We start from the raw sequence: 89,990 nt of genomic DNA on the forward strand, positions 1-89,990 counted from the left end.
CGTCCGAGCCGCAGCACCCGGTGGTGTGCTTCGATGAGAGCCCGGTCCAGCTCATCGGCGAGACGCGTCAGCCGCTCCCGGCCGCACCGGGACAGGTCGAGCGCATCGACTACGAGTACCGCCGCTGCGGCACAGTGAACCTGTTCGTGATGGTGGATGCGCACCAGCCCTGGCGCCGGGTCACGGTCAGCGAGCAGCGCACGGCATGCGACTTCGCCCACTGCATGCGCGAGCTTGTGGATGTTGACTTTCCGCAGGCCGAGCGGATCCGGGTCGTGATGGACAACCTGTCGACGCACTCACCCGGCGCGCTCTACGAGGCTTTCCCGGCCCCGGAGGCGCATCGCCTCCTGGAGCGGCTGGAGTTCCACTTCACCCCCAAGCACGCGAGTTGGTTGAACATGGTCGAGATCGAGATCGGGGTGCTCAAGGGCCAGTGCCTGGATCGACGCATCGACACGCGCGAGGGGCTCGAGCGGGAAATCGCGGCTTGGGAGCGCGAGCGCAACGCCACCGGCGCACGCATGACCTGGATGTTCACGACAGAGAAGGCCCGCACCAAGATGGGCCGTGCCTATCCCAAAACCGCTCCTCTCGAGCCACTCGCCAAAGGGTCATAATCCCTGGGCAAAGGATCTAGGCGGTGATCTCGATCGGCAGGGCCGTGGTGGATTTCACGCGCTCGACGCTGAAGCGCGAGCTGACGTTCTTCAAGGGGACGATGCCGATCAGGCGCTTGTAGAACATGTCGTAAGCCTTGACGTCCGGGACGACCACCCGCAGCAGGTAATCCACGTCCCCGGCCATGCGGTGGAACTCGACCACCTCGCTCATGGTGGAGATCGTCGTTGCGAAGCGCTCCAGGGATTCCTGCGTGTGGTCGCCGGTCTCCACGCAGACGAAAACCGTCAGGCCGAGCCCGAGCTTCTCCGGGTCCAGAAGGGCCACCCGGCGTTGAATCACCCCCTGGGCCTCGAGGCGCTGGATGCGTTTCCAGCACGGCGTCTGGGAGAGGCCGACCCTTTGGCCGATATCCGCGACAGAAAGCGTGCCATCTTGCTGAAGAAGATCTAAAATTTTTCGGTCGATGCGGTCCATCTCTGCATCCCGTGCTTCGGCGAATATTGCTCCCCTGGCTCTTCATGTTTCGGGGAAAAATATTCTCTTCTTGCGACATCCTTGTCGAGACGGCGAGCGGTTCGCGCCCCGGTTCGGTACAGCCTGACCTTGACACCGTTCGTTATTAAGAACAAGTTCGATTTTGCGCTTTGGAGATGTCGACGATGGATATGGGCTCAGGAGGCGTGCAGGCCGACGCTTTGGCCCGCGCCATGAAGGAAGGGGGCCTGGCGGAAAGGCTCGCTCTCGCATCGCGTGCGATCGACGGCCGCCTGGTCTTCACGACCAGCTTCGGTCTCGAAGATCAGGCGATCACCCATGCGATCTTCAGGGCCGGCCTCGACATTCACATCGAACTCGTGACACTCGACACCGGGCGGCTGTTTCCCGAGACCTATGACCTCTGGGCGCAGACGGAGGAGCGCTACGGGCGTCGGATCAACGCGGTCAGTCCCGATCGCGTCCAGCTGGAGGCCTTGATCGCCCGTCAGGGCATCAACGGTTTCCGGCACTCGGTCGAGGCCCGGAAAGCCTGCTGCGACATCCGCAAGGTCGAGCCCCTGGGCCGGGCTCTGGCCGGGGCGGCCGGATGGATCACGGGTCTTCGCGCCGAACAATCGGCCTTCCGCGCGGCTGTGCCGCTGGCCTTGCAGGACGACGGCTATCGCCTGATCAAGCTCAATCCCCTGGCGGATTGGAGCCGGCAGGACCTCGTCCGCTATGTCACCGACAACGCCGTTCCCTACAACCCGCTGCACGACCAGGGGTACCCATCCATCGGCTGCGCGCCCTGCACCCGGGCGGTTCGGCTCGGCGAGCCCGAGCGTGCGGGCCGCTGGTGGTGGGAGCAGGAGGCCAAGAAGGAATGTGGCCTGCATCTCGTGCCCACCCAGAGAATTCAGGAGCATTCCCATGATCGGCGGGCGTGACGTGGGAGAGGCCCGCTCCCGGAAGCGGCCCGAGCCTCAAGGGTTTCCGACCGGCGGCATGGAGTTCCGGTCGGGCTTGACCCATCTCGACCGCCTTGAAGCGGAAAGCATCTACATCATGCGCGAGGCCGTCGCCGAAAGCGACAATCCCGTCATGCTCTATTCCATCGGCAAGGATTCCTCGGTCCTGCTGCACCTGGCTCTCAAGGCGTTCTATCCGGCAAGGCTGCCATTCCCCCTTCTGCATGTGGACACGACCTGGAAGTTCCGCGAGATGATCGCCTTCCGGGATCGCCGGGCGCGCGAACTCGGGATTGATCTTCTGGTGCACACCAATCAGGAGGGGCTTGCCCGCAACATCGGTCCGATCAGCCATGGCTCGGAAGTGCATACCGACGTCATGAAGACCCAGGCGCTCAAGCAGGCGCTCGAGCAGTACGGGTTCGATGCCGCGTTCGGCGGCGCCCGGCGCGACGAGGAGAAGTCGCGGGCCAAGGAACGGGTGTTCTCGCTGCGCAACGCCCATCACCGGTGGGATCCCAAGCGCCAGCGGCCCGAGCCCTGGCAACTCTACAACGGACGCAAGCGCCGAGGCGAGAGCCTGCGTGTCTTCCCCCTGTCCAATTGGACCGAGCTCGACATCTGGCTCTACATCCACCGGGAGAACATCCCCATCGTGCCGCTCTATTTCGCCGCCGAGCGTCCGGTGGTGGAGCGGGACGGCATGCTCATCCTTGTGGATGACGAGAGGTTGCCGCTCCATCCGGGCGAGCGGCCGCAGCTGCGGTCCGTGCGGTTCAGGACGCTCGGCTGCTATCCCCTGACCGGGGCCGTCGAGAGCACGGCGTCCACGCTCCCCGACATCATTCGCGAGACGCTCGAAGCGCGTACATCCGAACGCCACGGACGCGCCATCGACAAGGACACGGCGGCGTCCATGGAACGCAAGAAGCAAGAGGGCTACTTCTGATGTCGGTTCATCTCGAACCCGAGAGTTTCAAGCTGGAGGATTATCTCGCGGCGCATGAGCGCAAGAGCCTGTTGCGGTTCATCACCTGCGGCTCCGTCGACGACGGCAAGTCCACGCTGATCGGACGCCTGCTGTACGAGTCCAAGCGTCTGTTCGACGACCAGCTCGCAACGCTCGAGCGCGACTCGCGCAGGCACGGAACGCAGGACGGCGGCATCGACTTCGCCCTTCTGGTCGATGGACTGGCCAGCGAACGCGAGCAGGGCATCACCATCGATGTCGCCTATCGCTTCTTCTCGACAGATCAGCGGAGCTTCATCGTGGCCGACACTCCCGGCCACGAGCAATACACCCGCAACATGGCAACCGGCGCGTCGACGGCCGATGTGGCCATCCTGCTCATCGATGCGCGCAAGGGCATCACGCGCCAGACGCGCCGCCACGCCCTTCTCGTGTCGATGCTCGGGATCCGTCATGTGGCCCTGGCGATCAACAAGATGGATCTCGTCGCGTGGTCCAGGGAGAGATTCGAGCAGATCGGAGCGGAGTTCCGGGCGTTTGCGGTCAATCTGGGCTTCGACCGGGTCGACGCCATCCCGGTGTCGGCTCTCAACGGCGACAACGTAGTCGAGCCGTCGTCGCAGGCCGACTGGTACGAGGGACCGACGCTGCTCGCCTATCTCGAGACCATCCAGGTCGAGCAGAAGGCCGATGCGGCGCCGTTCCGCATGCCGGTCCAGTGGGTCAACCGGCCGAGTCCGGATTTCCGAGGGTTCGCCGGCATCGTCACGAGCGGGCGGATCCGGCCGGGATCGCGGGTGCGCGTCCTGCCCTCCGGGCTGGAGACATCCGTCGACCGGATCGTGACGATGGATGGCGACCTGGCCGAGGCCGTTACCGGTCAGTCCGTCACGCTCACCCTGTTCGACGAGGTGGATGTCTCCCGAGGCGACGTCATCGCTTCGATGGAGCGGCAGGCCCAGGTCTCCGACAGGATCGAGGCTCGCCTGTTCTGGATGGCCACGGAGCATCTGAAGGAAGGCGATCAGTTTCTTCTGAAGCTTGGGGCGGCGGCCGTGCCCGCGCGGGTCGTGCGCGTGCGGCAGCGGATCGATCTGGCGTCGCTCGCCTCCGTGGCCGTGTCGTCCCTCGGGGCCAACGATGTCGGCCACGTGGTCCTCGCCCTGGACCAGCCTGTCGCCTTCGACCCCTACGCTGAGAGCCGTCGCACCGGCGGCTTCATCCTCATCGACCGGGAGAGCTTCGACACGGTGGCGATCGGTCTCGTCGACGGCGCCGCTGCGGAACAGCCGGTCAACCTCGAAGCGGTCCGGACCAATGCCCCGCTGGCCTGGATCAAGTGGTCCGGGGAACAGAAGCGGCGAAGCGCTCTCAAGGCCATGTCGTGGCGGGTCATCGGATCCGTTGCGACCGTCGGCGCCGCGGTCGTCCTGACCCAGGACATTCGCCTGGCGACGGCGATCGGCGCGACCGAGGTCGTGACCAAGCTCGTGCTGTATTACGGCCACGAGCGCCTGTGGGCCCGGATCCGCTACGGATTGTCCGTCGCCACCGGAAAGCATGGCGGCGGGCCGCAGAGCTCGGGCGTCAACTAGCGCATCGTGCGGCCCTCCGGGTCCGCTCCGAACGATGCGCCGCTTCGGTCAGTGAGCATCGGATCAATCCCAAAAGTGGATCCAACTTCGGGCCCGAGGCTCTAGAGGCGCGATCCTCTTGCCGGACATCCATCATCATCATGTGGAACGCCCAGAGCCGTCGTGACGCCGCGGCCGGGCGAGATTGAAGGAAAACCCATGAGCGAACGCTCCCCGCGAAACCCTTCCCTGCATGCGCAGACCCGTCTTGTCCACGACGGCACGCTGCGCTCGGATTTCGGCGAGACTTCCGAGGCGCTCTTCCTCACGCAGGGCCATGTCTATGAAAGCGCAGAGGAATGCGAGGCGCGCTTCACGGGCGAGAGCCCGGGCTTTCTCTACGCCCGCTTCTCGAACCCGACCGTGACGATGTTCGAGCAGCGGATGGCCTCCTTCGAAGGCGCCGAGGCCGCGCGCGCGACCGCGACCGGCATGGCTGCCGTAACGGCTGCCCTCATGGGGTTGCTTCAGGCGGGCGACCACATCGTCGCGGCCCGAGCCCTCTTCGGCTCCTGCCGCTATGTGGTGGCCGAACTCCTGCCGCGGTTCGGCGTGGCCGCCACCCTGGTCGACGGAACGGATCTCGATGCATGGCGCAAAGCCGTTCGGCCGAACACGAAGGTTTTCTTCCTGGAAAGCCCGGCCAATCCTACGCTCGAGGTCATCGACATCGAAGCCGTCGCCGGCATCGCCCGTCAGGCCGGAGCGAAGCTCGTGGTCGACAACGTGTTCTCTTCGCCGATCTGGCAGAAGCCGCTGCAGCTCGGAGCCGATTGCGTGGTGTATTCGGCCACCAAGCACATCGACGGGCAGGGGCGCTGCCTCGGCGGCGTGATCCTGGCCTCCGAGGACTTCATCCAGACCCATGTTCACACCCTGCTTCGCCAGACCGGTCCGTCGATGTCGCCGTTCAACGCCTGGGTGCTGCTGAAGAGCCTGGAGACCCTGCCCCTGCGCGTCGAGCGCCAGACCCGGACGGCCGCCGCCGTCGCGGACGCCCTGGCGGGCCATTCCAAGATCCGCCGCCTGATCTATCCGGGCCGGACCGATCATCCACAGGCGGAGATCATCGCCCGGCAGATGACGGGCGGCTCGACTCTGATCGCCCTCGAGATCGAAGGAGGCAAGGCCGGAGCCTTCCGCTTCCTGAACGCCCTCGAACTCATCCGGATCTCCAACAATCTCGGGGATGCCAAGAGCCTGATCACCCATCCGGCCACGACGACGCATCAGCGCTTCACCCCGGAGGAGAGGGCGGAGATGGGGGTCTCCGAAGGGCTGGTCAGGCTGTCGGTCGGCCTCGAGCACGAGGATGATCTGATCGGCGACCTGCTGCAGGCTCTCGAGCCGGTTTGACGGCTATCGGCGGAGGTCCGGATCCGTCACGACGGGCCTGCCGGATTCCTGCGTCCATTCCGACATCGAGCCGTCGTAGAGCCTGACGTCGGGGCGCCCGAGCAACGCCGAGAGGACGAACCAGTTGGTCGAGGCGAGGTGGCCGGTGTTGCAGTAGCTGATCACCGGTCCGGGCGGGATGTCGCCGAAGAGCCGTTCGAGTTCGGCGATGGGGCGCAGCCGTCCCGTGCCCGGGTGGAAGGCCTCCACCTGATCCCGATGGATGGCGCCCGGCAGGCGCCCGGCGCGGGCGACTTGCGGACTTTTCTCCCGCCCATCGAACTGCGCCTGCGAGCGCCCGTCGAGCAGTGTCGCGGCACTGCGCGCAAGGGCCGTCTCGACGGCATCGATTCTGGCTCTCGAGTCTTCGTCGAGCCGGACCGGGTAAGGGGCGCTCGCCGTTGCCGAATGAGCGCCCTTTTCGATGGCCTTGCGGCTGTCGTGCCAGGCCCTATAGCCGCCATCGAGGATCGAGACCCGTTCATGGCCCGCGGCCTTCAAGGTCCAGAAGACCCGGGCCGCCGCACTGAAGTCGGACGGAGCCTCGCCGGCCGACACGATGATCGCGTGACGCGCGGGTGCGAGGCCGATGCGGCTCAGCAGGCCGGACAAGTGCGCGGCATCAGGCAGAAGGCCGCCGGCGCCTCCTGCAGCGATACGCCAGCCGTCGGCCGCGTAATCGCTGTGAACGGCGCCGGGGATATGCCCCGCCTCGAAGGATGCCCGGCCGCCGCTCTCCGTCGACCGGATATCCACGATCAGAATCGATGGGTCATCGAGACGGCCGGCGAGCCATTCGACGGAGACGAGCGGTGACATGGTCATGGTCAACGGAGGCCGAGCGGGGGGACGGGGATCAGTTCGCCTTGGGCTGCGGCACGATGCGCAGATAGGGCTTGGGCGCCTTCCAGCCGCCCGGATAGAGGCTCTTGGCCTCTTCGTCCGAGACCGAGCCCGCGATGATGACGTCCTCGCCCTGCTTCCAGTTCGCCGGCGTCGCCACGCGATGCTTTGCCGTGAGCTGGAGGGAATCGATGACCCGCAGCACCTCGTCGAAGTTGCGGCCCGTGGTCATGGGATAGACCAGGACGAGCTTGATCTTCTTGTCCGGGCCGATGATGAAGACGTTGCGAACCGTCTGGTTGTCGGCGGCCGTCCGCCCCTCCGCCGTGTCGCCCGCCTGGGCCGGCAGCATGCCATAGAGCTTGGAGATTGTGAGGTCCTGGTCGCCGATGATCGGGTAATTGACGGCGGCCCCTTGCGTCTCCTCGATGTCGCGCGCCCAAGCCGCGTGCTTCGCGACCGGGTCGACGGAAAAGCCGATCACCTTCACGCCGCGGCGGTCGAACTCGGGCTTGAGGCGGGCGACCTCGCCGAGTTCCGTGGTGCAGACCGGCGTGAAATTCTTCGGATGCGAGAACAGCACCGCCCAGGAATCGCCAATCCACTCATGGAAGCGAATGGGGCCATCTGTGGTGACCGTTTCGAAGTCCGGGGCGGTCTGTCCGATTTGAAGTGTCATCGCGGGATTCCTTCTGCGCTATGCATCTGTTGGCTGATCGTCAAGTCTACAAAGCAGGGTGCAGTCTCAGTCTTCCGATCCCGTGCGCGCTGCCGATTCGCGGTCGTTCCCAAGAAGCATCTTACAAACCCTCCTGGATCCGGCATGAGGGTCGAAACGACCTCAGTGCCTGACGAGACGGTGGCGGACCGGCCGGCGCGAGGACACGCACCGGCCGGCACGAAGGAAGTGTTGTTCCGGCGAGGGCAGGAGTCAATCAAAATGTTCTTTTTAAAGAACAGCCTTTAAGGGTAATATTCATCTCCGGCAGGCGGGTTTCTTAGCAGAACGTTCTCAGAGAGCATAGTTCCGGCCCACGACAGACAAGAAAATGCCTGCTTCGGCGAAGGCGAATAAAATAAGAATGATCCTGCGGTCCATAGGCGCAAGTCAGAATGATTTTCCTTCGAAAGACTTGTCAGGTCGAAATAGAATTCCCCGGCCGTCCGGATCCGAAGCGCATCAGAGGTCTCATTGCGCTCGCGAGTGCGCAAACGGCGCCGCGCTCCATTTGACAATCGTTCTTTTTAACGGATAGTTCTTTGCTTCGTTCCAGACGGGGCGTCGGTCCGACGTGTCACAGGTCGTGCTGCCGCGGTCAAAGCCCAGGAGGGTCACGTGCAAAGCAGATTCTTGCAAGGCAGGTTCTTGGATGTCGCCGGTGAGAGCAGGCTCTCGCCGCTGCGATCCGTCGTTGCGGCGCTGGTGATCGGCGCCAGCCTTCTGACCCTGTCCGGCGCGGCGTCGGCGCAGACGCAGCTGCTGAACGTGTCCTACGATCCGACCCGCGAACTCTACCGCGAGATCAACCAGGCCTTCGCGGACGAGTGGAAGGCGCAGACCGGCGAGGCGGTGAACGTCCGCGCGTCGCACGGCGGATCGGGCGCGCAGGCCCGCACGGTGATCGACGGAATCGACGCCGACGTGGTGACCCTCGGCATTCCCTCCGACATCGACGCGATCGCCAAGGCCACCAAGAAAATTCCGGCGGACTGGCGCAGCAGGCTGCCCAACAATTCACTGCCGTACACATCGACCGTCGTGTTCCTGGTCCGCAAGGGGAATCCGAAAGGCATCAAAGACTGGGACGATCTGGTGAAGCCGGGCATCCAGGTCATCACGCCGAATCCGAAGACATCTGCCGGCGGACGTTGGAACTTCCTTGCCGCCTGGGGCTATTCCCACGCGAAGGACGGGAGCGCCGACAAGGCCAAGGACTTCGTCACCGCGCTCTACAGGAACGTGCCCGTGCTCGATACCGGCGCCCGCGGATCGACCGTCACCTTCGCCCAGCGCGGCCTCGGCGACGTGCTGCCGGCCTGGGAGAACGAGGCCTTCCTGGTGCTCGACGAGTTCGGTCGCGACAAGTTCGAGATCGTGGTGCCGACCCTGTCGATTCTCGCGGAGCCGCCGGTGGCGCTCGTCGATGCGAACGTGGACGCCAAAGGCACGCGCAAAGTCGCGGAGGGCTACCTCAAGTTCCTGTATTCCGACAAGGCGCAGGCGATCTTCGCCAAGCACCATTACCGTCCGAGCAAGGCCGAGGCGGCCAAGCCGGAGGACCTCGCGGCCCTGCCGAACCTGAAGCTGTTCACCATCGAGTCCCTGCAGGGCAATTGGGACGACATCCAGAAGAACAATTTCGACTCGGGCGGGCTCTTCGATCAGATCAGCAAGCGTTGATCCATGCGGTCCGGCACCCTCCTGCCACTGAAACGAGCGAGCGTGATGCCGGGCTTCGGCATCACGCTCGGCTACACTCTGCTCTATCTCGGGCTCCTCGTGCTGCTTCCGCTCGGCGCGCTCATCGCCAAGGCGTCGGGGATCGGCCTGTCCGGCATCATCGCGGTCGCCGTCGAGCCCCGGGTGGCGGCCGCGCTCTGGACGAGCTTCAGCATCTCGCTCGTCGCAGCCGCCGTGGCGTCCCTGTTCGGGCTCCTGGTCGCCTGGGCCCTCACCCGGTACGACTTTCCCGGCCGCAGGATCGTCGATGCGATCGTCGATCTGCCCTTCGCCCTTCCGACCGCGGTGGCCGGCATCGCGCTGGCGGCCCTCTATGCGCCGAACGGGTGGGTGGGCTCCTTCCTCGAGCCTCTCGGCCTCAAGGTAGCCTATACGCCCCTCGGCATCTTCGTCGCCCTGGTGTTCATCGGGCTGCCCTTCGCGGTCCGGACGGTCCAGCCTCTCATCGCCGACATCGAGCGCGAGCTGGAGGAGGCTTCGGCACTCCTCGGGGCATCCCGGTGGCGGACCGTGTGGAGCATTCTGCTGCCGCCGCTCCTGCCTGGGGTCCTGACCGGATTCGCGCTCGCCTTCGCCCGCGCGGTGGGCGAATACGGCTCGGTGATCTTCATCGCGGGGAACCTGCCCTACGTGTCGGAGATCGCCCCGCTGCTGATCGTCATCAAGCTGTCCGAATACGATTATACCGGCGCGACGGTGATCGCGACGATCATGCTGGCGATCTCGTTTACGGCGCTTCTGGTGATCAACCTGCTTCAAGCCTGGAGCCGGAAGAGGTTCGGATATGTCTGACGCGATCGCCGTTCATCTCGCGCCGCCTTCCCCGTCCGTCCCGGTCGTGACGGAGCGACGCTGGGTGCGGCGGCTGACCATCGCGGTCGCGCTCGCCTTCCTGTTCCTGTTCGTGATCCTTCCGCTCGCCGTCGTGTTCGTGGAAGCGTTCCGTCGTGGATGGGGCGGCTACCTCGCGGCCCTTCAGGAGGCTGACGCGCAAGCGGCGATCAGGCTCACCCTGACGGTCGCGGCGATCTCCGTTCCGGCGAACGTCATCTTCGGCCTCGCGGCCTCCTGGGCCATCGCCAAGTTCGAGTTCAAGGGCAAGAGCCTGCTGATCACCCTGATCGACCTGCCGTTCTCCGTCTCGCCGGTCGTCTCCGGCCTCATCTACCTGCTCCTCTTCGGCGCTCAGGGGCTGTGGGGATCCTCGCTCATGGCGCATGGCGTCAAGATCGCCTTCGCGCTGCCGGGCATCGTGCTGGCCACCATCTTCGTGACGTTTCCCTTCGTGGCGCGGCAGCTCATCCCGCTCATGCAGGAGCAGGGCACCGCGGAAGAGGAGGCCGCCCTGACTCTGGGCGCGAGCGGCTGGCGCACCTTCCTCACCGTGACGCTGCCCAACATCAGATGGGGACTGCTCTATGGCGTCCTGCTCTGCAATGCCCGCGCCATGGGCGAGTTCGGCGCCGTGTCCGTCGTCTCGGGACATATCCGCGGCCTGACCAACACCATCCCGCTCCATGTGGAGATTCTCTACAATGAGTACAACTTCGTTGCGGCCTTTGCCGTCGCCTCGCTCCTCGCATGTCTCGCCCTCCTCACATTGGCGCTCAAGTCTGTCCTCGAGTGGCGTCACGGAGCCGATCTCGCCGGCGGCGCGCATCGCTGACCAGGGGCAGGCCGTGGGTATCCGGGTCGCCGGCGTGACGAAGGCGTTCGCAGGCGCGGCCGCGCTCCACGACATCGACCTCGCCGTCCGGCCTGGAGAACTCCTGGCGCTGCTCGGGCCGTCGGGCTCCGGAAAGACCACGCTCCTGCGCATCATCGCGGGATTGGTGGAGGCGGATCGCGGGCAGGTCTTCTTCGGCGGGCTGGATGCCACCACGCTGCCGGTGCAGAAGCGTCAGGTCGGTTTCGTCTTCCAGCATTATGCTCTGTTCAAGCACATGAGCGTCGCCGACAACATCGCCTACGGGCTGCGTGTGCGCACGCGGGGGAGCCGCCCGTCCAGGGCCGAGATCCGCCGCCGCACCTCGGAACTGCTCGATCTGGTCCAGCTGTCGGGCTATGAGAGCCGGTTCCCGTCGCAGCTCTCCGGCGGGCAGCGTCAGCGGGTCGCCCTGGCCCGCGCGCTGGCCGTCGAGCCGCGCGTCCTGCTGCTCGACGAGCCGTTCGGCGCCCTCGACGCCAAGGTCCGCAAGGACCTCCGTGCGTGGCTGCGCGACATCCACGAGCGCACTGGAAAGACCACGGTCTTCGTCACGCACGATCAGGACGAGGCCCTCGAGCTGGCGGACCGGGTCGCAGTCCTCAATCAGGGGCGGCTGGAGCAGGTCGGCAGTCCCGACGACGTGCAGGATCATCCCGCGACACCGTTTGTCATGACGTTTCTCGGCCAGGCCGCCCGGTTCCGGGCGGACATCCGCGACGGACGGGTGCTGGTCCGTGGAAAGCCCGTGCCGGTCGCCGCTTCGAGATCCCAAGGCAGCCCGTTCCAGCTCTATTGCCGCCCCTGGCATCTGAGGCCGACGGCTCCCGGCCAGGGGCACCAGACGGGCACCATCAGCGGGGTTCGACGGCTCGGGTCCATGCGGCGGATCGAGGTCCTGCGCGCCGACGGGGCGAAGCTCGAGGTCGAGGTTCCTCTGGCGACGAGCCTCCGTCAGGGTGAGGAGATCGGTCTCGAGATCCTGGACGGCGTGCTCTTCCCCGAATCATGATGCCCCCGACGGATGCGCCAAAGCGCTGATATCCGCCGCGTCGCACGGTCGGCGCGCTCACCAGGAACCCGAGCAGATTTGAATCGTTGAAAGGTGGCTGCGGACGGCCGTCGTCCCTGCGGCCGCTATCGCCTCAGCCCGATCCATCCTGGCCTGAACGATCGCTTTTCATTTCGAAGGAGGCCCAGGGTGAGCGCAAGCCAGTCAAGCGCGCCTCTGCCGGAGGCGATGTCCGTCACCCTGACAATCAACGGCGAAACCCGGCAGCTGGACGTGCTGCCCTGGACGGTTCTGCTCGACCTGCTCCGGGATCATCTCGGCCTGACCGGCACCAAGAAGGGCTGCGATCACGGACAATGCGGCGCCTGCACGGTGATCGTCGATGGCCGGCGGATCAACTCCTGCATGGCCTTCGCGGTCATGAAGGACGGGGCACGCATCACCACGATCGAGGGCTTGGCGCAGGGTGGGGACCTGCATCCCCTGCAGCAGGCCTTCATCGATCACGATGCCTTTCAATGCGGCTACTGCACGCCCGGGCAGATCTGCTCGGGCGTCGCCCTCATCGAGGAGGGACGGGCACGCACCCGCGACGAGATCCGCGAACTCATGAGCGGCAACATCTGCCGCTGCGGAGCCTACACGAACATCGTCGACGCCATCGAGCAGGTGATCGGGGCTGACGGGGAGGCCGGGCGATGAACCGATTTTCCTACCTGCGGGCCTCAAGTGTCGATGAAGCCGTCCGGGAGGCCGCGGCCGATCCGACGGTCCGCTTCATCGCCGGCGGCACCAATCTCATTGATCTGATGAAGTACAACGTGGAGCGGCCGGAACGGCTGATCGACATCACACGGCTTCCGCTCGATCAGATCGCCGAGACAGACGGCGGCGGCCTGCGGATCGGCGCCCTGGTGACCAACGACGCCGCCGCCTACGATCCGCGCATCAAGGACCGATACCCGCTTCTCTCCAGCGCCATCCTGGCCGGAGCCTCGCCGCAGCTCCGCAACGCCGCGACGACCGGTGGCAATCTCCTGCAGCGGACCCGCTGCTACTATTTCTACGACCCCGGCACGTCCTGCAACAAGCGCGAGCCGGGCACGGGCTGCCCGGCGATCACCGGCCGCAACCGCATCCACGCGATTCTGGGCACCAGCGAGCACTGCATCGCCACGCATCCGTCCGACATGGCGGTCGCGCTGGCGGCCCTGGAGGCCATGGTCCACGTGGCGGGGCCCGATGGCGAGCGGGCGATTCCGATATCCGATTTCCACCGCCTGCCGGGCGACCGGCCCGAGATCGACACCAACCTGCGGCATGGGGAGATCATCACGGCCGTCGAGCTCCCGCCGGCGGATTTCAGCCGCCACTACACCTATCTCAAGCTGCGCGACCGCCTTTCCTATGCCTTCGCGCTCGTGTCCGTCGCCGTTGCTCTCCGCATGGAGGGAGATGCTGTCGCCGAGGCGAGGCTTGCCCTTGGCGGGGTCGCACACAAGCCCTGGCGCGATCCCGAGGCGGAAGCCCTTCTGCACGGACGGCCGGCCACCCGCGACTGCTTCATTGCGGTTGCCGACCACATCCTGAAGGATGCCAAGGGCCACGAGGACAACGCGTTCAAGATCGATCTCGCCAGACGGGCGATCGTTCGCGCCCTCTCGCAGGCTGCGGCCGGAACACCCCAGTCTCAAACCGACAAGCGGATCAAGTGAGGGCAGGGCCATGCAGCAGGCGAACGCTTACATCGGCACCCCTCAGAACCGCGTGGACGGACGCGCCAAGGTCACAGGCGAGGCGAAATACGCGGCGGAATTCGACGCGCCGGATCTCGCCTACGGGATCGTGGTCTCGGGTGCCATCGCCAAGGGGCGGATCGCGTCGATCGACCCGTCGGAGGCGCTTGCCGTGCCAGGCGTGCTGCAGGTCTTCACGCATGAGAACCGGCCCCGGACGGCTTGGTTCGACCATAAGTTCCGGGACGAGACGGCCCCTCCCGGATCGCCCTTCCGGCCGCTTTATGACGACAAGGTGATCTATAGCGGCCAGCCGGTCGCCCTGGTGGTCGCCGAGTCGTTCGAGCTTGCCGCCCATGCGGCTTCTCTCGTGCGGGTCGCGTACGAAACCGACGCCCACATGACCGATCTCGATCTCAGGCGGAGCGAGGCCTATGTGCCGCCGAAGAAGCGCTCGGGCGTCAAGGCGCCGCCAAGCCCGCGGGGCGATGCCGAGGGAGCCTTCGCGCAGGCCCCGGTGAAGGTCCATGGGGAATACCGGGTCGCCATCGAGCACCACAATCCGATGGAGCCCCATGCCTCGACGGTCGTTTACGGGGAGGACGGCTCGCTTACCATCCACGACAAGACGCAAGGAGCCCAGAACAGCCAGAGCTACGTGTCGAGTGTCTTCGGCCTCTCCAGTGGCCAGGTTCACGTGGTGTCGCCCTTCATCGGCGGAGCCTTCGGATCCGGCCTGCGTCCGCAATACCAGCTGTTCCTGGCCGTCATGGCGGCGCTCGAGCTCAAGCGCTCGGTCCGCGTGGTCCTGACCCGCGACCAGATGTTCACCTTCGGCTACCGGCCCCTGACGATCCAGACGATCTCGCTCGGAGCGAACCCGGACGGGACACTCGTATCCATCATGCACGATGCCATCCAGACCACCTCCCCCTTCGAGGATTATCAGGAGGTCGTCGTGAACTGGGCGAACCTCCTCTACCATTGCGACAACGTCAAGCTGACTTACAAGCTGGCGCAGGTCGACACCTACACCCCCATCGACATGCGCGCGCCAGGGGCGGCCATCGGGGTTGCGGCCATCGAAACCGCCATGGACGAACTGGCCTATGCCACCGGCGTCGATCCCATCGAGCTGCGCCTGCGGAACTATGCCGAGGTGGACGAGGCCGACAAGAAGACCTTCACGAGCAAGGAGCTCAGGGCCTGCTACCAGGTGGGGGCCGAGCGTTTCGGCTGGGCCAAGCGCAACCCCGAGCCGCGCTCCATGCGCGAGGGACGCGAACTCGTCGGCTGGGGCATGGCGACAGGGGTATGGGAAGCCATCATGCAGAAGACGGCCGCGCGCGCGGTCCTGACCCGCGACGGCAAGCTCGAAGTCGCCACCGCGACCACCGATATCGGCACCGGCACCTACACGATCCTGACTCAGATCGCGGCGGAGACCCTGGGTCTCCCGATGGCGGCGGTGACCGCAAGGATCGGGGATTCCAGCCTGCCGAAATCGCCTGTCCAGGGCGGATCATGGACAGCCGCCTCGTCGGGGTCCGCCGTGCAGAAGGCCTGCCAGTCGGTCCGGGAACAGCTTTTCAAGCATGCCCGCCAGATGGACGATTCGCCGCTGGCCAATGCCAGCATCGAGCAGGTGATGTTCGCTGACGGGCGAATCCGGCTGATGAGCGATCCCGGCGCCTCCGTCACCTTTGCGCAGGCCATGCAGGCCGGCGGAGTCGACAGGATCGAGGCGGAGGAAAAGGCCAGTCCCGGCATGCTGACGAACATGCGCTATTCCGGCTACTCGCATTCCGCGATCTTCGCGGAGGTCAGGGTCGACGAGGAACTGGGCATCATCCGAGTGACCAGGATCGTCAATGCGGTCGCGGCCGGGACGATCCTGAACCCCAAGACGGCGCGCAGCCAGATCATCGGCGGCGTCGTGTTCGGAATCGGCATGGCGCTGGAAGAGGAATCCATGCTCGACCACGACCTCGGGCGCTTCATGAACCACAACCTCGCCGAGTACCACGTCCCGGTGAACGCGGACATCCACGACATCGAGGTAATCTTCGTGTCCGAGCACGAGGAGAAGCTGAACCCTCTCGGCATCAAGGGCGTGGGCGAGATCGGCGTCGTCGGAACCGCCGCGGCGATCGGAAACGCGATCTTTCACGCCACGGGAAAGCGTGTCCGGGAATACCCGATCACCATCGACAAGCTGCTCGGATAGGTCGTGTCGATCGGGATGGGCCGAGGAGAGCGCCGCCCGTCGTGCGGCTGTCCTGATCACGGAGGTCGACACCGGACGCCAGCGCCCCGTCCGTGAGACGGACATTGCGGACGATCCCGTGCGCCGGCGCCTCGAGGAGCACCTCGACCTTCGCAAGAGCGGTCTCGTCGAGCAGGAAGGACGACAGTTCTTTGTGAACGTGCAGATTCCGCCCATCAAGCTCCTCGTCGTCGGGGCGGTTCATGTGAGCCAAGCACTCGCCCCCATGGCGGCAGGGCTCGGCCTTGCCGTCACGATCATTGATCCTTGCAGGGGCGCATCCGGGAGCTGTCAGGCGATGCTGGAGCGGGCCGGATCCTGCGCGACCGTCCGGGAGTGGTGGAATGGCCCGTGAAGAGCCCATCCATTCTCCGGGATGTCGGCACGGCGACCGAGCTGCATGCCCTGCAAATCTAGAGGATCGGCTTGCCGCCGGTCACTGCAATGGTGGCCCCCGAGACATAGCTCGAATCCGGATCCGCCAGCATGACATAGGCGGAAGCCAGCTCTCTCGGCTGCCCGGGACGCTTCATCGGCACCTGCGAGCCGAATTCCTTCACCTTCTCCGACGGCATGGTGGACGGGATGAGAGGGGTCCATATGGGACCTGGAGCCACGCAGTTCACGCGGATGTTCTTCTCGGCGAGCAGCTGCGCCAGGCCGGCTGTGAAGTTCTGGATGGCCCCCTTGGTGGTGGCATAGGCCAGGAGCTGCGGGCTCGGCGTGTCGGCGTTGACCGAGGTGGTGTTGATGATCGCGCTGCCTTCCGGCATGTGCGGCACTGCGGCCTTGCAGAGATAGAACATCGCATGGATGTTGGTGCGGAAGGTAACGTCCCATTCCTCGTCGCTGATCTCCTCGATGGAGGTGAACGAGGCCTGATGGGCCGCGTTGTTGACCAGGATATCGATGCGGCCGAACTCCCTCACCGCGCGGTCGACAATGGCGCGGCAATGGGCCGGATCCTTGATGTCGCCGGGCATGAGCACGGCCTTGCGACCGGCCGACTCCACAAGGCGCTGAGCCTCGCGGGCATCCTCCTCCTCGTTGTAATAGCTGATCAGCACGTCAGCGCCCTCGCGGGCATAGGCGAGAGCGACGGCACGCCCGATACCGCTGTCGCCCCCGGTGATGATCGCCTTCTTGTCGGCCAGCCGTCCGGAGCCCTTGTAGCTGTCCTCGCCATAGTCGGGCTGCGGATCCATGGCGCCGCTGGAGCCCGGCATGGGCTGCTTCTGATCGGGGAAGGGTGGTTTGGGAAAATCCTGAGCCATCGTCGTGGTCCTTGCGAAACGGGCGCTACTGCTGCGGCTGCGCCGGAGAGGTGAGGGAACCAGTCGCTTCGGCGCTGTCGAGCTTCATGCGCCAGAGCTGGGTCGGCAGGCTTTTGGGGGCATCGGGCTTGTAGGTGGCCGAGTCCTGGATGCGCGAGGTCGTGAAGTAGAGCGTGCCGTCCGGCCCTTCGGCGAGGCTGTCCGGCCAGCGGAGCTGCTTGTCCTGGACCAGGATCGTCGGGCGGCTGCCCTGAGCGCCGCTCAGAACCCGCACCTTCAGGGCATCGTCTTCCGGTGCCGTGACGATCATCCGGTCCCCGCGGCGCGTGATGAGCAGGCCGTCCGCGACACCATTCTCGCCTATGGTCTCGACCTTGGCGGCAACATCGCGGTCGGAGGCTTGGGCATTCTCCAGAGTGTCGGTCGCAATGCGGTAGAGCGTCTTGCCCTTGATCGCCTGCCAGTAAAGATGCCGCCCGTCCGGGGTCAGGGCGATGCCATCGGCGGCGAACTCGACGCCACGCCCATCGGGACGGCGCAGCACTTGACCATCCGCCTTCACCTGCACGTCCTTCTCGACCTGAGTGCTGGGATGGCCGTCGAGCACGCGACGGGCCTTGCCGCTCTGCAGATCGACAACGATGAGAGCGCCCTTCACACCGGAATCCGTGAGATAGGCGTGACGCCCGTCGGGAGAGAAGCGCACGTCGTTGAGATAGGATCCTTGCGGCGCGACCTCCTCGGTGAACGAGATGGTCTGACTCGGCTGGTTCGTCTTCAGGTCGATCTTCACGAGCTTCGGACCCCCCGCGACCACCTTGTCCTGCGCCGGGGCGGCAGGATCGAGCACCCAAAGGTTGCCCTGGCTGTCGGCCACCACGCTCTGCACGCAGACCCAATGGTCCTGCGGCGCCATCTCGTCCTTCCTGGCATTGCGCCATTCGTTCCAGGCTTGATCCGGATACGGCTTGAGAGAACCGTCCTTCATCACCTCGGCCACCGAGACAGGAGAATCCTCGGTCCAGCGCGGAAAATTCACGAAGATCCGTCCGTCCTGCGAAACGGCCACGCCCGTGACCTGATGGTCGAAGGTCGCAACCTGTTCGAAGGGCTGCTGCGCTGGCGATTGCTGAGCCATCGCAGAACCGAGACTCGTCGATGATGCGAGAGCGATTCCGAGCAGAAGCGTCGCGGGGTGTGGAGCGTAGCGCATGAGACCTCCTGTGCACTGTCGTGGAGGGGAGGTGCCGCGCACATCTCCCATGGCCCGTCAACCGGGCGGGGCTCTCGTCGTTCCACATCAAGCCGCGCGTCCTATGCCGTGCGGCGAGTTCAGCCTCGGAGCATCGTGCGAGCCGGTTCTTCCTCCAGGGCCCGCTTGATTTCATCGCGGCCCGGCGTTCCGCTCTGCAGAGCCTTGTCCAGGTTCTTTGCATATTTCTCCATGCGCTTGGGCGGCAGGAGCGGATCATTGGGATCGACGACCGCCTCCACCAGCGCCGGACCGCGCTCGGCGAGCGCCTGATCGAGAATTGAGCCCGACTGCGCCGGATCCTCGATGCGGAAGCCGCGAATGCCGAAGCCCTCGGCGACCTTCACGAAGTCGATCGGTGTGAGGTCGCATTCGTATTCGGGATTCCCGAGGAACATCATCTGCTCCCATTTGATCTGGCCGAGAGTGTTGTTCTTCACCACCACGATCTTGATCGGAAGTCCGTAGCGGACCACGGTCGCGAGCTCGCCGAGCAGCATGCTCAAGCCGCCATCGCCCACGAAAGCCACCACCTGTCGGCCCGGAAACGCCAGCGCGGCCGCGACCGCGTAGGGAATCCCGCAGCCCATGGAGGCCAGGAGACCGGAGCCTATGAACATCTGGTCGGCGCGCGCCTCGACGTAGCGGGCGAGAAGACCGGTGTTGTGGCCCGAATCCCACGTGACGATGGCGTCGTCGGCGAGACGTTCGTTCAGGTCGCGGGCGACGCGGCCGGGCTTCATCGGCGGCTCGTTCTTCTCGACCGCATCGTGAAGGAGACGTCGCCACTCGGCCATGCCCTGCTGGGCCTGTTCCAGGAAGCTGCGATCATCCTTGCGGGCGAGCTTCGCATTGAGCATCTCGAGAGTGGCGCGCGCGTCGCCGACGAGCCCGACCTCGACCGGAAAGCGAAGGCCGATGCGGGTCGGGTCCCGGTCGACCTGTACGCCGCGGGCCTGCTCAGGCTTGGGGTAGTATTCCATGTAGGGAAAGGTCGAACCGACGATGAGGAGCGTGTCGCACTGCTCGAAGGCCTCCTGAGACGGCCTCGTGCCCAGAAGTCCGATGCCGCCCGTCGTCAGCGGATGATCGTCGGGCACCACGGCCTTGCCGAGCAGCGCCTTGACGATGGGAGCACCGAGGAGCTCCGCCGTGCGGATCAGTTCGTCCCGCGCGTGATAAGCTCCTTGTCCCGCCAGGATCGCGATCCTTCGCCCCGCGTTCAGAATCTCCGCCGCACGGGCGACGGCGTCCGGTGCGGGAATTCCGATCGATTGCGTCTGCGCGAAGGACGCATGGTGTGGAACGTTGCGATCCGAGGGCTTCGTCTCGGCCTCCGGCTCCTCCTGCACGTCCACGGGAATCGCCACATGCGCGACACCCCGGTGAGCAAGCGCCATGCGGCAGGCGAGCTCGATCGTGCTCTCCACCTGCATGGGGCTCATGATCCGGGCCGTGTAGAGAGCGACATCCTGAAACAGCTTCGTATGATCGACATCCTGCTGCGTGAAGGTGTCGATGAGATCGTGATAGGGCAATCCCGTGATCGCCAGGACGGGCGCCCGGTCGAACTTGGCATCGTAGAGGCCGTTGAGCAGGTGAATGCCGCCAGGGCCCGTCGTGGCGAGGCAGCAGCCGAGCTTGCCTGTCAACTTGGCATAGGCACAGGCCATGAAGGCGGCGGATTCCTCATGCCTGACCTGAATGAAGCGGATGCGATCGGACCGGGTCCGGATCGATTCCATCACCCCGTTGATGCCGTCTCCCGGCATCCCGAACACCACGTTGACGCCCCAGGCAATCAAGCTCTCGACCAGAACATCGGCTCCGTTGCGGGACATGGTCAACTCCGTGCTGAACGTGGCGTGTCGGCTTGTTCGTGAAGGGTGACGTGGAAGGGTCGTCTGCCAGGATGCGCCACGTCAGCTGAACTCATGGGCGCCTGCGTTGTTCCGGATCTTGAACAATGGGAGCACCCTGCCGGAACAGAGGCGCTCGACAATGTTCATCACGCCTCGCCAAGGGCCGTTCTGATCCGCTGCTCTTCCAGATCGAGCTCCGCAACGAATGTGCTCATGGCGTCCGTGTAGAGGTCGTGCGTGCGATCGGCGAGAAGCTTGGCGCGGGCCGCTTCGACCGCGATCAGCCGCAGGCGCAGCTGGGTCTCGAGCCGTTGTGACCCGGTCTCCATGTCCGCCTGCATGCGATCGGCCTGGTCCGCCCCTTGCTTCAAGCGGCGCAGCAGGTCGCTGGCCACCGCGGCTTCCTCTCCATGCGTGTAATCGGCCTCGTCCTTCACGGCCGTCATCGCCGCCACGGTGGCCTCGCTGCGGGCGTCGATCGCATCCGGGGTCACGGTTGGGTTGAGGGGTTCACCCTCGGTCCTGTCCAAGCCCATGAGGCGAATGAGAGGGCCGAGAGCGGTTCCTTGCAGAACCAGAGTGGCGAGAATGGCGCAGAATGCCAGGAACAGGATGATGTCCCGGTTCGGGAACTCGGACGGCAGTGCGAGGGCCGCCGCCAGACTGACGACGCCTCGCATGCCCGCCCAGGGGAGCGTGACGGCATGGCTCCAGGGCGGCAGAAACACCACCAGGGCGAGCTGCGGATCGAGATCGACGGCGGGCAAGCTCGGGATGAGCGCCAGCATCATCCCGCCGAGCACGAGAACCGCCGCGAGCGGGACCTTGAGCCGGCGTGCCACGAGAGCGAGGGCCACGCAGGCGGCGAGCAGGCCGAGCAGGACCTCGAAGAACTCCATAGGGCACCGGACATTCAGGCAGTGACAGTCGGAACAACGCGAAAACCCGTCCCCTTGTCCCTTTCGTCCGGAGAGGAAGCGTGTCCTTGGGTCGAGCGGAGACGATGCCCGCGGCTTGGTGTTCGCGATGACGCTCTGTCCCTCGGCTCGAGCGCCGGGATCGGCGGGCCTTTGGGAAACATCCGGATCTTGCGTCCGCGTGTCGTCACGAGCATCACGGTGAGAGAGCCGTCATCGCTCCATATGAACGGCAGGGCTCCGAACCGCCGGGAGGATATGCGTGTGGGATGAATGGCTCTCTGCCGGACCATGGCTCGGCGGCTCTCCCTAGGTCCCGCTCGTCGTGGAACCGCTCAGATAGCTTGACGTTCCGAACCTCAGTGATAGATCCTGAGATGACCCATGCGATCCAGACCGAGCCCTCCCCAGGAAATCGAGTTGAAGCTGGAGGTTGCGCCTTCTGAGCTTGAGACGGTGCTGGCTCATCCGCTCCTCGCCGAAAAGTCTCACGGCGCCAGATCGCAGACCCTCCACTCGACCTATTTCGATACGCCGGATCATGCTCTGAGGCAGGCTGGGATCTCGCTCAGGGTCAGACGCGATGGAGAGCAGCGCATCCAGACCATCAAGGCCGCTCGGCGGCCGAGCAGCGTCGCCGTGGCTCGGAGCGAGTGGGAACACGACGTCGAGAGCGACAGCCCCGACTACGCCCTCGCGAAAGACACTGCCCTCGAACCGTTCCTTGAGCACAGCGACAGGATCGCACCGGTCTTCCATGTGACCACGGAACGGAAGCTCCGCGACATTGCGTATGCGGATAGCGTGATTGAGGTTGCTGCCGACAGCAGCACGATACAGGGAAGCGAACGGACGACGTACTTCGGGGAACTGGAGCTTGAACTCAAGGATGGGACAGCGGCCGAGCTGTTCCAGCTCGCTCTGTCGCTCTCGACGGCGGCGCCTCTGCGCTTGAGCTTCAAGACCAAGGCCGAGCGTGGCTACGAGGCGGCCTCGGGCGAGCAGCCGACACGGATCAAGGCGGCCCCTGTGGTCCTCAAGCGCAAGATGACGAGCGCCGCGGCCTTCCAAGTCATCGCTGTGTCCTGCCTCCAGCATCTGATGGCCAACGAGGCGATCGTCCGGCGTGTGCCGGAGGCCGACGCCGTCCATCAGATGCGGGTCGCATTGCGGCGGCTCCGGGCCGCCATGACCCTGTTCAAGGCCGTCGTCGAGGATGTGCGGCGGGATCCGATCCGGGCCGAGCTCAAATGGATGGCCAATGTGCTGGGTGAAGCACGCGACCTCGACGTCTACATCGCCACGGTCCTCGAGCCCGCACGGGATCGGTACGGCACGGACCCGAGCTACCAGAGCCTTCTCGCTGAGTACCAGAAGCGGCGTGACCGCGCCTACGAGGTCGCCCAGGAGGCGGTCTCATCGCCTCGCTTCATCACAGGTGTCCTGAAGACGGCCGCCTGGATCGAGGCCGGGGAATGGCGCGAGGGCAGTGGCAAGGCCGCCCGCAAGCTTCGAGACCAGCCTGTCGCGATGCTGGCCGACGAGGAACTCGGACGACGGTGGAAAAAGATCATCAAGCGCGGCAGGCACCTTGTCGAACTGGACCCCGACGAGCGCCATCAGGTGCGAATCGAAATCAAGAAGCTTCGGTATGCAACCGAGTTCTTCGACAGCCTGTTCAAAGGCGGCGGCGCGAAGAAGAGGAAGCGGAAGGCCTTGAGCGCCCTCGAGGCGCTCCAGGAGACATTGGGAGAGCTCAACGATATCGCCGTGGGGGGCCATATGGACGCGTCTCCCATGGCCGACGTCATCCATTGGGAGCAGATGACTCGGGTGGACAGCCTCCTGACCGATGCGACGGAACATTATCAGAAGCTCGCGTCGCTCGAACCCTACTGGCGATCCTGACAATCCTTCGACGGACCGATCGGTTGCGACACCTGTCACGCTCGTCCGGCACAGGGGCCTATCGAGTCCTCGTTCCCCGCGGCAGCGTCCGGTTCATGGATGGCGGCTATCACGGCCGTGATCACGGCCTCGGCGGCCTGATCGGCCTCATGGATGAGACCCGTCACCTGCGGCTGCCCATCACGGACGGTGATCAGGAGTGCGCCCGTTGGCTCTCCTTGTTCGCGGAGGTGGCGCAGAAGGGCTTTCTGAACGGGCTTGTGCACGATCCGATCCCCCGAAAGCGAGCGGCATCTATCCATAAGCCTATGACATCCCGGTAACCCGTCGGTCCCCGGCACCAGATTCCCGGCCGTTCATCGTGGAGAGGTGTGCCAGGTCGCGGCGCAGGGGCTTTCGCGAGGGCTCTTCAACCGCCCTGTCATCTGGCTGACATGTGATCGCCTTATGCCGCGAAGCGACGCCGCTGCCCTTTGGCAAGGTGAGATGCAGCAGCGTGAAGCAATTGTTTCCATCTTCCGCAATCAGGCGCGAGGGCTCCCGATGAAGCACACATTATTGGCATTGCTGGCTGCCGTGGCCGTTCCGGGCATCGCCCACGCCCAGGCCGTGTACCCGATCGACCGGGCGACGATCCTCTCCGGTGCGAAGTTCGACTTCAAGGTCGAACTCCCGAAGGTCCTGCCTCAGAAGGACATCAAGGTCACGATCAACGGCGAGGATGCCGAGAAAATGCTCGGCTCGTCCTTCACCTACATCGAGAAGGAGGATGGCGCCGACGTCTCGTCGCTGATCATCCGCGACGCTGCCGTCGCCAAGCCGGGCGATTATGTTGTCGAGGTCTCCGCTGGGGACGTGAGCAAGAAGGTCAATTGGTCCATCTTCGGGACACCCGCCGAGAGGCGCGCGAAGAACGTCATCTTCCTGCTGGGTGACGGCCTCTCCGTGGCCCACCGCACCGGCGCCCGCATCATGTCCAAGGGCAACACCGAAGGCAAGGCCAACGGCCGTCTTGCCATGGATGACCTGCCGGCGATGGCCTTCATCGGCACCTCGTCGACGGACTCGATCGCGGCCGACAGCGCCAACACCATGAGCTCCTACATGACGGGCCATAAGTCTGCGGTGAACGCGCTCGGCGTGTATGCGAGCCGCGCGAAGAGCTCGCTCGAGCATCCCAAGCAGGAGACGATTGCGGAAATCATCCGGCGCAACACCACAATGTCCGTGGGCATCGTGTCGGGCGCCGAGCTGCAGGATGCAACCCCCGCTGCCGTGGTTGGCCATACCCGCCGCCGCGCCGACAAGGCCGAGTTGATGGCCGATATCTTCAATGTGAAGCCCGAGGTCATCCTCGGGGGAGGGTCGGCCTACTTCCTGCCGAAGTCCACCCCTGGCTCCAAGCGCAAGGATGACATCGATTACATCGCGAAGTTCAGGGACGCCGGCTATGCCGTGGCCACGACCGAGGAGGAAATGACCAAGGCAGCCCGCGAGTCCAACGCCGGCAAGCTCCTTGGGCTCTTCCATCCCGGCAACATGGACGTGACCCTGGATCGCAAGTTCCTCAAGAAGGGCACGGTGGGCAAGTTCCCGAACCAGCTCGGCACGGTCGAGATGATGCAGGCCGCTCTGTCGGTTCTCTCGAAGAACCCGGAGGGCTTCTTCCTGATGGTCGAAGGAGCATCGATCGACAAGATGTCCCACCCGCTCGATTGGGAGCGCGCGCTCGTCGACACGATCGAGTTCGACAAGGCAGTCGCGGTTGCGCAGGCGTTCGCCAAGTCGAATCCCGACACCCTCATCATCGTGACGGGCGACCACACCCACGGCACCTCGATCATCGGCGCGATCAACGACGACAAGCCCGGCGACGAGATGCGCGAGAAAGTCGGCACCTATGCCGAGGCCGGCTTCCCGAACTACACCGATGCCGACAAGGACGGCTATCCGGACCGTGTGGACGTCTCCCGTCGGTTGGCGATGTTCGCCAACAACTTCCCGGACTATTACGAGACGTTCCGCCCGAAGCTGGACGACCCGTTCGTGCCGGCCGTTCAGAACGAGAAGAAGCAGTACGTGGCGAACGAGGCCTACAAGAACGTGCCGGGAGCCGTGCTCCGTGTCGGAAATCTGCCCAAGGACGCGGATACGGGCGTTCACGCGGTCGACGACGTCGTCCTTCAGGCACAGGGACCCGGCGCGGAGATGCTCCACGGCTACATGGAGAACACGGACGTGTTTCGCGTGATGGCCGATGCGCTCGCCCTGGGCCGGACGCCGGTCCAGCAAAAGGCGCAGAAGTGAGAGTCCGGATCGGGGCGGCGATCCTGCCGCCCCGATCCCGCTCGGTTGTTGATCCTGCTGATTTGGACATGCCATGATGACACGCCGTTTTCTCACGATCGGGATAGGGGCCGCTCTCCTGTCGCCGGGAGCGAAGGCCGGGTCGCCGGAACTGACATTCGAACAACTTTACGGTTCGGTCGGCGTCCTGGGCATGACCGTCTCCGACCGGGTCAAGCAACTGAGCGGCAGGCGCGTGCTCATGAAGGGGTTCATGGCGCCACCTCTAAAGGCGGAAGCCGCCTTCTTCGTCCTGACGAAGATGCCGATGGCGCTGTGTCCCTTCTGTTCGTCCGACGCCGACTGGCCGAGCGACATCGTGGTCGTCTATCTCGAGGAGAAGCAGACCTTCGTTCAGTCGAACGCGACGATCACGGTCGATGGCCTCCTCGAGCATGGCTCGTGGACGGACCCGGAGACCGGGTTCGTCAGCCTGCTGCGGCTGACCCATGCTCACTTTCAGACAGTGTGACCGCAGTGAGTGCCCTTCTTCGTGATGTGTCTGTCCGCGTCCGGGGCTTGCCCGAACCCGTGATCGATGTGCCGGACCTTGCTATCGCTACGGGCGAGCACTTGGCCGTCACGGGGCCATCGGGCGCGGGCAAGACGACCTTGCTCAACATCCTGACCGGACTTGAGCGGCCCGTCTCCGGGGCGGTTCTCTGGGACGGCATCGATATCGCGCGCCTGTCCGAGGCCAAGCGCGACACGTGGCGGGCGAAGCAGGTGGGCATCATCATGCAGGACTTCAATCTGTTTCCGGGCCTCAGCGCTCTGGACAACGTGCTCCTGCCGCGGCAATTGCGGGTTCCGCGCCTCGGGAACGATGCGCGCGAACGCGCCCGTCACCTGCTCGAGCAGGTCGGCTTGAACCGGCACGACCAGAAGGTTGAGACCATGTCCCGTGGCGAGATGCAGCGCGTGGCCGTTGCGCGGGCGCTGCAGGCGCAGCCCGCCATCATCGTCGCTGACGAGCCCACGGCGAGCCTCGATGACACGAGTGCCAAGCGCATTACGGATTTGCTGATCGGGCTCTCGACCTCGTCCGCCGCGACGCTGATCGTCGTGACCCATGATCAGACCCTGGCCCGGGCAATGCATCGGGTCGTGAGCCTCCAGCGCGGACGGATCGTCGGTTCCAGGACGGCACCGACATGATCCCGCTGAAATTCGTTCTCGTGGACCTGCGTCGGCACTGGGTCGGGTCCCTGGTGATCATCCTGCTGATCGCCGGGGCGACGGCGCTGGGCGTCGCGGTCAACCTCCAGGAGCGCGCCCTGCGGCTCGGCAGCGCGCAGGCGGCGGAACGCTTCGATCTCGTGATCGGGGCGGCCGGCAGCGAGACGCAGCTTGTCCTGTCGTCCGTGTTCCTGCAGCCGTCACCCTTGACGCTGCTGCCCGGATCCGCGCTCGCGAAGCTTGCGGACGATCCGCGCGTGGCAATGGCTGCTCCCGTCGGCTTCGGGGATTCGTTCAACGGCCTGCCCGTGGTCGGCACCATCGCGGCGTTCGTCACGGATGATGGCCGGGTGGAATTGTCGGAGGGACGCGTCTTCGAAACCGTCGCCGAGGCGGTCATCGGCGCGAAGGTGGATCTGGCTCTCGGCGACGAGGTGAAGCCGCTGCACGGAACGGCCGGGGAGGGCGGGCATACGCATACCGAACTGAAATATCAGGTCGTCGGACGGATGGGCGAGACGGGGACGCCCTGGGATCGCGCCATCCTGGTGCCGATCGAGGGTGTCTGGCGCATCCACCACATGGGGGACGGGCACGACGCCGACGAGCACGGCCATGCGGCTCACGACCGCACCGGGGAGGCCTATGAGGCAGAGCGCGGGCCTGCCGAGATGACGGAGAGGATCGGGCCGCCTTGGACCAATCCGCAGGGCGTGCCCGCCATCATCGTGAAGGCGAGGACCATCGCTGATGCCTATCGCCTTCGGAACGAGTACCGAAGGGACCAGACCCTCGGCGTCTTCCCCGCGGAGGTTCTGACCCGATTGTTCTCGACGCTCGGGGACGTCCGGACGGTCCTCGCGGCAATCGCCTTTGCGACTCAGGGCCTCGTGGCTGCCGCCGTGATCCTGGTCTCCGTGGTTCATCTGGCGCAGCGGCGCCGCCAACTCGCCGTACTCCGGGCTCTGGGAGCACCCCGGGCAGCCCTCTTCGGGCTGGTATGGTTCGAGATCCTGGCGCTGGTGGTGAGCGGTGTCGCGATCGGCGTCGCCCTGGGGTGGGGTGGGGCGAAAATCTTCGCTTCATGGGTGTCCGACGCCAGCGGGATCGTCAGCCCCGTGGTGCTGACCTGGGAGGACGGCAGGCTCGCCCTTGGCCTTCTGGCCGTCGCGGCGATCATTGCTGTCGTTCCGGCGATTATGGCCTATCGCCAACCTACGGCGATCGCGCTCCGGTCGTGACCCGGGGCGCTCCTGCTTGGCCGCCGCCACCTGTCGGCGAGTGCGAACGGGCGAATGGTCACTGATCGAAGCTGAGCCGGCGAGACGGCCGAGTCCGAGAGACCAGCCGCCACGTGCGCCGACCGGGAAACATGCTCCGCAACAAAAGCCTAAAGCATCGGGCGTGAGTTCGATCACACGTCCGATGCTTTAGCGTGCCGCGGCTCTCCTGGGCATGCCGAGGCGCGTGTCCATGACCTCGGTGAATGACGGAAGCAGAAGCTGATTGCCCATGCCGCTGATATGGTCGCCGTCGAGAAACAGGGGCTGACCATCGCGCCAAGCGTGGCACTCGTCATCCGGACAAAGTATTGGATACGGATCCCAGACGCCGACACCGGGAACCTGCTCGCCAATACTCGTCAGCGACTGGAGCACCGGTCGGCGGAAAGCGTCGAGGAGGCTTCGCGGCACGGAAAATCCGGGGGCGCAGATCGGATTGCCGCGGTTGAACCAGTCAGCGCAGCGGAATGGTGGCGCTTTGAATATCGGCTTAGGCCCTTCAAAGACGATGTGAACACCGCGTTGGGCAATGTCTCGCAGAGTTGCGACAGCAAATGCGACGCTGCGCTGGCGTCCTGCGTCGGCACGTGAGCCAAACATTTGTCTCTCCGCCTGCTCCTCCCCGAAATAGATCCACTGGTCGGAGAAACGCGGCAGCCGCAGGGACGGTAGGAACAGGACGTCTCCGGGCTTCAGGCGGGCGCGCAGGTCGCCGAGCGCCGTGTCCGTGTAGTGTCGGCACCGCGCGTCGTCGAGGTCGCGCCAAGGCTGCAGGCTGATGAATGGGCAGCCGCCATTGGTGTAGGCGTAGATCCGTGTCGCCCTGTGAACGGCGTATTGTTTCAGCAGCCCTTCATAAGCCATGGCGTGGGAGTCGCCGATAACGTAGATGCTGGATGGACTGACCGGTCCCGATCGAACGCAGCCCTTCGGACTGTAAACGAACATCCGGCCGCCCGCGACCGTGTGGCGTTCGGGTTCAGCATTGCAGCCGGGATCCTCCGCGTCGGCGGGAGCGACGTTCGGGTACCAGACGTCCGGGTTCCGGCTGACGGTGCTGAGTGAGAGCCGATGCTGATTGTCGGCGATGACGTCCGCCCCCCAGCCCGCAAGGGCGACGAGCAACAGGCTGCCGGCGATCACCGCACGGTGTGGCAGGCGAGCGAGGTGAGTTCCATAGCGGACGGGGTTCTCCACGAAGCGCCAGGAGGCCAGGGCGAGGGCGAACGCGAGCACAACCGCCGCGGCGCGCGTCGGCAGATCGTCCAGCCCGCACGTCCATCGGAAAAGGACGAACACCGGCCAGTGCCAGAGATACAGGGAGTAGGAAATCTTGCCGATGAAAACCAGGGGGCGGCTGCCGAGCAGCCTGTGCAGGCCTTTCAATTCAGGATGATGGTGAAGGCTCCAGATGACACCAAGGGTACCGATGACTGCCGGCAATACGCCAGGAACGGGGAAGCGAGCGGGAACCGCCATGGCGAAGGCGGCGAGGACCGCGAACAGCGAGGATGCGCCGATTGCACCTCGCACGAAGCGAGCAGGTCCGGACCATGCTGTCGGCTCCGGAAGCCGGCTCAGGCCTTGGTAGAGCAGGACCCCGGCGGCCAATTCCCAGAAGCGGCTCGGCGTGAGGAAATAGGCCTCGAGGGGGTTGGTCCGGCTCTGCCACCAGCCCCAGCCGAGTGACGCTATCAAGGCGCCGGCGACGAGGGCGGTGGACCAAGTCCGGCCGCGCCCACCCCTTGTCCAGGCCAGAAACAGAAGCGGAAACAGCAGATAGAATTGCTCTTCCACGGCCAGCGACCAGGTGTGGGTGTAGGGATTGAAGTCGGTTGTCGGTGCAAAGTAATCGCGGCCGCTCGCGGCGAGAACGAAGTTGCTGAGTCCGAAGAAGGCGTACAGGCCTGTCTTCTGATTTTCGGCGCTGAGCCAAGAGGATGGGATCAACAATGCTGTCAGAATTGCGGTGACCAGCAGACAAACGATGAGCGCAGGTGCGATGCGTCTCAAGCGCCGGGCATAGAAGAAGGCGAGAAATTGCCAGATCCCCTGTCCCTTGAAGCTGGCGATGGACGCGCTGACAACGAAGCCGGAGATGACGAAGAACACATCGACCCCGACGAACCCTCCGGGAAGCCAGGGTCCATGGAGGTGGTAGATGAGCACCGACAGCACGGCCAAGGCCCGCAAGCCGTCGATATAAGGATAGTATTGAGCGCGCGGGGCAACGTGTGAAGACAAGAGCATACCCGGATTCGGTGGGTAGGGTTCCGTTAGGTAATGTTTGTCATATCCGTGGTCTCGCGCTTTGCCTATAGCCCGCTGAGGTGCCCTCGCGGCCCGCACCACGCTCGCGATGACAATGTTGCGTTTCCCGGTCGCAGAGCCTGAAGTTCTGAAACGTTGCGCAATGGGGCCGAACGGAAGGCGGGCCCCGTCAACGGCGCGAGGGCCGCAGGCTCTCGGGAGCCGACGCAGCGGTTCGTTCGCCGAGATGGCCGCAGAAGTGAGAATTGCGATCGGGTAGGTTCGCGGTGACTTCGCGTTCGCCGTGTCGCTTCAGCGACTTATACGGAGAGAGTGGCGGAGGGAGCGGGATTCGAACCCGCGATACGGTTTCCCGTATACACACTTTCCAGGCGTGCGCCTTCAACCACTCGGCCACCCCTCCAGCATGAGCCTTGGACGGCTCCAAGAACCGTCGAGCGATCCGCGCGATGCGGGCCGGCCGGTTCTCCGCTTCTCTCTGCGGAGCGCCCGTGTATCGCCAAATCATGGCAAAAGGCAAGTCCGAACTTGTCACAAATCAGCCGGAATCGCCTTTGCCATTGCGACAAAACGCACTAGATAATTCCCCCTCTGTTCATAGAGGTATCTTCCCTTGAAGTTCCTAGCGCGTAGCCTTGGCCTCCTGCTGATCGCAGCGGGATTTATTGGGTTGGTGATCGACGGAACGCGATCGATCGTCAACAATGCTGTATCGTTCGCTTCGATCGGAAAGGTCGGGGGAACTCTTTTCCCGAGCGGGATGGCTTCGCTTGAGGGCAGCATCGCCCAGCGCGGTTACCCCTGGCTGTGGGATCCGATCGCCACCTACGTCCTGCAGATGCCGGCCTCTGTGACGGGCTTCCTGGTCGGCGCGCTGCTCATGTGGCTCGGGCAGAAGCCCCTGGAGCCGATCGGATATCTCGCAGGCCGCTAGAGCATCGGACGTGAAAAGCGGGAACCGATTTTGCGTGAAAAGATGCTTCAAACCAAAAGCTTAGAGCATCGGGCGCAAAAGCGGGAACCGGTTTTGCGTAAAAAGATGCGCCCAAACAAAAGCTTAGAGCATCGGGCGTGAGTTCGATGACACGTCCGGCGCTTGAGAGCGCCGCGCCCCAGGAGCAGGTCCCATCCGTGGGATCGAACCCAGTGATCCTTGCCCCAGGAACCGGCCTCCCGGCGCAGGAAGAAGGGGTCCCCTTTCACGGGGAGGTGAGGGAACCACCCCTCCCGCGGGCGGCCGGCAATGCTTACATGAGCGAGGTCACGCGAGGACCTCCCATGTTCAGCTTCCGCAAACGACTCGACCTGCCGAACGCCGCCGAGGCTCTGCCCGGCCGGACCAGCCCGATTCCGACGGCTGAGCGGCACTTCATCAACGACCGCCCGCTTCAGCCGCCCTATCCCGCCGGGATGGAGAAGGCCCTGTTCGGCCTCGGCTGCTTCTGGGGCGCGGAGCGCAAGTTCTGGCAGCTGGGGGACGGCATCTGGATTACCGCCGCGGGCTATGCGGCCGGCACCACGCCGAACCCGACCTATGAGGAAGTGTGCTCGGGCCTCACTGGGCACAACGAGGTCGTCCTGGTGGTCTACGATCCGAAGGTGATCTCCTATGAGACCCTGCTGAAGACCTTCTGGGAAAACCACGATCCGACCCAGGGCATGCGCCAGGGCAACGACGTGGGCACCCAGTACCGCTCCGGGATCTATGTGTTCGACGAGGCCCAGAGGCAGGCCGCAGAGGCGTCCAAGGCGGCTTACGGCCAGGCGCTCGCGGCCAAGGGCTATGGGCCGGTCACGACCGAGATCGTCGACGCAGGGCCGTTCTACTTCGCCGAGGATTACCACCAGCAATACTTGGCCAAGAACCCGAACGGCTATTGCGGCCTGGGTGGCACCGGCGTGTCCTGCCAGATCGGCGTCGGCGTGGCAGCGGAGTAGACCCGGCTGCCCCTTCTCGAGAACCGACTGGAATGGCCCGCATCCCGAAAGGATGCGGGCCTTTCTGCTTCAGGGCCGTATCAGGGCGCGTCGAGAACGGCGCGGCACTCGTTCGGCAGCTGCGCCATGGTGAGCGGCGGACGGGGCTTGCCGGGTTTGGGATGCAGCATCTGGGGCGTGAACCAGGCGGTCAGCTCCGCCCCGCAGCCGTCGCCGCCGGGAGGCGGATCCTGATCGGAGCATCCTGCTTCGCCAGCCGGGCAGGCGAGGCGAATGTGGAAATGGTAGTTGTGGCCCCAGATCGGCCGCACCTTGGTCAGCCAGGCGCGGTCCGCCCCCGCCTCCCGGCAGAGCGCCCTCTTGATGGCCGGATTCACGAAGACCCGGGCGACGCTTCTCTCCTGCGCGGCGGCGCGGATGAGGGCCGTGTGCTGCGGCGTCCATCGGGCCGGATCGATGTCGAGAAGATCGTCGCGCACCACGTTCGTCGCCGACATCTCCTCCCGCTCCGCCCGCGAGAGGCGGCGGTTGGGCATGGGCGTGAGCCAGATGTCGGCATCGAGGCCGATCTGGTGCGAGGCATGACCCGTGATCATCGGGCCGCCGCGCGGCTGCGAGATGTCGCCGACGAGAAGGCCCGGCCATCCGTTCACGCTTGGAAGCCGGGCGGCGAACCGCTGCAGGAAGCCGATCATCTGCGGATGGCCCCAGTTGCGGTTTCGGGAGAGGCGCATGACCTGCCAGTTGTCGCCGTCGACCGGGATCGCCGCTGCACCGGCCACGCAGCCTCGCGCATAGCTGCCGATCGATCGCGAGCGAAGATCGGCCGGCGTGGCGCGCCGCCCGAAGAGCTCCTTCGCGGCGAGCTTCGGATCGCCGGGATCGGCGAGCGGCGGCAGCGGCTTCGGGTCGAGGGTGCCCTTGTCCTGCGCGGCGGCGGAGCCGCCGACCAGAAGAGCGAGCGCGATGGCGAGAGAGCGAATCGGAATCATGGGGCAAGGCTAGCCTGCAACCATCGGGTTCGGAATGTGCGGAAAGCGGCCATCTTGTCGCTCTCGAATGAATGGGCCGGATCCCCGATCCGGCCCGCACGCATCGTCAGTGCCGCGGCTGCGGGCGGCCCTCGTAGGGACCGCGCTGGGTCATGTGCCCTGGTCCGTAGGTGTGCTTGTCATGACCGTTGCCGGTGCGGCGCATGGTCGGCTGGTAGCGTGGTGCTGGCGGCTTGGCGCGTTTCGGACGCCGGCTCGCCGCCAGGGAAGGCAGGAACAGGGCCGCGATGCCGGCCGCGACCCCGGCCAGCACGGCTGCCGTCACGAACGGGTGGATCTGCGCTTCCAGGAGCAGGCTCGTCTTGCGCGGCTCGCCGGGAAGCGACGAGTACATGTCGCCGTCCTCACGGGCCTGATAGAGATTGTCGCGCATGGCCGGCCGTTCTGGGTGATCGGTCGTCTGCGACCCGTAGCCCGTCCATTCCATCGCCTTGTCGACGAGGTGAGGCGCGACCTTGCCCATGGCGCCGATGATCCAGCCGCCGAACCCGATGGTGATCTCGCGCCGGTGGTGCTCGGCCGCATACACGATCGCCTTGGCGACGAGATGCGGATCGTAGGCCGGCGGCGGGACAGCGTTGTCCCGGTCGAGATAGTTGCGCGCATGTTCCACATAGGGCGTATCGATCGAGGAGGGCTTGATCAGGGTGACCGCGACCGGCGCCCCCTGGTTCGCCAATTCCATCCTCAGGCCATCCGTGAAAGCCTTCACCGCGTGCTTGGAGGCCGAGTACTGGGTCTGGAGGATCATGGCCCGCTCGGACAGGACGCTGCCCACGTTGATGATGGTGCCGCCCTGATGGCGCAGATGGTCGGCGGCGATCATTGAGCCGTTGACCACGCCCCAGTAATTCACGTCGAAGAGCTGGCGCTGGTCTTCCATGGGGATGTCGGTGACATTGCCGTAGAGGGCCACGGCCGCGTCGTTCACCCAGGTGTCGAACCGGCCGAAGGTTTCGGTCGCCGTGCGCGCCACCCGGTCCAGATCCTCGCGCTTGCTGACGTCCGCCGCCACGGCAATGGCCCGTGTCGGCCCATGGCTGAGCTCATCGGCAATCTTGCGCAGCGCGTCCTCGTTGCGGGCGACCAGGACGAGGCCCTTCGCGCCGCGCTCGGCGAACAGGTGGGCCGTCGCGAGACCGATGCCGCTCGACGCGCCGGTGATGACAACGACCTGGTCCCCGACCGGCTTCTGGCGAACCGCCATGGCACTCTCCTTCCTATCCTCAAGTTTCGTAAACGTGTGTCAACGTGAGGTCGGGAAGCGGGTTCCTACGGCAGCGCTTGGTGCGAGGATCGTTCAAACGCCTTGAAATCCTTGGGGTCCCGGCCCGAACCGGAACCTGCATTTCAACCCGAGCGTTGCCCTAGCGCATCGTGCGGAAAAGTGGCCCCGGCTTTCCGCGCCCAGCGATGCGCCCGTTTAAAGATGAAGCATCGGACGGATCCCAAAAGCGGGTCCACTTTTGGGTTCGATGCCTTGGATCTCACACATGAAGGGAGCGCAATGATGCAGACGACGGCACAAAGCGGCGACGTTCGCGAAACCCACAGCCTGATTGCCAGCGACAAGGTCGAAGGAACGCCGGTGCGCCGCACGGACGGCGAGAAGATCGGAACGATCGAGCGCGTGATGATCGAGAAGCGATCCGGCAAGGTCGCCTATGCGGTGATGAGCTTCGGCGGATTCATGGGGTTGGGCGAGGAGTATTACACGCTCCCCTGGAGCGTCCTGAAGTACAACACCGAACTCGATGCCTATGAGCTGAACCTCTCCGAGGACCAGCTCCGCGGCGCGCCCCGGCGCAGCGCGGAAGGTCACGACGCCTCCTACGACCGGGAATGGGAAGAGCACGTCCACCGCTACTACAACGCCACGCCCTATTGGGGCGCCAGCGATCCGATGAGCACCGGCCGGTAAGCGGCCGGCCCTTCTCCCAAAACAAAATCGCCCGGCTTTCGCCGGGCGATTTTCTATGCGCAGGCGCCGGGCGACGGGGATGAGCCCGTCCCGGCGCTTGCCGCATGGCGGCCTCAGCGCTTCCGCGACTTCGAGGGGCTCTTGCGAGCGCTCGACGAGCGGGAGCCGGAGGACCGCTTGGCAACCGTGCCGGACTTCTTCGTGGCAGAGGTCCGGCTCGAAGCGGCGGCTGCGCGCTTCGGGGTCGACTTGGACGCGCTGCGGGCCTTCGAAGTCGACTTCACCGCGCTGCGGCTGGAGCTGCGCGAGGGGGACTTGCGGGCCGTCGCCGAACGGGCCGAGGACGAGCGAGAAGCGGACTTCTTGGCGGCCGACTTGGCCGAGGTCTTCTTCGCGGTCGTCTTCTTGGCGGTGGTCTTCTTGGCAGCCGTCTTAGCGGTGGTCTTGGCGGTGGACTTCTTCGCTGCCGACTTGGCCGACGAACGGGCCGGAGTCTTCGTGGCAGAGGACTTCGCCGCGCTCTTCTTGGCCGTGGTCTTCTTCGCGCCGGACTTGGCCGACGATTTCGATGCCGACCGGGAGGTCGACTTCGCAGCCGTCTTCTTGGCAGCGGTCTTCTTCGTTCCAGCCTTCTTGGCGGTGCTGGTCGAGCTGCGGCGTGCGCTGCTGCTCTTCTTCGCGGTCTTCTTGGTGCTGGTCGCACCGGTGTCTCCCGTGAACAGCATCGTCAGCGGGTTTGACTTAGTGTCTGTCGGCATTGCCGCCTCCTTCAAGGGCCTTCGCGTGCAACCGTCACGCTTGCAAGGCAACGTCGTTATACCAAGCGGGTTCCGATTATCGAAAAGTGTTGACAGTAGAACGTGCACTTTTTCTGTGGATATTTTGCTCGGCACGGCTCTCTGCACTTGCAGATCTAAGACTCAATATCGGGTTCAAGATGAGACAGTTAGAGCTGCTTCCTCGGGCGCGCAGACGCAGTTGGGCCGTCGGGGGCGCGATGTCGTGAGAGGAAAATTCGCTTCTGCGATCAATAGCTTAATGGGGTAGAAAAGATGACGGTCTCGCGTCTCAGAGTATTCGGGCGCCTTAACGGATGTTAAACAACACGCCGCGAATCCTATCCACTTGGAGAGGGTCGAAGGAGCCATTTCCGCAGCCTCGAGTCCCCCTCGCGCGTGACGTAAAAATTTTCGCACGAGCGGCGTGAAAATCGGCCGGAGAGTCGTCAGCCGCGTCGAGAATCACACATCGGCATCCTCCGCGGGATCGTCGCTGCGAGGATTAGCCGTCGGTTTGCTTCAGCTCGCCCTGCCTCATGCGCGTGTTGGTCGCTTGCTCGAATGACCATGGAGGCTTCACGCGGTCGCGGAGGCAGGCTAAGCGAGTGGATCCTCACACCGGTTGGACCGCCGTGCCCCATCGCAGCATCCTCGCCGTCGTTCTTTGGATGAGCGGCGCACTCCTCTCCTTCTCCGCAACGGCCGTTGCGGTGCGTGCGCTCGCACCCGCGTTCTCGATCTTCGAGATGCTCGCCGTGCGCAATGCCGCCGGAGTCCTCATCCTGCTCCTGCTCGCGATGGTCCGGCCGGAACTGCGGCCCGGGCTGAAGCCGCGCCGTTTTCCCCTGCATCTGGCCCGCAACGTCCTGCATTTCCTCGGCACCGACGGGTGGGCGTTCGGCCTTACGCTCCTGCCGCTCGCGACCGTCTTCGCCCTCGAGTTCACGACGCCCGCCTGGGTCGCCTTGCTGGCGGTCCCGCTGCTCAAGGAGAAGATGACGGGCGGACGCCTCGTCGCCATCGTGCTCGGTTTCATCGGCATTCTCGTGATCCTCCGCCCCGGGCTGGAAACCTTGCAGCCGGCCAGTTTTCTCATGCTCGGCGTGGCGTTCAGCTTCGCCCTCGTGGCGATCATGACCAAGCGGCTGACCATGACGGAAAGCACCTTCTCGATCCTGTTCTTCATGAACCTGCTGCAGCTCCCGATGAACCTCGCGGGCGTGAGACGGGCCTTCTGGCTTCAGGTCCAGCCCTCGCATGCGCTGGCCCTGGTGGGCATCTGCGTCGGCGGTCTCCTGGCGCATTACTGCCTCACCAACGCCTACCGGCGCGGCGATGCCACCATGGTGGTCCCGCTGGATTTCATGCGCATCCCGCTGATCGCCTTCGTCGGCTGGCAGTTCTACGGCGAGGCGCTCGATCCGTACGTCTTCCTCGGGAGCGGCATCATCATCGTCGGTCTTCTCTATTCTCTCCATCGCGAGGCGAAATCCGCATGACCTGGTCGCCGCAACAGGATGCCGCCCTGAAAGCCGTCGCCGCCTGGCTGCGCCGCGGCGACCGTCCGGTGTTCCGTCTCTTCGGCTATGCCGGCACGGGCAAGACGACGCTCGCCAAGCACATCGCCGAGAACGTGGACGGCGAGGTGGCCTTCGGCGCCTATACGGGCAAGGCGGCTCTGGTGCTGCGCACCAAGGGCTGCGCCGACGCCTCGACGATCCATTCGATGATCTACCGCTCGCGGGAGTCGGACGAGAACGGTCCCCAATTCGTCCTCAACCGTCAGAGCCCCGCCTCCAAGGCCGACCTCATCATCATCGACGAATGTTCCATGGTGGACGAGGAACTCGGGCGCGATCTCCTGTCCTTCGGGCAGCCCGTTCTCGTGCTGGGCGACCCGGCGCAGTTGCCGCCGGTGAAGGGTGGGGGCTTCTTCACGGACGGAGAGCCCGACGTGATGCTCACGGAGGTGCACCGGCAGGCCAAGGACAATCCCATCATTCACCTGTCGATGACAGTCCGGGAAGGCGGACGCTTGGAGCCCGGGACCTACGGCGAAAGTCGCATCATCCGCCGCCGCGAGATCGACGCCGCCGCCGTCATGGCGGCCGATCAGGTTCTCGTCGGCCTCAACAAGACCCGGCGCCTCTACAACACGCGCCTGCGCGAATTGAACGGCTACCGCGATCCCATGCCGGCGGCGGGCGAGAAGCTCGTGTGCCTGCGCAACGACAAGACCAAGGGGCTGCTCAACGGCGGCACCTGGACCATCCAGGCCCTGCGCGGCATCCGCAACGACTTCATCCGCATGGACGTGCTGCCCGACGACGACGCCCGCCGCCGCTCCGTGGAGGTCGCCGTGCACAAGGCCTTCTTCGAGGGGACCGAGGAGGAGGTGCCGTTCGTCCTGCGCAAGGAATCCGACGAGTTCACCTACGGCTATGCGCTGACCGTTCACAAGGCGCAGGGGTCGCAATGGGACGACCTGGTGCTCTTCGACGAATCCTACGCCTTCCGCGAGCATCGCAGCCGCTGGCTCTACACGGCCCTGACCCGTGCGGCCGAGAAGGTCACCGTGGTGATCTGAGCCCGATGACCGGAACCGGATCAAGCTTGGGCGCTTAATCCCTGTAGCTCGGCCATAAGCGACAAGGACATGCACATGCTGAAATGGGCTCTGATCTTTCTGGTGATTTCCCTCGTGGCGGGCGCCCTGGGATTCACAGGCGTCGCCTCCGGGGCCAAGACCATCGCCAAGGTCCTGTTCGGCCTTTTCCTCCTCGCCTTCGTCCTCCTGATCCTCCTCGCTTGGGGCGCGGGCGAGCTGATCTTCTGACGGGTTTTTCCCCGACACCGGAGGGGCGGAACGGCCGGCTGCGCGCTTCGCCCCAGGGCCGGTTCACGCATGCGCTGGATGCATGAAGTCCCTGCTTCGAAGCCCCTCCCATCTTCCGCCCGGCCCGCTATAGGGGCGTCTCAACTATTCGTTTGAGTGCGTCGCGTTGAAACTTTCTTCTCAGGCGCGCCTTCAATCGGAAACGAATGAAAGGGACGCCCATGAAACGTCGTGCATTCCTCCAGGCAGCCACCGTCGGCGCCGCCGCCGGAGCCATTGCCAAGCCGGCCATCGCCCAGTCGAACCCCGAGATTCGCTGGCGTCTGACCTCGGCCTTTCCGAAATCCCTCGACACCCTGTTCGGCGGCGGCGAGACCTTCGCCAGGCTCGTGGCTGAGGCCACCGACGGCAAGTTCCAGATCCAGACCTTCGCACCCGGCGAGATCGTCGGTGCGCCTCAGGCGCTCGACGCGATCGGCGGGGGAACCGTCGAGATGGGCCATACCTGCTCGTACTATTACGTGGGCAAGGATCCGACCTTCGCCATCGGCACCACGCTGCCCTTCGGCCTCAACTCCCGCCAGATGAACGCCTGGCTCTACCAGGGCAACGGCAACGCCCTGCTCAACGAGTTCTATGCCAAGCACAACGTCTACGCTCTGCCGGGAGGCAATACCGGCGTGCAGATGGGCGGCTGGTTCCGCAAGGAGATCAAAACCGTCCAGGATCTGCAGGGCCTCAAGATGCGCATCGCCGGCCTGGCCGGCCAGATCATGGGCAAGCTCGGGGTGGTGCCGCAGCAGATCGCCGGCGGCGATCTCTACCCGTCGCTGGAGCGCGGCACCATCGACGCCGCCGAATGGGTGGCGCCCTACGACGACGAGAAGCTCGGCCTCAACAAGGTCGCGCCGTTCTACTACTATCCGGGCTTCTGGGAGGGCGGTCCCGCCATCCACTTCTATGTCAACCTGCAGAAATGGAACGAGCTGCCCAAGCCCTACCAGGCGGCCATCCAGGCCGCCGCAGGCTATGTGAACGTCGACACGCAGGCCAAGTACGATGCCCGCAACCCGGCTGCCCTGCGCAGCCTGGTCGGCAACGGCGCGCAGCTGCGCCCGTTCTCGCAGGAGATCATGGACGCGGCCTACAAGGCGGCCAACGAGGTCTATGACGAGATCTCGGCCAAGAACGCCGATTTCAAGAAGATCTACGACAGCTACAAGGCTTTCCGCGGCGAGGAATATCTCTGGTTCCAGGTGGCGGAATACGCCTACGACACCTTCATGATCCGTGCCCGCGCCCGCGGCTGATCACGGACGAGGAGGGCGGGCTCCGGCCCGCCTTTCTCGTGTTGCCCGGTTCCGCGCTCGTTCTCTTCCGCCCATGAGAGCCCGGGGGCATGCCTCTGGACACGCAACCGCCGCGCTTTCGACGCGTTGCCATGGATAAACAAGGATCCGCTACCGCTGGAGGCCAAGGTGCACTGCGTCGACAATTGGGGAGCATGGGCCCGCAGGGCAGTCGTTCTGGCAGGCCTTGCCGTGGCCCCAGCCGTGCAGGCCGCCAATGCCCCCCTGGCGACGGCGCCGGTGAACGGGTCCGTTCGGACACGCTTCGATCCGGCCACCGGCCAGACCTGGGTGACGGGCCGGGCCGCTCCGGAACTCTGCTTCTCGCTCTCCCTCCCGGATGAGTGGCGGTCAACCGGCAGCGGGATCGAGGCTGCGTCCTCCGACGAGGAGCTCGCCGTAGGGCTCCGCTCGGCTCAAGACCTGCGCGGCATGCCGCAACCCGATCTGGCGAGCCGCGACGCCGCCGCCCTGCAGCAGGATTACGAGGCGCTTCTCGGACGCCCGGCGCAGTCGGTCTCCCTGTCGTCGGATGCCGGAGCGACGCGCTGGTCCGCCACCTGGGTCGATGCCAATCTGCCGACGGCCCCTCACGGCATGACCGTGGAAACCCTGATCGTGCCGCTCTCCGACGAATGGGTGCTCGAACTGTCCCTGTCCGGCGTCGAGACGCGCGGGGCCCACGATGCGCTTTCGCAGCGCCTGCTGTCGCGATTGAAGGTGCAGAGCAGGGCGGCCTGCCAGGGCTGACCCTTCGCGTCGGCACCCGCGGCTGGCCATCCCTCATGGACCGTGGCAAGCATGACGTCCTTCCTCGATCGTCAGGACAAGCCATGGACGTGATCATCTACCACAATCCCCAATGCGGGACCTCCCGCAACACCCTTGGGCTGATCCGGAACGCCGGGATCGAGCCGCATGTCATCGAGTATGTGAAGACGCCCCCGACCCGTCTGCTCCTTCGTCAGCTGGTCGAGCGCATGGGTGTCAGCATCCGCGACGTGATGCGCCGGAAGGGCACCCCCTACGAGGAACTCGGCCTTGCCGATCCGTCCTTGAGCGACGATGATCTGCTCGACGCCATGATGGCGCACCCGATCCTGATCGAACGCCCGATTGTCGTCACGCCCATGGGCGTCAGGCTCTGCCGCCCGTCCGAGACCGTGCTCGACATCTTGCCACCGCAACAGGGCGAATTCGTCAAGGAAGACGGCGAGCCGGTGGTCGACGCCTCCGGGCGCCGCGTCGGCCTGGCTTGAGGCGCCGAGGGAACAAGCCGCCGCTTCCTCCGGTTCAGGGACAGGTCCGTTCGGAGGAAAGGCAGCACCATGGAACTTCAAGGCAAGGTCGCGCTCGTGACGGGCGCAGGGTCGGGCATCGGCAAGGCGGCGGCCCTGCGCTTCGCGCGCGAGGGCGCCATGGTGGGCGTTTTGAGCCACACGGACGGCGAAATCCGCAAGGTCGCCGAGGAGATCGAGCACGCGGGCGGCAGGGCCGTCGCGCTGGTCGCCGACGTTGCAGATGACGGTCAGATGCGCAAGGCCGTAGCCGATCTGGTCGAGGCCTTCGGCCGCCTCGATATCGTGTTCGCCAATGCGGGCATCAACGGCGTCTGGGCTCCCATCGATGAGCTGCAGCCCGAGGAATGGGACCGCACGATCAACACCAACCTGCGCGGCACCTACCTGACGCTCCATTATGCGGTGCCGCATCTGAAGAGGGACGGGGGCGCCATCGTCATCACGGCGTCGATCAACGGTTCGCGAACCTTCACCAGCGCGGGCGCGACCGCCTATTCGGCCACCAAGGCCGCCCAGGTGGCGATGGCGCAGATGCTGGCGGTCGAACTCGCCAAGCACAGGATCCGCGTGAACGTGGTCTGCCCCGGCAAGATCGACACGGAGATTTCCGACAACACCACGAAGCGGCACACGGAAGAGGCGGAGGTTCCCGCCGAATATCCGGCCGGCTCCATCCCGCTCACCGGCCAGGCGCCGGGCACGAGCGAGGAGGTGGCCGAGCTCGTGCTGTTCCTCGCCTCCGACCGCGCACGGCACATCACCGGCACGCCGGTCTGGATCGACGGGGCACAGTCGCTGCTGGTGTAGAGACCGGCCAGCCGGAGGCGCTCAGGACGCCTCCAGCTGCGTGCCGACCGGGATGGAGGGTTCGGGAACGAAGGTTTCCTTTTTCTCCGAGGACGGTGCGGCGCGCCGCAGGCTGCGATAGGCGCCCCAGATCGCCATCAGGGTCTGAGCGATGATCACGACATAGAGAAGCCCCAGCCGTCCGAACTCCGTCATGGCCACGCCGGCGATGATCGGGCCGACCGTGGCGCCCACACCCTGCAGGATCAGAAGGCCGCCCGCCGCCGCGACGAACTCGCCTGGCTTCACCATGTCGTTCACATGCGCGGTGACGATGCTGTAGGTGGGAATCACGCTGCCGCCGAAGACGGCCACATAGAGGAAAATCAGCCAGACCGGCACGGTGAGCGGCACGAAATGAATGAGCGCGAGCAGGATCGCGGCCGCCATCGCCGAGGCCCCGATGATCACGTGGCGCCGGTCCATGCGGTCCGAGAGCCAGCCGAGAGGGTAGGTGGTGGCAAAGCCGCCGAGCGTGCCGCAGGCCATGAAGATCGCGATCTCGGCGGTGTCCAGTCCGCGCTCCTGCGCCCAGATCGGCCCGAGCGCGAAGAACGAGCTGGTGGTGACGCCGCAGAGAACGGCCGCCACCACGCCGAAGGGCGATTGGCGGTAGAGCTGCATCAGGTTGATCTTCGTGTCGCTGACCGCGTGAGCCGGTGCGGTGGCGCGCGACAGGGCGGTCGGGACGAGAGCCAGGCAGATGAGGATGGCGACGAAGCAGAACAGCCGGTAGCCGTAGGGATCCCCCGCCGGCAGGAGCATCTGTCCGCCGATGCCGGCGATGAGCCCGGTCATGCCGTAGACGGAGAGAACCTGTCCGCGGGTCTGGGCGGTCACCGAGGCGTTGAGCCAGCTTTCGACCACGATGAAAAGGCCTGCGAAGCAGAACCCGGTCAGGGCCCGTGCGGCGATCCAGACGGCAGGGCTGATCACCAGGAGGTGGAACAGCGCGGTCGACGCGGCAACCGCCGCCAGGGCCGCGAAGGTGCGGGTATGGCCCACCTGCTGAATGACGCGCCCGGCATAAAGCGAGCCGATCACGATCCCGCCCCAGAAGGCGGAGCCCACGGCGCCGATCTCCGTCGGGGTGAACTGCTCGATGCTCCCGCGCACGCTGAGCAGGGTGCCCTGCAAGGTATTGCCGACCTGCATGAGAGCATAGCCGAGAAGGAGGGCGAGAAGCGTCGGCAACGTGGCCCGCAGGGACGAAGTCATGGGTTCTCCTTCGAACGAGATCCTGTGGCTCGGATGTGCGGCGTGCGGAAAGATGCGGTCCCTTGCACCCATGGACGTGCCGAAGCCCGGCGTCGGAAGACCCCGTTCTTCATCCATCGATCATTGAAAGAGACCAGAGCCCCGCGCTGAGTTGAACTCTGGGGCGGAGGGCAGGTTCCAGCCTTTGCTGCTGCAGTGCAGCGACAAAATGAAAGGCCCGGCTTGGTTGCAAGCCGGGCCTGAACATTGTGCGGAAGAAGCCTCGACGGCTGTTCCTTCTAGGTGTCCATCTTCAGGGCGGCGATGAAGGCTTCCTGCGGGATGTCGACCTTGCCGAACTGGCGCATCCTCTTCTTGCCTTCCTTCTGCTTGTCGAGCAGCTTGCGTTTGCGGCTTGCGTCGCCGCCGTAGCACTTGGCCGTCACGTCCTTGCGCAGAGCCCGAATGGTCTCGCGGGCGATGATCTTGCCCCCGATCGCGGCCTGCACGGGGATCTGGAACATGTGCGGCGGGATGAGTTCCTTGAGCTTCTCGCACATGGCGCGGCCGCGACCCTCGGCCCGGTCGCGGTGGACCAGCATGGAGAGGGCATCGACAGGCTCGCCGTTGACGAGCACCGACATCTTCACCAGGTCGCCTTCGCGATAGTCGGAGATGTGGTAGTCGAAGGAGGCGTAGCCCTTCGAAATCGACTTCAGGCGGTCGTAGAAATCGAACACGACCTCGTTGAGCGGCAGGTCGTAGACCACCATGGCGCGCTTGCCGACATAGTTGAGGTCGATCTGGATGCCGCGCCGCTCCTGGCAGAGCTTGAGGACGGACCCGAGATAATCGTCCGGCGTGAGGATGGTGGCGCGGATCCACGGCTCCTCGATGCTCTCGATCTTCATCACGTCCGGCATGTCGGCCGGGTTGTGCAGCTCGATGGTCGAACCATCGCGCAGCTTGAGATGATAGACCACGGACGGAGCCGTCGAGATGAGGTCGAGGTTGAACTCGCGCTCCAGGCGCTCCTGGATGATCTCGAGATGCAGCAGGCCGAGGAAGCCGCAGCGGAATCCGAAGCCGAGGGCCGCGGAGGTTTCCATCTCGTAGGAGAAGCTGGCGTCGTTGAGGCGCAGCTTGCCCATGGCGGCGCGCAGGTTCTCGAACTCGGCGGCGTCGACCGGGAAGAGGCCGCAGAACACCACCGGCTGCACGGGCTTGAAGCCGGGCAGCGCCTCGGCGGTGGGCTTGCGGTCGTCCGTGATGGTGTCGCCGACGCGGGTGTCGGCCACTTCCTTGATGGAGGCGGTGAAGAAGCCGACCTCGCCGGGGCCGAGCTGGGCCAGTTCGGTCATCTTCGGCGAGAATACGCCGACGCGGTCGAGGGAATAGGCGGCGCCGGTGCCCATCATCTTGATGGTCTGGCCCTTCTTCATCGTGCCGTCGACGATGCGCACGAGCACGACCACGCCGAGATAGGCGTCGTACCAGGAATCGACCAGGAGGGCCTTGAGCGGCGCATCCGGGTCGCCCTTCGGGGGGGGCAGCTTCTGGACGATGGCCTCCAGGACGCCCTCGATGTTGAGGCCGGTCTTGGCCGAGATCGGCACCGCGTCCGAGGCGTCGATGCCGATCACCTCCTCGATCTGCTCCTTGATCCGGTCGGGATCGGCGGCGGGCAGGTCGATCTTGTTGAGGACCGGCACGATCTCGTGGTTGGCGTCGATGGCCTGGTAGACGTTGGCGAGCGTCTGGGCCTCCACGCCCTGCGAGGCGTCGACCACCAGCAGGGAGCCCTCGCAGGCGGCGAGCGAACGCGAGACCTCGTAGGCGAAGTCCACGTGCCCGGGGGTGTCCATGAGGTTCAGGATGTAGGTCTTGCCGTCCTGCGCCTTGTAGTCGAGGCGCACGGTCTGGGCCTTGATCGTGATGCCGCGCTCACGCTCGATGTCCATGTTGTCGAGCACCTGCTCCGTCATCTCACGGGCGGAGAGCGCCCCCGTGGTCTGGATCAGGCGGTCGGCGAGCGTCGACTTGCCGTGGTCGATATGGGCCACGATGGAGAAGTTGCGGATGTTGTCGAAGGTGCGAGCGGTCATAATTCTGCTGATATAAGAAGGTTCAGGCCGCAATAGCAGGGTGGCCCCCCAAAGCCAAGGGAGGCTGGTGTCGCGTGCCGGCAGAGGACCGTCCCATGGTCGGCCCTCGGGCGCGGTAAAACGGGCGTGTCTCCGGCCCGGGGCTCCCGGATCGGGCCGCCCGGACGGGGCTCTACGGGCCTGGCAGGAGGCTTGAATGGGATGGTTTCGGGCTGATCGGCCGACCGGCGGGGAGCATTCCCGCCATCGTGCCCCGGTCGGAGCGGGCCTCGCACTCAGCGAGGAACGGGGGCAGGCGCGGAACAGGCCGTCCGCGCCTGTCGACGCATGGGACGCTTACCGGGCGCACTCGACGGGAACGCGCTGGTCGGTGCCCTGGACCAGGACGGTGCGGCAAGGCACGCCGTTGATGACCCGGATCTCGTGGGGGGCGGCCGTCGGGAAGGCGGAGGCCGGCGTGCCGGAGACCGGAGCCCCGGCGGCCCTCGGGGCGACGAGAACGCTGCCGGTGGTCGTCGGGTCCATGCCGATCATGCCGGCCTGGCTGGCGCACTGGACCGGGACGCGCGTGTTGCTCTCGCGGTCGAGAATGGTCCGGCAGGGCACGCCGTTGATCATCTGGACTTCGTGCGGGGCGGCGTTCGGGAAGGGCGAACCGGGGGTGCCGCTGGTCTGGGCCTGGGCTACGGTGCCGAGCATCATGAGGCCGACGCCGGCGATGATCGCTGCTGTCTTCAAGGAAACCTCCTCCATTGGTAGGAACATTGGCCGCATGTGCGGACAGGAGGGTTAACGCGTCAGACGGGGATGGTTCCCTGGCAACGTGGCGGACCGAGCATGAGGGCGGAGCGGCGGTCGCGCTTTACCGGCCACGCTCCAGGATGCGGGTGATCACCTTGGCGGTGTAATCGACCATCGGGACAATGCGGGCGTAGTTGAGCCGGGTCGGGCCGATGACGCCCAGAACTCCGACGATCTTCTGGCTGCCGTCCCGGAAGGGAGCGGCGATCATCGACGAGCCGGAGAGCGAAAACAGCTTGTTCTCCGAGCCGATGAAGATGCGCACCCCTTCGCCGCCTTCGGCCCGGCTCAGGAGGTCGATCACGTCGGTCTGGGTCTCCAGGTCCGAGAAGAGCAGGCGGATGCGCTCCAGATCCTCGGCGGCCTTCAGGTCGTCGAGGAGGTTGGCCTGGCCGCGCACGATGAGCTGGCGGGAATCCGCCGGCCCCGCCGTGGTGGCGAGCCCCGCCTCCACGAGCCTGGCGGTCAGCGCATCGAGCTCGCGCTCCATCTCCTCGCGACGGGTCTGGATCTCGCGCTTCACGTCGCCGAGGGTCTTGCCCTGGATGCGGGCATTGAGAAAGTTCCCGGCCTCGACCAGGGCGCCCGCCGGCAGGCCCGCCGGCAGGTCGAGGAGGCGGTTTTCCACCGAGCCGTCCTCGGAGACGAGGACCACCAGGGCCCGACTCGGGTCGAGACGCACGAATTCGATGTGCTTGAGGCGTGCATTGGACTTGGACGTCACCACGACGCCGGCGCCGCGCGAGACGCCGGACAGGAGCGTGGAGGCCTCGGCCAGGGCCGTTTCCAGGGTATGGCCGGAAGCAGCCGCCCGCATCTGCGCCTCGATGCGCGAGCGCTCCTCGGAGGTGACGTCGCCGATCTCCATCATGGCGTCGACGAAGAAACGCAGGCCTGTCTCGGTCGGCAGCCGTCCGGCGCTCGTGTGGGGCGCGAAGATCAGGCCGGCCGCCTCGAGGTCCGCCATCACGTTGCGGATCGATGCGGGGGAGAGCGTCATCGGCAGAATGCGCGAGAGATGGCGCGAGCCCACCGGCTCGCCGGTGACGAGGTAGCTCTCGACAATCTGCCGGAAGATTTCGCGGGAACGGTCGTTCAGCTCCGCGATGGCGCGGGTTTCCGACAGATGGGAAAATGGACCGGTAGGATGCATCCGAAGGGTTCTACGCTCTCACAATTCCACCCTGCAAGTCAGTATTATGTGCGGATCCGACGCCCTTTAAGCAACCCTTGCGCTTGCCTAAACCGTCCTGCGGCTCCAAACAGGCGGGGAATCGCACGAGCTTTCAGGAGAAACCCGCCATGCGTCCGTCCAAACGCGCCCCCGACGAACTGCGTCCCGTCACCCTGGAGCGGGGTGTGGCGCGCTATGCGGAAGGCTCCTGCCTGGTCTCCTTCGGCAACACCAAGGTGATCTGCACGGCCTCTCTCGAGGAAAAGGGGCCGCCGTGGCTGCGCGGCACCGGCCGGGGCTGGGTGACGGCGGAATATTCCATGCTGCCCCGCGCCACGCACGAGCGCACCCGCCGCGAGGTCAATTCCGGCAAGCCGTCCGGGCGCACCCAGGAGATCCAGCGCCTGATCGGCCGCTCGCTCCGGGCCGTCGTCAACCTGCCGGCCATCGGCGAGAAGCAGATCGTGGTCGATTGCGACGTGATCCAGGCCGATGGCGGCACCCGCACCGCCTCGATCACGGGCGCCTGGGTGGCCCTGCACGAATGCTTCACCTGGATGCAGAACCGCTCGATCATCTCGATCAACCCCCTGCGGGAGCCGGTCGCTGCCATCTCCTGCGGGATCTATCAGGGCCAGCCGGTGCTCGATCTCGACTATGCGGAGGACTCGGCCGCCGAGACGGACGCCAATTTCGTGATCACGGGCTCGGGCGGCATTGTCGAGGTTCAGGGCACGGCCGAGGGCAAGCCGTTCTCCGAGGAGGAGTTCCTGGGGCTCCTGCGGCTCGCCAAGGCCGGCGTGGCGCAGCTGGTCGACCTGCAGAAGAAGGCCGTGGCATGAACATCCATCGGTCCCTGACCGGCAAGGTCGTCATCGCGACCCACAACGCGGGCAAGCTCAGCGAGATGCGGGAGCTGCTCGCTCCCTTCGGCGTCGAGGCCGTGTCGGCCGGCGAGCTCGGACTGCCGGTCCCCGACGAGACCGGCCACATGTTCGCCGAGAACGCCGCCATCAAGGCCCATGCGGCGGCGATCGCCACGGGCCTGCCGGCGCTCTCCGACGATTCGGGCCTGTGCGTCCATGCGCTCGACGGCGCGCCGGGCCTGTTCACGGCCGACTGGGCCGGGCCGAAGCGGGATTTCAACGCCGCCATGGAGCGGGTGGAGCGCGAGCTGCTGAAGCGCGAGGCGACGGACCGGAAGGCTCATTTCGTCTCCGCCCTCGTCATTGCCTGGCCCGACGGGCACGAGGAGCTGTTCGAGGGGCGGGTCTTCGGCCAGGTCGTCTGGCCGCCGCGGGGCGACAAGGGCTTCGGCTACGATCCCATGTTCCAGCCGGACGGGTTCACCGAGACGTTCGGGGAGATCTCCTCGGAGGAGAAGCACGGCATCGACTGGTCGAAGCCGGAGCCGGAGGGCCTGTCCCACCGGGCCCGCGCCTTCGTGAAGCTCGCGGCCGGCTGCCTGCACCGGGTGTGATGCCGTCGACGTCCTCACCGACTCCGTGCCGGTGATCCCGATCTCTTGAAGCGCAGCCTTCTTCCCGTCGAGATGGCCGTGACAAGCCCGGCCATGACGCAAATAGGTGACCAAAAAGAAGGAGCGCCCCGAAGGGCGCTCCACCGACTTGGATCGTCGATTTAGACGTTCGTGGTGCCGTTGCCCCGGCGCCTGGCCATATAGGCGTCGAACTCCTCGCGGTCCTTGGCCCGCTTCAGCTCCTCGACGAAGTTCCTGAACTCGCGGGCCTCCTCGTCGAGCTTGCGGCGCTCCTGCTCGAGGCGCTCGAGCTCGCTGCGGCGATACTCGTCGAAGGCCGCATTGCCCGTGCTGGCGAAGCCGCCGAAGCCGGCCGGTCCGCGCGAGGCGAAGAAATCATCCTTGGCCCGGCCGAAGGTGTCGCGGAAGAAGGCTCGCGCCTCGTCGTATTTCGGATATCCACACATTTTCCACACCAGATAGGCCAGCGCGAGCGGCCAGACGAAGATGAAGCCCAGAATGATGCCGACGATTTCCAGACCGCGTCCGGGCTTGCGCCCGCAGCGGCGGTGAGCGCCGTTGTTCCAGGGGCCCGCATGTGGGCCCGCGTTCCAGGCGGCGGAGGCAGAGTCAGACATTGGAGGTCCCTATGTTAATGCTAACAACATTAACATGCGGATGGATTTTGGCGCTTTCAAGGGAGTGTGTTCCGATTATTTCGCGGAAGCGTCGGACCGGCCCTTCATGGCCCCATGGACGAGCGCGAGCACGCCGGCCCGCAAAAGTTCGTACTTGTCCGGCAGGCCGGGGCCCTTCGGCAGCTGGCCCGCGGCGTCGAGGGTCGCGATGCCGTGGGACAGGGCCCAGACCTCGATGGCGATGAACCGGACATCGACGCTCTGGAAGCCCTCCGGGAAGGTCTGGGACAGAGCCTGGACCAGGAAATCGAAGGCGTTGCCCACCGGCTTGCCCCCGCTCTGGATGCTCTTGGCCCAGAACGGCCCGCAGGACGCGTCGCTCTCGGCCGGCTTGGCGGAGAACATGGCGGTGTAGAAGCCCGGCTCCTGCTCGGCGAAGGCCAGATAGGCCTCGCCCATGCGGGTGAAGCGCTCCAGCGCCGTGCCCTCGCTCTGCAGGGCCCGGCCGAGCCGCTTCGCCAGCTCGTCGTAGCCGCGGAAGGCGACCTCGGCCACGAGCGCGTCCCGGCCGCGGAAATGGCGATAGAGCGCCGCCGGCGTGACCCCGACCAGCTTGGCGGCGTCCGCCAGGGTGAATCCGCCGATTCCCCGCTCGGCAATGAAGCGCTGCGCCGCCTCGATCAGCGCCTCCTTGAGGTTGCCGTGGTGATAGCCCTGCCGGTCGAACGGGCCGCGCCAATGCCGCATGCTGGGTTCCTAACTCTCTGCCGCCCGATCTTAGGGCTCCGCGCCGGCGGAGGCCAGAACGGAAGGCGATCTGGGAGTGAACAACCGTGTGAGTGATCGGGTTCAGAAAAGTTTCATGGCCGGAGACCGCGTCTGTTCACCGACGGACCGAGCTGGCGCTTCAGCCTCGTCCCTCGCACGCCGTCACCGGCCTTGCCGGCGATCCCGACGGCTTGAGTCGCGACGTTCGTCCGATCCCTATGGCCGGCACACGGCCGGCCATGACAGGGTGATGTCCCGCGACCCCGATTCGCATCGCGCCCTCACCGCACACCCGACGCCGTCGCGCGACAACGCCACCCGTGACGTTCGGGCTTCGACCTGCCATATACGGCCCATGATCGATCATCCGACGCGCGATGTGGGCTTTGGCATCTATGTCCATTGGCCCTTCTGCGCCTCCAAGTGCCCCTATTGCGACTTCAACAGCCATGTCCGCCACCAGCCGGTGGATCAGGAGCGGTTCCTGGCGGCCTTCCGGAGCGAGATCGCCCATACGGCTTCGCGCATCCCGGGGCGCACGGTCACGAGCATCTTCTTCGGCGGCGGAACGCCCTCGCTCATGCGGCCCGAGACCGTGGGGGCGATCCTCGACGCCATCGGCGGGGCCTGGGGAATCGACCCGCGGGCCGAGGTGACGCTCGAGGCCAATCCCACCAGCGTCGAGGCGGAGCGCTTCCGCGGCTACCGGGCCGCCGGCATCAACCGGGTCTCGCTCGGCGTCCAGGCGCTCAACGATCCCGATCTCAAGCGGCTAGGGCGCATGCATTCCGTCGAGGAGGCTCTGGGAGCGGTGAAGATCGCCGCCGCCATCTTCGAGCGCTACTCTTTCGACCTCATCTACGCCCGTCCGGGCCAGACTCCGCAGGCCTGGGGGGCGGAACTCGAGCAGGCGATCGCCCACGCGGTCGAGCATCTCTCGCTCTACCAGCTCACCATCGAGCCCGGCACCTGGTTCCAGCGCCTCTACGATGCGGGCAAGATCACGGTGCCGGACGAGGAGACGGGCCGCGCCCTTTACGACATCACGCAGGAGGTCTGCGCGAAGCACGGGCTGCCGGCCTACGAGATCTCGAATCATGCCAGGTCCGGGGCGGAATCGCGCCATAACCTGCTCTACTGGCGCTACGGCGAATATGCGGGCATCGGCCCGGGCGCCCATGGGCGTCTCGTGACCGGCAACGCGCGGCTCGCCACCGCGACCGAGAAGCATCCCGAGACGTGGCTGGAGCTGGTGGAGCGCGAGGGCCACGGCGTCGTCGACGAGGAGGTGTTGACCTCCGAGGCCGAGGGCGACGAGTTCCTGCTCATGGGGTTGCGACTCAAGGAAGGCGTCGACCCGCGCCGCTTCGAGGCCTTCACGGGCAGGACGATCAACCCGAGGCGCCTGCGGATCCTCGAAGAGGAGGGGCTCGTCCGCCATGACGGGGCACGCCTCGCCGTGACCCCCAAGGGCTTCCCGGTGCTCAATGCGGTGATCGCGGAACTGGCCGCATAGGGAACCCCTATGTCATCACCGGCTCTGTCCCGGCGGTTCGAGGCGCGGCGGTTCGCGGAATCGGGATGGCCGGGACAGGCCCGGCCATGACGGGTGAGCGGAGAGCCTAGAGCCTCGGACCCAAAAGTGGACACCACTTTTGGGATTCATCCGAGGCTCCCGCTCTTGATCGGCGCATCGGATGAGGCGGACCCAGCGGGCCGCGCAAGCGACCCGAAGGGCCACGCTAGTGAAAACCGGGTCCACTTTTCGCTGACGCGGCCCTCTGGGTCCGTCCGATGCGCTAGCGGCCCACCTTGCCCTCGATCACGTCCCAGACCCTCACGGCGAGATCGGGCCCGCCGAGGCGCTTGATCGCCCGGATGCCCGTGGGGGCCGTCACGTTGATCTCCGTGAGGTTGCCGTCGATCACGTCGATGCCCACCAGGATCAGGCCCATGCGCTTGAGATCGGGGCCGATCGTCTCGCAGATCTCGCGCTCGCGCGGCGTCAGGTCGGTCGGCTTCGCCGCGCCGCCGCGCACCATGTTGGAGCGGATGTCGTTGGCCGCCGGCACCCGGTTGATCGCGCCCGCCGCCTCGCCGTCGATGAGGATGATGCGCTTGTCGCCCTCGGTGATCTTGGGCAGGAAGCGCTGGATCACCCAGGGCTCGCGGAACAGGTTGGCGAACAGGTCGTAGAGCGAGCCGAAATTCGGGTCCTCGCGGCCGACCTTGAACACGCTCGCGCCGCCGTGGCCGTAGAGCGGCTTCATCACCACGTCGCCGTGCTCGCGCCGGAACTCGTCGATCTCCTGCCTGTCGCGGGAGATCAGGGTCGGGGGCATCAGGTGCGGGAAATGGGTGACGAAGATCTTTTCCGGCGCGTTGCGCACATGGGTCGGATCGTTGACCACCAGGGTCTTGGGATGGATGCGCTCGAGGAAATGGGTGGCCGTGATGTAGGCCAGATCGAAGGGCGGGTCCTGGCGCATGAGCACCGCATCGACACGCGACAGGTCGATCCGCTCGGGCGTTCCGAGGGTGAAATGATCGCCTTCCACGTCGCGCGCCTCGATGGTCTCCGCCATGGCGACCACCGCACCGTCGCGCAAGGAAAGCCGGTCGGGCGTATAATGCAGGACCCGGTGTCCGCGCCACTGGGCTTCGAGCAGCAGCGCGAAGCCCGTATCGCCCGCGATCTTGATGCTGCGGATGTGATCCATCTGGAACGCAACGGTGAGGGTCATGCGTCAGGTCTCCTTGGGAAGCAGGGTTATTGGCCTTAAAATGCGGGATGGCAACTCTTCATCGCGGGCCGCGTGAACGAAAAGCCGGGAGGCGGGTTATCCCACGGCCCCGCTTCGACGATGCCCCTTGCGGATCCCCTCAAGCTTTTCCATGTAGTCGAGCATGCCACGCCGCGCCCTTCTGATCGTCAATGCCAAGAGCCGCAGCGGCGCCGCCCAGTGCGAGATCGCCATCGAGCGCCTGAAGGATCATGGCATCGAGCCCGTTCATCTGGAATGCAGCCGACGGGAAGACCTGTCGCCGCTCATCGTCAAGTATGCGAAGGATGTGGACTGCGCCGTCGTGGGCGGCGGCGACGGCACCTTAAACGCGGCCGCCTTCGGCGTGATCGAGGCGCGATTGCCCCTGGGAATTCTGCCCCTGGGCACGGCCAACGATCTCGCCCGCACGCTGGGCATTCCCTTCGATCTCGACGGGGCCGCCCAGGTCATCGCAGACGGCCTGACGCGCAAGATCGATCTCGGCATCGTCAACGGCGAGCCCTTCTTCAACGTGGCGAGCCTCGGGTTGTCGGCGGAGCTGGCGCAGAAGCTGACGCGGGACATCAAGCGCCGCTGGGGACGCCTCGGCTATGCCCTGGTGGCCCTGAAGGTTCTGGCCCGGGCGAAGCCCTTCCGGGCCACCATCACCAGCGAGAACGAATCCGTTCGCGTGCGGACGCTGCAGATTGCGGTCGGCAACGGGCGCTTCTATGGGGGCGGGAACGCGGTGGAGAAGGATGCCGCCATCGACGACCAGCATCTCGATCTCTACAGCCTCGAACTGGAGCGCGCCTGGAAGCTCGCCCTCATGGCGCGCTCATTCCGCCACGGGCAGCATGGCGCCTGGAACGAGGTCCGGGCGGTCCGGGCTCAGGAGTTCGACATCCGCACGCGCAAGCCGAGGCCGATCAATGCGGATGGGGAGATCGTGACCCGGACGCCCGCCCATTTCTCGATCCGGCCGGCGGCCGTGACCGTGTTCGCTCCGAAATCCGGAGATTAATGTCGGCCGCACCGGACCACGTCCTCGACGTTGCCGGGGGTGAGGCCGATATCGTGCATCGCGGCGTCGTCCAGGGCGCTGACCTCGCGCAGGGCGCGGCGGATCTCGATCTCGTGCATGAGCGAGGCAAAGAGGCTGCGGATGCGCGACGGCTTGCCGGACGACGGGTGAGAGGTCCGAAGAAGGGTGACCGGATGGGCTGTCATGGCTGTCTCCTCAAGTTCGATGAGACCAGGATGCGCCTACCCCTTGCATAATGGAAACGAATGTTCATTATATTGATGATAATGATCCGTTATTGAGGCCGATCATGGCGCGCAATCTCGATGTCAGCCTTCTGAGAGCCTTCGTGGCCGTGGTGGATGCCGGCGGCATGACGGCCGCCACGGGGGTTCTCAACCTCACCCAGGCGGCCGTGAGCCAGCAGATCAAGCGGCTCGAGGAGACGCTGGGCGAAGAGCTCATCGTCCGCGACCGGCGCGGCGTCACCCTGACCACGGCCGGCGAGCGCCTGTTCGGGCGGGCCAAGCGGATGCTGGCCCTCAACGACGAGATCTGGACCGAGATGACCACGCCGGAATTCGAGGGCGAGGTGAGGCTCGGCATCCCGAGCGACATCATCACCACCTACCTGCCGACATTCCTGAAGTATTTCGCCCGCCTTTATCCGCGGGTGCAGATCTCGCTCAACAGCGGCTCCAGCGCGTCGCTGCGCGCGAAGCTCTACGACGGCAAGGTCGACGTGGTGCTGGCCACCGAGATGGCCTGCGATTCCGACGGCGAGAATCTCGTGATGGACCGGCTCGTGTGGGTCGGAGCCCGAGGCGGCGATGCGGCGCGCCAGCGGCCTCTGCCCGTCTCCGTCGGCTGTTCCGACTGCGCGTTCCGGGCTCCGATCCGCGAGGCCCTGCAGAAGGCGGGGATCGAATGGCGTTCGGTCTCCGAAGTGACGAACACCTCGGCCCAGGTGGCGACGGTCGCGGCCGACATCGCCGTGATGGCCTGGATGGCCTCGACCGTGCCGGGCGGGTTCGACGTGCTGGGAGCGGATTCGGGCCTGCCGGCCCTACCGCCCTTCATGGTCAATCTCTACCTGCCGCGCGACGGCGGCAATCACGTGGTGCAGGAGCTGGCCCGGCACATCCGCGAAGCCGTCGCGGATCGGCACCGGATGGCTGCCTAGCGCATCGGGCGCAAAAGTGGGAACCGGTTTTGCGTGAAAAGATGCTCCACAACAAAAGCTTAAAGCATCGGGCGCGAGTTCGATCACACGTCCGATGCTCCATTGCTTGAGCGACGCATCGTTCGGCGCGGCCCTCCGGGTCCGTCCGATGCTCTCGAGCTGTTTCCACTCGCGTGGAATCATCTCTCTTCTCTCGCTTGCCGCATTTTCAACGGCGAACCGGACCCACTTCGCCGAAAAATGCTCTAGCGCATCTCCAGCTCGAACGCCGACATGACGTGCCGCGGCCATCGTCGGGGCGCCAGGAACACCGCATCGGCCCGCCAGGTCCTGCCCGCCGCCCACGGATTGCGGGAGAGCCACGCGCGCGCCGCCCACGAGAACCGTTGGCGCTTCCTGGCCGTGATGGCCGAGAGCGCATCGTCCATCAGGCCCCGAGCCTTCACCTCGACGAACGCGACGGTGTCGCCGCGCATGACGATCAGGTCGATCTCGCCGCCCGCGGCCGCGTAGCGGCGGGCGAGGGGGCGATAGCCTTTGGCCAGGAGGACCAGCAGGGCGATCCAGTCGGCGCGATGACCGCGCAGAAAAGTCGCCTGCCGATGCTCCAGGGCGCTCTTCATGGGTCCTTCTTCGCAAGCGCCAGCGCGCGGGCATAGACCTCGCGCTTGGGCAGGTTGAGGTCCGCTGCGACGAGGGCCGCCGCGTCCTTGATCGAATGGTTCTTCAGGGCCGCTTCGAGCCGGCCGTCGAGCGCCGCATCGGCCTCGGCCGCGTGCATCTCTTTCGTCGACTCGCCGATCAGCACCACGATCTCGCCCTTGGGCGGGCCCTCCTGGGCGAATTGCTGGGCCAGCTCGGGCAGGGTGCCGCGCCGGATCGTCTCGAACATCTTGGTGAGTTCGCGCGCCACCACGGCCTGGCGCTCGCCGAGAACCTCCGCGGCATCGGCCAGCATCTCGGGCAGGCGATGCGGTCCCTCGAACAGCATCAGCGTGCCGGGGATCGCGCCGATCTCGGCAAGCCTCGCGCGGCGCGCGCCGCTCTTCGAGGGCAGGAAGCCCTCGAAGAAGAAGCGATCCGTCGGCAGGCCCGAGGCGACGAGGGCAGTCAGCACCGCGGAGGGGCCGGGAATCGGGGTGACCGGCAGGCCTTCCTCGATCGCCGCCTGAACGAGCTTGTAGCCCGGATCCGACACCAGCGGCGTGCCGGCATCCGACACGAGGGCCAGCGCCTGGCCTTCGCGGATCCGGTGGATCATGCGCTCGCGCACGGCGTCGTTGGAATGCTCGTGATAGGACACGAGCGGGGTGGTGATGCCGTAATGGGCCAGGAGGGTCTTCGTCACCCGCGTATCCTCGGCCAGGACCGCGTCCGCGGCGGCCAGCACGTTGAGCGCCCGGAAGGACACGTCCTGCAGGTTGCCGATGGGGGTCGCGACCACGTAGAGGCCGGCCGACAGGGGCTTGGCCTCGGCCGCGAGGCCGAAGGCCGTGAAGGTGGCGATCCGGTCGGTCGGCTCGCGCCGCTTGGTTCTGTTGTCGATTCTCTGGCTCATCGTCGGTCACTGTCGCATGAGGGGCGTCGGCGCGGAAGCTGGGACGTCGGGGCCTCGGCCCCGCATTGGAAACAATGTTTACCTTTTGCTGTCACGCTTCCCTCCATTGCCAGGGCTGTTTCCAAAGGGGGGTGGAGATGGCGCGCTTCATCGATCGACCAGGCGGCGTTTCCGGCCGCGCGGCCTGGATCGCCGCTGTGTCCGCGGCGCTGGTTCTGTCCGGATGCGTCAGTTCCGCCAGCCGCGGGCCGGCCCGCAAGCCGAGCCGGCCCGCCGCGACCGCACCGGCCGAGCCGCTCTATGCGGCCGATATCCCGCCGTCCGGCGCTCCGCTGCCGGACGCTCCGCCCGTCCGGCCGATGCCGGGCACCACCATCGGCAGCGGCCCCGTCAAGGTCGCGTTGGTCCTGCCCATGACCGGGGCCGGGCAGGGCGCCGTGGCGGCGCAGAGCCTGCGCAACGCCGCCGAACTGGCGCTCAGCGAATTCCAGGGCTCGGACCTCACGCTTCTCGTCAAGGATGACGGCGGCACACCGGAGGGCGCGCAGGCGGCCGCGCAGCAGGCCTTCGCCGAGGGAGCCGAGCTCATCGTCGGGCCGCTCTTCGCCGGCTCCGTCCAGGCCGTCGGCCAGGTGGCGCGTCAACGGGGCAAACCGGTCATCGGCTTCTCGACGGATGCGAGTGTCGCCACCCAGGGCGTCTATCTCCTGAGCTTCCTCGTGCAGGAGGAGGTGGACCGCATCGTGTCCTTCGCGGCCAGTCAGGGGCGTCGCTCCATCGCGGCCCTGATCCCCGAGACCCAATACGGCCGGGTGGCCGGAGCGCGGCTGCAGCAGGCGGCCGCCCGGCAGGGAATCCGCATCGCGGCGCTCGAATCCTATCCGCCGGGCCAGCCTCAGGACGCCGTCCGGCGCTTGACCGGCGTGATCGGCGGCCCCGCGCCGCAGGCCGATGCCCTGTTCATGCCCGACAGCGGCGACGGGCTGCCCGCCGTCGCTCAGGCGCTGCAGATGGCGGGCTTCGATCCGCTGCGCGTCAAGCCGCTCGGGACCGGCCTGTGGGACGAGCCGCGGGTGACGGCTCTGCCCGTTCTGCAGGGCGGCTGGTTCGCGGCTCCCGACAAGCGCGGCTTCACGGCTTTCGCCGAGCGCTACCGCGCGCGCTTCAACGTCGATCCGATCCGGCTCGCGACCCTGTCCTACGACGCCGTGACCCTGGCGGCGGCGCTCGCCCGGATACAGGGGGCGCAGGCCTTCACCGACGGGATGCTCACGAACCCCGCAGGCTTCGCCGGGGCCGACGGGGTGTTCCGGTTCAATCCCGACGGCACCAACCAGCGCGCTCTGACCGTGCAGGAGATCCGCGGCGGTACCGCCGTTGCGATCAGCGGCGCGCCGCGGACCCTGGTGGCTGGGAACTGAGGCCATGGCAACGTCCTGGAGCATTTTTCGGCGAAGTGGATCCGGTTCGCCGTCAAAAATGCGGCGAGGCAAGGAAGAGAGGTGATTCCACGCCAGTGGAAGCAGCTCTAGCCCTTGCTCGATCGTTCTCCTCGTCATCACGGGCCTCGTGCCGGTGAACCCGGTGGATTGAAGCGCTGCGCTCCACCCCATCGGGATGGCCGGGACAGGCCCGGCCATGACGTCAGAACCTCACACGGGCGAGCGAACAGACCGCCTTACTTGCGCGTCAGCGTGGCGCTCAGCTCGGGCTTGTTGTTGAGACTCTGGAAGACCACGCAGTAGCGCTCGGTGAGCTTGAGCAGCTGGTCGACCTTCTCCTGCGGGGCGTCCGTGTCGACCTCGAAGGAGAGGCGGATGTTCCGGAAGCCCACGGGCGCGGTCTTGTCGACCCCGAGGGTGCCGCGGAAATCGAGGTCGCCTTCCGCCTTCACGGCGCCGTGGCGCAGGTCGATCTCGAGGGCGGTCGCGACCGCCTTCAGGGTCACGCCCGCGCAGGCGACGAGCGCTTCGAGCAGCATGTCGCCCGAGCACAGCTCCGCGCCGGAGCCCCCGGTGGCCGGATGGAGGCCCGCGACGGCGAGCGCGCGGCCGGTCTCGACCTTGCAGGCGATGTGCTGGTCGTCGAGCGTGCCCTGAGCCTTCAGGGTGATCACGGCGGAGTTCGGGTCGCTGCGGTATTGATCCTTCAGCGGCGCCTGGAGGGCGCGAAGCGCAGTCGCATCCATGATGATGTCCTTGAGAGAGTTACCACCACAACGCGGCGGCCTGGCGGTCGCGCTCGCGTTGCGGCTGCTGCTGGGGAGCTTTGAGGGAATGGTCCAGGGCCGTCAAGACGCGGCGCACGGAGGTCTCGAAGGGCAGGCCCGTCCTGTCGCGCGGGCGCGACAGCGTCAGCGGCAGTTCGTCGAAGATGCGGCCGGGCTTCGGCTGCATGACGACGGCCCGGTCGGCCAGCGTCACCGCCTCCTGCACGTCGTGGGTGACGAGAACGACGGTGGGGCGCGTCTCCTCCCACAGGCCGAGCAGATGCTCGTGCAGGCTGGCGCGGGTGAAGGCGTCGAGCGCCGAGAACGGCTCGTCGAGAAGCAGCACCTTCGGGTTGGTCACGAAGGCGCGCGCAATGGAGACGCGCTGCTGCTGGCCGCCCGACAGGTCGCGGGGCCAGCGGTTCGCGTGCTCGGACAGGCCGATCTTGTCGAGCGCATGGGCGACCCGCGCCTTCCTCTCGGCGGCGACGATGCCGTCGAGACCGAAGGCGATGTTGTCGGCAACGGACAGCCAAGGCAGCAGGCGCGGCTCCTGGAACACGATGCCCACGGAGGGGTGAGGGCCCGACAGCACCTCGTCGTCGAGGCGGATCCGGCCCGCGCTCGCCCGGTCGAGCCCGGCGATCAGGCGCAGCAGGGTGGTCTTGCCGCAGCCCGAGCCGCCGATCAGCGAGACGATCTCGCCTTCCTGCACGGTCAGGTTGACGTCGGAGAGCGCGCGGGTGCCGTCGGCATAGGTTTTCGAGAGGTGCTCTAGGTTCAGCATCACAACCGCTCCCGCACGGTGTCCTGCCAGCGCACGAGCGGCTTCGTGCCCGCGACCAGGAGGCTGTCGGCGATCTTGCCGAGAAGCGCGAAGGCGATGATCGCCGCGAGGATCTGATCGGGCTTGCCCATCTGCTGCCCGTCCACGAGCAGGTAGCCGAGGCCCTCCGAGGCGCCCATGAACTCGGCCGCGACCACGAACATGAAGCCGAGACCGAGGCCCGAGCGCAGGGCAATGACGGCCTCGGGCAGGACCGCCGGCAGCAGGATGCGGCGGGCGAGCTGAACGCGCGAGAGACGGAACACGTGGCCCACCTCCACGAGCTTGCGGTCGACGGACAGGATCGCGCCCGCGATCCCGAGATAGACCGGGAAGAACACGCCCACGGCGATCAGCGCCACCTTCGAGGCCTCGAAGATGCCGAGCCACAGGATGAAGAGCGGCACCCAGGCGATCGAGGGAATTGCCCGCAGGGCCTGAAGGGTCGGGTCGAGAAGGTGCCGGATGGTCTTGCTGGAGCCGGACAGCGCTCCCAGCACGATGCCGGCGGCGGCCCCGATCACGAAGCCGACGAGGACGCGCCAGAGCGTCATCCAGGTATGGGTCCACAATTCGCCGGTCTGCGCCAGCCCCCAGAGCGTCGCGACGATGCGGCTCGGCGGTGGAACGAGGCGGCCCTGCGCGAGGCCGAGACGAACGGCGGCCTCCCAGAGAAGCGCCACACCGATAGGCAATAAAAAGCCGAGAAGGAGGCGCCAGTCGAAGGCGCGTCGCTTCTCGGTCGAGGCAGGGGCCGCGAGAGCGGCGGCACCCTCATGGGAGGACCAGGCTTGGCCGGCGTGTCGTGCGGAAAAGTGGTTCGGGTTTTCCGCACTCGATGACACGCCCTTCGAGAAAGCAGGCATCGGATCGATCCCAAAAGTGGGGACCACTTTTGGGTCCGATGCCGTGGCTTGGCCTGTCACGGCGCTCTCCCGTGATGAAGTCATCAGCGCGATGCGGTGGCGAAGCGGCGGTCGATGAGGGAATCGACGGCGGTGCGCACATTGGTGCCAGGGGTGATGACGCCGGCCTGCTGCAGGGCCAGGCCCGCGGCGAGGATCGTGTCGACCTGGGGCTGACCGATATTGGAATGGGTCAGCTCCGTACGCTCGAGCTGGCGCTCGATCACCGCGTCGGACAGCTTGGTGTAGGCGACCAGGGTCTTCTTCAGCTCGTCCTTGTTGGCGAGCGCATATTTGCGGGCTTCCTCATAGGCCTTAAGCACGCGTTGCACGAGGGCCGGATTGTCCTTGGCGAAGGATTCCGAGACGTTGAGCACGCCCCAGGTGTTGGCTCCCGCATTGCGGTAGAAGAGCTGGGCGCCGCTTTCCACTTCCGCGGCCGCCATCAGCGGGTCGAGGCCGGCCCAGGCATCCACGTCGCCGCGCTCGAGAGCGGTGCGGCCGTCCGGGTGCTGGAGAAGAACGAGCTTCACGTCCTTCTCGGTGAGCTTGGCCTCCTGCAGGGCGCGCACCAGGAAGATGTGCGGATCGGTGCCGCGGGTCACGGCGACGCGCTTGCCCTTCAGGTCCTCGACCTTCGTGATGCCCGTGTCCTTGCGGGTGACCAGCGCCGTCCATTCGGGCCGGGAATAGACGTAGATCGACTTGATCGGGTTGCCGTTGATCTTGCCGATCAGGGCGGCGGCGCCGGCCGTGGAGCCGAAGTCGATCGAGCCGGCATTGAGGAATTCGAGCGCCTTGTTGGAGCCCAGCGACTGCACCCAGCGCACGCTGATGCCGTCCTTCTCCAGTTCCTTCTCGAGGAAGCCCTTGTCCTTGAGGACGAGGCTGACCGGGTTGTAGGTCGCATAGTCGATGCGGATTTCCTTCACCTGCGCGGAGGCGGCGGTTGCGAAGGAGGCGAGTCCCGTGGCCAGGGAAGCGGCGATCAGGAGGCGGCGGGTCAGGCTCATCGTGTTCGGTCCCATGTTCCGCGCATGGGAGCCTGGACCGTTATGGCCTTCACGCACCCGGCGCTTTAGCTGCACTTGTTTCGCGCCCGCAATCTGCATGCTCAAATCGGCGCGTGTCCGGTTTATAGAACCGGGTGTTTTTTATGTCAAACACTATCTCTTATAAAGAACAGGCTATCCGGATGGGCGGACCCTGTCACTCCGCCCTTGGGCGGAACCCTCATCCGGTGGTAAGTCAAACGGTTCCTCGTGCGCGGTTGTTCCATGACCCTTCCCAGTCCCAAGAGCGTCCTCAAGAACCTCGGCAACCAACCGATCGGCGATGCGGCGGAGTTGCGCGCGAGGCTCGTCCCGGAGCTGAAGGTGCTGCTCGACCGGGGCCATGAGGAAGCTCAGGAAAAGCTCCTGGAGAACCAGAACGGTCTCGTCTGCGCCCGCTATCTCTGCGACCGCATGGACGACGTGGTGCGCATCGCCCACGACGCCGTGGTGCACCATCTCTATCCGGCAGCCAATCCCTCGGCCGGCGAGCGGCTCGCGGTGGCGGCGACGGGCGGCTACGGGCGCGGGACCCTGGCGCCGGGCTCCGACGTCGACCTCCTGTTCCTGCTGCCCTACAAGCAGACGGCCTGGAGCGAGAGCGTCGTCGAGGCGATGCTCTACGTGCTGTGGGACCTCAAGCTGAAGGTCGGTCACGCGACCCGCTCGGTGGAGGAATGCCTGCGCGAGGCCCATGCGGACATGACGATCCGCACCTCGCTGCTCGAGGCCCGGTTCCTGTTCGGCGACCGGGAGCTCTTCGACAATCTGGAGAAGCGCTTCGACCAGGAGATCGTCGCCACCACGGCGGCGGCCTTCGTGGACGCCAAGCTGAAGGAGCGCGATGCCCGCGTCGCCAAGGCGGGCGCGTCGCGCTACCTGGTCGAGCCGAACGTGAAGGACGGCAAGGGCGGCCTGCGCGATCTCAATACGCTGTTCTGGATCGCCAAATACGTCTACCGGGTCAAGGAGCCCAAGGAGCTGGTGAAGGCCGGGCTCTTCACTCAAGGGGAGTTCAACCTGTTCTCGCGCTGCGAGGAGTTCCTGTGGCGCGTGCGCTGCCACATGCACTTCGCCACCGGCCGCGCCGAGGAGCGCCTGGCCTTCGACCTTCAGCGCACCATCGCGGAGCGCATCGGCTTCGCGCCGCGCGGCGGCCTGTCGGCGGTCGAGCGCTTCATGAAGGCGTACTTCCTGATCGCCAAGGATGTGGGGGACTTGACCGCCATCGTGTGCGCCGAGCTCGAGGCCCGGCAGACCAAGCGGCGCCCCATGCTCGACCGGATGTTCGGCCGCTTCCGCCGCCGCAGCGGCGGCGCGCAGGTGAGCGAGGGCTTCATCATCGACAACAACCGCCTGAACGTGGAGAACGAGGAGACCTTCGCGCGCGATCCGGTCAACCTGATCCGCCTGTTCTGGCTCGCCGACCGGCGCAATCTCGCCATCCATCCCGATGCGACCCGCCTGGCGACGCGATCGCTCCGCCTCATCGGCCATACCCTGCGCAACGATCCGGAGGCGAACAAGCTGTTCCTGGAGATCATCACGTCCAAGAACGCCCCCGAGGTGGTGCTGCGGCGCATGAACGAGACCGGGGTGCTCGGCCGCCTGGTTCCGGATTTCGGCCGCATCGTCGCGATGATGCAGTTCAACATGTACCACCACTACACGGTGGACGAGCATCTGATCCGGGCGGTCGGCGTGCTGACCGAGATCGAGGCCGGGCAGCTCGGCGGCGAGCATCCGCTGGCCAACCAGATCTTCCCCACCATCCGCAACCGCCGGGCGCTCTACGTGGCGGTGTTCCTGCACGACATCGCCAAGGGCCGGCCCGAGGACCATTCGGAGGCCGGCGCGGCGATTGCCCGCAAGCTCGGGCCGCGCTTCGGCCTGACGGACGCGGAGACCGAGACGGTGGCGTGGCTGGTCGAGCATCACCTGCTCATGTCGAACACGGCCCAGAGCCGCGATCTGTCCGATCCGGCCACCATCAAGAGCTTCGCCGAGGTGGTGCAGACCATGGAGCGTCTGAAGCTCCTGCTCGTGCTCACCATCGCGGACATCAAGGCGGTCGGGCCCGGCACCTGGACCGGCTGGAAGGGCCAGCTCCTGCGCAACCTCTACCAGGAGACGGAGGTGATCCTCGGCGGCGGCGCGGTCGATCTCGCCCGCTCCGAGCGGGTGCGCCTGGCGCAGGAGCGGCTGCGCCAGGAACTGCCGGACTGGTCCGATGCGGAGTTCGAGGCCTTCGCGTCGCGCCATACGCCGGGCTACTGGCTGAAGACGGACGAGACCCGGCGGGCCAAGCAGGCGAGGCTCCTCCGGGAGGCCGAGAAGGGCGGGCGCACGGTCACCACGACCTACGAGACGGACCAGTTCCGCGGTGTCACGGAGCTCACCATCCTGTCGCCGGACCATCCACGCCTGCTCGCCATCGTGACGGGCGCCTGCGCGGCGGCGGGCGGCAACATCGTCGATGCGCAGATCTTCACCACCACGGACGGCATGGCGCTGGACACCATCGTGCTCTCCCGCGCCTTCGACCGGGACGAGGACGAGCTGCGCCGGGCCGAACGGGTCGCCAAGGCCATCGAGCGGGCCCTGAAAGGCGAGGTGAGGATCGCCGATCTCGTGGACGGCAAGCGCCCGGCCAAGGAGCGCTCCAAGGCCTTCCACGTGCCCCCGGAGGTGAACATCGACAATTCCCTGTCGAACCGCCAGACCGTGATCGAGATCTCGGGCCTCGACCGGCCCGGCCTGCTCTACGATCTCACCACGGCCCTGGGGAAGCTCAACCTCAACATCGCCTCGGCCCACATTGTGACCTTCGGCGAAAAGGCCGTGGACGTGTTCTACGTGACCGATCTGACGGGCACGAAGATCACCCATGCGGGCCGCCAGGCCACCATCACCCGCACCCTGCTTGAGGTGTTCAAGACCGAGGAAACCGAGCCGCTCCAGCGGCGAAGCGCTTGATTTGTTGGGCCAGGGACCTGATATGTGCCCCGAACCTTTCGTTTCCCACCTTTAGTTGATCGACCATGAATCCGAACGACACGGAAAACCAGAACGCGGCCCCGCAGGCCGAGCCCGCCAACGACGTGGCCTCCGCGGCCGATCCGATTGCCGTTCTCGAGGCCGAGAAGGCGGACCTGAAGGACAAGCTCCTGCGCCTGATGGCCGACATGGAGAACCTGCGCCGCCGCACCGAGCGTGAGATGGCGGATGCCCGCACCTATGCGGTGGCGAACTTCGCCCGCGATATGCTGAATGTGGCCGACAACGTGCGCCGCGCCATCGAGAGCGTGCCGGACGAGGCCCGCAGCACCGCCGAGGGGGCCTTCAAGGGCCTGATCGAGGGCATCGACCTCACCGAGCGCGACCTGCTCAAGACCCTCGAGCGGCATGGCGTGAAGAAGCTCGACCCGCAGGGCCAGAAGTTCGACCCGAACGTGCATCAGGCCATGTTCGAGATCCCCAACGCGGAGGTGCCGAACGGCACCGTGCTGCAGGTGGTTCAGTCCGGCTACGTTATCGGCGAGCGCGTCCTGCGCCCGGCCCTGGTCGGCGTCTCCAGGGGCGGCCCGAAGGCGAACGGCAACGGCGCCGAGGCCGCGGACAACTCCTCCACGGCTTCCTGAAGAAGCCCCGACGGGACAGCCTGAGGGCTTCCATCCCGAGCATCGCGCCGGTCCGTGAGACCGCCCTGTCACGGCCGGGCTTGTCCCGGCCATCCCGATCGGAAAATCCTGGCGCTCGTCCCATCGGGGTCACCGGCACAAGGCCCGTGATGCCGAAACGGGATGAGTGGAAAACGCGTGGCATTCCCTGTGTGAGCCGGGCTCGCAGGATCCGGGATGTTGGCAGGTGTTCCCGGTGCACGTCCTCCAGAGCATTCCCTTCGAGACCATCGGGGTCGCCGTCTTCGCTCTCGGGCGCCCTCATGGCGGCCCGCAAGGGCATGGACCCGTTCGGCTTTGCCCTGCTCGCCACCCTCACGGGCACCGGCAAGGCGCTTGCCGCGGGCGTCCCGGCCCTCTCGGGGTTGCGCTCGGCACCACCGCGGCCACCTTCGGGGGCATCATCCGCGACATCTTCGCCGGAACCACCCCTCTGGTGCTGCGTCAGGAGATCTCTGTCACGAGGAGATTTATGTCACGGCCGCGGCGCTCGGCGCCTCCGTCATGGTCGCCCTGCAGGCGGCGGGCACGGAGCCGTTCCTGAGCGGCGCGGCGGGCTTTGCCGCGGCCTTCACCCTGCGGGCCCTCGCCCTGCTGCCCGGCTGGTCCCTGCCGGTCTTCCCGCGGCGCGTTTAGGGAGTCATGTCGATGCCGTCGATCATCGTGCGGAAGCGGGGCAGGTTCTGGTCGCGCTGCTCGACCCGGGTGAGGCCGACCATGCGCACGTAGCGGTCGGTCTCGAAGCGGATGGTCTGCATCACGATGACCGGCTGGCCCGACGCCGCCTCCACGGCCTTGGCGACGATCTCGTGCCAGTCCTGACCCCTGAACCGGAAGGACTCGGACCGTTCGACCTTGATGTCCTTCAGGATCTGGTTGGAGTTCAGGGCCGCGTGGGCGAACTGGCTGCGCCGCTCGGCCGGCGGCACGGGAACGTTGAGGGTGGCCGCCAGGATGATCATCGGCTGCTCCACCGCCTTGATCGCGTCCTGAGGGCCGTCGGTCAGCAGGACCGAGTTGCCCGACATCACCCGCACCGGACGGAAGCCGGCCTTGTCGCCGAGCCGGAAGGGCAGGGCGGAGACCTGTTCGTCGATGGACACGGGGCCGCGCAGGGCGATGCTCTTCAGGGCGTTCTGCATCTGCGCGTCGCTGTAGCCGTCCTGGCCGCCGCGCACCTGCGCGATCACGAGGGCGGTGAGGTCCTCGTCCTTGACCGCCATCACCCATTTGCGGCCCTGCACGGGCCCGCCCATGGTGCCGCCGACCAGCACGCCCGTCCTGGAGCCGAGCTTCAGGGTCTCGCGCGACGTCTCGCTCATGCCCTGGCGCTTCAGGGCGTCCCTGGTGAGGCCGCCGACCAGCTGCCCGTAGGCCGCGGCGGGCATTTCCACGAAGGTGATGGCCGCGGCCTTCTCCTCGCTCTCGAACCCGCTGAAGCGCTTCGAGACGATCATGTCCTCGGGTGGGACGATGCCGATGCGGGACGCTGGCGGAAAAACGGGATCGGCCGCGAAGGCGGCCTGGACCGACAGGAGGATGCCGAGAGCGGCGGCTGCGAAGGCTTTCATGGATGCCCCTCCAGGAAATGTGCGAGGTTCGTACGCAGAAGGCTAGCGCATCGTGCGGACCCAGAGGGCCGCGTCAGCGAAAAGTGGATCCGGTTTTCGCACTCAACGATGCGCCAGCCAAGAGTGGAGCATCGGAATCGATCCCAAAAGTGGGTCCACTTTTGGGTCCGATGCTCTAGAGCGGCTTCTCGACCTTGCGCAAGGTGAGATTGAGACGCCCGCCCTGCGGCAGCAGGTCCGCGCTTCCCGGCACCAGCCGGTCGATGCCATGATAGATCAGCCGCGCGGGACCGCCGAACACGATCGCGTCACCGGAGCGGAGCTTGACGGAGCGGGTCGGGTCCCTGCGCTCGAGGCCGCCATAGCGGAACAGGGCCGTGTCGCCGAGGGACAGGGACACGACGGGAGCGTCGAACTCCTCCTCGTCCCGGTCCTGGTGCAGGCCCATGCGGGCGGCCGGCTCGTAGAAATTGATCAGGCAGGCGTCGGGCGGGTGCGGATAGCCGCTCAGCTCTTCCCAGGCGCGCAGCACCTGCTCGGGCATGGCCGGCCAGGGCCGGCCGGTCTCGGGATGGGTCGGCTGGTAGCGGTAGCCGTTCACGTCCGAGACCCATCCGAGCCGGCCGGCATTGGTCATGCGCACCGAGAAGGGTTTTCCCGTGCGTGGCATGCGCGGACTGTAGAGCGGCGCCTGGCGGGTGATCCCGCGCAGGGATTCCAGCAGCCGCTCCTGGGCCGCACGGTCGAGATAGTCGGGGTAATAAGTCAGGCCGGGCGCGAGGGGAAGGGAGGACATCGTCTATCCTGATCCATGCCATCTGTGGTCATCATCGGCCTTGTGCCGGTGATCCCGACGCGGTGGAGCACAGCGCCGCAAGCGATCGGGATGGCCGGGACGGGCCCGGCCATGACGTGACAGGGGGCAGCACGATCGAAGCGTCCCTTACCCCTCCAGCACCTGCTTGCCGGCGACGGTGGTGTCCTCGTTGAGGGTGTAGACCAGCGGGATGCCCGTCGCGAGCTCGAGGCTCGGGATCGTCTTGGAGGTCAGGCCGTCGAGCACCATCACGAGGGCGCGCAGGGAATTGCCGTGGGCGGCGACCAGGACGCGTTCCCCACGCATGACCCGGGGCAGGATCTCGCGGATGTAATAGGGCAGCACGCGGGCCACCGTGTCCTTCAGACTCTCGCCGCCGGGCGGCGGCACGTCGTAGGAGCGGCGCCAGACATGGACCTGCTCCTCGCCCCAACGGGCGCGGGCGTCGTCCTTGTTGAGGCCCGAGAGGTCGCCGTAATCGCGCTCGTTCAGTGCCTGGTTCGCGATGGTCTTCAGGTCAGGCTGGCCGATCTCCTCGAGGATCAGCTTGCAGGTCGCCTGGGCGCGGGAGAGGTCGGACGTGAAGGCCACGTCGAACTGGACGCCCATCTCCTTGAGCCGGCGGCCGGCGTTGCGCGCCTCCTCGATGCCGAGGGCGGTCAGCCCCGGATCCTTCCAGCCGGTGAACAGGTTCTTGAGGTTCCATTCGCTCTGGCCGTGGCGTGCAAGGACGAGAAGGCGGTTCATGTCGCGGCGTCTCCGAAAAAGAAGGGTGGGGCGTGATTTAGAGCCGATCGAGGCCAAGGACATTGGCCATGGTGTAATAGCCGGGCTTCTTGTCGAAGCCCCAAAGCGCGGCCCTGACGGCCCCGCGGGCGAAGATGCTCCGGTCCTCGGCCCGGTGCGCCAGCTCCAGGCGCTCGCCCTGGCCGGCGAAGATCACCGAATGCTCGCCGACCACAGAACCCCCGCGAAGCGTCGCAAAACCGATATCGCCGGGCGTGCGGGCGCCGGTATGCCCGTCGCGGCTGCGCACGGAACGCTCCTTCAGGGAAATCTGTCGCCCCTCGGCGGCGGCTTCGCCCAGGAGCAGCGCGGTGCCCGAGGGCGCATCCACCTTCATGCGGTGGTGCATTTCCAGAATCTCGATGTCGAAATCCTCGCCCAGCGTCGCGGCCACTTTGCGCACGAGGCCGGCGAGCAGGTTCACGCCGAGCGACATGTTGCCGGACTGGACGATGCGCGCATGGCGCGCGGCCGCTTCCAGCCTGACGAAATCGGCCTCCTGCAGGCCGGTGGTGCCGATCACGTGGACGATGCGCGCCTGTGCGGCGAGGGCCGCGAAGGCCGTCGTGGCGGCGGGCGCGGTGAAGTCGAGGACGCCGTCGGCCTGGGCGAAGACGGCGAGCGGATCGTCGGTCACGTCCACGTCGAGCAGCCCGATGCCGGCGAGCAGACCGGCGTCGTGCCCGAGCGCCGGGGAGCCCTCCCGCTCGATGGCGCCGACGAGGGTGCAGCCCTCGGTCTCGGCCACGGTCTTGATGAGCATGCGCCCCATGCGTCCGGCTGCGCCCACCACGACGAGTCGCATCTCGCTCATGCCGCTCTCCTGCTGTTACGGGCTCCGGGTATAGCCGCTTCGGGTGGGGCTGAGAAGCGTCGAGGTTGTTCTCCCGACCTCACCCCGCGACCCGCAAGTCCGGGGCGACGAATGCAGCCCCGTCACGTCATCACTGGCCTCGTGCCGGTGATCCCGGTCCGGAAAGCTCGGCGCTTCGGACGAGCGGGATGGCCGGGACAGGCCCGGCCATGACGGGCACTAACCCGGCTGCGGGCCCTCATAGGCCTCGATGATGATGATGTCGGCCACCGCATGGCCGTCGCGCTCGGCCTTTGCCGCCTGATATTCGGGCGAGTCCCAGCATTCCAGGGCCGCCTCGTAGGTCGGGAACTCGATCACCACGTTGCGGGCGCGGGCCTCGCCCTCGGCGACCCGATAGGCGCCGCCGCGCACCAGGAAGCGGGCGCCGTATTTGGCGAACGGGACCGCATTGGCCTTCACGTAGTTCTGGTAGGCGTCGGGATTCGAGACATCGACGCGGCCGATCCAATAGCCCTTCATCGCTTCAGGCTCCTTCCACGAGAACGAATTCCGCCACGCAGGCGCCCTCGCGCTTGGCCTTGGCCGCCTGGTATTCCGGCGAGTGGTAATAGGTCCGGGCCTGCTCCACCGAGTCGAACTCGATCACCACGTTGCGGGCGCGCGCCTCGCCCTCGAGCGCCTCGTAGGCGCCGCCGCGCACCAGCGCCCGCCCGCCATACTGGCGGATCGCCTCCGTGGCGCCCTTGGCGTATTCCGCGTAGGCTTCAGGGTTCGTGACGGTCACGCGGGCAATGACATAGCCTTTGGGCATGGGCGCTCCTCTTGATTGTCGGGACGCGCAGCGAACGCCAGAGGCGTCCGAGCGTCAAGCCTTCACGCCGGCGATTTCCCGGACAATCGCTTCCGCAGCGGCACGCGGATTGGCCGCTTTGACGATGGGACGGGCCACCACTAGGTGGTCGGCGCCGAGCCGGATCCCCTCGGCGGGCGTCACGACGCGCTTCTGATCGCCCGCGTCCGCGCCCGCGGGCCGGATGCCCGGCGTGACGATGAGCCGGTCGGGCCCGACGACCGTGCGCACGCGCTCGGCTTCCGTCGCCGCGCAGACGATGCCGTCGATGCCGAGATCGCGCGCCTGTCCGGCCCGGCGGGCGACGAGGTCGGCGGCCGGCCCGGGAGCATAGCCCGCCTCGGCGAGATCGTTGTCGTCGTAGGACGTGAGCACGGTCACGGCGAGGATCTTGAGGGAGGAGCCGGCCCTCCCGGCCACCGCCGCCCGCATGGTCTGGGGATAGGCGTGGACGGTCAGGAACGTGACGCCGAGGCGCGCCACCGAGCGGACGCCTTCCTCCACGGTGTTGCCGATGTCGTGGAGCTTGAGGTCGAGGAAGACCTTCTTGCCCTGGCCGATCAGCTCGCGGGCGAATTCGAAGCCGCCCGCATAGGCGAGCTGGTAGCCGATCTTGTAGAAGGTGCCGGCCTCGCCGATGCGCTCGACGACGGCGCGGGCCTCTTCCACGGACGGGAGGTCGAGGCCGATGATGAGCTTGTCGCGAATGTCTCCTGCGGGGACGGGATTCGTCGGAAGAGACATCGCGGCGCTCATGGATGGTTGACCTTGTTGTAGACCCAGACTCGGGCCGGGGGCAGGTTGCGCCAGATCCGGTTGGAGGCTTTGGACCGGTAATGCGGCGACCGCGCCGGGATCGGCGGCACCACCGCGTAGGTGAACTGGATGAAGGGCGCGCTCGGATGCATCAGGCCCTGGGCGGTCTCCAGGAGCTCCAGGCGCTGGTCCATGGGCTTGGTGAAGAGCGGCAGGCTCGACACGGTGGCGGCCGCCGGCTCCTTCAGGATGTCGCCGAGGGTTTCCTTGAGGTCGTAGGCGTCGCCCTGGATGATCGTCGCCTTCGGGAAGCGGCGCTTCAGGAGCTGGCAGAACTCGGGATTGTACTCGATGAGGACGAGCCGCTCCTGAGCCACCCCGCGCCGGATCAGGGCATCGGTCACCGGGCCGGTGCCCGGGCCGAGCTCGATGACGGGGCCGGGGATGCGAGGATCGACGAAGGACGCCATGGTCCGCGCCAGGATCTTGCCGGAGGGCGTGACCGCTCCCACGACGAGCGGCCGCTCGAGCCAGGATCTCAGGAAGCGGGCTTCGTCAGCGAAGCGATCCTTCTTGAGGGGAATTTTCCGGGCGGTGGGCCGTTGGAACGACTGGTGCACTGAGAAGACCCCTTGCGCGGCGCATCACGCTGGCTGTTTAGAACCCCGAAGCCTCGGACCCGGACGTGGAGGCCACGTCCGGGATTTGTCCGATGCTTCTCATTTAACGTGCGCATCGTCTAGAGCGGAAAAACCGGATCCGCCTTTTCCGCACGATGCGTTGAGGAAAACGACCGTCCAGTTAAGTTGATCCGCCCAAGCCATCGATAAACTCCCGGAAGCGCGAGAAAAATCCCGAACTTTCAGGATGGTTTTCCTTGGAGCACTCCTGATCGAACTCCATCAGGAGCTCGCGCTGACGCTTGGTGAGCTTCTGCGGGGTTTCCACAACGACCTGGATGTAGAGGTCGCCCACGTCCCGCGAGCGCAGCACCGGCATGCCCTTGCCCTTCAGGCGGAACTGCTTGCCGGTCTGGGTTCCCTCGGGCACCTTCACGAGGGCGTCGGCGCCGCTCAGGGTCGGCACGCTGAACTCTCCGCCCAGCGCCGCCGTCACCATGGAGATCGGCACCCGGCAGAACAGGTCCGCCCCGTCGCGCTGGTAGAACGGATGGGGCTTCAGGGACAGGAAGATGTAGAGATCGCCCGCAGGCCCGCCGCGCAGGCCGGCCTCGCCTTCGCCGGCGAGCCGGATGCGCGTGCCGTCCTCGACGCCCGCCGGGATGTTGACCGAGAGCGTGCGCTCCCGGGTGACGCGGCCCGCGCCGCCGCACTGGGCGCAGGGATCGTCGATCACCTCGCCGCGTCCGTGGCAGTTGGGGCAGGTGCGCTCGATGGAGAAGAACCCCTGCGTCGCCCGTACCCGGCCGGCGCCCCCGCAGGTCGGGCAGGCCTTGGGCTTGGAGCCCGGCTTCGCGCCGGAGCCCGAGCAGGACTCGCAGGTGATCGAGGTCGGGATCTTCAATTCGGCGGTCTTGCCGTTGAAGGCCTCGTCCAGGGAGATCTCGAGGTTGTAGCGCATGTCGGCGCCGCGCTCGCGCCCGCCGGTGCCGCGCCCGCGCCCGCCGCGCCCGGCCTCGCCGAAGAAATTCTCGAAGATGTCCGACATGAAGTCGGAGAAGTCACCGCCGAAGCCCGGGCCGCCGCCGGGCCCGCCGCCATTGGCGAAGGCCGCATGGCCGAAGCGGTCGTAGGCCGCGCGCTTCTGGCCGTCGGACAGGGTCTGATAGGCCTCGTTCAGCTCCTTGAACTTGACCTCGGCCTCGTGATCGCCCGGATTGCGGTCCGGGTGATACTGCATCGCGAGCTTGCGGAAGGCGGATTTCATCTCCGCTTCCGTGGCGGTCCGCGAGACGCCGAGAACCTCGTAATAATCGCGCTTGGACATGTCAGGCGCCCCTCGGAGCGGTGGGCCGCTCCGTCATTCTGCCGGATCGTTTCGCCTGCGCTGCACGGGAAAAGGCTCCGGAAGCCTTTGCCAGCGCATCGTACGGAAAAGTGGGTCCGGTTTTTCGTGAGGAACGATGCGCCGGCCAGGAGCTGGAGCATCGGGTCGATCCCAAAAGTGGTGTCCACTTTTGGGTCCGATGCTCTAGCGCATCGTGCGAAGAAGCGGTCGTTCGATCGGTCATGGATGTTTTGAAGCTCGTTTCATGAAAACGGCACCCGGTCATGAAACCGGGTGCCGGATTCGTCAGAGAAGGGCCATCGTCTTAGGCGCGCTTCTTCTTGTCGCCTTCGTCGACTTCCTGGAAGTCGGCGTCGATGACGTCGTCCTTGCTCGCGGCTTCGCCCTCGGGCTGCTCGCCGCCTTCGCCAGCACCCGCCTGGGCGGCGTACATGGCCTCGCCGAGCTTCATGGAGGCCTGCATCAGGTCCGTGGTCCGGGCCTTGATCACCTCGGCGTCGTCGCCGGCCAGAGCCTGGCGCAGCGCGTCGATGGCGGTCGTGATGCCCTGCCGGTCGGACTCGCCGACCTTGTCACCGTATTCCGTCATGGACTTCTCGGTGGCATGGATCAGGCTCTCGCCCTGGTTCTTGGCCTCGACGACCTCGCGGCGCTTCTTGTCTTCCTCGGCGTGAGCCTCGGCGTCCTTCACCATCTTCTCGATGTCAGTGTCGGACAGGCCGCCGGAGGCCTGGATGCGGATCTGGTGCTCCTTGCCGGTCGCCTTGTCCTTCGCCGTGACGTTCACGATGCCGTTCGCGTCGATGTCGAAGGTCACCTCGATCTGCGGCACGCCGCGGGGGGCCGGCGGAATGCCCACGAGGTCGAACTGGCCGAGCAGCTTGTTGTCCGCGGCCATCTCGCGTTCGCCCTGGAAGACCCGAATGGTCACCGCGTTCTGGTTGTCTTCCGCGGTCGAGAACACCTGGCTCTTCTTGGTCGGGATCGTCGTGTTGCGGTCGATCAGGCGGGTGAACACGCCGCCGAGCGTCTCGATGCCGAGCGACAGCGGGGTCACGTCGAGGAGCAGCACGTCCTTCACGTCGCCCTGGAGCACGCCGGCCTGGATCGCCGCCCCGATGGCCACGACCTCGTCCGGGTTCACGCCCTTGTGGGGCTCCTTGCCGAAGAAGGTCTTCACGACCTCCTGGATCTTCGGCATGCGGGTCATGCCGCCCACGAGGACCACCTCGTCGATGTCGCCCGCCGAGATGCCGGCATCCTTGAGGGCCTTGCGGCAGGGCTCGATGGTCTTCTGCACGAGATCGTCCACGAGCTGCTCGAACTTGGCGCGCGAGAGCTTGAGGGCCAGGTGCTTCGGACCGGAGGCGTCAGCCGTGATGTAGGGCAGGTTGATCTCGGTCTGCGACGCGGAGGAGAGCTCGATCTTGGCCTTCTCGGCGGCTTCCTTCAGGCGCTGCAGGGCGAGCTTGTCCTTGGTCAGGTCGATGCCCTGCTCCTTCTTGAACTCGGCCGCCAGGTACTCGACCAGGCGCATGTCGAAGTCCTCGCCGCCCAGGAAGGTGTCGCCGTTCGTGGACTTCACCTCGAACACGCCGTCGCCGATCTCGAGGACCGACACGTCGAAGGTGCCGCCGCCGAGGTCGTAGACCGCGATCATGCCGGTCTGCTTCTTGTCCAGACCGTAGGCCAGGGCGGCCGCGGTCGGCTCGTTGATGATGCGAAGGACCTCGAGGCCGGCGATCTTGCCGGCGTCCTTGGTGGCCTGACGCTGGGCGTCGTTGAAGTAGGCCGGAACCGTGATCACCGCCTGGGTGACCGGCTGCCCGAGATAGGACTCGGCGGTCTCCTTCATCTTCTGCAGGGTGAAGGCGGAGATCTGCGAGGGCGAATACTGCTTGCCGTCGGCCTCGACCCAGGCGTCGCCGTTGGGACCCTTGATGATGTGATACGGGACGAGGCCCATGTCCTTCTTGGTCATGGGATCGTCGAAGGTGCGCCCGATCAGGCGCTTGATGGCGAAGAAGGTGCGCGACGGGTTCGTGACCGCCTGGCGCTTGGCCGGCTGGCCGACGAGGCGCTCGCCTTCGTCCGTGAAGGCCACGATGGACGGGGTCGTCCGGGCGCCTTCCGCGTTTTCGATGACTTTGGGCGTCGTGCCTTCCATGACAGCGACGCAGGAATTGGTGGTGCCGAGGTCGATACCGATGACCTTACCCATGGCGGGATCCCTCACTTTCAAGCAGACCGCCGAGCCCTGAAAGCAGCTCGGCCCATGGCTTACATGTTGATGACTGACTTGCCGGGGGCGGCCCAACCCGAGCCGTTCCCCATGCTGGCGCTGATATAAGAAGGGGTTTTCGACGCTGCAAGACAATCCTCGCAGCCAGATTGCCTCATTTCGTCGGAGTCCGCCCCTGTTGCATGGCTGCCATGGCGGAGCTTGCCGGCCCGACGCCAGCCGAACCATGAGACGGCAGGAGGGCGACGGCGGGATCGTCCGCGCTATCTCTGCCTGACGGCGAGGAGAGGAACGATCATGGAAGCCTATTCCCTCAAGGGCGGCTGCCAGTGCGGCCAGGTGCGGTACGAGCTGACCGGCGAGCCGCGCGAGATCTATGTCTGCCACTGCCGGGAGTGCCAGAAGCAGTCGGCCTCGGCCTTCGGGATCTCGGTCGCGGCCCGCAGCGCCGAGGTCAGGCTCCTGTCCGGCCGGCTCGGCCATTGGACCCGGGCGACCGACAGCGGCGGAACCCTGACCTGCTTCTTCTGCCCGGATTGCGGGTCGCGGGTCTGGCATGGGGACCGGGAGCGGGAGGACGAGATCAGCATCAAGGGCGGGTCCCTCGACGAGCCGGTCGACCTGACCGGCGCCGTCCACATCTGGACCTCGCGCAAGCTCAAGGGCGTGGTCATCCCCGAGGGCAGCCGGCAATTCCCGAGGGAGCCCGAGGAGAGCCCGCCTGTTTCCCGGTGAGGATGCCATAGACCTGCAGCCAGAACCGCACGGAGACGCGGTTCCAATCCTGCATGATGGCCCGCAATCTCATGGCCGGGCCGGGCCCGGCCATCCCGATCGGCAGACCGCGGCGTTCCAAGCGGTCGGGATCACCGGGACAAGCCCGGTGATGACCGGAGGGGCTCACCCCTAGTGTCCAGGTCCGCTCCTGCGCTAAGATGAGCCTCCGTGGTGTTCGCTCGGCGCCCTGGCGAGCGCCGTCCCCCTGCCTTCATGGAAGCGGCCCATGTCGACCAGGCTTTCCCTTTCCGCGATCCTTCTCCTGTTGGCCGGGAGCCTCCCGGCCTGGTCCCACGACATCTACTCGCATCTGACCGATTCGTGGGGCAACAGCTGCTGCAACGACCAGGATTGCCGGCCGGCGCCCTACCGGGTGACCCCGACGGGGGTCGAGATGCTGGTCGACGGCGAATGGGTCGAGGTGCCGGGCTACACGATCCAGTACCGGGCCCTGCTCGGCGACACCGGCCAGACCGGCGGGGGGCATTGGTGCGGGCGCGCCTACCAGAAGGTCGACAACAGCGTGTTCCACGTCACCCAATGCGCGGTGCTGCCGCCGAGCACCGCGGCCCTGTCGCGGCGGGAGCCTGGCGGCCAGAGCCTCCGGGGCAGCCCCTGAGACGGCGCGGGGCGCGTCTGAGGACGGATCCGGGGATGCCCGATGCGCTCGAGCATCGGACGCAAAAGTGGGAACCGGTTTTGCGTGAAAAGATGCTCCACAACAAAAGCTTGAAGCATCGGGCGTGGATTCGATGACACGTCCGATGCTTCAAGCCGCCGTGCCGAAGGCCTGCCCGGCCTCCCAGCCCAGGATCGCCTGCTTGCGGGTCAAGCCCCAGTGGTAGCCGGTCAGGGCTCCGGAGCGGCCGAGCACCCGATGGCAGGGGACCACGAAGGAGACCGGGTTCTTGCCCACCGCCGCGCCGACAGCCCGGCATGCGGAGGGCCGGCCGATATGGCGGGCGATGTCGGAATAGGTGGTGGCCCGGTCGCGGGGGATGCGCAGGAGGGTCTGCCAGACCCGCACCTCGAAATCCGTGCCGATCAGCACCACCCGCAGGGGCTGCTCCGCCTGCCATTGCGACGGGTTGAAGATGCGTCGCGCCAGCGGCGCGGTGGCGGCCTCGTCCTCCAGGTAGGTGGCCCTGGGCCAGCGGCGGGTCAGGTCCGCGAGCGCCGCCGGCCGATCGCCGTCATCGACGAAGCCGAGTCCCGCCAGCCCCCGGTCGGTGGCGATCAGCACCGCCTCGCCGAAGGGCGAGGGGTGGAAGCCGTACCGCATGGTCAGCCCCTGTCCGCCCGCCTTGTAGTCCCCCGGCGTCATGGCCTCATGGGTGACGAACAGGTCGTGTAGCCGGGCCGGTCCCGACAGGCCGACCTCGTAGGTGGCGTCGAGCACGCTGGCGGAATCGGCCAGCAGCGCCTTGGCGTTGTCGAGGGTCAGGGCCTGCAGGAAGGCCTTCGGGCTCAGGCCCGCCCAGCGACGGAAGAGATGGTGCACATGGGTGGTGGAGAGCCCCACATGGTCGGCGATGGCTTCCAGAGAGGGCTGGTCGCGCCAGCGCTGCGAGATGAACGCGATGATCCGGCGCACCCGCTCGTAGTCGGAATGGGGCTCGTCCGGCACGGTGATCGCGCCCGGTTCGATGGTGATGTCGCGCAAGGTATCGAGCATGGCTGTCATCCTGATTGACGCTCATCCTAGCGGGCCGGGCAGGGGGGTGACACCCGATTTCTGTGACGCTCGCGCGCCTTTCCACGGGGCCCTTTGAACCCCGGATCGGATGCCGCCGACAGCCGCCCGGCCGCCATCCCGCGGCCGCTCCGTCGTCCTCCGCCCGTTGGGCCACGTCCGCACGTCATGGCACCTTCCGCCCGGTCTGTCCCCCTCCACGTCATCACCGGCCTTGTGCCGGTGATCCCGATCGGAAGGGCGCGGCGCTTCGGACCATCGGGATGGCCGGGACAAGCCCGGCCATGACGGGGAGGGTGGGGTGCGCGTCACCCTCGATCCCGCTTCAGGCTCGCAGCCAAACGGCTGCGGGCCTCCAGGTGCTGGAGTTGTCTCAATGACCCCGTTTCACGTCCGCCAGGGCCCGGCCGAGGGCCTCCGCCAGGGTCTCGCGTTCGGGCGGGGACAGGTCACGGGCGATCTCGACCTGCCTGTTGCGGGACGTCAGGGAGAGGTGCTGCATGCCGTATTCGTCGTCGATCTGGCGGTCGAGCCGGGTCCAGAGCGGGTTGAACTGCCAGTCCCTTACCTCGCCGCGGGGACTGACCTTGCGGAACAGGAGGCGGATCGGGGTCAGCTCCAGGAGTTCGAAGGCCTCCCCCTGGCGGTAGCTGACCCGGAAGGCGATGTAGAGTCCGAGGAAATCGAGGCCGAAGAAGCCGGCGACCGGCCAGAAGCCCATGATCACGAAGGGCAGGCTCGCCACCACCGAGACGAGGCAGACCAGCACCATGACAATCCTGAACCCCTGCGGGCTCAGGGACCGGTGCGGGCGAATCACGGCCGAAAACACCGGCTGCTCGAATCGGTCGATCCCGCCATCTGTCGCCTTGCCGCTGGTCATGCCTCAAGTATAACGCAGAAATGTCCGATCTGAAGCCTGCCCGCCGCCGCGATTCCAAGCCGAAAGCCGAGTCCGGGGCCGAGCCCGGGTCCGAGCCCAGGTCCAAGCCCAGAGCCAAGCCCAGGACCAAGCCCGCCGTCCCGGCGAAGGCGGTCGGCCGGGTCCTGAAGGCGCGCACCCCGAAGCCCGTCGACCGGGCCACGATGGTCGAGATCTTCCGGCGCCTGCACGCAGCCAATCCGGAGCCCCGGGGCGAGCTCGACTACACGAACCCTTATACGCTGCTGGTCGCCGTGGCGCTCTCCGCGCAGGCGACAGACGTGGGCGTCAACAAGGCGACGAAGGCGCTGTTCCCCGTCGCCGATACGCCGCAGAGGATGCTCGACCTCGGCGAGGAGGGACTGCGCGAGCATATCCGGACGCTGAACTTCTTCAACACCAAGGCGAAGAACGTGATCGCGGCGGCCCGGCGCCTCGTGGAGGAGTTCGGCGGCGAGGTCCCCAATTCCGTCGAGATCCTGGAGACCCTGCCGGGGGTCGGGCGCAAGACCGCGAGCGTCGTGGTCAACATCGCCTTCGGGGATCCGCGCGTGGCGGTCGACACGCACATCTTCCGGGTCACCAACCGGCTGCCGCTGGCGATCACCCGGACGCCCCTGGAGACGCAGGAGGCGCTCGAGGCTCTGATCCCGGACGAGTTCCGGCTCCACGCCCATCACTGGCTGATCCTGCACGGCCGCTACATCTGCAAGGCCCGCCGGCCCGAATGCTGGCGCTGCCCGGTCAACGACCTGTGCCGCTACCCGGACAAGACGATCCCGTAGGGTGTCTTGATGATCCCGTAGGGTGTCCTGCCTGGTGGCGCTCGACGTCATCGCCGGCCTCGTGCCGGTGATCCCGATAATGGAAAGCGCCGAGCCTCACCGGATCGGGACGACCGGGACAAGCCCGGTCAGGCCGTGGCGGGGTCGGGAAGGGGGGCGGTCGATTCGTCGAAATCCGCTAGCGCATCGTGCGGACCCAGCGGGCCGCGTCAGCGAAAAGTGGACTCGGTATTCGCTGGCGCGGCCCTTCGGGTCGCTGGCGCGGCCCGCTGGGCCCGCCCCGAACGATGCGCCCCTCAAGGAAGAGAGCATCGGATCCGATCCCAAAAGTGGATCCACTTTTCGCTGACGCGGCCCTCTGGGTCACGTCCGATGCTCTAGCGCCGCAGGCAGCGCGGCGCGCCCCGCGTGCAGGCGATCCCCGGCGTCGAGCAGGCGAGGCCGCCCGGCGCCCGGGAGCAGACCACGCAGCTGTCGGTCCATTCGACACAGGCGGGATCGGGCGGCCCGGCCTCGGCCGTCGGCGCCGGCCCGGCGCTCGCCCCCGCGACGACCGCGAGGACCACCATCAGCAGGGCAACCGCGATGGAGAGGGTGACCGCCAGGGCCTCGTCGCGCGTGGGCATCGCTCAGCCGTAGACGATCAGGCCGGCAAGGCCGGCTGCACCCACGAGGATTCGCCAATAGGCGAAGGGCGTGAAGCCGTGGCGAGACACGTAGTCCAGGAGCAGCTTCACCACCAGGAGCGCCGCGACGAAGGCGGAGAGGAAGCCCGCCCCGATGATCGCCGCATCGTTGGCGGAGAGGAACTTGTAGTTCTTCAGGAGGTCGTACGCGAAGGCCCCGGCCATGGTCGGCATGGCGAGGAAGAACGAGAACTCGGCCGCCGCGCGCTTCGAGGCGCCCATCAGCATGGCGCCCACGATGGTCGCGCCGGACCGCGAGACGCCGGGAACCATGGCGGCGCACTGGATGAGGCCGATCTTGAAGTACATCGAGAGCGGAAAGCGGGTCGCGTCGGTCTTGGTCGCTTCGAGCGGCAGGCGGTCGATGGCGAGAAGCACGAAGCCGCCGACGATCAGGGTCGTGCACACGATCCAGGGATCGAAGAGCACCTCCTTGATGAAGCCGTGCAGCGCCGCGCCGATCACGGCCGCCGGCAAAAAGGCGATGAGGACGCCGACGACGAAGTGGCGCGCCATCGGATCGTGCGGCAGGGCCCGGGCGATGGACCAGAGCTTGTTGAAGTACACGGACAGGATCGCCAGGATCGCGCCGAGCTGGATCAGGACTTCGAAGGTCTTGCCCGTCGACTCGAAGCCGAGAAAGTGGCCGACGAGGAGCAGATGGCCCGTGGAGGAGACCGGAAGAAATTCCGTCAAGCCTTCGATGAGGCCGAGAAAGAGCGCCTCGATGATTTGCGACATCGTTGAAAATCCTGAAAACGGCGCCAGATGCGGGAGCAGGCCGTGTCTGTCAAGCAAGGTTTGCGCTGTCAGCGTGACCCTTGTGCATCACGGACATGAGATTCACCAATATTCCTTACCAACCCTTAACGAAGCACGGCCTTATTCTCGCCGCCTGTTTCGCATCACTCATAGATTCATGGCCATCCTGCATTCTTACCCGTTCTGTCCGCAGTCGCGGTTCGCGCGCCTCGTCTTCGCGGAGCTCGGCCTCGAGCCGGATGTGATCGAGGAGAAGCCGTGGGACCGGCGCATTGCCTATCTCGAGATCAACCCGGCCGGAAACCTGCCGCTCTTCGTCGACGATAACGGGATCGCCGTCGCAGGGCCCATGGGTCTTGCGGAGTACATCGACGAGACGCGGGGCGAGGATCTGCGGGACCGGCGCTTCCTGCCGCGGGATCTCCTGCCGCGGGTCGAGGTCCGCCGCCTGCTCGACTGGTTCCTGGTGAAGTTCCACGGCGAGGTCTCGGACTATCTCGCCACGGAAAAGATCTATAAGCGGTTCATGCCCATCGAGCTGGGTGGCGGCCCGCCCGACATGGGGGCGATTCGCGCCGCCCAGACCAATGTGCGATACCATCTCAAATATATCGGTTTTCTGATTTCCCAGCGGAATTGGTTGGCCGGCGACCAGATGACCTATGCGGATCTGGCGGCGGCCGCCCATCTGTCGGTGGTGGATTATCTCGGCGACGTGCCATGGGACGAGGACGAAACAGCGAAGCATTGGTACGCCAGGATCAAGTCCCGGCCGTCCTTCCGCGCGCTCCTCGCGGACCGGGTGCCGGGGATGGCGCCGGCGGAGCATTACGACAACCTGGATTTCTAGACGGCGCGGCTCTCAAGCAGGCGTTCATCGCGCGTGCGACGGCGCTCGGCTTCGAGGCGGTCCGCATCGCCAGGCCCGACGCGATCCCGCTGGCGCCCGAGCGGCTCAACGCCTGGCTCGCGGCCGGCCATCACGGGTCGATGGACTGGATGGCCGAGACGGCGGAGCGCCGCGCCGACCCGCGGGCCCTGTGGCCCGAAGTGCGCAGCATCATCCTGCTCGGGCTGAACTACGGCCCCGACAGGGACCCGCTGGCCGAACTGGCTGACAAGGATCGCGGCTACATCTCGGTCTATGCCCGCAACCGCGACTACCACGACGTGATCAAGGGCAAGCTCAAGGAGGCGGCGGGCTTTCTCGCCGCGAAGGCCTCGTCCGACGTGAAGGTCTTCGTCGACACGGCGCCCGTGATGGAAAAGCCGCTCGCGGAGGCGGCCGGTCTCGGCTGGCAGGGCAAGCACACGGTCGTGGTCTCGCGGGAGTTCGGCGACTGGCTGTTCCTGGGTGCCATCTTCACCACGGCGGAGCTGCCGGCGGACGAGCCCGAGCGCGACCGCTGCGGCTCGTGCCGGCGCTGCCTCGACGTCTGCCCGACCAAGGCCTTTCCCGCGCCTTATCAGCTCGATGCGCGCCGCTGCATCTCGTATCTCACCATCGAGCACAAGGGGCATATTCCGGAGGAGCTGCGGCCGGGCATCGGCAACCGCATCTTCGGCTGCGACGATTGCCTCGCGGTCTGCCCGTGGAACAAATTCGCCCAGGCGGGACGGGAGGCGCGGCTCGTTCAGAGGGAGGATCTGGCCTCGCTGCCGCTCAAGGAGCTGGCGCGGCTCGACGACCCGGCCTTCCGCACCCGCTTCGCCGGCACCCCGATCAAGCGCACCGGCCGCGACCGCTTCATCCGCAACGTGCTCGTCGCCATCGGCAACTCGGGCGATGCGGACCTGGCCGACGAGGCCCTGCGCCTCCTCGACGATGCCTCGCCCCTGGTGCGCGCCATGGCCGTCTGGGCCATCGGCCGGCTGCTCCCGCCGGAAACGGCCGCTCGCCATGCGGCCGGGCGCCTGGAGCGAGAAGAGGACCCGGACGTGCGTGAGGAGTGGCGCCGCGCCGTCGCGGCGTGAGCCTTCAGGCCGCGTGGCGGTTCGCCGTCGGGCCGAAATGGTCGATGTAGCGCGGGTTGATCGCCGCGACCGGCAGGACGACGAGCACGTCCGTGGTGCCGAACTGCCGGTCGATCACCGCGCCCGTGCCGAACGTGGCGCCGAGGCGCAGATAGCCCTTGATCAGAGGCGGCAGCGCGTGAAGAGCGGCCTTCGGATCGACGGCGTCCTTGGGCAGGATGTCCATCGCGGTGAAGCGCTCCGGCAGCGCGCGGGCCTGCCACTCGGCCGGGGCGGCCGCGTAATGGTGCAGGAAGCTCAGGGGCAGGGCCAGATCCCGCGGCTCGGTGCCCTCGAGGCTCGCGCAGCCCAGCATCACGTCGATCTTGTGGTGGAGGACATAGGCCCAGATGCCGTGCCAGAGCAGCTCGACGGTGCGCCTGGTGCGGTAGGCCTCGAGCACGCAGGAGCGGCCGAGCTCCAGGAAACGCAGACTGGGATGCGCCTTGAGCAGGGGTGCGATGTCGTATTCGCCGCGGGTGTAGAAGCCGCCATACCGGGTCGCCACGTCCTGGCGCAGCAGCCGGTAGGTCCCGATCACCTTCGGTTTGGCCGGGCGGAAGGCCTTAGGCTTCACATCGTGGTCGAGCACGAGAAGGTGGTCGCAGATGAAATCGTACGCATCCACGTCCCGGCGCGAGATCAGGGCTGCGCCGCCGGGGGAGGCCGACATCTCCTCGTAGAAGACCTTGAAGCGCAGGCGCTGGGCCCTCCTGATCTCCCTGGCGGTGGTCGCAAGGCGCACTTCCAGCGAGCCGATCCGGCCGAGCACGGGATCGAGGTTGCCGTAATCGCGCACGACCCGGTCCTTGCCGGGAATGAACTGGGTCAGGCCCTGCGGGCGCATGCCCGGCCCAACGGGACGATCGGCCGCCTCGTTCAACGGAGATAGGTTCATCGCTGCCTCACAGGGTCGTGCCTCCGGGAAGGACTCAGCCGTGGCGCCGTCCCGCTTCAACCCTGACATAAAACCCATTCCAAACTGTTTTGTGACAGAAAACATAAGCGTCCCGGTGGAAAATATCGAGATCGGCACCGGCGCCCGCAAGGCGGCGCGCGGCGCCCACGAGATCCTCTCGAGCTGTTTCCACTGGCGTGGAATCACCTCTCTTCTCTTCCTTGCTGTGCCACATTTTTGACGGCAAACCGGATCCACTTCGCCGAATAAGGCCCTAGGCGGCCGCGGGGCGCCGGTCCGCATGGGCTCGGTAGGACAGGGCTTCGGCCACGTGGATGCGCCGGACGCGATCCTCCCCGTCGAGGTCGGCGAGGGTGCGCCCCACCTTGAGCACGCGGTGGAAGCCGCGGGCCGACAGGCGCATGGCGTTGGCGGCGTCGCGGATGAGGGACAGGCCTTCCGGGTCGGGCCGCGCCACCTCCTCCAGGAGAGCCGGCGGGCAGGCCGCATTGGTCGCGACCCCTTCAAGGTTCAGGCCCGCATGGCGCTTCGCCTGCCGCTCCCGGGCTCGGGCGACCCGGGCCGCCGCCTCGGCCGAGCCCTCCACGGGCGGCGGCAGGATCAGGTCGGCCGCCGTGACGGCCGGGACATCGATGGCGAGATCGATGCGGTCGAGGAGCGGGCCCGACAGGCGCGCCTAGTACTGCGCGACGCAGCGCTCGTTCGGCTGGCGCCGGCACACATGGCCCGGCTCGGTCGCCTGCCCGCACCGGCAGGGATTCATCGCCGCCACGAGCTGGAAGCGCGCCGGGTAGGTGACGCGATGATTGGCCCGGGCGATCAGGATCTCGCCGGCCTCCAGCGGCTGGCGCAGGGAATCGAGGACCTGCGGCTGGAACTCCGGCAACTCGTCGAGGAAGAGCACCCCGTGATGCGCCAGGGAGGCCTCGCCGGGACGGGCATTGGGCCCGCCGCCCACGAGCGCCGCCATGGAGGCCGAGTGGTGCGGAGCCCGGAACGGGCGGCGGTCCGAGAGAGCGCCGTCCGCGAGAAGACCTGCCACCGACTGGATCATCGACACCTCCAGCAGTTCCCGCGGCGAAAGCGGTGGCAGAATGGACGGCAGGCGCTGGGCGAGCATGGACTTGCCGGCGCCGGGAGGGCCGTTCATGAGCAGGTTGTGGGCGCCGGCCGCGGCGATCTCGAGGGTGCGCTTTGCACTCTCCTGGCCCTTGATGTCGCGCAGGTCCGGCAGGGAGCCGGTGGCCGGCAGGATGGCCGGTTCCGGCCGCGCCATCACCTGGGTGCCCTTGAAATGGTTGGCGAGCTGGATCAGGGAGCGCGGCGCCAGGATCTCGATGTCGCTGCCGGCCCAGGCGGCTTCGGACCCGCAGGCCTCGGGACAGATCAGGCCGTGCTCGCGCTCATAGGCCGCCATGGCGGCAGGCAGGGCGCCCGCCACCGCGGTGATCGTTCCGTCGAGCGCGAGTTCGCCCAGGACCGTGAAGCCGTTCAGCGCGTCCGCCGGGACGGCCCCGATGGCCGCCATGACCGCGAGGGCAATGGGCAGGTCGTAATGGCTGCCTTCCTTCGGCAGATCGGCGGGGGCCAGATTGACCGTGATGCGCTTCGCCGGCAGGGCGAGGCCGGAGGCGATCAGGGCGGAGCGGACCCGCTCGCGGGATTCCGCCACCGCCTTGTCGGTGAGGCCGACGATCATGAAGGTCACCGACCCGGGGGTGACCTGGACCTGCACATCGACTGCGCGCGCCTCGATTCCTTCGAACGCAACGGTGGAAACGCGCGTCACCATTCGGCTTCATCTCCTTGCCGGCCGAGATGTTAACGCAGTTGCCTGAAACGCGATAGTGTTGCGCTTTGGGATCTGCCAGGCAGGGGAGCCGGTCGACCGGGAGCGGAACCCCGCGGCCGTCGTCGCGTTGAGTCCTACTGCGTTGCGAGCCGAGCCTCGGAAAAATCGCGCAGGCGCAAGGGTTCTACCATCGATGGGGCAGATAGACTTCTCAGGCGGGAAAGCTTGGTTCGTCCAAAAGATCTCGACCGGCGTCCAGAGATCGTGATGCTGGCCGAATCCCCCGTCGCACCGTGGGACTCCCAGGAGGCCTCCTTCAGGGCCGCATTCCACTCCCTGCGGGTGCCCGTCCTGATGATCGATCCCAGCCGGACGCCTGCTCCCATCGTCTTCGCCAACCCGGCCTTCTTCGATCTGACCGGCCATTCTCCCGGTGAGGTGCTCGGCCGCGGCTGGCACCTGCTTCAGGCTCCCGATGCGGGTCCGGCCTCCGTCGGCGCGATCGATGCCGCGCTGCGTCGCGGAGAGCCGCTCGAAACCGCATTCCGTGGGCGCCGGACGGATGGATCCCCGTTCTGGAGCACCCTGTCCCTCTCGCCGGTCCATGACGCAACCGGCCAACTGCGCTCGGTGACCATGCTGCTGAACGGCGCCGGCGCGACGCCGCAATCCGACCGGGATCGTCTCGAAGCGGGCGCGTTCATGGAGGAGAAAATCGAGCGCCGGACCCAGGATCTGCGCCTCGCGCTCGAGCAGAAGACGGCGCTGCTCCACGAAGTCGAGCATCGGGCCAAGAATTCCCTCCAGATGATCGCCTCCCTGGTCCTCCTGAAGGCGCGACGCCTTCAGGACCCGGAGGCGCGAAAGGTCCTCCAGGACCTTGCCGAGCGGGTCGGCGCGCTCGCGGCGGCGCACCGGCTCCTCCATGGCGCCGGGGACACGACCCGGTTCAACCTGAAGGAGTTCGCCACGGAACTCGCCGGCGACCTGACCGCGACCCTGCCGAACGGACAGGTCGATCTCAACCTCCAGGTGGAGCCCCTCGGCGTCCCGGCCGCCAAGGCGGCCGCTCTGGCTCTTCTGCTGAACGAGGTCGTGGGCAATGCCGTTAAGCATGCTTTTCCGGACGGGCGCCGGGGCCAATTGACAATCGCGATCGAGCGGGTCGAAAACGGCGTGCAGATCGCCGTCGAGGACGATGGCGTCGGCCTCGATCATTCGCCTCCGCCCGAGGGAAGTTTTGGAAGAACCTTGATCACGATGTTGGTCCATCAGTTGAAGGGGCGGTTGACTTGGCACGACAGGGAGCCAGGTACACGCGCTGAGATCGTGATACCCGTCGACGCGGAGGAGACCCGGTTTGAGTAGCGAGAAGCCGTTGCGTATCCTCGTCGTCGAGGATGAGATCCTGATCGCGCTCGAGCTCGAAAGCCTGCTGCAGGATCTGGGCCACGATGTCGTGGCGATCGCGGCATCCTCCGGGGATGCCCTCGCACGCGGCCGCGAACTCAAGCCCGACCTGGCCTTCGTCGATATCCATCTGTCCGATGGGCCGACCGGGGTCGACGTGGCGCGCCGCCTGGCGGGCGAGCTCCAGGTGACCGTGCTGTTCATGACGGCGAACACCAAGCGCATTCCCGAGGATTTCGCCGGGGCCTGGGGGGTCATCGCCAAGCCCTACACGGAACGCGGCGTCCGTGAGGCCTTGGGCTATGTCACGGCCGGGCAGCTGCGTGAGCCCGACGAAGCGCGGACGGTGACCTTCGTCCCTTTCGGCGCAGCCCCACGCGAGCGTAGCCCGCAGGTCTCCTGACCGGCCTTGCCCGATGCCGCCGGCTATCTCTGCGCCTTGAGGCGGTAGAGCGCATCGAGCGCCTCGCGCGGCGTCATCGCATCGGGATCCAGGGCATCGAGCGCCTCCCGCAGGACGTCCTGCTTCGGAGTCGGCGCCGGCTCGGCGCGGACGGGAGCCGCAAACAGGGGCAGGTCGTCGACAAGGGCCCGCTTGGGCGCCTCGCGGTCCGATTTCTCCAACTCGCTCAGGATCGTCTTCGCCCGTTCGACGACGGGGGCGGGCAGGCCGGCCAGACGCGCCACCTGCAGCCCGTAGGACCTGTCGGCGGCGCCCGGCACCACCTCGTGCAGGAACACCACCTCACCGTTCCATTCGGTCACCTTCAGGGTCGCGTTGGAAATGCGCGGCATCCGTTCGGCGAGGGCGGTCAGCTCATGGAAATGGGTGGCGAACAGGGCTCGGCAGCGATTGGCCTCGTGCAGGTGCTCGATGGCCGCCCAGGCGATGGAGAGGCCGTCGAAGGTGGCGGTGCCGCGGCCGATCTCGTCGAGGATGACGAGCGAATGCGCGGTCGCCTGGTTGAGGATGGCGGCGGTCTCCACCATCTCGACCATGAAGGTCGAGCGGCCCCGCGCCAGGTCGTCGGCGGCGCCCACGCGGGAGAAGAGCCGGTCGACGATGCCGATATGGGCTTCCCTGGCCGGCACGTAGGATCCCATCTGGGCCAGCACCACGATCAGGGCGTTCTGGCGCAGATAGGTGGACTTGCCGCCCATGTTGGGACCGGTGATCAGCAGGATGTGGCCGGCGCTCTTCCCCGAGAGGTCCGAATCGTTGGCGATGAAGGGCGTGCCCTCGCGCTTGAGGGCGGCCTCGACGACCGGGTGGCGGCCGCCCTTGACGGCGAAGGCGAGGCTGGTGTCGACGACGGGCCGCGTCCAGTCCAGTCGCATGGCGAGGTCGGCGAGAGCCGCCGTCACGTCGATGACCGCGATGGCCTCGGCCGCCGCCGCCACGTCGCCCGCCAGGTCCAGCAGGGCCTGGACCATCTCGTCGAAGAGGGCGAGTTCGATCTTCAGCGCCCGGTCGGCCGCAGACGCGATCTTCGCTTCGAGCTCGCCGAGCTCCAGGGTCGAGAAGCGCATGGCGCCCGCCATGGTCTGGCGGTGGACGAAGATATCCTTGAACGGTTCCTTCAGCAGGTCCTCGCCCACATTCTGCGGCACCTCCACGAAGTAGCCGATCATGTGATTGTGCTTGACGCGCAGGGAGCGGCAGCCGGTCTCGGTGGCGTAGCGCGCCTGAAGGGCCGCGATGAAGCGGCGGGAATCCTGCTGCAACTCGCGCAGCTCGTCGAGAGCGGGGTCGAAGCCGGCCCGGATGAAGCCGCCATCGCGCCTGAGCAGGGGCAGGTCGTCGGCAAGGGCTGCCGCAAGCCGGTCGGCCACGTCCGTGCGGAGACCCTGGAGCACCTGCGCGGCCGCCGCCAGCTCCGCCGGCAGATTGGGGGCGATCGCCAGTTCGAGACCCAACTCGCGGGCAGCGAACAGGCCGTCGCGCACGCAGGCCAGGTCGCGCGGTCCACCGCGCCCGAGACTCAGCCGGGACAGGGCGCGGGCCAGATCGGGCGAGCGCTTGAGGATGCGCCGCAGGCGGTCGCGCAGGTCGTTGGTCTCGACGAGGGCCGTGACCGAATCCTGCCGGTCGCGGATCTGGCCCGGATGGGTGAGGGGGCCGGCGAGCCGCTCGGCGAGAAGCCGGGCGCCGCCCGGCGTCACCGTGCAGTCGATGGTGGCGAGCAGGCTGCCGGCCCGTTCGCCGGAGAGGGTGCGGGTCAGCTCCAGATTGGCCCGGGTGGCGGCGTCGATCGCAAGCGCCGCCCCGGAGGCGTCCCGGGCGGGCGGGTTCAGCGCCGGGCGGCTGTCGATCTGCGTCTTCTCGACGTAGAAGAGCACGCTGCCGGCCGCGGTGATCTCGGCCGGGCTGAAGGCCCCGAACGCATCGAGCGTCGCGACCCCGAAATAATCCTTGAGACGCCGCTCGGCGGAGGCCGGATCGAGGCCCTCGCGGGACAGCGGCGTGATGGACGCGCGGGTCTCCTGCCAGAAGCCCCTGAGGTCGGGATCGTCGTGGATGACGTCGGGCACCAGGATCTCGCGCGGCTCGAAGCGGGCGATCTCGGCGGACAGGCCCGTGCCGTCGGTTTCGCTCAGCACGAAATGGCCTGTGGATATGTCGACGGCGGCCAGGCCGTAGCACCATTGCGTAT

General features: G+C 66.5%; 88 protein-coding genes, 1 tRNA gene and 1 pseudogene. 47 read left to right on the plus strand and 43 right to left on the minus strand.

Annotation, left to right across the window (positions count from 1 at the left end; genetic code table 11):
• The coding region (locus tag NF876_RS13585) for an IS630 family transposase (protein ID WP_262269331.1) at positions 1-620 on the plus strand (620 nt) is incomplete at its 5' end.
• Positions 621-636: 16 nt separating this feature from the next.
• On the opposite strand, the gene NF876_RS13590 is transcribed toward NF876_RS13585, so the two are convergent.
• Positions 637-1,098: an Lrp/AsnC family transcriptional regulator gene (locus tag NF876_RS13590; RefSeq protein WP_262269332.1), complete on the minus strand. Its 462-nt coding sequence runs from the start codon at positions 1,096-1,098 to the stop codon at positions 637-639.
• 191 nt (positions 1,099-1,289) lie between these two features.
• On the opposite strand from NF876_RS13590, the gene NF876_RS13595 reads away from it, so the two are divergent.
• The 4 genes from NF876_RS13595 (at position 1,290) to NF876_RS13610 (ending at position 6,029) form a co-directional block, all read left to right on the plus strand.
• On the plus strand, positions 1,290-2,048 hold the full coding sequence (locus tag NF876_RS13595) for a phosphoadenylyl-sulfate reductase (RefSeq protein ID WP_262269405.1): 759 nt from the start codon (positions 1,290-1,292) through the stop codon (positions 2,046-2,048).
• 58 nt (positions 2,049-2,106) lie between these two features.
• Entirely contained in the window at positions 2,107-3,018 is a 912-nt protein-coding gene (gene cysD / locus NF876_RS13600) for a sulfate adenylyltransferase subunit CysD (RefSeq protein WP_262269406.1), read from the plus strand.
• Positions 3,018-4,634, plus strand: a complete 1,617-nt coding sequence (cysN, locus tag NF876_RS13605; RefSeq protein ID WP_262269333.1) for a sulfate adenylyltransferase subunit CysN — start codon at positions 3,018-3,020, stop codon at positions 4,632-4,634. Before cysD ends, cysN begins: the two co-directional genes overlap by 1 nt.
• Before the next feature lie 198 nt (positions 4,635-4,832).
• Positions 4,833-6,029 carry an O-succinylhomoserine sulfhydrylase gene (locus tag NF876_RS13610; protein WP_262269334.1) on the plus strand — a complete coding sequence of 399 codons (1,197 nt, stop codon included), beginning with the start codon at positions 4,833-4,835 and terminating at the stop codon, positions 6,027-6,029.
• Positions 6,030-6,032: 3 nt separating this feature from the next.
• Here the strand turns inward: NF876_RS13610 and NF876_RS13615 are convergent, their stop codons facing one another.
• Together NF876_RS13615 and NF876_RS13620 are read right to left on the minus strand one after the other, a co-directional pair.
• On the minus strand, positions 6,033-6,887 hold the full coding sequence (locus NF876_RS13615) for a sulfurtransferase (protein WP_262269335.1): 855 nt from the start codon (positions 6,885-6,887) through the stop codon (positions 6,033-6,035).
• 37 nt (positions 6,888-6,924) lie between these two features.
• The gene (locus tag NF876_RS13620; RefSeq protein WP_262269336.1) at positions 6,925-7,590 is read right to left on the minus strand and encodes a peroxiredoxin; all 666 of its coding nucleotides are present in this window, start codon (positions 7,588-7,590) and stop codon (positions 6,925-6,927) included.
• Positions 7,591-8,310: 720 nt separating this feature from the next.
• On the opposite strand from NF876_RS13620, the gene NF876_RS13625 reads away from it, so the two are divergent.
• The 8 genes from NF876_RS13625 to NF876_RS13660 all read left to right on the plus strand — a co-directional run bounded on the left by NF876_RS13625 (position 8,311) and on the right by NF876_RS13660 (position 16,446).
• On the plus strand, positions 8,311-9,312 hold the full coding sequence (locus NF876_RS13625) for a sulfate ABC transporter substrate-binding protein (protein ID WP_315975035.1): 1,002 nt from the start codon (positions 8,311-8,313) through the stop codon (positions 9,310-9,312).
• A 3-nt stretch (positions 9,313-9,315) separates the two neighbouring features.
• On the plus strand, positions 9,316-10,164 hold the full coding sequence (gene cysT, locus NF876_RS13630; protein WP_262269337.1) for a sulfate ABC transporter permease subunit CysT: 849 nt from the start codon (positions 9,316-9,318) through the stop codon (positions 10,162-10,164).
• Positions 10,157-11,038, plus strand: coding sequence for a sulfate ABC transporter permease subunit CysW (gene cysW / locus NF876_RS13635; protein ID WP_262269338.1), 882 nt, complete (start codon positions 10,157-10,159; stop codon positions 11,036-11,038). Before cysT ends, cysW begins: the two co-directional genes overlap by 8 nt.
• Positions 11,013-12,089: a sulfate/molybdate ABC transporter ATP-binding protein gene (locus NF876_RS13640; RefSeq protein ID WP_373696662.1), complete on the plus strand. Its 1,077-nt coding sequence runs from the start codon at positions 11,013-11,015 to the stop codon at positions 12,087-12,089. The genes cysW and NF876_RS13640 overlap by 26 nt, the downstream gene beginning before the upstream one ends.
• A 228-nt stretch (positions 12,090-12,317) precedes the next feature.
• Positions 12,318-12,791 (plus strand): (2Fe-2S)-binding protein, encoded by a 474-nt coding sequence (locus NF876_RS13645; RefSeq protein WP_262269408.1) that lies wholly within the window; start codon positions 12,318-12,320, stop codon positions 12,789-12,791.
• On the plus strand, positions 12,788-13,804 hold the full coding sequence (locus NF876_RS13650; protein WP_262269340.1) for an FAD binding domain-containing protein: 1,017 nt from the start codon (positions 12,788-12,790) through the stop codon (positions 13,802-13,804). Before NF876_RS13645 ends, NF876_RS13650 begins: the two co-directional genes overlap by 4 nt.
• 10 nt (positions 13,805-13,814) lie before the next feature.
• Positions 13,815-16,052 carry a xanthine dehydrogenase family protein molybdopterin-binding subunit gene (locus NF876_RS13655; protein ID WP_262269341.1) on the plus strand — a complete coding sequence of 746 codons (2,238 nt, stop codon included), beginning with the start codon at positions 13,815-13,817 and terminating at the stop codon, positions 16,050-16,052.
• Positions 16,053-16,170: 118 nt separating this feature from the next.
• Entirely contained in the window at positions 16,171-16,446 is a 276-nt protein-coding gene (locus NF876_RS13660) for a Rossmann-fold NAD(P)-binding domain-containing protein (protein WP_262269342.1), read from the plus strand.
• 58 nt (positions 16,447-16,504) lie between these two features.
• Here NF876_RS13660 and NF876_RS13665 read toward each other — a convergent pair whose 3' ends face one another.
• The 4 genes from NF876_RS13665 to NF876_RS13680 form a co-directional block, all read right to left on the minus strand.
• Entirely contained in the window at positions 16,505-17,365 is an 861-nt protein-coding gene (locus NF876_RS13665; RefSeq protein ID WP_262269343.1) for a glucose 1-dehydrogenase, read from the minus strand.
• 25 nt (positions 17,366-17,390) lie between these two features.
• Entirely contained in the window at positions 17,391-18,578 is a 1,188-nt protein-coding gene (locus NF876_RS13670; protein ID WP_262269344.1) for an SMP-30/gluconolactonase/LRE family protein, read from the minus strand.
• 119 nt (positions 18,579-18,697) lie between these two features.
• Complete coding sequence (locus NF876_RS13675; RefSeq protein ID WP_262269345.1) at positions 18,698-20,458, minus strand: thiamine pyrophosphate-dependent enzyme; 1,761 nt, start codon at positions 20,456-20,458, stop codon at positions 18,698-18,700.
• A 167-nt stretch (positions 20,459-20,625) separates the two neighbouring features.
• Positions 20,626-21,378, minus strand: coding sequence for a cation:proton antiporter domain-containing protein (locus NF876_RS13680; protein WP_262269346.1), 753 nt, complete (start codon positions 21,376-21,378; stop codon positions 20,626-20,628).
• Positions 21,379-21,780: 402 nt separating this feature from the next.
• On the opposite strand from NF876_RS13680, the gene NF876_RS13685 reads away from it, so the two are divergent.
• On the plus strand, positions 21,781-23,304 hold the full coding sequence (locus NF876_RS13685; protein ID WP_262269347.1) for a CYTH and CHAD domain-containing protein: 1,524 nt from the start codon (positions 21,781-21,783) through the stop codon (positions 23,302-23,304).
• A gap of 35 nt (positions 23,305-23,339) precedes the next feature.
• Here NF876_RS13685 and NF876_RS13690 read toward each other — a convergent pair whose 3' ends face one another.
• Positions 23,340-23,570: a hypothetical protein gene (locus tag NF876_RS13690; RefSeq protein WP_262269348.1), complete on the minus strand. Its 231-nt coding sequence runs from the start codon at positions 23,568-23,570 to the stop codon at positions 23,340-23,342.
• Between the two features lie 277 nt (positions 23,571-23,847).
• Here NF876_RS13690 and NF876_RS13695 point away from each other — a divergent pair, with 277 nt between their 5' ends.
• The 4 genes from NF876_RS13695 (at position 23,848) to NF876_RS13710 (ending at position 28,070) form a co-directional block, all read left to right on the plus strand.
• Complete coding sequence (locus NF876_RS13695; RefSeq protein ID WP_262269349.1) at positions 23,848-25,611, plus strand: alkaline phosphatase; 1,764 nt, start codon at positions 23,848-23,850, stop codon at positions 25,609-25,611.
• A 73-nt stretch (positions 25,612-25,684) separates the two neighbouring features.
• The gene (locus NF876_RS13700; protein WP_373696658.1) at positions 25,685-26,122 is read left to right on the plus strand and encodes a hypothetical protein; all 438 of its coding nucleotides are present in this window, start codon (positions 25,685-25,687) and stop codon (positions 26,120-26,122) included.
• A 5-nt stretch (positions 26,123-26,127) separates the two neighbouring features.
• Positions 26,128-26,808: an ABC transporter ATP-binding protein gene (locus tag NF876_RS13705; protein ID WP_262269350.1), complete on the plus strand. Its 681-nt coding sequence runs from the start codon at positions 26,128-26,130 to the stop codon at positions 26,806-26,808.
• Complete coding sequence (locus NF876_RS13710; RefSeq protein ID WP_262269351.1) at positions 26,805-28,070, plus strand: ABC transporter permease; 1,266 nt, start codon at positions 26,805-26,807, stop codon at positions 28,068-28,070. The genes NF876_RS13705 and NF876_RS13710 overlap by 4 nt, the downstream gene beginning before the upstream one ends.
• 189 nt (positions 28,071-28,259) lie before the next feature.
• Here the strand turns inward: NF876_RS13710 and NF876_RS13715 are convergent, their stop codons facing one another.
• The gene (locus tag NF876_RS13715) at positions 28,260-30,356 is read right to left on the minus strand and encodes an acyltransferase family protein (RefSeq protein WP_262269352.1); all 2,097 of its coding nucleotides are present in this window, start codon (positions 30,354-30,356) and stop codon (positions 28,260-28,262) included.
• A 340-nt stretch (positions 30,357-30,696) separates the two neighbouring features.
• Positions 30,697-30,786 (minus strand) — tRNA-Ser (locus tag NF876_RS13720).
• A 210-nt stretch (positions 30,787-30,996) separates the two neighbouring features.
• Between NF876_RS13720 and NF876_RS13725 the strand changes: the two genes are divergently transcribed.
• Positions 30,997-31,317 carry a PetM family of cytochrome b6f complex subunit 7 gene (locus tag NF876_RS13725; protein WP_173947672.1) on the plus strand — a complete coding sequence of 107 codons (321 nt, stop codon included), beginning with the start codon at positions 30,997-30,999 and terminating at the stop codon, positions 31,315-31,317.
• Between the two features lie 344 nt (positions 31,318-31,661).
• Positions 31,662-32,321 (plus strand): peptide-methionine (S)-S-oxide reductase MsrA, encoded by a 660-nt coding sequence (msrA, locus tag NF876_RS13730; RefSeq protein WP_262269353.1) that lies wholly within the window; start codon positions 31,662-31,664, stop codon positions 32,319-32,321.
• 80 nt (positions 32,322-32,401) lie between these two features.
• Here msrA and mepA read toward each other — a convergent pair whose 3' ends face one another.
• Both mepA and NF876_RS13740 read right to left on the minus strand, forming a co-directional pair.
• Positions 32,402-33,313, minus strand: coding sequence for a penicillin-insensitive murein endopeptidase (gene mepA, locus NF876_RS13735; RefSeq protein ID WP_262269354.1), 912 nt, complete (start codon positions 33,311-33,313; stop codon positions 32,402-32,404).
• A gap of 106 nt (positions 33,314-33,419) precedes the next feature.
• Complete coding sequence (locus NF876_RS13740; RefSeq protein ID WP_262269355.1) at positions 33,420-34,580, minus strand: SDR family oxidoreductase; 1,161 nt, start codon at positions 34,578-34,580, stop codon at positions 33,420-33,422.
• A 303-nt stretch (positions 34,581-34,883) separates the two neighbouring features.
• Between NF876_RS13740 and NF876_RS13745 the strand changes: the two genes are divergently transcribed.
• The 9 genes from NF876_RS13745 (at position 34,884) to NF876_RS13785 (ending at position 42,366) form a co-directional block, all read left to right on the plus strand.
• Positions 34,884-35,294, plus strand: a complete 411-nt coding sequence (locus NF876_RS13745) for a PRC-barrel domain-containing protein (RefSeq protein ID WP_262269356.1) — start codon at positions 34,884-34,886, stop codon at positions 35,292-35,294.
• Positions 35,295-35,435: 141 nt separating this feature from the next.
• A complete protein-coding gene (locus NF876_RS13750; RefSeq protein WP_262269357.1) occupies positions 35,436-36,341 on the plus strand; it encodes a hypothetical protein in 906 nt (301 codons plus the stop codon).
• 337 nt (positions 36,342-36,678) lie between these two features.
• Positions 36,679-37,572: a DMT family transporter gene (locus NF876_RS13755; protein WP_262269358.1), complete on the plus strand. Its 894-nt coding sequence runs from the start codon at positions 36,679-36,681 to the stop codon at positions 37,570-37,572.
• Positions 37,569-38,660: an ATP-dependent DNA helicase gene (locus NF876_RS13760; RefSeq protein ID WP_262269359.1), complete on the plus strand. Its 1,092-nt coding sequence runs from the start codon at positions 37,569-37,571 to the stop codon at positions 38,658-38,660. The genes NF876_RS13755 and NF876_RS13760 overlap by 4 nt, the downstream gene beginning before the upstream one ends.
• Positions 38,661-38,729: 69 nt before the next feature.
• Positions 38,730-38,909, plus strand: a complete 180-nt coding sequence (locus NF876_RS13765; protein WP_262269360.1) for a DUF1328 domain-containing protein — start codon at positions 38,730-38,732, stop codon at positions 38,907-38,909.
• Positions 38,910-39,130: 221 nt separating this feature from the next.
• Positions 39,131-40,219 carry a TRAP transporter substrate-binding protein gene (locus NF876_RS13770; RefSeq protein WP_262269361.1) on the plus strand — a complete coding sequence of 363 codons (1,089 nt, stop codon included), beginning with the start codon at positions 39,131-39,133 and terminating at the stop codon, positions 40,217-40,219.
• A 168-nt stretch (positions 40,220-40,387) separates the two neighbouring features.
• Positions 40,388-41,008, plus strand: coding sequence for a hypothetical protein (locus tag NF876_RS13775; protein ID WP_262269362.1), 621 nt, complete (start codon positions 40,388-40,390; stop codon positions 41,006-41,008).
• Between the two features lie 83 nt (positions 41,009-41,091).
• Positions 41,092-41,517 (plus strand): arsenate reductase (glutaredoxin), encoded by a 426-nt coding sequence (gene arsC / locus NF876_RS13780; RefSeq protein WP_262269363.1) that lies wholly within the window; start codon positions 41,092-41,094, stop codon positions 41,515-41,517.
• A gap of 69 nt (positions 41,518-41,586) precedes the next feature.
• On the plus strand, positions 41,587-42,366 hold the full coding sequence (locus NF876_RS13785; protein ID WP_262269364.1) for an SDR family oxidoreductase: 780 nt from the start codon (positions 41,587-41,589) through the stop codon (positions 42,364-42,366).
• Between the two features lie 21 nt (positions 42,367-42,387).
• On the opposite strand, the gene NF876_RS13790 is transcribed toward NF876_RS13785, so the two are convergent.
• The 4 genes from NF876_RS13790 to hrcA form a co-directional block, all read right to left on the minus strand.
• A complete protein-coding gene (locus NF876_RS13790) occupies positions 42,388-43,623 on the minus strand; it encodes an MFS transporter (RefSeq protein ID WP_262269365.1) in 1,236 nt (411 codons plus the stop codon).
• Positions 43,624-43,901: 278 nt separating this feature from the next.
• Entirely contained in the window at positions 43,902-45,707 is a 1,806-nt protein-coding gene (gene lepA, locus NF876_RS13795; RefSeq protein ID WP_262269366.1) for a translation elongation factor 4, read from the minus strand.
• A gap of 336 nt (positions 45,708-46,043) precedes the next feature.
• Positions 46,044-46,445, minus strand: coding sequence for a hypothetical protein (locus NF876_RS13800; protein ID WP_262269367.1), 402 nt, complete (start codon positions 46,443-46,445; stop codon positions 46,044-46,046).
• A gap of 124 nt (positions 46,446-46,569) precedes the next feature.
• Positions 46,570-47,661 carry a heat-inducible transcriptional repressor HrcA gene (gene hrcA / locus NF876_RS13805; protein ID WP_262269368.1) on the minus strand — a complete coding sequence of 364 codons (1,092 nt, stop codon included), beginning with the start codon at positions 47,659-47,661 and terminating at the stop codon, positions 46,570-46,572.
• Between the two features lie 149 nt (positions 47,662-47,810).
• Here hrcA and rph point away from each other — a divergent pair, with 149 nt between their 5' ends.
• A complete protein-coding gene (gene rph / locus NF876_RS13810) occupies positions 47,811-48,524 on the plus strand; it encodes a ribonuclease PH (RefSeq protein WP_262269369.1) in 714 nt (237 codons plus the stop codon).
• Positions 48,521-49,162: a non-canonical purine NTP pyrophosphatase gene (locus tag NF876_RS13815; RefSeq protein WP_262269370.1), complete on the plus strand. Its 642-nt coding sequence runs from the start codon at positions 48,521-48,523 to the stop codon at positions 49,160-49,162. Before rph ends, NF876_RS13815 begins: the two co-directional genes overlap by 4 nt.
• 161 nt (positions 49,163-49,323) lie before the next feature.
• On the opposite strand, the gene NF876_RS13820 is transcribed toward NF876_RS13815, so the two are convergent.
• Both NF876_RS13820 and NF876_RS13825 read right to left on the minus strand, forming a co-directional pair.
• A complete protein-coding gene (locus tag NF876_RS13820) occupies positions 49,324-49,800 on the minus strand; it encodes a DUF2852 domain-containing protein (RefSeq protein WP_262269371.1) in 477 nt (158 codons plus the stop codon).
• 75 nt (positions 49,801-49,875) lie between these two features.
• Entirely contained in the window at positions 49,876-50,547 is a 672-nt protein-coding gene (locus tag NF876_RS13825; protein WP_262269372.1) for a TetR/AcrR family transcriptional regulator, read from the minus strand.
• Positions 50,548-50,923: 376 nt separating this feature from the next.
• Between NF876_RS13825 and hemW the strand changes: the two genes are divergently transcribed.
• Positions 50,924-52,084, plus strand: coding sequence for a radical SAM family heme chaperone HemW (gene hemW / locus NF876_RS13830; protein WP_262269410.1), 1,161 nt, complete (start codon positions 50,924-50,926; stop codon positions 52,082-52,084).
• Between the two features lie 283 nt (positions 52,085-52,367).
• On the opposite strand, the gene gshB is transcribed toward hemW, so the two are convergent.
• Positions 52,368-53,312 carry a glutathione synthase gene (gene gshB / locus NF876_RS13835; protein ID WP_262269373.1) on the minus strand — a complete coding sequence of 315 codons (945 nt, stop codon included), beginning with the start codon at positions 53,310-53,312 and terminating at the stop codon, positions 52,368-52,370.
• Between the two features lie 163 nt (positions 53,313-53,475).
• On the opposite strand from gshB, the gene NF876_RS13840 reads away from it, so the two are divergent.
• Positions 53,476-54,357, plus strand: coding sequence for a lipid kinase (locus tag NF876_RS13840; protein ID WP_262269374.1), 882 nt, complete (start codon positions 53,476-53,478; stop codon positions 54,355-54,357).
• Here NF876_RS13840 and NF876_RS13845 read toward each other — a convergent pair.
• Positions 54,354-54,563 (minus strand): DUF1127 domain-containing protein, encoded by a 210-nt coding sequence (locus NF876_RS13845; RefSeq protein WP_262269375.1) that lies wholly within the window; start codon positions 54,561-54,563, stop codon positions 54,354-54,356. The two genes, NF876_RS13840 and NF876_RS13845, sit on opposite strands and share 4 nt — an antisense overlap.
• Positions 54,564-54,667: 104 nt before the next feature.
• On the opposite strand from NF876_RS13845, the gene NF876_RS13850 reads away from it, so the two are divergent.
• Entirely contained in the window at positions 54,668-55,540 is an 873-nt protein-coding gene (locus NF876_RS13850; protein WP_262269376.1) for a LysR substrate-binding domain-containing protein, read from the plus strand.
• Between the two features lie 245 nt (positions 55,541-55,785).
• Here NF876_RS13850 and NF876_RS13855 read toward each other — a convergent pair whose 3' ends face one another.
• Together NF876_RS13855 and rsmI are read right to left on the minus strand one after the other, a co-directional pair.
• Positions 55,786-56,163 carry a YraN family protein gene (locus NF876_RS13855; RefSeq protein WP_262269377.1) on the minus strand — a complete coding sequence of 126 codons (378 nt, stop codon included), beginning with the start codon at positions 56,161-56,163 and terminating at the stop codon, positions 55,786-55,788.
• Positions 56,160-57,098: a 16S rRNA (cytidine(1402)-2'-O)-methyltransferase gene (rsmI, locus tag NF876_RS13860; protein ID WP_262269378.1), complete on the minus strand. Its 939-nt coding sequence runs from the start codon at positions 57,096-57,098 to the stop codon at positions 56,160-56,162. The genes NF876_RS13855 and rsmI overlap by 4 nt, the downstream gene beginning before the upstream one ends.
• A 137-nt stretch (positions 57,099-57,235) precedes the next feature.
• Here rsmI and NF876_RS13865 point away from each other — a divergent pair, with 137 nt between their 5' ends.
• Complete coding sequence (locus NF876_RS13865) at positions 57,236-58,519, plus strand: penicillin-binding protein activator (protein ID WP_262269379.1); 1,284 nt, start codon at positions 57,236-57,238, stop codon at positions 58,517-58,519.
• A gap of 257 nt (positions 58,520-58,776) precedes the next feature.
• Here the strand turns inward: NF876_RS13865 and NF876_RS13870 are convergent, their stop codons facing one another.
• The 4 genes from NF876_RS13870 to NF876_RS13885 all read right to left on the minus strand — a co-directional run bounded on the left by NF876_RS13870 (position 58,777) and on the right by NF876_RS13885 (position 62,051).
• Entirely contained in the window at positions 58,777-59,286 is a 510-nt protein-coding gene (locus NF876_RS13870) for an OsmC family protein (RefSeq protein WP_262269380.1), read from the minus strand.
• Positions 59,287-59,305: 19 nt separating this feature from the next.
• On the minus strand, positions 59,306-60,094 hold the full coding sequence (locus NF876_RS13875; RefSeq protein WP_262269381.1) for an ABC transporter ATP-binding protein: 789 nt from the start codon (positions 60,092-60,094) through the stop codon (positions 59,306-59,308).
• Entirely contained in the window at positions 60,094-60,999 is a 906-nt protein-coding gene (locus NF876_RS13880; protein WP_262269382.1) for an ABC transporter permease, read from the minus strand. Before NF876_RS13880 ends, NF876_RS13875 begins: the two co-directional genes overlap by 1 nt.
• A gap of 83 nt (positions 61,000-61,082) precedes the next feature.
• Positions 61,083-62,051, minus strand: coding sequence for an aliphatic sulfonate ABC transporter substrate-binding protein (locus NF876_RS13885; RefSeq protein ID WP_262269411.1), 969 nt, complete (start codon positions 62,049-62,051; stop codon positions 61,083-61,085).
• A 264-nt stretch (positions 62,052-62,315) separates the two neighbouring features.
• On the opposite strand from NF876_RS13885, the gene NF876_RS13890 reads away from it, so the two are divergent.
• From NF876_RS13890 to NF876_RS13900, 4 genes are all read left to right on the plus strand, one after another.
• Positions 62,316-65,066, plus strand: a complete 2,751-nt coding sequence (locus tag NF876_RS13890) for a [protein-PII] uridylyltransferase (RefSeq protein WP_262269383.1) — start codon at positions 62,316-62,318, stop codon at positions 65,064-65,066.
• Between the two features lie 65 nt (positions 65,067-65,131).
• Positions 65,132-65,731, plus strand: coding sequence for a nucleotide exchange factor GrpE (gene grpE / locus NF876_RS13895; RefSeq protein WP_262269384.1), 600 nt, complete (start codon positions 65,132-65,134; stop codon positions 65,729-65,731).
• 235 nt (positions 65,732-65,966) lie between these two features.
• Complete coding sequence (locus NF876_RS43435) at positions 65,967-66,314, plus strand: TRIC cation channel family protein (RefSeq protein WP_373696659.1); 348 nt, start codon at positions 65,967-65,969, stop codon at positions 66,312-66,314.
• Complete coding sequence (locus tag NF876_RS13900; RefSeq protein WP_262269385.1) at positions 66,275-66,406, plus strand: hypothetical protein; 132 nt, start codon at positions 66,275-66,277, stop codon at positions 66,404-66,406. The genes NF876_RS43435 and NF876_RS13900 overlap by 40 nt, the downstream gene beginning before the upstream one ends.
• Here the strand turns inward: NF876_RS13900 and NF876_RS13905 are convergent.
• From NF876_RS13905 to dnaK, 10 genes are all read right to left on the minus strand, one after another.
• Positions 66,403-67,341, minus strand: a complete 939-nt coding sequence (locus NF876_RS13905; protein ID WP_262269386.1) for a hypothetical protein — start codon at positions 67,339-67,341, stop codon at positions 66,403-66,405. The genes NF876_RS13900 and NF876_RS13905 overlap by 4 nt on opposite strands.
• A gap of 175 nt (positions 67,342-67,516) precedes the next feature.
• Positions 67,517-68,137 (minus strand): alpha-ketoglutarate-dependent dioxygenase AlkB family protein, encoded by a 621-nt coding sequence (locus tag NF876_RS13910; protein WP_262269387.1) that lies wholly within the window; start codon positions 68,135-68,137, stop codon positions 67,517-67,519.
• 147 nt (positions 68,138-68,284) lie between these two features.
• On the minus strand, positions 68,285-68,905 hold the full coding sequence (locus NF876_RS13915) for a 2,3-bisphosphoglycerate-dependent phosphoglycerate mutase (RefSeq protein ID WP_262269388.1): 621 nt from the start codon (positions 68,903-68,905) through the stop codon (positions 68,285-68,287).
• Positions 68,906-68,942: 37 nt separating this feature from the next.
• Positions 68,943-69,749 (minus strand): 4-hydroxy-tetrahydrodipicolinate reductase, encoded by an 807-nt coding sequence (dapB, locus tag NF876_RS13920; RefSeq protein WP_262269412.1) that lies wholly within the window; start codon positions 69,747-69,749, stop codon positions 68,943-68,945.
• Positions 69,750-69,977: 228 nt separating this feature from the next.
• On the minus strand, positions 69,978-70,280 hold the full coding sequence (locus NF876_RS13925) for a DUF1330 domain-containing protein (RefSeq protein WP_173947707.1): 303 nt from the start codon (positions 70,278-70,280) through the stop codon (positions 69,978-69,980).
• 4 nt (positions 70,281-70,284) lie between these two features.
• Positions 70,285-70,572 (minus strand): DUF1330 domain-containing protein, encoded by a 288-nt coding sequence (locus NF876_RS13930; protein ID WP_262269389.1) that lies wholly within the window; start codon positions 70,570-70,572, stop codon positions 70,285-70,287.
• Positions 70,573-70,626: 54 nt separating this feature from the next.
• Complete coding sequence (gene pyrF, locus NF876_RS13935) at positions 70,627-71,355, minus strand: orotidine-5'-phosphate decarboxylase (protein WP_262269390.1); 729 nt, start codon at positions 71,353-71,355, stop codon at positions 70,627-70,629.
• Between the two features lie 8 nt (positions 71,356-71,363).
• Positions 71,364-71,987, minus strand: a complete 624-nt coding sequence (locus NF876_RS13940; RefSeq protein WP_373371358.1) for a class I SAM-dependent methyltransferase — start codon at positions 71,985-71,987, stop codon at positions 71,364-71,366.
• 181 nt (positions 71,988-72,168) lie between these two features.
• Complete coding sequence (dnaJ, locus tag NF876_RS13945; RefSeq protein ID WP_262269391.1) at positions 72,169-73,314, minus strand: molecular chaperone DnaJ; 1,146 nt, start codon at positions 73,312-73,314, stop codon at positions 72,169-72,171.
• Positions 73,315-73,639: 325 nt separating this feature from the next.
• Positions 73,640-75,556, minus strand: coding sequence for a molecular chaperone DnaK (dnaK, locus tag NF876_RS13950; protein WP_262269392.1), 1,917 nt, complete (start codon positions 75,554-75,556; stop codon positions 73,640-73,642).
• A gap of 318 nt (positions 75,557-75,874) precedes the next feature.
• Between dnaK and NF876_RS13955 the strand changes: the two genes are divergently transcribed.
• Positions 75,875-76,312, plus strand: a complete 438-nt coding sequence (locus tag NF876_RS13955) for a GFA family protein (RefSeq protein WP_262269393.1) — start codon at positions 75,875-75,877, stop codon at positions 76,310-76,312.
• A gap of 268 nt (positions 76,313-76,580) precedes the next feature.
• A complete protein-coding gene (locus tag NF876_RS13960) occupies positions 76,581-76,973 on the plus strand; it encodes a hypothetical protein (RefSeq protein ID WP_262269394.1) in 393 nt (130 codons plus the stop codon).
• A 150-nt stretch (positions 76,974-77,123) separates the two neighbouring features.
• On the opposite strand, the gene NF876_RS13965 is transcribed toward NF876_RS13960, so the two are convergent.
• Together NF876_RS13965 and NF876_RS13970 are read right to left on the minus strand one after the other, a co-directional pair.
• On the minus strand, positions 77,124-78,038 hold the full coding sequence (locus NF876_RS13965; protein WP_262269395.1) for a methylated-DNA--[protein]-cysteine S-methyltransferase: 915 nt from the start codon (positions 78,036-78,038) through the stop codon (positions 77,124-77,126).
• 382 nt (positions 78,039-78,420) lie between these two features.
• The gene (locus tag NF876_RS13970) at positions 78,421-78,930 is read right to left on the minus strand and encodes a DUF2244 domain-containing protein (protein WP_262269396.1); all 510 of its coding nucleotides are present in this window, start codon (positions 78,928-78,930) and stop codon (positions 78,421-78,423) included.
• A gap of 20 nt (positions 78,931-78,950) precedes the next feature.
• On the opposite strand from NF876_RS13970, the gene nth reads away from it, so the two are divergent.
• Complete coding sequence (gene nth / locus NF876_RS13975; protein ID WP_373696660.1) at positions 78,951-79,754, plus strand: endonuclease III; 804 nt, start codon at positions 78,951-78,953, stop codon at positions 79,752-79,754.
• 377 nt (positions 79,755-80,131) lie between these two features.
• Here nth and NF876_RS13980 read toward each other — a convergent pair whose 3' ends face one another.
• A complete protein-coding gene (locus tag NF876_RS13980; protein WP_262269397.1) occupies positions 80,132-80,380 on the minus strand; it encodes a hypothetical protein in 249 nt (82 codons plus the stop codon).
• 3 nt (positions 80,381-80,383) lie between these two features.
• Positions 80,384-81,181 (minus strand): undecaprenyl-diphosphate phosphatase, encoded by a 798-nt coding sequence (locus NF876_RS13985; RefSeq protein WP_262269398.1) that lies wholly within the window; start codon positions 81,179-81,181, stop codon positions 80,384-80,386.
• Between the two features lie 178 nt (positions 81,182-81,359).
• Here NF876_RS13985 and NF876_RS13990 point away from each other — a divergent pair, with 178 nt between their 5' ends.
• Together NF876_RS13990 and queG are read left to right on the plus strand one after the other, a co-directional pair.
• The gene (locus NF876_RS13990; RefSeq protein ID WP_262269399.1) at positions 81,360-82,052 is read left to right on the plus strand and encodes a glutathione S-transferase family protein; all 693 of its coding nucleotides are present in this window, start codon (positions 81,360-81,362) and stop codon (positions 82,050-82,052) included.
• A complete protein-coding gene (gene queG / locus NF876_RS13995) occupies positions 81,950-83,176 on the plus strand; it encodes a tRNA epoxyqueuosine(34) reductase QueG (RefSeq protein WP_262269400.1) in 1,227 nt (408 codons plus the stop codon). Before NF876_RS13990 ends, queG begins: the two co-directional genes overlap by 103 nt.
• Before the next feature lie 4 nt (positions 83,177-83,180).
• Here the strand turns inward: queG and olsB are convergent, their stop codons facing one another.
• Positions 83,181-84,113 (minus strand): l-ornithine N(alpha)-acyltransferase, encoded by a 933-nt coding sequence (gene olsB, locus NF876_RS14000; RefSeq protein ID WP_373696661.1) that lies wholly within the window; start codon positions 84,111-84,113, stop codon positions 83,181-83,183.
• A gap of 40 nt (positions 84,114-84,153) precedes the next feature.
• On the opposite strand from olsB, the gene NF876_RS14005 reads away from it, so the two are divergent.
• Positions 84,154-84,354, plus strand: coding sequence for a hypothetical protein (locus tag NF876_RS14005; RefSeq protein ID WP_262269401.1), 201 nt, complete (start codon positions 84,154-84,156; stop codon positions 84,352-84,354).
• A 33-nt stretch (positions 84,355-84,387) separates the two neighbouring features.
• On the opposite strand, the pseudogene NF876_RS14010 reads toward NF876_RS14005, so the two are convergent.
• Positions 84,388-85,926, minus strand: a pseudogene (locus tag NF876_RS14010) (YifB family Mg chelatase-like AAA ATPase).
• 225 nt (positions 85,927-86,151) lie between these two features.
• Between NF876_RS14010 and NF876_RS14015 the strand changes: the two are divergent.
• The gene (locus NF876_RS14015; RefSeq protein WP_262269402.1) at positions 86,152-87,294 is read left to right on the plus strand and encodes a sensor histidine kinase; all 1,143 of its coding nucleotides are present in this window, start codon (positions 86,152-86,154) and stop codon (positions 87,292-87,294) included.
• Positions 87,287-87,739 (plus strand): response regulator, encoded by a 453-nt coding sequence (locus tag NF876_RS14020; protein WP_262269403.1) that lies wholly within the window; start codon positions 87,287-87,289, stop codon positions 87,737-87,739. Before NF876_RS14015 ends, NF876_RS14020 begins: the two co-directional genes overlap by 8 nt.
• A gap of 23 nt (positions 87,740-87,762) precedes the next feature.
• On the opposite strand, the gene mutS is transcribed toward NF876_RS14020, so the two are convergent.
• A partial coding sequence (gene mutS / locus NF876_RS14025) for a DNA mismatch repair protein MutS (RefSeq protein WP_262269404.1) occupies positions 87,763-89,990 on the minus strand: 2,228 nt, incomplete at its 5' end.

The organism is Microvirga yunnanensis (assembly GCF_025460875.1).

Coding starts and splice junctions, on each gene's coding strand:
- NF876_RS13590 (WP_262269332.1), bottom strand. CDS start 1,098: ATGGACCGCATCGACCGAAAAATTTTAGATCTTCTTCAGCAAGATGGC.
- NF876_RS13595 (WP_262269405.1), top strand. CDS start 1,290: ATGGGCTCAGGAGGCGTGCAGGCCGACGCTTTGGCCCGCGCCATGAAG.
- cysD (WP_262269406.1), top strand. CDS start 2,107: ATGGAGTTCCGGTCGGGCTTGACCCATCTCGACCGCCTTGAAGCGGAA.
- cysN (WP_262269333.1), top strand. CDS start 3,018: ATGTCGGTTCATCTCGAACCCGAGAGTTTCAAGCTGGAGGATTATCTC.
- NF876_RS13610 (WP_262269334.1), top strand. CDS start 4,833: ATGAGCGAACGCTCCCCGCGAAACCCTTCCCTGCATGCGCAGACCCGT.
- NF876_RS13615 (WP_262269335.1), bottom strand. CDS start 6,887: ATGTCACCGCTCGTCTCCGTCGAATGGCTCGCCGGCCGTCTCGATGAC.
- NF876_RS13620 (WP_262269336.1), bottom strand. CDS start 7,590: ATGACACTTCAAATCGGACAGACCGCCCCGGACTTCGAAACGGTCACC.
- cysT (WP_262269337.1), top strand. CDS start 9,316: ATGCGGTCCGGCACCCTCCTGCCACTGAAACGAGCGAGCGTGATGCCG.
- cysW (WP_262269338.1), top strand. CDS start 10,157: ATGTCTGACGCGATCGCCGTTCATCTCGCGCCGCCTTCCCCGTCCGTC.
- NF876_RS13645 (WP_262269408.1), top strand. CDS start 12,318: ATGTCCGTCACCCTGACAATCAACGGCGAAACCCGGCAGCTGGACGTG.
- NF876_RS13650 (WP_262269340.1), top strand. CDS start 12,788: ATGAACCGATTTTCCTACCTGCGGGCCTCAAGTGTCGATGAAGCCGTC.
- NF876_RS13655 (WP_262269341.1), top strand. CDS start 13,815: ATGCAGCAGGCGAACGCTTACATCGGCACCCCTCAGAACCGCGTGGAC.
- NF876_RS13665 (WP_262269343.1), bottom strand. CDS start 17,365: ATGGCTCAGGATTTTCCCAAACCACCCTTCCCCGATCAGAAGCAGCCC.
- NF876_RS13670 (WP_262269344.1), bottom strand. CDS start 18,578: ATGCGCTACGCTCCACACCCCGCGACGCTTCTGCTCGGAATCGCTCTC.
- NF876_RS13675 (WP_262269345.1), bottom strand. CDS start 20,458: ATGTCCCGCAACGGAGCCGATGTTCTGGTCGAGAGCTTGATTGCCTGG.
- NF876_RS13680 (WP_262269346.1), bottom strand. CDS start 21,378: ATGGAGTTCTTCGAGGTCCTGCTCGGCCTGCTCGCCGCCTGCGTGGCC.
- NF876_RS13685 (WP_262269347.1), top strand. CDS start 21,781: ATGCGATCCAGACCGAGCCCTCCCCAGGAAATCGAGTTGAAGCTGGAG.
- NF876_RS13695 (WP_262269349.1), top strand. CDS start 23,848: ATGAAGCACACATTATTGGCATTGCTGGCTGCCGTGGCCGTTCCGGGC.
- NF876_RS13700 (WP_373696658.1), top strand. CDS start 25,685: ATGATGACACGCCGTTTTCTCACGATCGGGATAGGGGCCGCTCTCCTG.
- NF876_RS13710 (WP_262269351.1), top strand. CDS start 26,805: ATGATCCCGCTGAAATTCGTTCTCGTGGACCTGCGTCGGCACTGGGTC.
- msrA (WP_262269353.1), top strand. CDS start 31,662: ATGTTCAGCTTCCGCAAACGACTCGACCTGCCGAACGCCGCCGAGGCT.
- mepA (WP_262269354.1), bottom strand. CDS start 33,313: ATGATTCCGATTCGCTCTCTCGCCATCGCGCTCGCTCTTCTGGTCGGC.
- NF876_RS13740 (WP_262269355.1), bottom strand. CDS start 34,580: ATGGCGGTTCGCCAGAAGCCGGTCGGGGACCAGGTCGTTGTCATCACC.
- NF876_RS13745 (WP_262269356.1), top strand. CDS start 34,884: ATGCAGACGACGGCACAAAGCGGCGACGTTCGCGAAACCCACAGCCTG.
- NF876_RS13760 (WP_262269359.1), top strand. CDS start 37,569: ATGACCTGGTCGCCGCAACAGGATGCCGCCCTGAAAGCCGTCGCCGCC.
- NF876_RS13765 (WP_262269360.1), top strand. CDS start 38,730: ATGCACATGCTGAAATGGGCTCTGATCTTTCTGGTGATTTCCCTCGTG.
- NF876_RS13770 (WP_262269361.1), top strand. CDS start 39,131: ATGAAACGTCGTGCATTCCTCCAGGCAGCCACCGTCGGCGCCGCCGCC.
- arsC (WP_262269363.1), top strand. CDS start 41,092: ATGGACGTGATCATCTACCACAATCCCCAATGCGGGACCTCCCGCAAC.
- NF876_RS13785 (WP_262269364.1), top strand. CDS start 41,587: ATGGAACTTCAAGGCAAGGTCGCGCTCGTGACGGGCGCAGGGTCGGGC.
- NF876_RS13790 (WP_262269365.1), bottom strand. CDS start 43,623: ATGACTTCGTCCCTGCGGGCCACGTTGCCGACGCTTCTCGCCCTCCTT.
- lepA (WP_262269366.1), bottom strand. CDS start 45,707: ATGACCGCTCGCACCTTCGACAACATCCGCAACTTCTCCATCGTGGCC.
- hrcA (WP_262269368.1), bottom strand. CDS start 47,661: ATGCATCCTACCGGTCCATTTTCCCATCTGTCGGAAACCCGCGCCATC.
- rph (WP_262269369.1), top strand. CDS start 47,811: ATGCGTCCGTCCAAACGCGCCCCCGACGAACTGCGTCCCGTCACCCTG.
- NF876_RS13815 (WP_262269370.1), top strand. CDS start 48,521: ATGAACATCCATCGGTCCCTGACCGGCAAGGTCGTCATCGCGACCCAC.
- NF876_RS13820 (WP_262269371.1), bottom strand. CDS start 49,800: ATGTCTGACTCTGCCTCCGCCGCCTGGAACGCGGGCCCACATGCGGGC.
- NF876_RS13825 (WP_262269372.1), bottom strand. CDS start 50,547: ATGCGGCATTGGCGCGGCCCGTTCGACCGGCAGGGCTATCACCACGGC.
- hemW (WP_262269410.1), top strand. CDS start 50,924: ATGATCGATCATCCGACGCGCGATGTGGGCTTTGGCATCTATGTCCAT.
- gshB (WP_262269373.1), bottom strand. CDS start 53,312: ATGACCCTCACCGTTGCGTTCCAGATGGATCACATCCGCAGCATCAAG.
- NF876_RS13840 (WP_262269374.1), top strand. CDS start 53,476: ATGCCACGCCGCGCCCTTCTGATCGTCAATGCCAAGAGCCGCAGCGGC.
- NF876_RS13845 (WP_262269375.1), bottom strand. CDS start 54,563: ATGACAGCCCATCCGGTCACCCTTCTTCGGACCTCTCACCCGTCGTCC.
- NF876_RS13850 (WP_262269376.1), top strand. CDS start 54,668: ATGGCGCGCAATCTCGATGTCAGCCTTCTGAGAGCCTTCGTGGCCGTG.
- NF876_RS13855 (WP_262269377.1), bottom strand. CDS start 56,163: ATGAAGAGCGCCCTGGAGCATCGGCAGGCGACTTTTCTGCGCGGTCAT.
- rsmI (WP_262269378.1), bottom strand. CDS start 57,098: ATGAGCCAGAGAATCGACAACAGAACCAAGCGGCGCGAGCCGACCGAC.
- NF876_RS13865 (WP_262269379.1), top strand. CDS start 57,236: ATGGCGCGCTTCATCGATCGACCAGGCGGCGTTTCCGGCCGCGCGGCC.
- NF876_RS13870 (WP_262269380.1), bottom strand. CDS start 59,286: ATGGATGCGACTGCGCTTCGCGCCCTCCAGGCGCCGCTGAAGGATCAA.
- NF876_RS13875 (WP_262269381.1), bottom strand. CDS start 60,094: ATGCTGAACCTAGAGCACCTCTCGAAAACCTATGCCGACGGCACCCGC.
- NF876_RS13880 (WP_262269382.1), bottom strand. CDS start 60,999: ATGCCTGCTTTCTCGAAGGGCGTGTCATCGAGTGCGGAAAACCCGAAC.
- NF876_RS13885 (WP_262269411.1), bottom strand. CDS start 62,051: ATGAGCCTGACCCGCCGCCTCCTGATCGCCGCTTCCCTGGCCACGGGA.
- NF876_RS13890 (WP_262269383.1), top strand. CDS start 62,316: ATGACCCTTCCCAGTCCCAAGAGCGTCCTCAAGAACCTCGGCAACCAA.
- grpE (WP_262269384.1), top strand. CDS start 65,132: ATGAATCCGAACGACACGGAAAACCAGAACGCGGCCCCGCAGGCCGAG.
- NF876_RS13900 (WP_262269385.1), top strand. CDS start 66,275: ATGGTCGCCCTGCAGGCGGCGGGCACGGAGCCGTTCCTGAGCGGCGCG.
- NF876_RS13905 (WP_262269386.1), bottom strand. CDS start 67,341: ATGAAAGCCTTCGCAGCCGCCGCTCTCGGCATCCTCCTGTCGGTCCAG.
- NF876_RS13910 (WP_262269387.1), bottom strand. CDS start 68,137: ATGTCCTCCCTTCCCCTCGCGCCCGGCCTGACTTATTACCCCGACTAT.
- NF876_RS13915 (WP_262269388.1), bottom strand. CDS start 68,905: ATGAACCGCCTTCTCGTCCTTGCACGCCACGGCCAGAGCGAATGGAAC.
- dapB (WP_262269412.1), bottom strand. CDS start 69,749: ATGCGACTCGTCGTGGTGGGCGCAGCCGGACGCATGGGGCGCATGCTC.
- NF876_RS13925 (WP_173947707.1), bottom strand. CDS start 70,280: ATGAAGGGCTATTGGATCGGCCGCGTCGATGTCTCGAATCCCGACGCC.
- NF876_RS13930 (WP_262269389.1), bottom strand. CDS start 70,572: ATGCCCAAAGGCTATGTCATTGCCCGCGTGACCGTCACGAACCCTGAA.
- pyrF (WP_262269390.1), bottom strand. CDS start 71,355: ATGTCTCTTCCGACGAATCCCGTCCCCGCAGGAGACATTCGCGACAAG.
- dnaJ (WP_262269391.1), bottom strand. CDS start 73,314: ATGTCCAAGCGCGATTATTACGAGGTTCTCGGCGTCTCGCGGACCGCC.
- dnaK (WP_262269392.1), bottom strand. CDS start 75,556: ATGGGTAAGGTCATCGGTATCGACCTCGGCACCACCAATTCCTGCGTC.
- NF876_RS13955 (WP_262269393.1), top strand. CDS start 75,875: ATGGAAGCCTATTCCCTCAAGGGCGGCTGCCAGTGCGGCCAGGTGCGG.
- NF876_RS13960 (WP_262269394.1), top strand. CDS start 76,581: ATGTCGACCAGGCTTTCCCTTTCCGCGATCCTTCTCCTGTTGGCCGGG.
- NF876_RS13965 (WP_262269395.1), bottom strand. CDS start 78,038: ATGACAGCCATGCTCGATACCTTGCGCGACATCACCATCGAACCGGGC.
- NF876_RS13970 (WP_262269396.1), bottom strand. CDS start 78,930: ATGACCAGCGGCAAGGCGACAGATGGCGGGATCGACCGATTCGAGCAG.
- nth (WP_373696660.1), top strand. CDS start 78,951: ATGTCCGATCTGAAGCCTGCCCGCCGCCGCGATTCCAAGCCGAAAGCC.
- NF876_RS13980 (WP_262269397.1), bottom strand. CDS start 80,380: ATGCCCACGCGCGACGAGGCCCTGGCGGTCACCCTCTCCATCGCGGTT.
- NF876_RS13985 (WP_262269398.1), bottom strand. CDS start 81,181: ATGTCGCAAATCATCGAGGCGCTCTTTCTCGGCCTCATCGAAGGCTTG.
- NF876_RS13990 (WP_262269399.1), top strand. CDS start 81,360: ATGGCCATCCTGCATTCTTACCCGTTCTGTCCGCAGTCGCGGTTCGCG.
- olsB (WP_373696661.1), bottom strand. CDS start 84,113: ATGAACCTATCTCCGTTGAACGAGGCGGCCGATCGTCCCGTTGGGCCG.